Raw genomic sequence first — 112,057 nt, forward strand, 5'->3', positions numbered from 1 at the left:
CTGTTTCAAAGCCTACGATATTCGCGGCAGGCTGGGCGAAGAGCTGAATGAAGAGATTGCGTGGCGGATTGGTCGCGCTTACGGCGAATTTCTGAAGCCGAAAACCATTGTGCTGGGCGGCGACGTGCGTCTGACCAGTGAGGCGCTGAAGCTGGCGCTGGCAAAAGGGTTGCAGGATGCCGGCGTTGACGTGCTGGATATCGGCCTGTCAGGCACCGAAGAGATCTACTTCGCGACTTTCCACCTTGGCGTGGACGGCGGGATTGAAGTCACCGCCAGCCACAACCCGATGGACTACAACGGCATGAAGCTGGTGCGCGAAGGCGCTCGTCCCATCAGTGGCGATACCGGTCTGCGTGACGTGCAGCGTCTGGCCGAGGCCAACGACTTCCCGCCGGTGAACCCCGCGCAGCGCGGAAGCTATAAGCAAATCTCCCTGCGTGATGCCTATATCGACCATCTGTTCGGCTACATCAATGTTAAAAACCTCACCCCGCTGAAGCTGGTGATCAACTCCGGTAACGGCGCGGCAGGCCCGGTGGTGGACGCCATCGACGCGCGCTTTCAGGCGCTGGGCGTGCCGGTAGAATTGATCAAAGTGCATAACACCCCGGACGGCAACTTCCCGAACGGCATTCCTAATCCGCTGTTGCCGGAGTGTCGCGCCGATACCCGCAATGCGGTGATTGAACATGGCGCGGATATGGGGATTGCCTTTGACGGTGATTTCGACCGCTGCTTCCTGTTCGACGAGAAAGGCCAGTTCATTGAGGGTTACTACATTGTCGGCCTGCTGGCGGAAGCGTTCCTCGAAAAACAGCCGGGTGCCAAAATCATTCACGACCCGCGTCTGTCCTGGAACACGGTGGATGTGGTGAAAGCGGCGGGCGGCACGCCGGTGATGTCGAAAACCGGTCACGCTTTCATTAAAGAGCGGATGCGCCACGAAGACGCCATCTACGGCGGCGAGATGAGCGCCCACCACTATTTCCGTGATTTTGCTTACTGCGACAGCGGAATGATCCCGTGGTTGCTGGTGGCGGAACTGGTGTGTCTGAAGGGACAGTCACTGGGTGAACTGGTACGAGACCGGATGGCGGCATTCCCGGCGAGCGGCGAAATCAACAGCAAGCTGGAGGAACCGGCGGCAGCGATTTCTCGGGTGGAACAACACTTTGCCAGCGAGGCGCTGGCGGTGGACAGAACCGACGGGATCAGCATGTCGTTCGTCGACTGGCGTTTCAACCTGCGCTCCTCCAATACCGAACCGGTGGTACGATTGAATGTTGAGTCACGAGCAAACACGCAATTAATGGAAGAGAAAACAAAAGAAATTTTGCTCATCTTAAACGAATGAGTAGGGGAAGTAATTGTGATACCTCTTATCAGCCAATAACGAATATACAATCGATGTGATCCCGTTTATGAAAAGCTATTCAGCTATCCTATTACTGAGTTAACATCTGCAATACATTCAAGCCGCGCATACGTCGCGCGGTGACCACACCTGACAGGAGTATGTAATGTCCAAGCAACAGATCGGCGTCGTCGGCATGGCAGTGATGGGGCGCAACCTGGCGCTCAACATCGAGAGCCGTGGTTATACCGTCTCCGTGTTCAACCGCTCCCGTGAAAAGACCGAAGAAGTGATTGCCGAGAACCCTGGCAAGAAACTGGTGCCTTACTACACGGTGAAAGAGTTTGTTGAATCCCTCGAAACGCCTCGTCGTATCCTGTTAATGGTGAAAGCAGGCGCGGGTACCGATGCAGCCATTGATTCTCTCAAACCGTATCTGGATAAAGGCGATATCATCATTGATGGTGGTAATACTTTCTTCCAGGACACCATTCGTCGTAACCGTGAACTTTCTGCTGAAGGTTTCAACTTCATCGGCACCGGCGTTTCCGGTGGTGAAGAGGGCGCGCTGAAAGGGCCGTCTATCATGCCGGGCGGTCAGAAAGAAGCCTACGAGCTGGTTGCGCCGATTTTGACTAAGATCGCCGCAGTTGCTGAAGATGGCGAGCCTTGCGTGACTTACATCGGTGCTGATGGCGCAGGCCATTACGTGAAAATGGTTCACAACGGTATCGAATATGGCGATATGCAGCTCATCGCTGAAGCCTATTCTCTGCTGAAAGGCGGCCTGAATCTCTCTAATGAAGCGCTGGCCAGCACCTTTACGGAATGGAACAACGGCGAGCTTAGCAGCTACCTGATTGATATCACTAAAGACATCTTCACCAAAAAAGATGAAGAGGGTAAATACCTCGTTGATGTCATTCTGGACGAAGCGGCAAACAAAGGTACCGGTAAGTGGACAAGCCAAAGTTCTCTGGATCTCGGCGAACCGCTGTCTTTGATCACTGAATCCGTTTTTGCGCGTTACATCTCCTCGCTGAAAGACCAGCGTGTTGCTGCTTCTAAGGTCCTGACCGGTCCGAAAGCGCAGCCTGCAGGTGATAAAGTTGAGTTTATTGAGAAAGTTCGTCGTGCGCTGTATCTCGGCAAAATCGTTTCCTATGCGCAGGGCTTCTCTCAGTTGCGTGCGGCGTCCGACGAGTACAACTGGGATCTGAATTACGGTGAAATCGCGAAGATTTTCCGTGCAGGCTGCATTATTCGTGCGCAGTTCCTGCAGAAGATCACGGACGCCTACGCGAAGAATGCAGGCATCGCCAATCTGCTGTTAGATCCGTACTTCAAGAACATCGCTGATGAATATCAGCAGGCGCTGCGTGATGTTGTTGCCTACGCTGTTCAGAATGGCATCCCGGTACCGACCTTCTCTGCGGCCGTTGCCTACTATGACAGCTATCGTGCTGAAGTACTGCCAGCTAACCTGATCCAGGCACAACGTGATTACTTCGGTGCGCATACCTATAAGCGTACTGATAAAGAAGGCGTTTTCCATACCGAATGGATGGATTAATTACATTATGTGTCAGAAGCCCGGTCTAATGATCGGGCTTTTTTTTATCCTGATTCTTATTGCATAATCTTCATCGCTTAATATTAACTTAATATTGTCCCTTTAGGATGATAAAGATAATCCTAATTGTATTAGGCTTCGTTGACATATTATTCGCTCAGACGCTAAAACAATAATAACGTGTCAGGATGTGAATACATCATGATGTCTAATTAAGTTAATTCTGAGAGCATGCAATGAAAATCACCATCTCCGGTACCGGATATGTCGGCCTGTCCAACGGTCTGCTAATCGCACAGCATCATGATGTGGTTGCGTTAGACATCATCCCCTCTCGTGTTGAAATGTTGAATGATCGGATATCTCCGATTGTCGATAAAGAAATTCAGCAGTTCTTAATGTCGGAGAAAATTAAATTCAAAGCCACACTGGATAAGCGTGACGCCTATCGAAACGCAGATTATGTTATTATTGCGACGCCGACCGATTATGATCCGAAGACCAATTACTTCAATACTTCAAGCGTCGAGTCTGTCATTCAGGATGTGATAGCGATTAATCCAAATGCGGTAATGATAATTAAGTCTACCGTCCCGGTTGGGTTTACCGCTGCGATGGGTAAGAAATTTAAAACGCAAAATATTATTTTTTCCCCTGAATTTTTGCGTGAAGGTAAGGCGCTCTATGACAACTTATATCCGTCGCGTATTGTCATCGGCGAGCGCTCTGAACGGGCAGAGCGGTTCGCCGCTTTGCTTCAGGAAGGGGCGGTGAAGCAAGATATTCCTACGCTGTTTACAGATTCTACCGAAGCAGAAGCGATCAAGCTTTTTGCCAACACCTATCTGGCGATGCGCGTGGCCTATTTTAACGAACTCGATAGCTACGCTGAAAGTTTAGGTTTAAATACCCGCCAGATCATCGAGGGAGTTTGTCTGGATCCGCGTATTGGCAATCACTACAACAATCCCTCATTTGGTTACGGCGGTTATTGCTTGCCAAAGGATACCAAGCAGCTTTTGGCTAATTATCAGTCAGTCCCGAATAATATTATTTCCGCAATCGTTGATGCCAACCGCACTCGTAAAGACTTTATCGCTGATGCCATTCTCGCCAGAAAACCAAAAGTGGTGGGAATCTATCGTCTGATCATGAAAAGCGGCTCGGATAACTTTCGCGCATCCTCCATTCAGGGGATCATGAAGCGCATTAAAGCTAAAGGTGTGGAAGTGGTAATATATGAACCCGTAATGCAGGACGAGACGTTTTTCAACTCGCGAATCGAACGTGACCTGACGCAGTTTAAACAACAGGCTGACGTCATTATCTCGAACCGCATGGCTGAAGAGCTCAAAGATGTGTCCGAAAAAGTCTATACCCGCGATCTTTTTGGCAGTGATTGATTAGTCAACTGAGGGGAAGGGAGTCCTTGATAATGGGTTAAAGACCTACCAGAATTTTCGCAATCCTGTCAAATTTCCTATGGCATAAATTACGTTTCCCGATAAACTGTGGCGAGTTTAGAGCTTTCTTGTTTAGGGCAATGATGACAGTGGAAAATAACAACCTATCCGGGCGCAGCAACGAACCGGAACAGATTGATTTGATTGACTTAGTGATTCAGATTTGGCGCGGTAAAGTGACAATAATCATCTGCATTATTGTGGCTATCGCTCTGGCCGTGGGTTACCTGGCGGTGGCGAAAGAAAAATGGACCTCAACGGCGATTATTACTCAACCTGATGCGGGCCAGTTGGCATCCTATACCAATGCCATGAGTATCCTTTACGGTCAGGATGCGCCAAAAGTGAACGATGTTCAGTCGGGTGTTATTGGCCGTTTTAACTCGGCATTTTCCGCACTTTCTGAAACGCTCGATAATCAGGAAGAACCAGAGAAGCTGACCATCGACGCGTCTGTAAAAGGCCAGCCTCTTCCGTTGAAAGTCTCCTATCAGGCAACCTCGGCTGAATCTGCGCAAAAAACGCTGGCGCAGTACATTCAACAGGTTGATGAAGCGGTCTCCAAAGAAATTAATACTGACCTCGCGATGAGCATTAAAACACGTGCTTCTGACTTAGAGCATTCGCTCGTAGCGCAGGAAAAGGTCGCTCAGGAACAAAAAGCACTGCGCATTGCCCAGATCACCCAGGCGCTTTCCGTTGCGAAACAGGCCAACATCAAGCTGCCGCAGGTCCAGCAGGCCGATCAGGTCTCTCAGGACACCATGTTTATGCTGGGGAGCGATGCGCTTTCATCGATGGTGAATAACGAAGCGACCCGACCGTTAACGTTTTCGGATGACTACTACCTGACCCGTCAGAATCTCTTAGCGGTTAAGGCGCTGAAAGTGCAGCCTGACAGTATTCATGCCTATCGCTACGTGATGAAGCCGACATTGCCGATTCGTCGCGATAGCCCGAAAAAAGCGATTACCCTGGTACTGGCGGTACTGCTCGGTGGAATGATTGGTGCCGGCGTGGTGCTGGGGCGTAACGCGCTGCGTAACTACAAACCCAAAGCGCAGTAATATTACCCCCTCAAGAAAAAACCGGGCCAGTTGAACTGGCCCGGTTTTTTTACGCCTTACGATCACTGATGGCGCTTGCGCAGATTCTCAATGACCGTCGTCAGGTCGAGATCCTGATCCTGCAGCAGGACCAACAGGTGATACATCAAATCCGATGCTTCGTTGGTCAGTTCGAATTTGTCATGTACCGTGGCTGCCAGCGCGGTTTCGACACCTTCTTCACCCACTTTTTGTGCGATGCGCTTGGTGCCGCTGGCATACAGTTTCGCGGTATAGGAACTTGCCGGGTCGGCTGTTTTGCGTTCAGCGAGTAGTTGTTCAAGTTGATACAAGAACAGCCACTGATGACTGGTCTCGCCGAAGCAGCTATTGGTGCCTTTGTGACAGGTGGGTCCGACAGGATTCACCAGCACCAGCAGGGTATCGTTATCACAGTCTGGCGCAATGCTGACCACGTTCAGAAAGTTGCCCGACGTCTCGCCTTTGGTCCACAGGCGCTGTTTGCTGCGTGAGAAGAAGGTGACTTTGCCGGTTGCAAGGGTTTTATCCAGCGCGTCTGGGTTCATATAGCCCAGCATCAACACTTCACCGGACACCGCGTGTTGTACGACGGCGGGCATCAGTCCGTCGGTTTTTTCCCAGTCCAGTTGGCTGCGTTGTTGCTCTGTTAACATATCCTGATCTCCACGCCCTGCGTTGCCAGGTACGCTTTTAATTCACCAATATTGATTATCTGTTTGTGGAAGACGGAGGCGGCAAGCGCGCCATCGACATCGGCATCGCGGAAAGCCCCGAGGAAGTGTTCCATGGTTCCCGCACCGCCGGACGCAATCAGCGGTACGCGGCAAACGTCACGTACCTTTTTCAACTGTTCGAGGTCGTAACCGTTACGCACGCCGTCCTGGTTCATCATGTTGAGGACGATTTCTCCGGCACCGCGCTTTTGCACTTCCTGTACCCAGTCAAGAGTTTCCCAGGTGGTAACGCGGGTGCGGCTTTCGTCGCCGGTATACTGATTGACATGGTACTTACCGGTTTCAGCGTCGTACCAGGTATCAATACCCACCACAATACACTGTACGCCAAAGCGATCTGCCAGACGGGTAATCAGCGTCGGGTCAGCTAGGGCTGGCGAATTGATGGAGATTTTGTCTGCACCAAACGAGAGAATTTTGGCCGCGTCGTCAACCGACTTGATCCCGCCCGCCACGCAGAAAGGAATGTCGATCACTTCCGCGACGCGCGAAACCCAGCTTTTATCGACCACACGACCATCGCTGGACGCGGTAATATCGTAAAACACTAGTTCATCGGCACCTTCATCGGCGTAGCGTTTCGCCAGCGGGACGATGTCGCCGATGATTTCGTGATTACGGAACTGCACGCCTTTCACGACCTGACCATCGCGAACGTCGAGGCAAGGGATTATACGTTTTGCCAGCATTGGATCGCCTCCTTAACGGTGAATTTGCCTTCCAGCAGCGCACGCCCGACGATCACGCCGCGCACGCCGGTTCCGCGCAGGGCCGCAACGTCATTGATGTCGCCAATGCCACCGGAGGATTGAAAGGCAATTTGCGGGTATTTTGCACAGACTTCTTCATACAAGGAGACATTCGAGCCCGCCAGCGTGCCATCGCGAGAAATATCCGTACAGAGCACATGTTTCAGGCCCACTGGCAGATAGGTTTCGACCAGTTCTTCGAGCGAAACGCCGGAGTTTTCCTGCCAGCCGCTCACCGCCACCTGTTTGTTTCCTTGCTCATCTATGCGGACATCGAGCGCCAACACCAGGGCATCAGCGCCAAAACGCGCGAACCAGCCTTTCACCATGTCTGGCGACTTTACCGCCGTGGAGCCAACCACCACACGAGCGACACCCGCTGCCAGCAGGGCCGCAACGTCGTCTTCTGTACGTACGCCGCCGCCGACCTGGACCGGTACGTTCACGCCAGCTACCAGGGTTTTTATCAGCGGGATCTGTCGTTTCGCCGGATCTTTCGCGCCGGTTAAGTCAACCAGGTGTAACACCTCGGCACCCTGCGCTGCGTAATCCTGTAAACGCGGTAGTGGGTCGGTGCCATAATCGCGCTGCTGTGCATAATCGCCCTGATGGAGACGCACGACGGTGCCGTCGATCAAATCTAAAGCCGGAATAATCATCACATCTCCAGAAAGTTTTTCAGCAACTGTGCGCCAGCGGCACCCGAACGCTCCGGGTGGAACTGCACGCCAAAGAAGTTATCTTTTTGTACGGCGGCGGTGAACGGTTCGCCGTAGTGGCATTGGGCGATGGTCCACGGATTGACCGGCATGGCATAGCTGTGCACAAAATAGAAATACGCGCCGTCTTCAATGCCCTGGAATAACCGGTTGCCTGCCTGCGGGTAGACGCGGTTCCAGCCCATATGCGGCAGCGGTAAACCGAAATCGGTCATCTTCGGTACGTCCTGATCGACGATGCCCAGCAGGTCGACGCCGTTCGTCTCCTCACTTCGTCGCCCCAGAATTTGCATTCCGAGGCAAATGCCCAGCACTGGCTGCGTGCAAGCTTTTATCAGCTCGATCAGTTCGCGCTCGCGTAACTGGTCCATTGCCGCCTGTGCCGTACCGACGCCGGGGAGAAAAAGTTTATCGGCCATTAACACCACGTCCGGGTCGCGGCTGACCACCGGATCATAACCGTGACGCGCGACTGCGGATTTCACCGAGTTCAGGTTGGCGCAGCCGGTGTCGAGGATCACCACGTTCATCACAGCACTCCTTTGGAGGAGGGAAGGGTATCACCCTCAACGCGAATGGCCTGGCGCAGGGTACGGCCGAAAGCTTTGAACAGACTCTCCACGCGATGATGGTCGTTTTTACCTTTCGTTTTCAGATGCAGCGTCACGCCCATGGTGTAGGAGAGTGATCGGAAGAAGTGTTCGATCATCTCGGTACTCAGATCGCCGACGCGCTGATAGGTGAACTCGGCACGGTATTCGAGGTGCGGACGCCCAGAGATATCCAGCGCACAGCGCGCCAGGCATTCGTCCATCGGCAGCACAAAGCCAAAACGGTTGATACCGCGCTTATCGCCGAGCGCCAGTTTTAATGCTTCGCCCAGCGCCAGACCGGTGTCTTCCACGGTGTGGTGATCGTCAATGTAAAGATCGCCTTTGACGGTAATCTCCATGCGGAACCCGCCGTGTGTCGCAATTTGATCGAGCATATGGTCGAAGAAGCCGACGCCGGTGTTAATTTTGCTGCCGCCTTCACGGTCCAGCCACACTTTGACGTCAATCTGCGTCTCTTTGGTGACGCGCTCAACGTGGGCGTAGCGATCGCGTTTCGTCAGTTGCTCGCCGATTGCCGTCCAGTTCAGCGTCTCGCGATGGTAACGGAGCCCGGTAATCCCCATGTTTTCAGCCAACTGGATATCGGTAGCGCGATCGCCAATCACGTAGCTGTTGGCGCTGTCCATCGCCTGCTCAGCGAGATAGCGTTCGACCAGCTTCACTTTCGGCTTACGGCAGTCGCACTCATCTGCAGGCAAGTGTGGGCAGATCAGCACTTCATCAAACTGCACGCCCTGAGAGGTCAGGATTTGCATCATCAGATTATGCGGGCCGTCGAAATCGGCTTGCGGGAAGCTTTGCGTTCCCAGACCGTCCTGATTAGTGATCATCACCAGCTTAAAGCCCGCGTTTTGCAGCTTCAGCAGCACCGGCACTACGTCGGGCTCGAAGGCGAGTTTGTCAAAGCGATCCACCTGGAAATCGCTCGGCGGTTCGGAAATCAGGGTTCCATCACGATCGATAAAGAGATACTTCTGGCTCATACTTGCTCCGCACGTAAAGCGTCAATGACGCGCTGGCTTTCTTCACGGGTACCAACAGTAATACGCAGACAGCCGCTTAAAGAAGGTTGCTTGTTCTGGTCTCGTAAGATAATGCCCTGATCCCACAAAGATTTAAATACGCTACTGGAGGCGGTAAAGCGCGCCAGAATGTAGTTGGTTTCGGAGTCAAAAACCTGTTCAACACAGGCAATCTCTTTAAGCGCCTTCACCAGGTACTGACGCTCAAGCAGGATCTGCGCCACGCGTTCGCGCATAGCATTGACGCCTTGCGGGCTCAGCGCTTGTTCGGCAATGTCGGCAACAGGGGTAGAAAGCGGGTAGGGCGCGATCACTTTCAACAACAGGTTAATCACCTCCTCATTCGCCAGCGTAAAGCCGCAGCGCAGACCAGCGAGGGCAAACGCCTTGGACAGCGTGCGCAGAATGACGAGGTTAGGATACTCAGAAAGCCAACCCGCCAGCGTTGCCTGCGGGCAAAACTCGATATAGGCCTCGTCGGCGACCACAATGGCTTTGTCGCGCGTCAGTTCCAGCAGCGTGCGCAGATCCTGCGGGTTAATCAATTGTCCGGTGGGGTTATTGGGACTGCACACGTAAACCACCTTCACGCCATCCAGATTGTCAGAAATGGCCTGCATATCCAGTTGCCAGTCGGCGAGCGCCGGTACGGTACGGCATTCGACGCCAATGGTTTCGGCGCTGACGCTATACATCCCATAGGTGGGCGGGCAGAAGAGAATCGCGTCTTTCCCCGGTTCGCAGAAGGCGCGAATAAGCAGCTCAATGCCTTCATCTGCGCCACGACTGACCAGTACCTGCTCCGGTTTAACTCCGGCGTACTGCGCATAATTTTCAATCACCGCTTTCGGCTGGCATTCCGGGTAACGATTCAACGATTGCCGGGTGAGTTGATATTCAACCGCTGTCGGGAATTCGTTGGCATTGAGCCAGACGTCGCCGTTGCCGCCCAGACGACGAGCAGATTGATACGGCGTCAGATTGCGGACGTTTTCACGGGCTAAGTCGGTGACGCTGAACGTGTTTTCAGTGCTCATGCTTGCTCCTTCAGGGCGTTAACGCGCAGGGTGACGGCATTTTTGTGAGCGGTCAGGCGTTCCGCCGCCGCCAGTGTCTCGATGGTTGAAGCCAGCGCGGAGAATCCCGCTTTCGACAGTTCCTGAACCGTCATGCGCTTCTGAAAATCCGCAAGCCCGAGGCTGGAACAGGTGGCGGTATAGCCGTAGGTCGGCAGCACGTGGTTAGTCCCGGAGGCGTAATCACCCGCTGACTCCGGCGACCAGTCGCCGAGGAACACCGAACCGGCACTGGTGATGTCATCAACCAGCTCGCGGGCATGACGGGTTTGAATAATCAGGTGCTCAGGTCCATAGAGGTTAGAGATGGCAATACACTGCTCCAGATCTTTCGTCACGATTAATCGACTGGCGCTGAGCGCCTGACGCGCCGTTTCTGCGCGCGGGAGTTCAGCCAGTTGACGTTCAACGGCTTCGGCAACGCGACGGGCGATGTCGGCATCCGGGGTCAGCAGAATGACCTGGGAATCCGGACCGTGTTCCGCTTGCGAAAGCAGATCGGAGGCGACGAAATCCGGCGTGGCGCCGCTGTCGGCAATTACCAGCACTTCGGACGGTCCGGCTGGCATATCAATCGCCGCACCGTCAAGACGCTGGCTCACCTGACGCTTCGCTTCGGTCACAAATGCGTTTCCAGGGCCAAAAATTTTGTCTACTTTCGGCACGGATTCGCTGCCAAACGCCAGCGCGGCAATGGCCTGCGCACCGCCAACATTAAAGACTTCCTGCACACCGCACAGCTGCGCCGCGTAGAGAATTTCATCGGCAATCGGCGGCGGGGAACACAGCACCACCTTCTTACAGCCCGCAATACGGGCCGGGGTGGCGAGCATCAGCACGGTAGAAAAGAGCGGGGCGGATCCGCCGGGAATATACAAACCGACGGACGCCACCGGACGCGTCACCTGCTGGCAGCGGACGCCTGGCTGGGTTTCCACATCAACGATCGGTAATTGTTGCGCGTTGTGGAAGGTTTCAATGTTTTGCACCGCGACAGCCATCGCCTGTTTGAGATCGTCGCTCAGTCGTGCGCTGGCGGCGGCTATCTCTGCTGTGGTCACCTTCAGCGCCGCAACCTCGGTTTTATCAAACTTCGCGCTGTACTCGCGCAGGGCGTCATCACCACGGGTTTTGACGTTATCCAGAATCTCGCTTACGGTGCGGGTGATGCTGTCAGACGCGGAAATCGCCGGGCGCGTCAGTAATTCACGCTGCTGCTCAGGGGAACAGGCGTTCCAGTTAATGATTGTGCTAAAGCTCATGGCCATCACTCCATCATCTTCTCAATTGGCAGCACCAGAATCGAGCTGGCGCCGAGCGCTTTCAGTTTTTCCATCGTCTCCCAGAACAGGGTTTCGCTGCTGACCATGTGCATCGCCACGCGTTGTTGATCGCCAGCCAGCGGCAGAATAGTTGGGCGTTCGGCGCCTGGCAGCAGCGCGATGACCTCTTCCAGACGCTCGCTTGGCGCGTGCATCATGATGTATTTCGATTCGCGAGCCTGGATAACGCCCTGAATACGGGTCAGCAGCTTATCGACCAGTTGCTGCTTGGCGTCGGTCATCTCACCGTCACGCTGGATCAGACAGGCTTTAGAACGGTAAATCACTTCGACTTCGCGCAGCCCGTTGGCTTCCAGGGTCGCGCCGGTCGAGACCAGATCGCAGATGGCATCGGCGAGGCCCGCGCGCGGAGCCACTTCCACAGAACCGTTCAGCAAGCAGGATTTAAAAGAGACGCCTTTCTGGTCGAGATAACGTTTGAGCAGGTGCGGATAAGAGGTGGCGATGCGCTTGCCATCCAGCGCGGCGGGGCCATCCCAGGCTTCATCCACTGGCGTTGCCAGGGAAAGGCGGCAACCTCCAAAGTCGAGACGACGCAGCGTAAAGTAGCGAGGATCTTCACCCTGGGCGCGGCGGTTCAGCAGTTCTTCTTCCAGAACGTTCTCACCGATGATGCCCAGGTCAACCACGCCGTCCATCACCAGACCGGGGATATCGTCGTCACGCACACGCAGAATATCAATTGGCATATTCTCTGCCATCGCAATCAGGCGCTGAGTGTGTAAATTAATTTTAATCCCACAGCGGGCGAGTAATTCGCGTGAGTCATCGCTCAAACGACCTGATTTCTGAATAGCTATGCGTAAACGGCTGTTGTCTAACATTCTCTTTTCCTCTTTATCCTGTCTGAACCTGTCTGAATTTCGCGCCAAAAAAAAGCCCCCGGAAGATGATCTTCCGGGGGCTTTCTCATGCGTTCATGCACCACTGGAAGATCTGAATGTCTCCCAGCACACATCGCCTGAAAGACTAGTCAGGATGATGGTGATGATGGTGATGTTTAAATTGAACGCGTGTCATAAAATTCTCGATGAATGCTTATTCATGTGATGCCTTTTAACCTAAACCACTTTAACGCCTTAAAGCAAGCGCTTTTTTTAATTCCTATTTATAGTATGAATTGTCAGTCTTAAAACGCTGGCGTAGCCTTATAGACATAGTGCTGGAGTCAGGAGAAAACGGATGAAAAAGGTCGCAGTTGTCGGTTTAGGATGGTTAGGCATGCCACTGGCGATGTCGCTCGCTGCCAGAGGCTGGCAGGTGACGGGGAGCAAAACCACCCAGGATGGCGTGGAAGCGGCCAGAATGAGTGGGATCGAAGGATATCCACTACGGCTCGAGCCTGAATTGGTGTGTGAAACAGACGATCTGGATGCGCTGATGGATGTCGATGCGCTGGTGATTACCTTACCGGCTCGACGCAGCGGTCCGGGAGAAGACTTCTATTTGCAGGCGATGCAGGAGCTGGTGGACAGCGCGCTGGCGTATCGTATTCCGCGCATTATCTTTACCAGTTCGACCTCCGTCTATGGTGATGTCCAGGGGACGGTAAAAGAGGGAACCCCGCGCAATCCGGTCACCGCCAGCGGCCGTGTGTTAAAAGAGCTGGAAGACTGGCTGCATAATTTACCGGGTACCTCGGTTGATATCTTGCGACTGGCCGGGTTGGTAGGGCCGGGGCGTCATCCAGGCCGCTTCTTCGCGGGCAAAACCGCGCCTGACGGAGAACATGGCGTCAATCTGGTGCATCTGGAAGATGTGATTGCCGCCATTACGCTGCTGTTACAGGCACCGAAAGGGGGACACATCTATAATATATGTGCGCCTTCGCATCCTGCACGCAATGTGTTTTATCCGCAGATGGCGCGTCTGTTGGGAATGGAGCCGCCGCAGTTCCGCGATTCAGCGGATAACGGTAAAGGTAAAATTATCGATGGCAGCCGGATTTGTAATGAGCTTGGGTTTGAATACCAGTATCCCGATCCGCTGGTGATGCCGTTGGAGTAATGCATACCGCCAGCAGTTAGTCGCCATACAACGCAAGGGGGCGTGTATGAAACCACTGCTGAACGTGCTCATCATCCTTGATGCCCTTGAGAAAGAGGGCAGCTTCGCGGCGGCGTCCGCCAAACTGTATAAGACGCCGTCAGCTCTCAGCTATACCGTCCACCGTCTGGAAAGCGACCTCAACATTCAGATCCTCGATCGCAGTGGCCATCGCGCCCGGTTCACGCGCACGGGGCAAATGCTGTTAGAGAAAGGGCGAGAAGTTCTGCATACCGTGCGGGAACTGGAAAAGCAGGCGATAAAACTCCACGAAGGCTGGGAAAATGAACTGGTGATCGGCGTGGACGATACCTTTCCTTTTTCCCTGCTCGCCCCCCTGATTGAATCCTTTTATCAGCACCACAGCGTCACGCGCCTGAAATTCATTAACGGCGTGTTGGGGGGATCGTGGGATGCGCTGATCCAGGGCAGGGCGGATATTATTGTTGGCGCGATGCATGAACCTCCTTCATCCAGCGACTTTAGCGTTGCTCGCCTGGGTGAGCTGGAACAGATTTTCGCCGTTGCGCCACACCATCCGCTGGCTGAAGAAGCCGAGCCGCTGAGCCGCAGTACCATCAAACGCTATCGCGCGATTGTGGTCGGCGACAGTTCGCCTCTCGCTGCTGCAACGGCGACGCAACTGCTTGACGATCAAGAGGCCATCACCGTCTTCGATTTTAAAACCAAACTGGAACTGCAAATCAGCGGTCTGGGATGCGGTTATCTTCCGCGTTATCTGGCGCAGCGCTTCCTGGAAAGTGGGGCGCTGATCGAGAAAAAAGTGGCGGCGCAAATTCTCTTTGAACCAGTATGGATGGGGTGGAATGAGCAGACGGCGGGGCTCGCCAGCGCCTGGTGGCGGGATGCGATTTTAGCAAATAGTGCTATTGCGGGGATCTATAAAAAAGACGATAGCGAAAAATCAAACATTTAAGAAAAAATAGTTCGCGACAAGCTACTCATTCTCTTGTCTTTTCGCCTCATTTTAGTGCACAATGCGCCGCTTGCAAAAAATGACATTAACCGACGTTTTAATACGCGTCGGTTATTTTTTTGCATCAAACCAATCATTCATACAAAGAGGCCGGGCTTCGTACCGGATAGATATTTACTAAAAACCGACAGTTGTTGTCGCTGAGGAATCCAGAAGATGGGGCAATTTTTTGCTTACGCGACGGCATTCGCCGTAAAGGGGAATGACCATGTCGCATAACGCTACTCCAAAAACCTCTCGCGTGGAATTGCGTAAAACGCTTACGCTGATTCCGGTTGTCATGATGGGCCTTGCCTATATGCAGCCAATGACGCTGTTCGATACGTTTGGTATCGTTTCAGGCCTCACTGACGGTCACGTTGCAACGGCGTATGCCTTTGCGCTGGTCGCTATTCTTTTTACTGCGTTGAGCTACGGTAAACTGGTTCGCCGTTTCCCGTCCGCTGGCTCAGCGTATACCTACGCCCAGAAATCCATTAGTCCGACCGTCGGCTTTATGGTTGGTTGGTCATCTCTGCTGGACTACCTGTTCATGCCGATGATCAACATCCTGTTGGCAAAAATTTACTTTGAAGCGCTGGTGCCATCCGTACCGTCGTGGATCTTTGTTGTCGCGCTGGTGGCCTTTATGACCATCTCCAACCTGCGCAGCATCAAGACCGTGGCAAACTTCAATACCCTGATTGTGATCCTGCAGATGGGCATTGTGGCGGTGATTGTTGGCCTGATCATCTACGGCGTTTCGAACGGTGAAGGTGCGGGTACGCTGACCAGCACGCGTCCGTTCTGGTCGGAAGGCGCGCACGTCGTGCCAATGATTACCGGAGCAACGATTCTGTGCTTTTCGTTCCTGGGCTTTGACGGTATCTCTTCGCTGTCTGAAGAGACCAAAGATGCAGAGCGCGTGATCCCGAAGGCTATCTTCCTGACGGCGCTGATTGGCGGCCTGGTATTCATCGGTGCCTCTTACTTCCTGCAGCTGTACTTCCCGGATATCTCTCGCTTTAAGGATCCGGATGCCTCTCAGCCTGAAATCATGCTGTATGTGGCGGGTAAAACCTTCCAGTGGGGCGTGCTGATTTTCTCCAGCGTGACCGTTCTGGCGTCCGGTATGGCGGCACACGCAGGCGTCTCTCGTCTGATGTACGTGATGGGCCGTGACGGCGTATTCCCGACGCGCTTCTTTGGTTACATTCATCCGAAGTGGCGTACCCCGGCATGGAACGTGCTGCTGGTGGGGGCAATTGCGCTGATGGCGATTAAATTTGACCTGGTGACGGCGACGGCGCTGATCAACTTCGGTGCGCTGGTGGCGTTTACCTTCGTGAACCTGTCTGTGATTTCACAGTTCTGGATCCGCGAAAAACGCAACAAGACGCTGAAAGACCACTTCAACTATCTGGTGCTGCCGGTATGTGGCGCGCTGACTGTTGGGGCGCTGTGGATCAACCTGGAAGAGAGCTCTATGGTTCTGGGGCTGATCTGGGCCGGTATTGGTCTGGTGTATCTGGCCTGCGTGACCAAAAGTTTCCGCAACCCGGTTCCGCAGTACGAAGATATCGCCCAGTAACTCATAAGGTTTGTAGACCCGGTAAGCGAAGCGACACCGGGCAGGAAGCCGGAGTTAACCACTCCGGCTTTTTTTATGTCTCTGGTTTATTTCCCGTCATTATTCATAACTATTCGTTCTAAATTAGAGAATTTGGTTATTGGTTCCCGGCCGCATGCTCAGGAATAATTTCCTGATTGATATTCTTCAGGCTAATGAATTTATGTTTTCAATGATCTTAAGCGGGGTTATCTGCGGCGCGCTGTTGGGCTTTGTAATGCAACGTGGTCGATTCTGCCTGACCGGCGGTTTCCGCGACATGTATATCGCTAAAAACAACCGTATGTTTTATGCACTGCTGATTGCGATTTCCGTGCAGAGCGTCGGTGCCTTTGCGCTGATTCAGGCGGGAGTGATTCGTTACGATGCGGGCGCGTTCCCGTGGCTCGGTACCGTTGTTGGCGGTTATATCTTCGGGATTGGAATTGTCTATGCGGGCGGATGTGCCACCGGAACCTGGTATCGTGCGGGTGAGGGGCTGATCGGCAGTTGGATAGCACTGGCGACCTACATGGTGATGAGCGCGGTAATGCGTTCGCCCCATGCCAGCGGTTTAAACCAGACGTTAAAAACGTACAGCACGGAGCACAACTCCATTGCTGACACGCTGAACCTCTCCGTCTGGCCGCTGATCGCCGTTCTGCTGGTGGTGACGCTCTGGGTAGTCAGTAAAGAGCTGAAAAAGCCAAAGCTGAACGTCGCCTCTTTGCCGCCGCGTCGTACCGGGCTTGCACATATTTTGTTTGAAAAACGCTGGCATCCGTTCGTGACGGCGGTACTGATTGGTCTTATCGCGCTGCTGGCCTGGCCGCTGAGCGAAGCTACCGGGCGTATGTTTGGGCTCGGGATCACCTCGCCGACGGCTAACATTCTGCAGTTCCTGGTGGCGGGAGACAGCAAATTCCTTAACTGGGGCGTTTTCCTGGTGTTGGGGATTTTCCTTGGTTCGTTCATCGCGGCGAAAGCCAGTCGTGAATTCCGCGTGCGGGCTGCCGATGCGGCAACCACGCTGCGCAGCGGCTTCGGCGGGATCCTGATGGGATTTGGCGCCAGTATTGCCGGTGGCTGCTCTATCGGTAACGGTCTGGTGATGACGGCGATGATGACCTGGCAGGGCTGGATTGGCCTGGTATTTATGATCCTTGGCGTCTGGACCGCGTCATGGATTGTGTTTGTTCGACCGCAGCGTAAAGCCCGTCTGGCAACCGCTGCGGCAAATTAAGCGTAAGGATTAATGATGGCGATTAAAAAACTGGACGTGGTCACACAGGTTTGCCCGTTCCCACTGATTGAAGCAAAAGCCGCGCTGGCTGAAATGGCGAGCGGTGACGAACTGGTAATTGAGTTTGACTGCACACAGGCGACAGAAGCGATCCCACAGTGGGCTGCTGAAGAAGGGCATGCGATTACAGATTATCAGCAGGTTGGCGATGCCGCCTGGAGCATCACCGTCCAGAAAGCGTGATAACAGGCCCTCCGCCGTGGCGCGGAGGGCGATTCTCAGACGATCTCTTCAGCGTACTGCCACAGTGCCTTCAGCAGTACCTGCTTCTCTTTATCATCCGCATATTCCTGATACAACATCTGCAACTCGTCGGCGTAGCGCTGCAAATATTCCGGCGTAAAGACCTGACGACGGTGCTCCAGCCAGCGCTGTTGCTCCGCTTCATCCAGCGTGCCGGGGAAATTACGCGCCCGATAGTTGAACAGCAGTTTCTCAATACGTGGATCGACAAAGGTGATGTCCAGCGCCGGCAGGTTTTGCGGGTCGGTTTCCAGCACAATTTTCATTGCCGCACGGTCAGCATCGCTAAAGAAACCATTATAAAGCTGGGTATCGACGTTGTCAGACGGCGTGAACGGCTCGGCTTCGGCAAAGATGGCGACCACTTTGTCACGCACCTGCGGATTTTCACGCAGGACTTTCAGATTATCGAGACAGTGCTGGCGATTAATCCCCAGACGGTCGGCATCTTCCGGGCGCAGCGTGTTCGCCTGCGCCAGCACCGGGCATTTGTTGATGTGCACCAGCTTCAGCGGCACGGCGGCGGTATCGCCCAGATCGGCTTTGGCGGTGTACAGACGTTCGCGCAGGGTGTCGCTGTCCAGCTCCAGCAACGGCGAAATATCACCGGCCAGGTCGACCATGATCACCGCATTACGGTTATCCGGATGCCAGGCCAGCGGTGCAACCCAACTGGTGTTGCCGCGCCATGCGCCAAACATGCCGGAAACATGCACCAGCGGTTTCATTTGCGGCACGTCAATCAGCGCGGCCAGCTTGTGCTTATTGCGGTGCGTATAGAGATACTCAAACAGACGTGGCTGCCGTGACTTCACCAGTTGCGCCATCGCAATGGTGGCATAGACATCCGCCATCGCATCGTGCGCGTTGCTGTGCTCAATACCGTTTGCTTTCGTCAGATGCTCCAGGCGAAAGCTGGGGAGGCCGTCGTCATTTTCCGGCCAGTTGATGCCTTCCGGGCGCAGGGCGTAGCAAGCGCGCATCACGTCCAGCAGATCCCAGCGCGAATTATCATGCTGCCAGCTCCAGGCGTAGGGATCGTAGAAGTTACGGTACAGCACGTTGCGCGTAACCTCGTCGTCGAAGCGCACGTTGTTGTAGCCAATAATGCAGGTTTTCGGCACCGTAAACAGGGCGTGGATCCGCGCGGCAAACGCAGCTTCATTATCACCTTTCTCTCGCGCTTCCTGCGGGGTGATTCCGGTGACCATCACCGCGCCCGGCTGGGGCAAATAGTCATCCGCCGGTTTGCAGTAAAAAACCTCAGGTTCACCGATGATGTTGAATTCGCTATCGGTACGCAGAGCGGCAAATTGCGCAGGTCTGTCGAGCGCCGGATGAATGCCAAAGGTTTCGTAATCGTGGAAGAGAAAGGTGGGTTGTTGCTTGCCGTCATTCATAAATAAGTGGGTTCCGTGACTTCTGGTTGCGCGCTGCCTGGACTGCACAGAGTACCAAAATTCGGCGTGGTAATCAGCCTGACTCACAGAGAAGAAAGACAGAAAGCGGCTGGAGATAAGGTGCAACGGATCAATCAAACAGGGATCAATGTGCGATAAGTCACATTTTCTTGCAATTATTCCCTGTTCGTTTATCAGAATTTCCGTAAAAAGGACGGCTCTTTTGAAACGTCTGAGGACATGCTGTTGAAACCCCGTCTGTTTATTACCGCTTCTTTACTCGCGATGCATCTCTCTTCTGCACTTGCTGCCGGTACGGCTGACTTTGCGCCACCGCCACCTGGCATTGAAGCCGGTTCATGGGTGCTTATGGATTACACCACGGGGCAAATTCTCACGGCGGGTAATGAACATCAACAGCGCAATCCTGCCAGCCTGACCAAGCTGATGACCGGTTACGTGGTTGACCGCGCCATTGACAGCCAGCGCATTACCCCGGACGACATTGTCACCGTGGGACGCGACGCGTGGGCGAAGGACAACCCGGTGTTCGCCGGATCCTCATTGATGTTCCTCAAAGAAGGGGACCGGGTGTCCGTGCGCGATTTAAGCCGTGGGTTGATTGTTGATTCCGGTAACGACGCCTGCGTAGCGCTGGCAGATTACATCGCTGGTGGGCAACCGCAGTTTGTCGCGATGATGAACAATTACGTCAAGAAGCTCAATTTGCGGGACACCCATTTTGAGACGGTGCACGGACTGGATGCCCCTGGTCAGCACAGTTCAGCTTACGATCTGGCGGTGTTGTCCCGGGCAATCATTCATGGTGAGCCGACGTTTTATCACATGTACAGTGAGAAAAGCCTCACCTGGAACGGTATTACCCAGCAAAACCGTAACGGACTGCTGTGGGATAAAACCATGAACGTTGATGGCCTGAAAACCGGGCACACCTCAGGCGCGGGGTTCAATTTGATTGCTTCTGCGGTGGACGGTCAGCGCCGACTGATTGCCGTGGTGATGGGCGCGAATAGCCCAAAAGGGCGTGAGGAGCAGGCACGTAAACTGCTGCACTGGGGACAACAAAATTTCGACACGGTGCAAATCCTGCGCAGCGGTAAGCAGGTCGGAACAGAGCGTATCTGGTACGGTGATAAAGAGAAAATCGCGTTAGGTACCGAACACGATTTCTGGATGGCGCTGCCAAAGGCGGAAATCCCGCACATCAAAGCGAAGTACATCCTGGATAAGAAGGAACTGGAAGCGCCGCTTGCCGCCCATCAACGGGTCGGGGAAATCGAACTCTACGACCGCGACAAACTGGTCGCTCACTGGCCTCTGGTCACGCTGGAAGCCATCGGTAAGGGAGGCGTCTTCTCCCGTCTGAGTGATTATTTCCATCACAAAGTCTGAATCGTACTGACAGAGACTGGCAGGAGTTCGGTTCCGCTCACATAATAACCACAAAGTGCTTGTGACGGCGGTTTAGTCTTCGTTATGCTGTATATAAATACAGTGTAACGATGGAGGCAACATGAATTACGAGATCAGAAACGCTGATAAGCGCACCGTTGCAGGTTTCCACCTGGTGGGACCGTGGGAGCAAACGGTGAAACAAGGCTTTGACCAGTTGATGATGTGGGTCGATGGCAAGCAGGTTGTGGCGCAGGAGTGGATCGCCGTTTACTTCGACAATCCGGATGAAGTGCCCGCCGAAAAACTGCGCTGTAGTACGGTCGTTTCCGTGCCTGCTGATTTTGTCATACCGGAAAACAGCGAAGGCGTGACGCTCAGCGAAATCGACGGCGGTCAATATGCGACGGCAGTTGCACGCGTCGATAATAATGATTTTGCCACGCCGTGGTATCAGTTCTTCAATAGCCTGATGCAGGACAAGGCATATGAAATGGCATGCAAACCCTGCTTTGAAGTCTATCTGAATAACGGTTGCGAAGACGGTTACTGGGATATCGAGATGTATATCGCGGTGCAACCTGCCACGAAGTAAGCCTAAAACCAGGCGGACCGGCGCGGAGCGACTACGCTTAGCGAGATGTCCTGTCCGCCACAGTGAACTTCTGCGCGTAAAAACAGGTACAATCATTTTTTGCTTTTTCCTGACGGAGTGCATGAGTGCGTGCCGACAAGTCACTGAGTCCATTTGAAATCCGCCTGTATCGCCATTACCGCATTGTGCATGGTATTCGCATCGCGCTGGCCTTCATCCTGACTTTTTTGCTTGTTCGTTTATTTAACATTCCGGAAGGGACATGGCCCTTGATTACGCTGGTGGTGATTATGGGGCCGATCTCGTTCTGGGGAAACGTGGTTCCCCGTGCCTGGGAGCGGATTGGTGGTACGATCCTCGGATCGGTGCTGGGTCTGGTGGCGCTGCGTCTTGAGCTATTCTCATTGCCACTGATGCTGCTCTGGTGTGCGGCAGCTATGTTCCTGTGTGGATGGCTCGCGTTAGGAAAAAAACCGTATCAGGCGCTCTTGATTGGCATCACGCTTGCTGTCGTCGTGGGTGCGCCCGCTGGCGATATGGAGACCGCACTCTGGCGCGGCGGCGATGTCATTCTGGGGGCGCTCCTCGCCATGCTGTTCACCGGAATCTGGCCGCAGCGCGCCTTCATTCACTGGCGCATCCAACTGGCGCACTGCGTGACGGCCTATAACCGGGTGTATCAGGCCGCGCTGTCGCCTAATCTGTTAGAACGTCCCCGTCTGGATAAACATCTGCAACAGCTATTAGGTGACGTGGTAAAAATGCGCGGACTTATTACGCCGGCGAGCAAAGAGACGCGCATCCAGAAATCTATTTTTGAAGCCATTCAGACCGTCAATCGTAATCTGGTTTGCATGCTCGAATTGCAGATCAATGCCCTGTGGGCGACCCGTGAAAGCCATTTCGTCATGCTCAATGCCCATACGCTGCGGGAAACGCAGCAAATGACCCAACAGGCGCTGTTGACGATTGCCCATGCCTTGTTCGAAGGTAATCCGCAGCCGATTCTCGCCAACAGCGAAAAACTGAACGAGACCGTTAACGAATTGCGCACGCTGATCCGTCAGCACGATGAACATCATGTGGCTGAAACGCCGATTCATGGCTATGTCTGGCTAAGCCTGGAAACCGCCCGTCAACTGGAGCTGCTGTCGCATCTTATCTGTCGCGCACTGCGCAAATAAAAAGCAGGTAAGGGGAATGCTGCCCTGGCTGCTTCGATTCAGCAAGGAATAAGGGTATGATGGAAACCAGAATGAAGCCATTGTCATTTGCGGCTGCGAAAAGTAATGTTAGCCCTATCGTTTAAACGAATCCGACTCTCACATTATCAGGGGTGTAAAAATGGAAACTACCAAGCCATCTTTCCAGGACGTGCTGGAATTTGTCCGTCTGTTCCGTCGTAAAAACAAACTGCAGCGTGAAATCCAGGACGTTGAGAAAAAGATCCGTGACAACCAGAAACGTGTTCTGCTGCTGGACAACCTGAGCGATTACATCAAGCCGGGGATGAGTGTTGAAGCTATTCAGGGCATCATCGCCAGCATGAAAAGCGACTATGAAGATCGCGTTGATGACTACATCATCAAAAATGCAGAGATCTCCAAAGAACGCCGCGACATCTCCAAAAAGCTGAAAGCGATGGGTGAAATGAAAAACGGCGACGCGAAAGCGGAGTAACGTTTTGCCAGCAGTGAGGATCCGTCAGGCGATCCTCACTGTCGTTTTACGCCACCGCTGACCATTCGCAATAAATGCTGTTCCGGCCAGTGCTCAGTCAGTCTGTTCCTTGCCAGTAACCACTTAACGTAATCAACATCGTGTCGCTGTCTGTCGAGCATCAGTCCGACGACGCTGCCGCTGTGCGCCACGTTCACGCCGTATAAACCACACTCTTCAACCAGCGACAATAGCGCGTCGAAATCCGGTTTTGGCAACAGCATCTGGCTGGCAATAGCGCTCAGCGTCGCCGCTTCTCCCATACGATAAGGATTTTGCTCCGCACAGGCTTCCTGTACTTTTTCCCATGCCCGCTTCAGCGCCGGTGCGCCCGCATGTAAACCTGCCTGCCGGGGAATGCGATGATAATCCGCGGTGCGTAAAGTTTGCGGACTCTCCAGTACGAGAAGATCCAGCGCCGGTTGAGCATCGCAGGGGATTTGCGTTGATGCGTCGTTGTGGTCAAACAGCGTCAGTTGCTGAAAAACGGTGCTGTCCGTCGGTTCCAGCGAGACGCATAGTTGCGCGAGGGTGGACTCATCCAGCTGATGGCCCAGATGCTGCGCGGTGGCGACAGCGGTTGCGGCAATATCCGCCGTACTGCTGGCCATGCCTTTGGCAATCGGGATAGTTGAATGGATCGAAACACGGATATCCTGACTCAGGTAGGCAGGGTAGTCCCAGTGTTCAAGAAGTCGGTTGACCATCGCCCGCGAAAGAGGGCGCTCATCCGCCAGAGGGGAACCGGTGCTGACCTCGACGGTGCTGTACCAGTCAACCGGGCAGGAGACCAGTTTCTCGCTGCCCATTATCCAGCCCTGAATAAGTTCACCGCACGACGCGGGGCACTGCGCAACAGCCACGTTATCACCTTTCTGATCTGCAATCCTCGGCGCATAGTGTCATGGCGATTGCGCTATTACCATGATTTGCCGCAATTTGCGCGGCGCGAACTCAGGCCGACACGGCGATACTTTCTGATTCTGCGAGAGCAATCCGCATCACATCCTGGGCTATCATCAGCTCTTCGTTGGTGTTGATGACCGCCACTTTAACCATGGCGTTTTCCGCCTGAATAAAGGTCGCATTCCGCTGATTCTTCTCTTCGTCTACGATCAGACCCAGGAAGTGCAGATTCTGGCAGATTGCCGCTCTGGCGCGCGCTGAGTTTTCCCCGATACCTCCGGTAAACACCAGCGCATCCAGACCACCCATTTGCATGATATAGCTGCCAATCGTGGCGCGAATACGCTCTGCAAACAGTGACAGGGCGAGCGCGGCGCGGGGATTTCCGCCGTCAGCAGCCTGCTCAACGTCACGATAATCATGCGAGACGCCTGAAACGCCAAGCAGCCCGGATTCATTGTTCAACAGGTGGTTAAGTTGCTGTGGCGTTTTGCCTTCACGTTGCGCAACCCATGGCAAGATGGACGGGTCGATATCCCCGCTGCGGGTACCCATCATCACGCCGGACTGTGGGGTGAAGCCCATCGAAGTATTAACCGACTTACCGCCTTTAATCGCGCAAATACTGCTGCCATTGCCCAGATGGCAACACACGACCCGCAGCGCGCTAAGCGGGACGCCAAGTTTTTCGGCGAGCGTCGCGCTGACGTACTTATGGCTGGTTCCATGAAAACCGTAGCGACGGATGCCAAACTCTGCGTAATACCGCCACGGAAGCGGATAGATATAGGCTGGCTCTTCCAGCGTTTGATGAAACGCGGTATCAAACACGGCAACCGAAGGCACGTTGGGCAGCAACTGGCGAAACACGTTGATGCCGAGCAGGTTAACCGGGTTGTGCAAGGGCGCCAGTTCGGCAAGGCGTTCAATTTCCGCCAGTGATTCATCGGTCACGCGCGCAGAATCTTTAAACGATTCCCCGCCATGCGCCACACGATGGCCGACCCCCTCGATGTCCTGCAGGCTGGTAATAATGCCGTGGCTGATCAGCATTTCGAGAAGCAGGGTCACCGCCTCGCGATGGTCGGCAACCGGGGTGGTCTGCTGCCATTTTTGATCCTGCGCTTTCAGGGTGATCCGGGCATCCGGCAGGCCGATACGTTCAATCAGCCCCTGACACAGCAAATCACCCTGCGGCATGTCCAGTAACTGAAATTTAAGGGACGAGCTGCCCGCGTTGATCGCCATTATTTTGTGAGACATGAAGATTCCTTTTGGTTCAGAAAGGCAAACAGTTCATCGAGTCCGGAATGGTTGACGGCGCTGGTCACGAACACACGTTCTGCGCCAGCCTGTTCCAGCCAACCTGTGACCTGCGCAATTTTCTGCGGGTCCGCTAAATCTGATTTGGTCACAACGCCGAACGCCGGTCTGTTCATTGGTGCCGTAAAACCGGGGGAAAAAGGTGACCACTGTGCATCGCTGTTGAGCACGAGCGCAATGACATCCGCCTCGCAGGCACTCGCCAGCAGCGCGCTGTAAAGACAGCGGTTTTCCAGATATTCGCCAGGCGTGTCGATGGTTTCGGCAGACCAGACAATCGCCTGCGTTTTCTGATATGCGAGAGCCTCGCCGCGCAGACACTGCGTCAGCGAGGTCTTACCGCACTGGCTGGGGCCAATTAACATCATGCGCTGCATCACGCTATGTCCGCGTGATGGAACAGGTTGTAAAGCGCATCATTTCGCCGAGCGTGCGCGTAACCTGTTTGAGGGCGTATTCCACCGCCGAGACGTCGCCGGTTAACACCACCGCACCCGTGAAGCGGTCAAGAAAGCCGATCTCGACTGCGCCGGATTTCGTCGCGATATCGCAGGCAATAATGGATGCTTCACTTGGCGTGATGGTGAGAATGCCAATCGCCGAGACGCTGTCCTGCAACCCCAGCTTCTTGAACAGGTCTTTGCCGGGATTCGCAATCAGATGCGCCAGCGTGACCTGTTTGCCGGGTACGTACTCCTGGATCATGCGATCCGTGGTCGGTTGCCTTTCCATCATCCCTCCACCATCTGACGCCACATCGCTTCGTGCGGGCGAGGGATCACTGAACGATAAACCAGCAGGCCTTTTTCACCCGCGCTCTCACTGGCAACCGCGACCGCGTTGTTGACATCGGAGACATCACCCGCGACCACCATGTAGCATTTACCTCCGATACCGAACGCCATATGAACGCGCACGAGCGTAACGTTGGACGCCTTCACCGCCCGGTCAGCCGCGCTGATACAGGCTGCTACGCTCCAGGTTTCAACAATCCCCACCGCCTGACGTTTGTCCGCGCTGTTCAGTCCGCTAATCGCGGGAAGCACGCTGGCATGAATATTGGGTAACACCAGACTGTCGACCAACATCTCGCCAGCGAGCGCATTTCCGGTCTCGATCGCCTGTTGTACTGCGCCGACGTCGCCGCCCAGCATGAGCAAAAACTTACCCGGACAAATGGTTTTGCTGACCAGCAGATCCACATTGGCGCTTTTCAGCATGGCATCGCCTGCTTCCATCCCTTTGGCAATGCTGGTGAGTTCTAAAATACCTATGGCCTGAGACATGGTTAACCTCTTACAACGATGATGGCCTGATCTGTTACCTCACAGACAATGCCGTCAATACTGGCGTGAACAGGCGCGCCGAGCGCACCTTGCGGAATTTCAGCGACGCACTGACCACGCGCGACACGCTCGCCTTTCTGAACGCAGGGCACCGCGCTGGCGCCGATGTGCTGGCGCAACAGCAGCGTCGTTCTCTCAACTACGGGCTCGCTGTCGACTAACGGCGCGTCCCGATACCACGGTGTCAGCCCCAGTTTGGCGATGAGTCGTTTTACCGGCACCAGACGGTATTTCGCCATCTCATCGGCCGGGTTGAGCGGCCCCTCGTAGCGCTGATTCTGTGCACGTAGCTCGCGCTTCAGCATCCGGTTAATCCGCATAGGTGAAATACCTACCGGGCAGGCCACACTTTCACAGACGTTACATTCAGAACAGGTGAGGGCGCTGAGCAACAGCTGTGGCGTGGCGGCCTGATGGAAATTGACTGCGCGCACCAGCAGATGCGGAGAGAGCTCGTGACCGATGAGATGCCTCGGGCAGAGATCGGTACACAGGCGACACTGTTCACAGACTGTTCTCGCCACCGACAGTACGGTGCGCTCATCCTGCATACGTCGCTGAATCAGTGGATGTGTTTTCGGCAAAACCAGCAGTCCGCCGGTGGTTTTCGTGACCGGCGCGTCCAGTGACGTCACCAGGCTTCCCATCATCGGTCCGCCGTTGATAAACCCGGGATCGTCGATGGTCGCGCCGCCAGCCATCTCCAGCACGTCGCGTAAGGACATACCGATGGGGACGGTCACGGTCTGTGGACGAGCAACGGCGCCGTTGATAGTGAGCGTGCGGCGCGTCACCGGATAGTGCTGTTCGACCGCGCGGGCGATATTCAGTACGGTTTGTACGTTATTGACCACCACGCCCACGCTGACCGGCAGCGCAGCGGGGGGAACGCGGCGACCCGTCGCCATCCAGATGGTCAGTACTTCATCGCCTGCCGGATAAACATCAGGCAGAATGTGCAGTCTGATCGCCGGAGGTAAAAGCGGCGTCAGGGCGGTAATCGCTGGCTGGTACTTCTCTTTCAGGGCGATGATCCCTTCGCAGGCGCCGGTGGCCTTCATTGCATACTGTACGCCGCGAATCAGACGCGCTGCCTGCTGCGCCATGAGTTGCTGATCGACTTTCAGCATCGGCTCGCATTCGGCTGCATTGACGAGAAAAATTTCCACCTGAGCCTGGAGTTTGACATACGTCGGAAAACCGGCACCACCAGCCCCCACAATGCCTGCCGCACGAACGCGTTCAACGAGCGTCGGCCCATCCAGGACGTCTGGTTTATCATTCAGGGCGGTATTCATAACAATTCCTCAAGCAGTTCCTGAATGGCCCCTACATCCGCCGCTCTGGGGTTGGTTTTCAGCGTCACGTCTGCCAGCGCGGCTTGAACCATTGCCGGAATGCGCGTTGACCAGTTCTGTTTTTGTTCTTTAAGCGCCACGGCAAGGGTTGGGATAGCACACGCTTTTTTCAGTTGCTCGATGTGCTGCACCAGCGCGTTCACGCTCGCCGTTTCATTGGCGCTGTCAGCACATAAATGACAGGCCTTCGCGAACCGGGCGTAACGTTTAGCCGCTCGCGGATCGTGCGCGTTGAAGCGGATCACCGACGCCAGCAGCAGGGCATTCGCCAGACCGTGTGGCAAATGGAACTGACCGCCTAACTGGTGGGCGATGGCGTGGTTCAGCCCCAGTCCAGCCTGGCTAAAGGCCATCCCTGCCAGCGTAGAGGCGTTGTGCATTTTGCCGCGTGTAGCGAGGCAGTCGCCTTTACGAACCGCGACAGGCAGATACTGAAAGACTATCTGAGCGGCTTTTTCCGCGAGTGCGTCGGTAAAGTCACTGGCGCGCGTGGACACATAGGCTTCCAGCGCGTGCGTCAACACATCCATTCCGGTATTGGCGGTAATGGCGGGTGGGACGCTGACGACCAGCATCGGATCAAGGATCGCCATGTCCGGGTAGAGCGCGTTATTGAACAGCGGATATTTAATGCCTTTCTCCGGATCGCTTATCACGCAGGCGCTGGTCACTTCCGATCCGGTTCCGCTGGTGGTTGGGATCGCCACACAGGTTTCAATATCAATATCAAATTGACGACTGAACCAGACAATGGCTTTCGCGGCATCCAGCGCGGAGCCGCCGCCGAAACCAATCACCACGTCGGGGCGCAGGGACTGCATTTGTGCAATCCCCTGAACGACGGTTCCGATAGTGGGGTCGGGCGTAATCTCACTGAAGATGCTGATCCGGTTATCTGCCGGTATCGCCTCGCGAAGCGTATCAATCAGCGGCGAACGGGCGAGAAAACCATCGCAGATAATCCAGATGTGCTTGTTCGTAAAGCGGCCAAGCACTTTCAGGCTTCCAGGGCCGCTGTACAAACGGGTTTGTAGTGAAAAAGTATTCATCACAACCTCATTAGCGGATTGAGAAACCGTTAGTCAGCACACAGCGACGGGAGCGGGCAAACGTGCGTGCCGACGTTGTCCCTTCACCCGTCGGCGTGGCGATGGTGAAGGTGGTAAACCCTTCGCCGCCGACGCCAATCCCCGCATAGGAGGGGCCGTTTTTAACGAAAATGGAGGTCTGCAGCGTTCGCGCCGCAAGGTTCAGGCGAGAGACATTCTGCGAATGCATAATGGCGGTGTGGTGTAATCCTTCTTCCACTTTCAGCGCCAGCGACAACGCGGCGTCAAAATCTTTCACCTTCACCACGGGCAGCATCGGCATTAACTGCTCGCTGGTTACCCAACTGTCGTCGGCGCTGACGATGCCAATCAGCAGGCGCGGCGCTTTTGCCGGGAGCGGAATACCGGCGGCTTCAAGCATAGCGCAAGGGCTTTTACCGACCAGTTTTTTATTGGCTACCCCCTCTGGCAGACAGGTTGCACGCAGCTTCTCTGTCTCGGCTGGACTCAACAACAGCGCGCCGAAACTTTGCATCTGCTGAATCAATTGTTCAGCGACGGATTCCACCACTATCAGGCTTTTTTCCGCGATGCACGGCAGGTTGTAGTCAAACGACGCGCCGTTGATAATATCTTCCGCCGCTTTCACCAGATCGGCCGTCTCATCGACGATGCAAGGAGGATTCCCCGCGCCTGCACCAATCACTTTTTTTCCGCTCTTCATACCCATTGCCACAATGCCCGGACCGCCGGTAATCGCCAGCACGGCAATTTTCGGGTGCGCCATCATCTGCTGGGTGGCTTCAAACGTCGGTTCGGTAACGGTCACCACCAGATTGCGAATGCCGCAGCGACGAAACGCAATATCTTCAATCATGGCGATAAGTTTCAGTGACACGGCCTTCGCACCCGGATGCGGGCTGAAATAGACGCTGTTGCCCGCCGCCAGCATGCTGATGCTGTTGTTAATAATGGTTTCTGTCGGGTTAGTGCTGGGCGCAACGGAACCAATCACGCCGAACGGCGAATACTCAAACAGCACCATGCCGCCGTCGCCAGTGAGTGCCGTGGTGGTCAGATCTTCAATACCCGGCGTATTGTCCAGCGCCGCTTTGTTTTTGAGGAATTTGTCCTCTTTGTTACCCATTCCGGTTTCCGCAGCGCTCTCTGCCGCCAGCGTAGCCAGTTGTGGCGCCAGCTCTTCCCGGATAGCGCTAATAATGGCGCTGCGCGTTTTTAATGGTGATTGCTGATAACGCAAGAACGCCTGGTGGGCAGCATCGACAGCTTCACCAACAGACTGAAAGATGCCGTTCCCTTTGATTTCAGTTTTTGCGGGAGCCAGTTGCTCGCTCAAAATAGTGCGGATGAGGGTTTCCAGTTCGGTCGTATTCATTGATGTGTTCTCACGTTTATTGCCGCAATGGCAGCCTGTGCAATGTCCATGTCCTGTTCAACGCTTCCACCGCTGATACCAAGACCCCCAATAAGCAATCCATCACGCCATAGCGCGTAGCCGCCGCCAAAAGTGACGACTTTTCCCTGCATATGACTTTCCAGCCCGTATAGCGGCGCGCCGGGCTGAACTACTGACGCAAGTTCGTGCGTCGCGGTTTTCATCGCCACCGCAGTCCAGGCTTTTTTCGGTGCCAGTTCACTGCTGACCAGCAGGGCATCCGGCATCCGCCAGGTGACGGCTTCGGTGCCGTTAGCATCAACAATGCTGATGACCACCGGGACGTTTAAGACTTGCGCTCGCTCGACGGCGGCGCGTGTTAACTGGTGAAGATCGCCAAAGGAGAGCGACATCGCAGATTCCTTTTTGACAGGGGCGTGACCCGCTGCCAGATAGCGCTTCGTCACTTCCCGGATAATGGTGTCCTGATGGGCGTCGTGATCTTCCGCGCGCGCCAGTGCATACAAGCAGTCTGATAGGCGGTTGATATAGCGCATAAGCACATGCCTGACGGTGACCTCGGCCGCGAGTTCCACCAGACGGCGTTCGGCCCGGCGCGCCAGAGTGCGGGCAAAATGCAGGCGGCTTGCGGCTTCGCAACGGCCAGGCAAAATGAAACTGCGCAAGGGGGCAACGCGTCCCATCGCGGTGTCGATAGCCGCTTCCAGTGCGGCAATTTCCTCAGAGCTGATATAGCGCTGATCCGCAGACGGCTGCTCGCTTTCGCTGGCAAGTTCAGCGCTGAACCAGAAAATTTGTAGCTGAATGGCCTCCAGCAGCGCGCGATGCTGCGCGCTATGGGTGGCGCAGACGCACAGGCTCAGCGCGGCGTTAAGCTCATCGAGCGTGCCATACGCTTCCACGCGGGGGTGCGTTTTACTGACGCGCTGTCCGGTAAAGAGCGCGGTTGTGCCTGCATCACCTGTGCGGGTATAAATCGCCATAACTCCCCCTTACCGAGAAAGCGTGTCGACAATGCCGACAACGGCCAGATCGATGGCCTCATTCGGCCCGGAAAAAACATGTCTGGCGCTGGAGCCACTACTCAGGAGCACCAGTTCGCCAACGCCTGCGCCGACGGAGTCAACGGCGACTTCATCACCTGCCGTTGGGTTCGCCGGTAATTCACCGTCGGCACTCACGCGGCGTACCAGCAGAAGTTTTTTTCCGACCAACGAGGGCGATTTTTGCGTGGATACCACCGCGCCTGTAACACGTGCCAGATGCATGGTTCACTCCTGCTTCATCAATTGGATGTGGCGCGAGCTCGCGGTCTCGCGAGCCAGCGCGGTAACAACACATTTGCGATGCAGCACCAGCAACCCTGCAGGTAACGGGGCAACATCGGCATAACTTAACAGTCGGGTGGGGTGCAGCATGATAGGCTGCCCCTGTTCATCACAGAGAATCAGCGGCAGTCGGGCCAGTTTTTTTACCGGCACGGCGGGCAGTAACCGACGTTGCATTGAGAGTTGCACCCGCAGGCCAAATGCCAGCGCCTCATGGATCATGACGGCAGCGGCATGTGACGAATCGTTGTTGGCGATCTGCTCCAGCAGGGGCAGATCGACCTGTAAAATATGCACAGAGGCATACTGAGAAAACAGGGCGCGGGACGGTGTTTCCCGCAGTTGCGCGACGCTCAGCGTGACGGTGCTTTGCGCACGACGTTGCAGGCGGGAGACCACCTCCTCGACGATTCGCTGCAACAGATCGCCGTTCATCGCTCAGTCACCAGTGTGACGAAAGCATTGGGATCATCTGCCCCGGCGGCATTGGCCTCGTCCGTATCAATATGCATCTCCAGACGCATGTCGGGGGAAACGCGTACCGCAACGTTATCGAAGATCAGCCGACGATCGGTGCCCTCAATAGCGACACTGACGCTATCGCCGTGAGCAACGCGCAGGATCAGCGCATCCAGCGGCGACATGTGAATGTGGCGCTGGGCGACGATCACCCCGGAGGTGAGTTCGAGTTCGCCAAAGGGACTCACGAGGCGAATACCCGGCGTACCTTTGAGATTTCCGGACATCCGCAACGGCGCGGCGATGCCCAGCGTTCTGGCATCTGTGCGCGAAATCTCCACCTGGCTGGTGCTACGCAGCGGCCCCAGCAGGCGGACATTTTTCAGTTGACCTTTTGGTCCCACTAACGTGACGGTTTGCTCAGCCGCATACTGTCCCGGTTGCAGAAGCCCTTTTTTCTCACTAATAGGATGTCCCGGAAATAGACGGGCATAATCCTCAGCGTTAAGGTGGATATGACGGTTGGAAACGCCCAGTGGAATGGGGCGATCCCGTAATTCATTCAGCACTTTGCTGACCGTCGTTTCCAGAAGTTGCTTATCCATTACGCTTAACCTCGTTTACCTGAATGCAGGCAGAGCGACCGGGGTTCGCCTTTCTGGCGCTTACAGGCCGGGTCCAGACACAAATTGCAGCTGATGATCCCGTCTTCAGGCGCCGCTTCCGGTGCTGACTCTTCTACAACGACTTCAGTTTCAGGTTCTTCGATGGGGGCTGGCACGGATTCCGGTGCAGACACCGTTGCGGGTGCAGGCACAGGTGCCGGAGTGGCAGCCATCGCGCGAGAAAGAATGCCCTCGCCAGGTCTGGCGATCACTTTATGCGCGACCAGGCCATCTTGCTGTTCAGCGAGATGAGCACCGGTGATAATGGCAGACTGTACTGATGCCACATCACCGGTGATCTTGATCACCGTCCAGCCTGAACCGTTGGTTTTTTCAAGGCCAACCAGCGTGATGGAAGCCGCTTTCGCCATGGCATCTGCGCAACAGATGGCTAATGCCAGACCACTAACTTCGAGTAATCCCAGTGATTGCTTCACGCTGTGCTCCTTTTCGATAATGCTCAGGCCGATTTCGGTAAAATAGCCTCAACGTCGCTGTGCGGACGCGGGATAACGTGGCTGGATTTCACCTCACCCACGACGCTTGCTGCCGCGCAGCCTGCATCAACGGCGGCTTTAACGGCGCCGACGTCACCGCGAACCATGACGGTCACCAGGCCGGAGCCGATTTTTTCGTAACCGACCAGTTGCACGTTGGCGGATTTCACCATGGCATCTGCGGCTTCAATCGCGCCGACCAACCCTTTTGTTTCAACCAGACCCAGTGCGTTATTCATACTGCAATTCTCCTGTGGATTAAGCATTGAGATCCCGGAAGGGGATCCCTTTGACTAACCTTGCCGCGTTGTTTCCAGTACTTCGCCGGTCAAGGCTGTTTTGGCGATACGTCAGCGTAAAAAGCGGCGCTGAAGTGGGTAAATTCTTGTAGTGCACGACCAGGGTTTCTTCATTGCAGGCGATGCCGACCAGCAGCGGAGACTGGCGGGCCGCCTGCCATGCGCTCTGAACGACTTCTCCCGCCGCCTGGTTTTGGATCACAAACGGAATGCCTTCTTCTTCAATGCCGAGCAGCACCTCTTTCCAGACTGAAAGGCAGTCGCCGATGGTCGAAATCACAATGGCAGGCGTGGTGACGCTACTGTCCATGGGCAAACTCCTTATGCCAGGAGAGGATGAGCCCCGTCGCAACCGCGTTTCGCGGGCCTTCGGTGCCGCGAATGTTTCCGCGTCCGGCCACCAGGCGATAATGCGCCAGGGCGTCCGTCACCAGTTGCGGCACTTCAAAGTCCAGCGAGGAGCCACCGACCAGAACGACAAACGGAATATCGCGGATATTGCCCGTCGGGCTAACCTGTCGCAGTGCGCGCAGGGCGTTAGTGACAAACACGCGCTCTTTGGCGCTGCGGCGAATGGCGCGAACTTTCTCCAGCGCGAGATCGCCGGGCAGGGGCACCAGTTCATCCGGCTTGACCACACAGACGCGGGCAAACACCGCAGGGGGAAGTGGCGTCGGGAAGAATTGAACGCTACCGTCTTCGTGGCGCAGATGGAAAAGGCTTTCGACTTTGGCTAACGGATACTTTTTGATCTCTTCCGCCAGATAGCGGTCATCAAGTCCCAGCTCCCGGGCGATGATCATGGTAACCATGTCGCCAGCCCCGGCGAGGTGGGTGGCGATAATTTCGCCTTTGGGATTGATAATGGAGGCGTCGGTCGAGCCCGCACCTAAGTCCAGAATCGCCAGCGGACGCGTGGTACCTGGCGTGGTGAGCGCGCCCAGAATTGCCGCTTCGGCTTCTGCACCGCCAACCTGTACATCCACGTTCAGCTTTTCTTTGATTTCGCTGGCGATCATTGCCATCTGCAGACGGTCTGATTTCACCATCGAGGCGATACCGACAGCCTGCTCAAGAGAAAACTCACCGGCCAGTCCACCGGTGACACTGACCGGAACGGAGGTATCTACGGCCAGTAAATCCTGGATAAAAATTTCGTTGCTTGGCTTATTGGTCAGTTCAGCCATTGTCTGGCGAACGTGTTCCAGCATACCGCCAATATTGGTGCCCGCTTCACCGGTAACGTTGTCCAGTTTCGGGCATTCGCCAACTGCTTTCATAATGGCATCGGCGCCTGCCGCGACATCAACGCGTAGCGTGCGCCCTTGGGACTGCAGTTCAATGTTTCCGGCAGGAATGGCACGTGCTTTAACATCGCCTGACGGGGTTTTCACCACCACGGCGGAACGGTTGCCAATCAGCGCTCGCGCCATCGGGACAATGTTTTTGGTCTCGTCCGCATTGAGATTAAACACCGTCGCGATGCCATAAGGATTTGACAGCGTTTCGATGACTTTACCGGGCACGGCGACCTCAATGGCGGCCAGCATTCCGAGCGGGATACGGTCGATGTACAGCACTTCGTCAACGATGGGCAGGGGTTTTTCCAGTCGGTTACTGACCAGAACGCCATCGTCCTGTTGCAAAATGACACCGGTTAACTGGTAACCGGCACGGACAGAGGCGTTAATCATGGTGGCGACATCAGCGAAATCGAAAGCAGATGACACCACCAGAATTAACGGGGTATCCGCCGGTCGGGTGAGTAACTCTTCCGGCGTGATAGTGATCCCCACACCCAGACCGACGCCGCCCGGTGTTTTCGGGTTATGACCGATCATGGTGGATTCGGTGATGATGGTTTCCGTGATGGTTTCCATCGCGACATCACCAATCACCGGGGTGGCTTCGTTGATACGGATAAGCGAGATATCGCTGACATTGATGCCTGCACGGTTAGCCGCAAGCGTGAGCGCCTCCTGAATCCCAAACACATTACGCAATGTGCCTTTTATCCCGGTGGTTTCTGCCAGCGCGCTACCGGTAATGGTGAGCGCGCCAGTGTCATCCAGCGTCGCCAGCGCGACTTCTGTGGATGAGTTGCCGATATCAATGCCAGCTATATATCTCATGACCTTTCCTTAGTCGTCGCCTTTCAGCTTCTTACGCTCGACGTACAACACCGCCGCTTCACGAACAAACGCGGCGCAGATTTTGGCCTGATAGCGGTTTTCAAGATCGTCCGCGATCGCGAGCAGTTCTTCTTTCGTTGAACGATAAGGACGCAGGGCGTTATAGATCTCGAGAATGCGATCGTCCGGCACCGCCGTCAGTTCTGCGGCGCGCTCAAAGTTCATCGCCAGGCGGTCACGTCCGGCATCTTTGGCAATAGCCGCCTGAATGCGCAGCGTTTCCGGTGTGATACGCATATCCTGTGCGGTCACTTTGTTGCTCAGAACGTTTTCGAGGGTGAACTCATCCAGCGTTTTGTTGGTGGCCGTTTTAACCCACTCAGGGTGCTTACTGGCGAGCGGATAGTCAGTCACTTTGGCGGTCTGGGTCGTAGTGCCCGAAGCTGCTGCCGGGGCAGATGTGTCGCCCTGCAGGCTGTTCATGCGGCTCAACACATCCCGAACCATCGATTCAATTGCATCGGTATTCATAAAGGGATCCTTATTAAAGCGCCACGCGCAGTTCCTGCGGGTTTTTGCCCGTCACGACGTACTTCGTCTCTTTAATGTGCAAGATGGCGGATTTAGCCTGATATTTCGGGCGCGCCATCTGGTCGTTCAGCGTCGGGACCGGCTGCGGTGATTCACGCTTGGCATAACGCGCGGCGTTTTTCCCAATCTGGCGATAGGTTTCCAGCGTCAGCAGCGGAGCCTGCGGGAACAGCTCCAGGTTGGACAGCGGCGGCAGTCCCTGTTGATGGATGACCGTCGTGCCTTTTGACTGGATGCCGATAGAGATGCCGGAACCACTCAGACGGTTACCCTCAACGGCAACGAAGGCCACGTCGGATGATTTAAAGCAGCGAATTACACGCGCTTTAATACCTTCCTCTTCAATCCCGGCAATCACTTCGCGCAGAATGTTTTTATGCGGTAGACCGACGATGTTAACGGTCTGAGAGAGACCAAACGCCGGGCCGACCGCAATAATCACTTCGTCCTGTTGCGTGCCCTGTTTCGCCTCGCCAATTTCCGTCAGGAAACTGTCACCGGCCGGTGCAGCAGGCGCGGTTGACGTTCCCGGTGCACGAAATGAGACGGGCTTATCGCTGGTCTGCATTTCGGACAGCACGTCTTCGATAATCTGGCGCAGCAATTTTTCATTAATTTCCATTGTTCACCCCTTAGCCAAGCTCGTTGGGATCAAGTGCGCCAGGGATGTTTTTAATTTCTTCCCAGCGTTCGCCTTGCAGGCGATAACCTGTTGCCGGACCGGCATAATCGTTGACGTCATTGACGGCAGAGAGCACTTGTCCATCGCCGACGATGATGGCGGAGGTATGCAGATAGTCCCCGGTTAACTTGGCCTTCTGGATGTTGAGCATGTCCTGCGCGACATCGGTAAAGCCGCCCTGAGCCAGCGCTTTCACCACTTCCAGACCGTTGCGGTTCTTATTGATGATTTCCTGCGCAAACTTGATGTCCTCAACGATGTTACGTTCAGGCATATCTTTCGAACCGTGGGCGTAGGTTGCGGCTTCAACTTCTTCATCCGTAATGGGCGGCAGCCCCATGCCAGCGAAAACCGCCTGCAGAGCGCGCGCTGCTTTGTTACGAATGGCGATAACGTCTTCTTCACGTACCGGACGCAGACCACCGTCCACTTTCAGGTCGCGCTGGATAACGTTGTAGTCATCAAAGTCTTCCGCATCTTCGTTGGAGCCCGCGAACATGTTGTCGTAGTTCGGCACGGCGGAATAACCGGAAGAGATAAAGTCTGTCCCCGGCAGGAACTGCATCAGCAGACGCGCGGTACGACGCATATCGGAGTGGGTAAAGGTCTGGTCGTTACTGGAGGCGCATTCCAGATCCAGCGAGGAACAGATCAGGTTTTCTGCCAGTACCGCACGAATTCCTGATGGCACTGCGGACGGAACGCCGATGCAGCTTACGGAGCCGTTTTGCAGACCCTGTACGCCTGCCGCTTTGGTGATGTAAATGCAGCGCGCTTCGAGATACAGCATGGATTTGCCCTCGGCATAACCCATCTGTACTTCAGAACCTGAACCGGAAGTGAAGCGCATTTTCAACCCACGCGAAGCGTAAGAAGAGGCGAGGAAACCTTTTGACCACGGCGTGTCGTCGCCGTCAGTAAAGACCGGTTCGGTACCGTAGACGGAAATGGTTTCGGCGTAGCAGGTGTGTCCCAGCATACCGAGCTTCAGTTCGGTTGCCTCTTCCAGTGAACACTGGGTTAACACGCCGGGGCGGCCCACCTGGGAACCGACGAGCAGTGCAATGGCGTTGAACGGAGCATAACGCGCCACGGCTACTGTGGTCTCTTGCTCGTCAAATCCGCGCCATGCGCCTTCTGCGGCGTCGGCCGCAATCTGTACCGGGTTATCTTTGACGTTGGTGACGTGCGCCTGTTGGGATGGCGTGCGACGCGCGCGCATCTTTTGCATCGCCATCATCATCTCAACCACGTTCATGTGCGAAACCACTTCGACAATTTTTGCCGGGGTCATCGCCGTGGTCAGTGGCACAATGTCGCGACGTTTTACGTTAGGATCGCACAGCATGTTAGCGAGTTTAACGGAGTCCATCGCCATCACTTCTTCTGCGCGCGCCAGGTTGATGCCGTAACGGGCAATGAAGTGGTCAATCAGGTCAAACTGGCTGACCGATTTGCCATCGAGTTCGGTGACGGCGCCGTTAACGATTTTAATCGACGGCTTGGGATCGTTCGGGCTTTCCATCGCAATGAAGCCTTCTTCGATCCACTCCTTAACGAATCCGTCCTGATTGACAGGGCGTTTCGCCAGTGCTTCAAATCTTTTCGATCTCATGAATGAGCCTCACGGAGTTCAGATATAGGACGGGCGATCGTTTTTCGGTTCAGCACCGAGGGTCGCAAGAACGGTTTTACCGATTTCTCGCGCTGAGATAACCGCCTGACGCACTGCGCCAGAATCGCCGGAGATCACCAGGATCGCTTCGTTACTGAAGCTGGTGCCATGTGCCGGAGAGCTGTAGGCCACAACTTCAACGTTCGCGGCTTTCAGGGCGGTATCTGCCATTAACACGCCGACGGAAGCCGGAGCACCCACAATCACGCCGCAGGCACGGCCAACCGGCGCACCAAACGCTTTTTCCAGCGCGTAACTGGCGCGAGCTGTGTACTGCAGTTCGATGTGTCCGGCTTCGTTGCCATACACATCACCAAAGGTGCGATCGAGTTCTTTCAGCGCCACTTCAATTCCGCGCTTAACGTCGGAAACGTCGTTACCGCCGATAATGATGAGCGAACCGTGACCCGCGCCGCCTTTGGTATCGCGAGGGAGTTCAATGCTTACCACTTCGGTATTGGTGGCTTTGACCGCTTCGTCTGCCGCCATAATGTGCGGACCCGCGCCGGTACGCGCGCCCAGGATGCCAATGGAGCGATAGCGCTTCTCAAGCTTCATTGCTTCCAACAGGGCACTGTCTACGTTTGCAATCACCAGACCTACGGTGTCGCCAATCGCCGTGCCAACAAATTCCGTTAAACTGCAGCTCTTCTCTGCCATAGCCGTCTCTCGTTTTGGATGGGTTTTATCAGGGATACCCGCTTGATCAGGCGTTGCCACACGGGCAATGACCTGCGCCATGATCTGTTCAACCAGTTCATTGCTGCTCATGGGTTAATTCCCTTCGGTAAGATTTTTTCAACATCGGTATGAGGGCGTGGAATCACGTGTACGGCTTTCACTTCTCCCACGTTGCGCGCAGCAGCAGCACCAGCATCGGTCGCCGCTTTTACGGCACCGACATCACCGCGAACGATGACGGTTACCAGCCCTGAGCCAATTTTTTCGTAGCCGACCAACATGACATTGGCTGACTTCACCATTGCATCTGCGGCCTCTATGGCTGCAGTTAAGCCTTTGGTTTCTACCATTCCTAATGCTTCTTGTTGCATAAAGACCTCGCCTGGGTTGTCCCGATATTCATGACTATAAAAAGAAGCGAGGAAAAAGAATGGCTGACTTGAAAGTCTGGGTGAAAAATTAGTGGGCTGTGAATGTGACAAACTTGCTATGTTTTATTTTATCTATTTGTTTTTATTGTTTTTGTTATTTTTTATTAATGTGATATTTTGGCTTTTGCTATTCCATATTTACATTTTGGAGGGTGACATGGTTAATTTAATTTGCTATGCGGAAAATCCAATTTGTGACATTGATTGGAAAAAGAAAATCTTCAAATAACCAATTTTTGCTATCACGAATCGTCCTGGTTAATTACATTCAGGCACTCTACACGCTGCCTTTGAATAAATAGATGGCAAGAAATTGCTATAACAACACGATTTTTCCAGGTCTGAGAATGCGCAGTTTGCCAACAATTTTCAGCGGCCTCTTCCTATAGTAGTGCCGTTGTACTCTACGACCAGCAAGGGTCCGCTGGTAAGGACACGAACGCTTCTAAGAAGGTGTCACAATGAATGATTCACTGAAAGCGCAATGCATTGCCGAGTTTTTGGGTACCGGATTGTTTTTGTTTTTTGGTATCGGCTGCCTTAGCGCACTGAAAGTCGCAGGCGCCAGTCTGGGTCTCTGGGAAATTTGTATTATTTGGGGTCTGGGTATTTCGCTTGCGGTTTATCTGACGGCGGGAATTTCCGGAGCGCATCTGAACCCGGCCATCACAGTCGCACTCTGGCTGTTTGCCTGCTTCCCGGGACGCAAAGTTCTGCCTTACATCATCGCGCAGGTCGCGGGAGCCTTTGGCGGTGCGGTGCTGGCTTATCTGCTTTACGGCAATTTATTCACCGAGTATGAAACTGCCCACAACATGGTTCGCGGCAGTGTCGATAGCCTCTATCTGGCCAGTATTTTCAGTACCTATCCGGCGGCTGCGCTAAGCGTGTGGCAGGCGGCAGGGGTCGAAATCGTCATCACCTCAATCCTGATGGGGCTGATTATGGCGCTGACCGACGATGGTAACGGTGTGCCTAAAGGGGCACTGGCGCCACTGCTGATCGGTATTCTGGTGGCGGTAATTGGTGCATCCACAGGCCCATTAACCGGCTTTGCCATGAACCCGGCGCGTGATTTTGGTCCTAAGCTGTTCGCCTGGATGGCAGGTTGGGGAGATATTGCGATGACTGGTGGACGCGATATTCCGTACTTTATTGTGCCGATTATTGCGCCATTGATTGGTGCGTGTGCGGGCGCGGCTATCTATAAGTACCTTATCGGTAAAAATTTGCCCTGTAATACGTGTAAAATCGAAGAGACGGACGCGTAATTTTGGCTGGCGTGGCTAATATCACGTCTTTAATTTCTTTTTCGTGATCTGCTTTCACGAACTGACTAAAAAGTCTCCCCACCCAGGGAGACTTTTGTTATTGTCCCTTGTACTTTCTGTCATTTACATACAAGGATGGGGATGATAAGAAGTAAATGTAAAATTTATGTTTTCATTATAACAATGGATTAACTGAGGGATTTTATCATGATTTCTGCGAGCACCCTGAACTCAGAACTCATTAATAAAATCGCACAGGATTTTGCGCAAGCGACCAGCCTGGCTGTTGTGGTTGTCAATATTCACGGTGATGAGATTTCTGAGCTGTTTAATTTCACACCTTTTTGCCAACTGATGCGTCAGCATCCGCAACACAGTACCCGGTGTCGTATGAGCGATCGCTGTGGGGGACTGGAAGCGTCAAAATCGGATCAACCCTGTATCTATCGCTGCCATGCCGGGCTTACCGATTTCTCTATTCCTCTCGTGATCGCAGGCCATCTTGTTGGATTCGTTCTGTGCGGCCAGGTGCGTTTACGTAACGATGATGGCGCCGATCTGCTCGATATCATGAAGGTTGACGATCGCTGGCAGGCCGATCCTGAACTGCTCAATGAGTTCAGTAATGTCCCGGAAATGGACTATTCTCGCGTGATGGCCTCGGCGGATCTGCTCAAACTCATTGTTGAAAACTGCCTCAAGAAGCAACTCAATTTCGTGGTGATCAAAGACAGCACGCAACCTGCTGAGCCTTCACGCCCGACCCGCGCCGCCAGCCCTCATGACAGCAAAATGAAAAAAGCGTTACGCTATATTGATGCCCACTTGTCAGACGATCTTCGCCTTGAAGATGTGGCCTCGCATGTTTACCTGAGCCCGTACTACTTCAGCAAACTGTTCAAAAAATATCAGGGTATTGGTTTTAACGCGTGGGTCAATCAACAGCGCATGGCCAGTGCCAGAGAGCTGCTTTGTCACAGTGACTGGAGCATTGCCAGTATTGCCCGCAATTTAGGTTTTTCGCAAACCAGCTATTTTTGCAAAGTGTTCCGTCAGACTTATCAGGTTACGCCGCAGGCCTATCGGCAAAAAATAAATGAAAACTTGCCTGCTGAATCGGCATAAATAGCAATATTTTGCTATTGCCGATTTTTGATATTCCCGCGTAATCCGGTCATTTATAATGGTTAAGTGTTTTTAGTACAGCAATAAATTGTCATAGCGCAATAAAATATCGCTCTTTACGGAATAAACTTCACCAGTTTTTATTTCTGTGATGAGATACAGTGTCATTGTTAAGAGGTTTCATTATTCTCTTGCACGACATTTCATTCAGAATCGTTTTATTGCGGCGTTTTTTGTTGATAAAAAATGCGTAACGAATAAGTAACGAAAAGTATTGTTGTGATGAGGAGAATTCATTCTGTTCATCATTTAAGCCGACAGGTTTGACACATTTGTGTCTGGGAAGGGGGTGAAAATCCCCCGCAGCCCCCGCTGCTGTGATGCTGACAACCCCGTGAAGACCACTGATCGCAAGATTGGGAAGGACGGGCGAGGACGACGCTAAGCCAGAAGACCAGCCTGTCGGATACTACCAACAACTTCGGTGGGAAGTGGGTTGCTCAGATGCGTACAGTCGGAAGACTGGGTGTCAGTACATCCCTACCACCCTGAACAGGATCAGGGTCATGGCGGCAAAGCAGTACGCGTTTGTTCTGGCAGGTACCGGTAGCGGCTGTGGTAAAACCACAGTGACGCTGGGCTTGCTGAACGTGATGAAACAACGTGGTTTACGCGTCCAGCCCTGCAAAGTCGGCCCTGATTACCTTGACACCGCCTGGCATACGGCCATCAGCGGTACCGCCTCCCGCAACCTCGACAGTTTTATGCTCCCCGAGCCGGTGCTTAATGCGCTGTTCCGCGAACAGATGCAGGATGCAGATATTGCAGTGATCGAAGGGGTGATGGGGCTGTACGACGGTTACGGTACAGATCCTGATTATTGCAGTACCGCCGCGATGGCCAAGCAGTTGGGCTGTCCGGTCATTCTGCTGGTTGACGGGAAAGCCGTTTCTACTTCCATTGCCGCCACGGTGATGGGCTTCCAGCATTTCGACCCGACGCTGAACATTGCCGGCGTCATCGTTAACCGCGTCAACAGTGAGTCCCATTTCCAGTTGCTGAAAACCGCTATCGAGCACTACTGCGCTGTGCCGGTGCTGGGTTACGTCCCGCGCGTTGACGGCGTCGCGCTACCCGAACGGCATCTGGGATTGGTGACCGCGCGTGAGTCCGTCGTCAATCAACAATCGTGGCAGGATTTCGCCGCCCGGCTGGAAAGTACACTGGATATCGATCGGTTGCTGGCGTTAAGCCACCTTCAGGCATTGCCGCCAGGCGAATGGCCTGAACGTCCTGCGCCCAACGCCGGAGAAGGACTGACGCTGGCGATGGCTGATGATGAGGCCTTTAATTTTTATTATCCCGATAACGTGGCGCTGCTGGCGCGTACCGGCGTCAACATTGTGCGCTTCAGCCCGCTCCACGATCGCGAATTACCCGATTGTCAAATGGTCTGGCTGGGCGGCGGTTATCCGGAACTGCACGCGTCCGCGCTGGCGGCCAATACTACTATGCTGACAAGCCTGCGCGAGGCGCATCAGCGCGGTGTCGCCATTTATGCCGAATGCGGCGGATTGATGTACCTCGGCAGCCTGCTGGAAGATGCCGACGGGGTTGAGCATCGCATGGCCGATATCCTTCCCGGTCGCAGCAAAATGGGTAAACGGCTAACCCGCTTTGGCTATTGTGAAGCGCAGGCTTTGCAGCCCACGCTGCTGGCCGCGGAAGGCGATGTGCTGCGCGGTCATGAATTCCATTACTCCGATTTTTCCCCTGAAACCCCCGCTGTGCTGGCTTGCCGTAAAGTCCGTGACGGTCAGATGGTGCAGGCGTGGTCCGGTGGCTGGCGAACGGGCAACACCTTCGCCAGCTACCTGCACGTTCACTTTGCTCAGCGTCCATTAATGCTTAATCACTGGCTGAATGCCGCGCGGGAGGCGTTATGACGCTACTGGCATGGTGTGTGGCCTGGCTTCTCGATGTCGTGATTGGCGACCCACCAGACTGGCCGCATCCGGTGCGCTGGATAGGCAATCTGATCACTGCCGTGCAGCGGATTATTCGCCGCTACTGCCACAGCGACCGGGCGTTACGCATTGGTGGTGGGGTGATGTGGCTGGTGGTTGTCGGCTTGACGTGGGCGGTTGCCTGGGGCGTGTTACACCTGGCGGCGTGGATTCATCCATGGCTCGGTTGGGTCGTTGAAGTCTGGATGATTTTCACCGTGCTGGCGGGGCGCTGTCTGGCAACGGCGGCGCAAGAGGTTGAGCGCCCGCTGCGCGAAGGTAACCTTGCACAAAGCCGCGAAAAGCTCTCGTGGATTGTGGGGCGTGACACATCGCAACTTCAGCCAGAACAGATCAACCGGGCGGTCGTGGAAACCGTGGCGGAGAATACGGTTGACGGCATTATCGCGCCGCTGTTCTTCCTCTTAATTGGCGGCGCGCCGCTGGCGATGGCCTACAAAGCGGTGAATACCCTGGATTCCATGGTGGGTTATAAACACGAAAAATACCGGGCGATTGGCATGGTCAGCGCTCGCCTGGACGACGTCGCGAACTACATTCCTGCACGGCTGAGCTGGCTGCTGCTGAGCGCGGCAGCGGTGCTGTGCCGTCGTGACGGCGCCCGGGCGCTCTGTGTGGGCTGGCGGGATCGCTATAACCACAGCAGCCCGAACTGTGCCTGGGCGGAGGCTTCCGTTGCCGGTGCGTTGGGCATTCGACTGGGCGGCCCGAATGATTACTTTGGCGAGCGCGTTGAAAAACCGTGGATCGGCGACGCGCAGCGCACTATTTCCATAGATGACATTTCCCAAACGATTCGACTGATGTGGGTTGCCTCAACGCTGGCTCTGGTGCTGTTCCTTGTGACGCGCTGGCTGGTAGTGGGTGTGGCCTGAGGATAAATGACAATGCAATACATCCAGCAACCCCAGGCGATTGAAGCCAAAAGTTTTGACATCATTGGCGAGATCATTCATGAAACGCGCCCGGAGTACCAGTTTGCCAGTCCGCTACATGAAGCCATCATCAAACGGGTGATTCATACCACCGCTGACTTCGACTGGCTGGATATTCTCTGGTTTTCGGATGATGCGCTGGAACAACTTTGTGCAGCGCTAAGTCGCCCATCGGTTATCTATACCGACACCACCATGGCGCTGTCGGGGATCAATAAAACCCTGCTGGCGAAGACGGGGGGCGAGTGTCGCTGCTATATCAGCGATCCGCGCGTGGTAGCGCAAGCGAAAGCGCAGGGTATCACTCGCTCAATGGCGGCTGTCGACATTGCCGTGACGGAAGAAGGCGAAAAAGTGTTTGTCTTTGGCAACGCGCCCACTGCGCTGTTTCGCCTGTTGGAAAAAGATGTAGCGGTAAGCGGCGTCGTCGGCGTGCCGGTGGGATTTGTCGGCGCGGCGGAATCCAAAGAGGCGCTGACGCACAGCCAATTGCCCGCCATTGCCGCCCTCGGACGCAAAGGCGGCAGTAACGTTGCGGCGGCGATCGTGAACGCCATGCTGTATTACATGCAGGGGGCGCGATGAGCGATCAGTCTTTCGACGCGCCCGTCTGGCATAACGGCAAAGCGCTGCGCAAAGGTTATACCACTGGATCGTGCGCCACGGCGGCGGCAAAAGTCGCCGCGCTGATGGTGTTGCGTCAGCATCTGATCCATCAGGTATCGATTGTCACACCTTCCGGCGTCACTCTGTGTCTGAACGTGGAATCTCCACACATTGAAGGACAGCAGGCCATTGCCGCGATCCGTAAAGATGGTGGCGATGATGTCGACGCCACCCACGGGATGTTGATTTTCGCCCGCGTCACGCTGAATGACAGCGGTGAAATTGTCCTGTCCGGGGGCGAAGGCGTCGGCACCGTCACCCGCAAGGGGATTGGTCTGCCTGTCGGCAGCGCGGCAATTAATCGCACCCCGCGTCACACCATTGAGTCCGCCGTGCGTGAGGCGATAGGCCCGGTACGCGGGGCGGAAATCGAAATATTTGCCCCGGAAGGCGAAGAACGAGCGCAAAAAACCTACAACTCGCGTCTCGGTATTCTTGGCGGAATTTCCATTATTGGCACCACCGGTATTGTGACCCCCATGTCCGAAGAGAGCTGGAAGCGGTCGTTATCGCTGGAGCTGGAAATCAAACGTGCCGCCGGACTGGAGCGGGTAGTTCTGGTGCCGGGTAATCATGGTGAGCGTTTCGTCCGCGAACAGATGGGCATCGATACCAACGTGGTGGTCACCATGAGCAACTTTGTCGGCTACATGATTGAAGAGGCGGTGCGGCTGGGATTTCGCCAGGTCGTGCTCGTCGGTCATCCTGGGAAATTGATCAAAATTGCTGCCGGGATCTTCCATACCCACAGCCACATAGCCGATGCGCGAATGGAAACGCTGGTGGCGCATCTGGCGCTGCTCGGCGCGCCGCGGGAGTTGCTGACGCTGGTAAGCGATTGCGACACCACTGAAGCGGCAATGGAGCACATCGACGCGTTCGGCTTTCAGCACCTCTACAACCATCTTGCTGAACGCATCTGTCAGCGCGTGATGCAGATGCTGCGCTTTACCAAAACCCCGCCGACCTGCGACGCGATCATGTTTTCGTTTGATAACCAGGTTCTGGGTAGCAACCGCCCCGTCGACGCTATCGCCCGGGAGATGCAATGCTGACGGTCGTGGGGATGGGGCCAGCCGGTCTGCACCTGATGACGCCGGCGGCGCGCGCGGCGGTTGATAAGGCCGATGTGCTGGTCGGCGGTAAGCGCCATTTGCAGCAGTTCCCGGACTTTCGCGGCGAGCAGTTTGCGCTGGGCGCCAACATTCCCGAACTGCTGGCATGGATTGCGGCGCATCAGGATAAGCGGGTGGTGGTTCTGGCTTCTGGCGATCCGCTGTTTTACGGCATCGGTACGCGGATGGTGGCGCATTTTGGCGTTGCGCAGGTACGCATCATTCCAGGTATCAGCGCGGTGCAGTATCTGTGCGCGCAGTCGGGAATCGACATGAATGACATGTGGCTCACCAGTAGCCACGGGCGCAGCGTCTGTTTCGATACGCTGGCGCAGCATAACAAGGTGGCAATGGTCACCGACGGTCAGTGCGGGCCGCGTGACATTGCTGCACAACTGGTTGCACGAGGAAAGGGCGATCGCTGGATGGTGATTGGTGAAAACCTGGCGATGGAAAACGAACGGATCCACTGGCTGCGCGTCAGCGAGGTCCATGCCGAATATGAGATGAATGCAGTGGTGATCCTTGATGAAAGATGAGCTTTTCCTGCGCGGTGAGAAGGTGCCGATGACCAAAGAAGCGGTACGTGCGCTCGCTCTCGCAAAACTTGAACTGCACCGGGCCAGTCACCTGATTGATATCGGGGCCGGAACCGGCAGTGTGTCCATCGAAGCCGCGCTACAGTTTCCGTCGCTACACATTACGGCTATCGAGCGCAATCCGGCGGCGCTGCGTTTACTCGACGAAAACCGTCAGCATTTCGCCTGCGCGAATATCGATATTCTGCCGGGTGAAGCGCCAATGATGATGACCGAGAAAGCCGATGCCGTCTTTATGGGTGGCAGTGGGGGACATCTCACGGAACTGATCGACTGGTCTATGCGCCAGTTGCACGTTGGTGGACGCCTGGTGATGACCTTCATCCTACAGGAAAACCTCAACACCGCGCTGGCACATTTGCAACAGCGCGGTGTGCAGGACGTGGACTGCCTGCAAATGCAGATTTCGTCGTTGACCACGCTGGGTGCGGGTCACTATTTCAAACCGAACAACCCCGTTTTTGTCATCGCCTGCCAGAAGGAAGAACGCCATGTCTGAGACATTTGATCCCCGTTGTGTGTGGTTTGTCGGCGCAGGTCCGGGTGACCGGGAGCTGATTACGCTTAAGGGTTACCGGCTGTTGCAACAGGCGCAGGTGGTGATTTATGCCGGATCGCTGATTAACACTGAGTTGCTGGAGTATTGTCCGGCGGACGCAGAGTGCCACGACAGTGCGGAACTGCATCTTGAGCAAATCCTCACCCTGATGGAAGAGGGGGTGAAGGCCGGAAAAACGGTAGTGCGCCTGCAAACCGGCGACGTGTCGCTGTATGGCTCGGTGCGCGAACAGGGGGAAGAGCTGACCAAACGTGGTATCCCCTGGCAGGTGGTGCCGGGGGTCAGCGCTTTCCTCGGCGCGGCGGCGGAACTGGGGGTTGAGTACACCGTGCCGGAAGTCTCGCAAAGCCTGATTATTACGCGACTCGAAGGTCGCACGCCGGTGCCAGAACGTGAACAACTGGAATCGTTCGCCAGCCACCAGACCTCAATGGCAATTTATCTCTCCGTCCAGCGTATCAACCGGGTTGCGGAACGGTTGATTGAGGGCGGTTACCCGGCGACCACACCGGTGGCCGTGATCTACAAAGCGACCTGGCCGGAAAGTCAAACCGTGCGTGGCACGCTGGCGGATATCGCCGATAAAGTGCGCGACGCCGGGATCCGCAAAACGGCGCTCATCCTGGTCGGGAATTTCCTCGGAGATGAGTATCACTACTCCAGACTCTATGCCGCGGACTTTAGCCATGAATACCGTAAAGCCTGAATCAATCGCGCTGTTTTGCCTGACGCCCGGCGGTGTAATGCTGGCTAAACGGCTGGCAGCGATGTTACCGCTGACCTGTTTTACCAGTGAAAAATTGCTGGAGGACGGTTTCTTACCGTTCGACGGCGGGTTCGCCCACGCCGCGCGCGACGCGTTTTCGAACTATTCCGCGCTGATTTTTATCGGGGCGACCGGCATCGCGGTGCGCGTGCTGGCCCCGCTGGTGAATGACAAGTTCAGCGATCCGGCGGTGGTGGTGATCGACGAGCGCGGCCAGCATGTGATCAGCCTGCTTTCCGGCCATGCGGGCGGCGCGAACGCGCTGACCCGTTATCTCGCCGGCATGCTGGGCGCCGATCCGGTGATTACCACTGCCACCGATGTCAATGAGATGGCGGCACTGGACACCCTCGCGTTTCAGCTCAACGCCCGTATGACCGACTTTCGCACCGCAGTAAAAGCGGTGAATCAGATGCTGGTGAGCAACCAGCGCGTGGGACTGTGGTGGGATGAAGAACTGGATGAAGACGTCCGCCACTGCGATCGCCGTGGGTTCATTACCGTTACCGATCTCCAGCAGTTGCCTGAACTGGATGCGCTGGTGTGCGTCACGTTACGTAACGAATTGCCGGATATTCCGGTTCAACACTGGAAACTGGTGCCACAACGGGTGGTCGCTGGCATTGGCTGTCGTCGCGATACGCCGTTCCCACTACTGGCTGCGCTGCTGGCGCGTCAGCTTGAAGCGCAGCGCTTTGATCCGCTGGCGCTGAAAGCCATCGGCAGTGTGTCGCTCAAGAAAGACGAAGAGGGGCTGATCCAACTTGCCTCCTGCTGGCGTGTGCCGTTTGAAACCTTTACCGCTGACGCGCTGCGTGAGCATGAACATCACTTTCCGGCTTCGCCGTTTGTTAGCCAGACGGTCGGCGTTGGAAGCGTCTCGGGTCCGGCAGCATGGCTGCTGAGTCATGGGCAATTGACCGGCGAAACCTTGCGTGAGCAGGGCGTCACTATCACTTTGGGAGTTTCACACTGATGTTAACCGTAATCGGAATCGGCCCCGGCTCACAGGCCATGATGACCATGGAAGCCGTTGAGGCCCTGCAGGCGGCAGAAATTATTGTGGGTTACAAAACCTACACTCACCTCGTCAAAGCGTTTACCGGTGACAAGCAGGTGATCAAAACCGGCATGTGCAAAGAGATCGAGCGCTGCCATGCGGCGATTGAACTGGCGCAGGCCGGACACAACGTGGCGCTGATCAGCAGCGGTGACGCCGGTATTTACGGTATGGCGGGGCTGGTGCTGGAGCTGGTCAGCAAACAGAAACTGGACGTTGAAGTGCGCCTGATCCCGGGGATGACTGCCAGTATCGCGGCGGCGTCGCTGCTCGGCGCACCGCTGATGCACGATTTTTGTCACATCAGTTTAAGCGATTTACTTACGCCGTGGCCGGTTATCGAAAAACGTATTATCGCCGCCGGAGAAGCGGACTTCGTCATCTGCTTCTACAACCCGCGCAGCCGGGGCCGTGAGGGACATCTGGCGCGCGCATTTGAACTGCTTTCCGCCAGTAAGAGCGGGCAAACGCCGGTGGGAGTGGTGAAATCTGCCGGGCGTAAAAAGCAGGAAAAATGGCTGACTACGCTGGGCGAGATGGATTTTGAACCGGTGGATATGACCAGTCTGGTGATCGTCGGTAACAAAGCGACTTATGTGCAGGACGGTCTGATGATCACGCCACGAGGTTACGTGCTGTGAGTTTTGGTGAGGTTCTGGTCATGGGCGGCACCAGCGATGCCCGTGCGCTGTGCCAGCAACTGGATGCCGCCAATGTGGCTTACACCCTGTCGGTGGCGACGCCGACCGGGAAACAACTGGCTGGCGATATCAAGGGGCAGGTGCGCTGTGGTCGGCTCGAGCAGGATGAAATGGTGAACTGGCTGAAGGAGAACGGAACGCGATGGGTGATCGATGCTTCGCACCCGTATGCCGAAGTGGTGAGCCGCAATATTCTGTGCGCCTGCGAGCGGGCTGGCGTGCTGCTGAGCCGCTACCAGCGCCCGGAACAGCTTAGTGAACTGACGCATCCGCTGCTCTTCACTGTACAGAGCATTGCCGAGGCGTGTGACGTTGCACGACGTTTTGGCGAGCGCGTACTGCTGACCACCGGAAGTAAAGATCTGGCGCTGTGGCGCGCGGGGTTGCCGGAAAAAACGCTGCTCGCCCGCGTGTTGCCCGTCCCCGAGGTGATTCAACAGTGCGCCGATCTGGGCTTTGGCGTAGGCGAGACGTTCGCGCTGTGCGGGCCGTTCAGCGCTGAATTTAACGCTGCGTTTTATCGTCAGTGTCAGGCTGACGTCGTGATAACCAAGGCTTCTGGCGCAGAGGGCGGTTATCAGGAAAAGGTTCAACCCTGTCTGGATGCAGGTATTCCCTGCATCGTGATTACCCGCCCGGCGCCGCTGGTGACGGGAGATGAGTTACTGGAAAGTCAGGCCGCATTTGCGCAACGTTTGGCGCGCTGGCTGGCCGCTGCTTAAGGAATCAGAAAATGAAAAAAGCGCTTCTGGTGGTTAGCTTTGGCACCAGCTATCACGATACCTGCGAGAAGAACATTGTGGCCTGCGAGCGCGATCTGGCCGCCAGCTGTCCTGACCGCACCCTGTTCCGTGCCTTTACCTCTGGAATGATTATTCGCAAGCTCAAACAGCGTGATGGTATTGAGATAGATACCCCGCTGCAGGCGCTGCAAAAGCTTGCTGATCAGGGATATCAGGATGTGGCGATTCAGTCGCTGCACATCATTAACGGCGACGAATATGAAAAAATTGTCCGTGAAGTGCAGACTCTGCGTCCGCTGTTTGCCCGCCTGACGCTGGGCGTGCCGCTGTTGAGCAGCCATGACGATTACGCGCAGTTAATGCTCGCCCTGAAACAGCAGATGCCTGTCCCCGCCGCCAATGAGAAAGTGGTATTCATGGGCCACGGCGCCAGCCATCACGCGTTTGCCGCTTATGCCTGCCTCGACCACATGATGATGGCGCAGGGCTTCCCGGCGCGCGTCGGCGCGGTGGAGAGCTATCCGGAAGTCGATATTCTGATTGAGAGCCTGAGCAAAGAGGGGGTCAAAGCCGTCCATCTGATGCCGCTGATGCTGGTGGCAGGGGATCACGCCATCAATGATATGGCTTCGGACGACGATGATTCGTGGAAAACGCTGTTTACGGCGGCGGGGATCACGGCAACGCCGTGGCTGAGCGGTCTTGGCGAAAATCCGGCGGTGCGGGCGATGTTCGTCGCGCATTTGCAACAAGCGCTGAGCGTGGCGATGGAGGAAGCGGCATGAGCGGCAAACTGTACGCCCTGAGCACTGGCCCGGGAGCAGCCGATCTGATTACCGTTCGCGCCTCACGTATTCTGGGTTCACTGGATATTCTCTATGCCCCGGCGGGACGTAAGGGTGGCGACAGCCTCGCGCTTTCCATCGTGCGGGAGTACATCGGCACGAACACAGAAATTCGTTGCTGCCATTTCCCCATGAGCGCAGACAGCGCGGAAAAAGAGGCGGTCTGGGATGAAGTGGCCGCGGCGTTGGTTAAGGAAGTGGAGGCAGGCAAACAGGTGGGATTTATCACCCTGGGTGACGCCATGTTGTTCAGCACCTGGGTCTTTTTACTACAGCGCATCGGGTGTCCTGACTGGCTGGAGATCGTGCCTGGTGTGACGTCGTTTGCCGCCATTGCCGCCCGATCCAAAACGCCGCTGGCGATGGAACAGCAGTCGCTGGCGGTGATCTCCTGTACCGCACCGGAAGCGGAGATCGCCCAGGCGCTACGTCAACACGACAGTCTGGTACTGATGAAGGTCTATGGTCGCTTTGCGCGGATTAAAGCGCTGCTGGATCAGGCCGGATTACTGGATTGTGCACTGATGATGTCCGAGGCCACGCTCCCTGGAGAGCTGTGCTGGCGGCATCTCAACGAGGTCAGCGACGATCAGCCGTTGCCTTATTTCTCGACCATCCTGGTCAACAAACAGTGGGAGTATGCAGAATGAAACTCGAACAACAGCTGAAACAGCTGTCATTCAGTGGTCTGGCTGCGGCGCTATTGCTGATGATTGTGCCGGAGCAGGCGTTCGCCATGCACATCATGGAGGGATTTTTACCGCCGATGTGGGCGCTGGCCTGGTGGTTGCTGTTTTTACCGTGCCTGTGGTACGGACTGGTGCGCCTGCGACATATCGTGATGGATGACAGCCATCAGAAAGTGCTACTGGCGCTGTGCGGGGCGTTTATTTTTGTGCTGTCGGCACTGAAGATCCCGTCGGTTACCGGTAGCTGCTCACATCCGACAGGCGTCGGGCTGGCGGTGATCCTGTTTGGTCCGGGCGTGGTGGCGGTTCTCGGCGCTATCGTACTGCTGTTCCAGGCGCTGCTGCTGGCGCACGGTGGCTTGACCACCCTGGGCGCTAACGGCATGTCGATGGCGGTGATTGGCCCGGTTGTCGGCTATATGGTGTGGAAGATGGCCTGTCGCGCCGGGATCCGTCGTGATGTTGGCGTCTTCCTCTGCGCCATGCTGGCGGATCTGGTGACTTACCTTGTGACATCTGTACAGCTTGGCGTGGCCTTCCCGGATCCCGAAGCGGGTGCGACAGGGTCTGTCGTCAAGTTTATGGGGATTTTCTGCCTGACGCAGATCCCGATTGCTATCGCCGAAGGCTTGCTGACCGTGATGATCTACGACCAGCTGACGAAACGGCAACTGATAACCGCGCAAGGACATTAACATGAAAAAGACGCTGATATTGTTAGCCATGGTGATTGCTTTGGTCGTGTTGCCGTTCTTTATCAATCACGGTGGTGAATACGGTGGCTCGGACGGTGAAGCGGAAAGCCAGATTCAGGTGGTTGCTCCGCATTATGAGCCGTGGTTCCAGCCGCTGTATGAACCGGCGAGCGGGGAAATTGAAAGCCTGTTGTTTACGTTGCAAGGCTCGCTCGGCGCGGCGGTGATTTTCTATATTCTGGGCTACACCAAAGGCAGACAACGCCGTGATGACCGGGCTTGATCGACTGAGCTATCAGAGCCGCTGGTTTCACGTCGCACCAGAGCGTAAGTTCCTGTTCTGGCTGCTGCTGATGACTCTGGCGTTTACCCTGCCCGCCTGGGGGCAGGGTATCGAGCTGGCGCTGATTGCCGGGCTGACCTGCTGGCTGCTGCGCATCTCCCTGCGCCGTTGGTGTCGCTGGATGGCGCTGCCGTTTGGTTTTCTGGTGGTGGGGGTGGTGACGATTCTGTTCAGCGTCAGCCGCGACCCACAAACGCTGTTGGTCAGTTTTCCGCTTGGCAGTTACTGGCTGGGGGTCACGGCGTCTGGGCTGCACACCGCGAACGAGACGTTCTGGCGGAGTCTGGCCGCGCTGGCCGCCACGTTCTGGCTGGTGCTTAACCTGCCGTTTCCGCAACTGATTTTACTGCTCAAACGGGCGCGGATACCGCGTCTGCTGACGGAACAGATCCTGCTGACCTGGCGCTTTATTTTTATTCTGTTAGATGAAGCGATGGCGATTCATCGCGCGCAGACGCTGCGTTTTGGCTATCGTAGTCTGCCGATTGGCTATCGCTCGCTGGCGATGCTGGTGGGCGTTTTGTTTACCCGGGTGCTGATTCGCTATCAGCAAATGGCGGCGACGTTAGATATCAAATTGTATCAGGGCGATTTTCACCTGTAAGGAAAAGCATGCTTGCCACCACCGAACTCTGGTTTCGTTATCAGGATGCGCAGGTACTTAAAGGGCTGACGCTGGATTTTTCACAGCATGCCGTCACCGGACTGGTGGGAGCCAACGGCTGTGGGAAATCCACCCTATTTATGAATCTGAGCGGATTACTGCGACCGCAACAGGGCGCGGTATTGTGGCAGGGAAAACCGCTGGACTACAGTAAGCGTGGCCTGCTGGCGCTGCGTCAGCAGGTCGCGACGGTGTTTCAGGATCCCGATCAGCAAATTTTCTACACCGATATCGACAGCGATATCGCCTTCAGCCTGCGCAATCTTGGCGTGGAGGAGGGAGAAATTGCCCGACGAGTCGACGAGGCGTTGACGCTGGTAGATGCGCAACATTTTCGCCAGCAGCCGATTCAGTGCTTAAGCCACGGACAAAAGAAGCGGGTGGCCATCGCCGGTGCGCTGGTGCTACGGGCAAAATACCTGTTACTGGATGAACCCACGGCGGGGCTTGATCCTTCAGGACGTAGCCAGATGATCGACATCATCAAACGGATTGTGGCGCAGGGAAATCACGTGGTGATCTCCAGCCATGATATTGATCTGATTTATGAAGTCAGCAATGCCGTCTACGTTTTACGTCATGGCGAAGTGCTGGCGCACGGTGAGCCGGGTGAGGTTTTTGCCCGTACAGAACTGATTGAAGAGGCCGGGTTAACGCAACCCTGGCTGGTGAAACTGCACGCAGAGCTAGGTATGCCGCTGTGCAAAACCGAAGATGAATTTTTCCGTTGTATGCGACAACGCGCAATCAAGGAGGCGTCATGACGCAGGCCATTATGTTGCAGGGAACGGCGTCTGACGTCGGCAAGAGTGTTCTGGTAGCGGGACTGTGCCGCATTTTTTATCAGGATGGTCGGCGGACCGCACCGTTTAAGTCGCAGAATATGGCGCTTAACTCCGGCATCACGCCGGAGGGGAAAGAGATGGGCCGCGCGCAGATTTTCCAGGCCGAAGCGGCGGGCATTGTGCCAGATGTCCGCATGAATCCGGTGCTGTTGAAACCGACCAGCGATCGCAAGGCGCAGGTGGTGCTGATGGGACAGGTGGCGACCGATATGGATGCGGTCAGCTATCACGAATACAAGCCGCGTCTGCGCGAGCAGATCCTTTCCGTTTACACCAGTCTGGCGCAGGAGTTTGATGTACTGGTGCTGGAAGGGGCGGGTAGTCCGGCGGAGATCAACCTGCGTGACCGCGACATCGTCAATATGGGGATGGCCGAGATGGCGCAATGCCCGGTGATCCTGGTCGCCGATATCGATCGCGGCGGGGTGTTTGCCTCAATCTACGGTACGCTGGCGCTGCTGCATGAACACGAGCGTGCGCGGGTGAAAGGGGTGATCATCAATAAGTTTCGTGGTGATGTGGCGTTGCTTAATCCCGGTATTGAGCAGATTGAAAGCCTGACCGGCGTTCCCGTGCTGGGCGTGATGCCGTGGCTGGATGTCGATCTCGAAGATGAAGATGGCGTGGCGCTACAAAAAGGGAAATACCTGCGCACCGAAAAACGCGACATCAACATTGCCGTGGTGCAGATCCCGCATATCTCCAATTTCACCGATTTTAACGCGCTGGCCGCGCAGCCCGATGTGCGCGTGCGCTATGTGCGTCATCCGCAAGAACTGGCGGACGTTGACCTGGTGATCCTGCCGGGCAGTAAAAATACGCTCGGCGATCTGGTGTGGCTACGTGAAAGCGGCATGGCCCACGCGGTTTTGCAGGCGCACCAACAAAACATCCCCATTGTCGGGATCTGTGGTGGCTACCAGATGTTGGGCGAGACCATTATCGATGAGGTCGAGTCAGGGCTGGGAACGCTACCGGGTCTGGGGCTGCTCGATACGGTAACGCATTTTGCCCAGCGGAAAACCACAACCCAGGTAACGGCGACGATGTCGTCGACACTGCCGGACTGGTTGTCTGCGGCGTCCGGGTTGCCAGTGCGCGGCTATGAAATTCACATGGGCGAAACGACGCTGAACGGCGATTGCCAGTCGGTGATGCAACTGCAGAAGCACGGCGAAAACGTCGCGGATGGTGCCGTCACCGCCGACGGACGAGCGTTTGGGACTTATCTGCATGGCTTGTTCGACAGTGATGATTTTACGCGAGCGCTGGTCAATGGCCTGCGCGTGCGTAAGGGGCTGACTCCCCTGGATCCCACCTTCCAATACGCGCAATATAAATCGCAGCAGTTTGATCTGCTGGCGGATGCGATGCGGCAACACATCGATATTGAGAAAATTTATACCATCATGCAGCAACATCGGGAGTCAGTATGATGATTCTGGTCACTGGCGGCGCACGCAGCGGTAAGAGTCGTCATGCCGAAGCCCTGATCGCTGATTTCCCGCAGGTGCTGTACATCGCGACATCGCAGATTTTTGATGACGAAATGGCAGCGCGCATTCAGCATCATCGTGATGGACGTCCAGCGCACTGGCGTACCGCCGAGCGCTGGCAGCATCTTGATGCGCTGATCACTGCGGATAACGCGCCGGATGAAGCCATTCTACTGGAGTGCATCACCACGATGGTCACTAACCTGCTGTTTGCTTTGGGCGGCGACAGTGACCCCGATAGCTGGGATTACGCCGCGCTGGAAACGGCGATTGAGGCGGAGATCCAGACGCTGATCGCGGCCTGTCAGCGATGTCCGGCCAGGGTGGTGCTAGTGACCAACGAAGTCGGGATGGGGATCGTGCCGGAAAACCGTCTGGCGCGGCACTTTCGGGATATCGCCGGGCGTGTGAATCAGCGTCTGGCGGCAGCGGCGGATGAGGTCTGGCTGGTGGTATCTGGTATTGGAGTCAAAATTAAATGAGTAAGTTGTTCTGGGCAATGCTCTCTTTTATTACGCGTTTGCCCGTTCCGGGTCGCTGGTCGCAGGGACTGGAATTCGATCAGTATTCTCGCGGTATTGTGACTTTCCCGCTCATCGGTCTGCTACTCGGCGCGTTGAGTGGGCTGGTGTTTATGCTCTTTCAGCCCTGGTGCGGCGCACCACTGGCGGCGCTCTTTACCGTGTTAGCGCTGGCGCTGATGACCGGGGGCTTTCACCTCGACGGTCTGGCTGATACCTGCGATGGCGTTTTCTCCGCCCGCAGCCGCGAACGTATGCTGGAGATTATGCGCGACAGCCGACTGGGAACGCACGGCGGTCTGGCGCTCATTTTTGTCTTGCTGGCGAAAGTGCTGGTGATCAGTGAACTGTCGCTACGCGGCACTCCTGTGCTGGCCGCGCTGGCAGCCGCCTGTGCCGTTGGGCGTGGGACAGCCGTGTTGTTGATGTATCGCCACCGCTACGCCCGTGAAGAGGGATTAGGCAACGTGTTTATCGGTCATGTCACCGGGACGCAAACCTGTTTTACCCTTGGTCTGGCCGCGATTCTGGCGGCGGTTCTGTTGCCTGGAATGCAGGGGGTGGCGGCACTGGTCGTGACGATGGTGTCTGTCTTCCTGCTGGGACAACTGTTAAAACGGACGTTGGGTGGGCAAACCGGCGATACGCTGGGTGCGGCAATAGAACTTGGCGAGTTGATATTCCTGCTGGCTCTGCTGTGAGTCAGCCAACACAATGAGAACGCATATGCAAACGTTAACCTCTTTACTCCGCGAAATTCCGCCGCCAGACCGTGGCGCGATGACACGCGCGCAACAGCATATTGATGGCCTGCTTAAACCGCCTGGTAGCCTGGGTCGGCTGGAGGCGCTGGCGATACAGCTGGCCGGTATGCCAGGTCTACACGGTGTACCGCGTGTCGGTGAAAAAGCGATACTGGTGATGTGCGCCGATCACGGTGTCTGGGATGAAGGGGTTGCCGTTTCGCCTAAAGTGGTGACCGCCATTCAGGCGGCAAATATGACGCGCGGCACGACGGGCGTTTGTGTGCTTGCCGCTCATGCCGGTGCAAAGGTTCATGTGATCGACGTGGGGATTGATGCTGAACTCATCCCCGGCGTAGTGAACATGCGCGTCGCACGTGGGTGTGGAAACATCGCCACTGGCCCTGCGATGAGCCGTACGCAGGCGGAAGAGCTACTGCTGGAAGTCATTCGCTACACACGCGAACAGGCGCAGCGCGGCGTGACGCTGTTTGGCGTTGGCGAGTTGGGGATGGCGAATACCACGCCTGCTGCGGCGATTGTTAGCGTCCTGACAGGCAGTGAGGCTGAAGCGGTGGTGGGAATTGGCGCTAACCTGCCGCTTTCCCGTGTAGGCAATAAAGTGGAGGTGGTTCGCCGGGCGATTGCCGTCAACCAGCCCAATCCGCATGATGGGGTGGATGTACTGGCGAAAGTCGGTGGATTTGACCTGGTGGGCATGGCGGGAGTTATCCTGGGCGCCGCGTCCTGCGGTTTACCGGTGTTGCTGGATGGCTTCCTGTCCTATTCCGCTGCGCTGGCCGCCTGTCAGATTGCGCCGGAGATCAAACCGTATCTGATCCCATCACATTTCTCCGCCGAAAAGGGCGCACGGATTGCGCTGGAGCACCTGGAGCTCGAACCTTATCTCAACATGGGAATGCGCCTGGGGGAGGGGAGCGGTGCTGCACTGGCGATGCCGATTGTGGAAGCGGCCTGCGCGATGTACAGCAACATGGGAGAACTGGCGGCCAGCAATATCGTGCTGCCGGATGGCAAAGAAGCGTAATAAAGTGACCTTGCCTGGCCGGTAAACCGCGCAGTTTGCTGGTCAGTGTGAGAGAAGAGGTTAATCGCCTTTAAAAACGCTATAATTTGCCCACATCTGCCGCGACTGAGGAAAGGGAAATGTTGCCTCGTGTAAAATTGTTTTGTTCATTATTTATGCTGCTTGCAAGCCAGAGCGCGCTGGCTGTCAGCTATCCACTGCCGCCTGAAGGAAGTCGTCTGGTTGGAAATCCGCTGACGATTACCGTTCCCGACAAGAATACGCAACCGCTTGAAGCATTTGCCGCTCAGTATGGGCAGGGGCTGAGTAATATGCTGGAAGCGAATCCGGATGTGGATGTGTTCCTTCCGAAGTCGGGTTCAACGCTGGTTGTGCCGCAGCAAATCATTCTGCCTGCTACCGTTCGTCAGGGCATTGTTGTGAACGTGGCGGAGATGCGTCTTTACTACTATCCAAACGGCAGCAACACGGTTGAGATTTTCCCGATTGGTATTGGCCAGGCAGGACGAGAAACGCCGCGTAACTGGGTGACGAGAGTCGAGCGTAAGCAAGAGGCGCCGAGCTGGACGCCGACTGCGAATACCCGCCGTGAATACGCAAGCAGGGGAGAAAGCCTGCCCGCCTTCGTTCCTGCGGGGCCGGATAACCCGATGGGGCTGTACGCCATCTATATCGGCAAGCTGTACGCTATTCATGGCACCAACGCAAATTTCGGCATTGGTCTGCGCGTGAGCCAGGGCTGCATTCGTTTACGCAATGATGATATCGAACATCTTTTCCAGAACGTGCCCGTCGGCACCCGCGTGCAGATTATCGATCAGCCGGTGAAAACCACGACGGAACCTGACGGTAGTCGCTGGATAGAAGTGCATGAACCACTGTCCCGCAACCGCGCGGAATATGAATCTGACAGAAAAGTCCCGCTGCCGATCACACCTGTGATGCGTAGCTTTATGAGCGCTGAGGGTGTGGATACGAACCGTGTCAGCGAAGCGCTCGAACGCCGTTCGGGGATGCCCGTCAACATCAGCCACGGACAAACCCGCATTTAATGACGCCGGAATGGTGTTCTGAAAAGCAAAAAGCCCGCTAAAAAGCGGGCTCTTCAAAATTTGGCTCCTCTGACTGGACTCGAACTTCATCTGTAGCTCCAGCTGTTAATGGCTTTCAAAAAATGGTGTCTATCTTTACCATCATATTTACCAGCATTTTTAATGCTGTATGACTATAAAGTCAATTACTATCAATTGGTTATGACAACACGCCTCACTGAACGATTTTCCTGTGCTGCTACAAATTTTATCTCGTTTATTCAACAGATTACCGCTATTGCCCGATATGTTTCCTCCCGGAAAGATAAGTAAGGGCAGAAGAATACGTTATGACCAATGCTGAGATAGCCAGCCATCTTTATTCCCTTTCTCTATGCTGCCGGATGCGTTAACGTCAATGTAATGAACATCAACATTTTTAGGGAAAAGAATGACAAAAAGAGTGAATCGGGCAGACCAGATACAGCTTCTCGCTGGATAACAATAACACCAGCTTCCCCATCCGTCTTGCCAAGCCACGGCTTGATTCGACTGGCACAGGAACGAATTCAGTGATCCTCGATGGATTTGTTGAGCAGGGAATGATGGTCTTTGCTCAGGGCTATGATTCGAACGTATTAGGGATCACAGATGAAGGAGTAAAAGCTAAAGTCTGGTGCACAACAGATGGTGCTTGTGTAGGTCGTCGTGCCGTTGACGAGAACAAGGAATGGACGGAACCGGGTCAAGGCGGTCAGAAAGTAGTTCGCGTGTCGTATACATGGAAGCTGGTTGACGTTCCGAGCTTGGTGGATAAAAAAGCGTTTGCTGGTGTCAAAGGTATGAATGAACCAGCTCATGGCGCAATAAATCTTGTTAAAAGCAGTAATGGTTGGAAAGCTAACTAAAAGGATGCTGGATCGTTAAATGCCCCTATTGCTCCGTAGAAGGTCAGAGCTGGGGCATGTTTGCGCAATTATTTGCTTCTTATTTTATACGCTTATCAAGGTGATACGTAAATTGCTTACCATCTGGATTAACTATGCCACGATCAATTAAAACATTAACTATTTTGTCGATCTCATCTTTATTAATTTCTCCATCGCGCCTTGTACTTTTTACCACTCCTCCCAGACCGGTGCGATTTTTTGGTTTATTATTTTTCATAGCAGAAAGTGCATTGATAACGCGAGTGATATGATTTTCACGTTTTATTGCAGTCGTAGCTGATTCAGTGGAATGGCTATCTGATAGCATGGATAGCACAGAATTTATATAAGGCTTATCATTTTTAGATATGTCCTGTATAGAATATCGTACAATTTTAGTACCAATGCTTTTGAGATAACTAATTAAAGGGTCGTATCCTTTATCATTAGAAATGATGATAAAAGAAGCCATTGAATTATTCTGTATTATTTTCCCTACAAAAAATGCGATGTGAAGATCTAGTGCATTTGAACCAGTCCCATGAATTTTCACATATTCAGCTCGATTCCCAATGGATTGTAACATGGACACGATTTCGTAATGGATCTTGTCCTGCTGATGACCCACGAAAATAATAAAATGTGTTTGGGGGTGTGTAATAAAATGACTAATAGATGGCTGAACGTTTTCATAGTCAACCATCACATAAGTTATTTCTTTTCCCTGAATAAAATTGCTCATATCCCTCCACCCATGGCTAGCAGTAGCTTTTGGTATGAAACGTTAAACCGAATCAGACATGCTCTTTCCAAACATGCATACTCAATATCAGTGTAAACATCATAGCATGCGTGAACATAATAGTTAAGCGAGATCGGTAACCTTCAATTGTGTGTTTTATTTGTAAAAGTTATGAATGGGGCGATATGAACATTTATGTGAATAAATATTGACATGAGATCAAATGTTAAGAGAAATATCGATAAGAATAAACTTTTTTCTATTAATTTATTATGGTAAGTTGATTTCGATGTTTAGTATTTTAATTGTATTCTGAATGTCAAAGTAATTATGCGATGTTATCGTTGTTTTACATATTTAACAAGGGTTTTATTATTATGAATTTTAAAGTGATTACTTTAGCGTTGATATCTTCAGTTCTTCTTACAGCATGCCAAACGCAACCTGTTTCAGTATATGATGCTCCAACAGCACCGCAATCAAGAGTCTTTAAATATCAACAAGCAGCACCTTCTACTTTGGTGGTAATTAGAGATAAAGGTATGTTAGGCTCAGGATGCTATGCTTCAATATTTATTAATGGACAAATTGTTGCAAAATTAAATCCTTATGAAAAGGTAAGTTTTCAACTTGATGAAGGGGATTGGATTGTAGGTGCATCGTTAGATGGTGCAGGGCTATGTGGATTGAATCCACCAAGAGTAGAACGGGAAACCAGAACTAAAGCTGGAGAAACTAAAGTGCTTCGTGTCTCAACTGGCAATTCTGGATTTATGGATATTCTTCCAACAACACTTTGAATATATGAATAATAGATTGCCCATTTTTTCAGTTAATGTGATAAGTGGGTAATTAAAGGTATAAATATAACAGATTAATGCGTAGCATTTATCATAAAACAATCTGCGTGATCTCCACTGATTTCATCACATATCATGATATTCCAACGTAATAAAACTAGAAATCTATGTTAACGACATGGAGGTGTAGCCAAACCCGCATTTAGAATGATTTCCACATCACATTATGCGTGTAAGATCATGGTTTCAAACTTGACGATTACAGAATAGCAGCGGTCGGTATAGTGATGTCTTGGAGCAAAAATCTGGAGACGAATCAATTATAAAATACAAATAATGGGTATAGGCAGCACGAACGCTGTTGCTTTCCTTGTGGCTCATTTGAAGTTCTACAGCATCTTCTGACCATAGACCAGACTCAATTAAGGCGCTACATGCCAGTGTGCGAAAACCATGACCGCAGATGTCCTGTGCGGTGTCATAGCCCATTTTACGCAGCGCCTTGTTGATGGTGTTTTCACTCATGGGTTTGAATGAGTCATAACATCCAGTAGAAATTAATCCGACATCGTTACCTTCTTCATAGGTAAGCTGGCGCTTTCAGTATCGTAAGAGCCTGCCTGCAAAGGGGAACGAAGTGCTGACGTTTCATTTTAGCCCCACGAGTCCAGTGCTTGACGTTTTCAATCGCTTCCCGCTGTTCGGGGATCACCCATAACTTACTGTTGAAGTCGATTTCCGATCACCGAGCGAAACGAAGTTCGCTGGAACGAATGAAGATAAGCAGATTGAGTTTAATCGCCAGTGTTGTCAGTCCACGCCCTTTGTAGGCATCAATACGTTCAAGCAGTAGCGGGATCTCCTCCAGCTCCAGTGCAGGGCGGTGTTCAGTCTCAGACTTCTGAACAGCGCCTTCCATATCATAGGCGGGATTATGACGCATAAGCTTTTGCTGGACAGCATGACGGAGGATCGCGGTGATGTATTGTTTAATCCGCATGGCAATTTCAAGGTAGCCAACTGTTTCCGCTTTTTTGACTGGCACAAGCAGGTCACCCGTATCCAGATCTGAAATGTTGCTGTCACGAATATCCGGGAAGACATAGGTTTCCAGCCGTTTCCATACGGTGTCGGCATAATCTTCTGACCATTTTGTTTTGGTGGTAAACCAGCTTTTGGCGACAACACGGAACGAACGGGTTTTATCCCGTTTCTCCGGAAGGACTTTTTTATCAGCCTGTTTTTTAGCGTTCGGGTCAATCCCCTGAGCTAACAGCCTCTTAGCCTCGTCACGGCGTTGTCTGGCATCGGCAAGCGATACAGCAGGGTAAACCCCAATGGAAAGCACCTTCTGTTTGCCATTAAAGCGGTAGCCTAACTGCCAGTATTTCGAACCGTTGGGATGCACGAGAAGGTAGAGACCAAATCCATCAGTGAGCTTGACGACCTTTTCCCATGGTCTGGCATTTTTACTTTAGTATCAGTAAGTGACATGACGGTTCCCTCCGCGTGCTGGTAAAACGCAAATCGAACCAGCTTTACCAGCAAAAGGGTATAGCTTCGAGTTGTTTTTAGTGAACGAGGGTGAACCTGAAGAAGGGGATAACCAGTTGATATAAATGCAGAAAGCAGACGTCAGTGAACGTCTGCTTCCCCTAATCTGGCTCCTCTGACTGGACTCGAACCAGTGACATACGGATTAACAGTCCGCCGTTCTACCGACTGAACTACAGAGGAATCGTGTGAACGGGGCGCATATTAGCGACGCCCACTGCCGTTGTCAAAGCCTGAATGCACCATCGCGATCGTTTGTCGAAATATTCCTCATTTCGTTGTTTATTCAGACACAACGGGTGATTTTGTCAGCTTTTGATGTTCCGGGCGCGGGTATTTCCATAGCCAACGTCCGCTAACCATACGCCAGTAAAACAGCGCTGCACGTACCGCCCAGTCGAAGAACATCCCCATCCAGACCCCGACAACACCCCAGCCAAGTACAATCCCCAGCGTATAACCAGCAACCACTCGACAGCCCCACATTCCCAGCATCGATACCCACATGGCAAAACGTGCATCGCGCGCGCCTTTAAACCCTGAAGGTAAAACCCAGGATGCAGCCCAGATCGGCATAAACGCCGCGTTGAGCCAAATCAGGATGACAACCACGTCTTTTACCTCCTGATCGCGGGTGTAAAACGAGGCCATCAGCCCGGCAAACGGCGCGCTCAGCCAGGCGATGGCGGTCAGGCCAATCGTGGAAAGCCAGAACACGTGGCGTAATTGAATTTCCGCCTGGGCAATCTGTCCGTTTCCAAGACGTCTTCCGGTAATAATGGTGGATGCCGACCCCAGCGCGTTTCCTGGCAGGTTAATTAGCGCGGCAATGGAGAATGCGATGAAATTACCGGCAATGACGCTGGTGCCCATCCCGGCGACAAACATCTGCGTTAATAACTTGCCGCCGTTGAACAGTACCGATTCAATGCTGGCCGGGATACCAATCCCCATCACTTCCCAGATAATGGCGAAGTTCAGCGGTTTAAAATAACTTTTCAGCGGAATGCGCAGCGCCGGGTTAAAGCCAATCATCAGCACCCAGATAATGGCAACCGCGCCGATATAGCGCGAAATAGTCAGGCCCAGTCCTGCGCCGACAAAGCCGAGCCCTTGCCAGGAAAAAACTCCGTAAATCAGGATGCTACTGATAATGATATTAAGGATATTCATCCCACCATTTATCAGCAGCGGAATTTTCGTATTGCCCGCGCCGCGCAACGCGCCACTACCAATCAGAGCAATCGCTGCGGCAGGATAACTAAGGACCGTTAATTCCAGGTAAGTCAGCGCCAGCGCCTTCACTTCCGCTGTCGCTTCGCCTGCCACTACATTGATAATCTGCGCGCCAAAGTAATGAATCACCGCCGCCAGGATCACGGCAAACAGCGTCATAATCACCAGAGATTGCCGGGCCGCAGCACGGGCGCGTCGGCGGTCACGTTTACCGAGGCTAAAGGCCACCACCACCGTCGTCCCCAGATCGATAGCGGCAAAAAAAGCCATAATTACCATGTTGAAGCTGTCAGCGAGACCGACGCCCGCCATCGCTTCTTTACCCAACCAACTGACCAGAAACGTACTGAGTACGCCCATCAGCAAAACGCAGGTATTCTTCAGAAAAATAGGGACAGCAAGTGGGGTAATTTCGCGCCAGAAAAGTACCTTATAGCTCTTGCGTTTGGCATACCAGGGCGTGCGGGTGACGGCCTGACGTAGGGCAGCGGAGACGTTCAAAATGGACCTTAGAGAAGAAAGTTGAAACCTCATTTCAAATGATGAGGGAGAAACGGAAAAGCTGCAAAGTTTTTTGCCGATTAAATCTCCGCAATTGCAACAAATTGTTGAGAGAAGCGCCAATTAACCGTGCATGTCTGAAATGGGGTTTGACAAAAGATTTTTCGCCGCTAAGATAAGCCTCCACAACGATTCCTCTGTAGTTCAGTCGGTAGAACGGCGGACTGTTAATCCGTATGTCACTGGTTCGAGTCCAGTCAGAGGAGCCAAATTTAAGAAGCCCGCTTTTTAGCGGGCTTTTTGCTTTCTGCCTCTGGTTCTTCTTAACGGAATGGTGGCTCGTTGAAGGTGCGCAGTTTGCGGGAGTGCAGACGGTCGCCTTCAGCACGCAGCAGGTCAATGGCGCGAATACCAATCTGCAGGTGTTCGGAAATGGCCCCCTCGTAGAAACGGTTTGCCTGACCGGGCAGTTTGATCTCACCGTGCAGCGGTTTATCCGAAACGCACAACAAGGTGCCATAGGGCACTCGGAATCGGTAACCCTGTGCGGCGATGGTGGCGCTTTCCATATCAATTGCCACGGCGCGACTCAGGTTAAAACGTAGCGCTGAGGCGGAGTAGCGCAATTCCCAGTTGCGATCGGAAGTGGTCACCACCGTTCCGGTACGCAGACGCTGTTTGACTTCTTCACCGGGCATGCCGCTGACCATCTTCGTCGCGTCATACAGGGCGCGCTGTACCTCTGCAATGCTAGGAATCGGGATATCCGGCGGCAGTACCGCATCCAGCACCTGATCATCTCGCAGATAGGCATGAGCAAGCACATAATCGCCAATCGCCTGGCTTTCACGCAGGCCGCCGCAGTGACCAATCATCAACCAGACATCAGGGCGCAGAACCGCCAGATGGTCGCAAATTGTTTTGGCGTTAGACGGGCCTACGCCAATATTTACCAGCGTGATCCCCTGACCGTCGGCAGTGATCAGATGCCAGGCGGGCATCTGGTGTTTCTTCCAGGCCAGATCGGAAATGGCTTCTTCGGGCGCTTCCGTTTCAGCGGTGATCCAGATGCCTCCGGCGCAGGAAAGCGCAATATATGGGCTGTCCGGATCGAGAATTTGACTGCATCCCCAGCGCACAAACTCATCCACATAGCGGGTGTAGTTGGTGAACAACACGAACGGCTGAAAATGTTCCACCGGCGTGCCGGTATAGTGACGTAACCGGGCGAGTGAGAAATCGACCCGTCGTGCGTCAAAGTGCGACAGGGGAGAATACTCGACGGGATGATAGATGCCATCTGCGGTTTCATCACCAATTTGCGCCAGTTCGGTGGTTGGGAAATGGCGGGTTAGCCCAGCGCTCATTGAGCGGTCAAGTGTGAGCTCAGAACCGTCAATCACGTACGGATAGGGGATCTCATGCTGTGATGGCTCGACGGTGATCTGCGCGTCGTAGTCCTGATACAACAGCGTGAGCTGTTCTTCCAGATAGGGGCGGAACAGTCCCGGACGAGTGATGGTCGTGGTATAGCAACCTGCATGAGTAAAACGCCCATAAGCACGGGTTTTCGGGGGATTGGTGGCATTGCCATCCCAGGTAACAGAAAGCGATGGATAAACAAAAAGACCTTTACTCCGGGCGGTGAGATCGGGAAGTTCCCCCGTTTCAATGTACTTGCCAATGGCACTGCGTAGCGCCTGAACCGACTGCTCGTAGAGTGCATCAAGTTTTTCCAGCGCTTGTGCAGGCGTCAGGCTGGAGCCCTTACTCTTCATCTGTGTCTCCTTGTTCTACAGGTGTACTGCTCACCCGATAGTATGTCACCGGAATGTGAAACAAAAGTCAGAGTTTTAGAGAAGAGGCGAGAGCCGAATGGCCCTCGCAGAGAACTCAGGCGTGTTGCTTATCTTTCATCAGCAATGCGGTGGCGGCCGAAATCAGGCAGCCTGCCAGCAGGTAGATAGCCACGCTGTGCCAGTCGCCACCGGAGAAGGTAACCAGCGCCGCGGCGATGAAGGGGGTGAATCCGCCGCCCACCACGCTGGCAACCTGATAACCCACGCCAGCCCCACTGTAGCGATATCCTGCACCGAACATGCCGGTGAACATCGGTTGCTGCACACAGACCACCATGTCATGAGCAATGTTAGCAAGCATGATCGAGAAGAACACAATCCAGAAAATCGACTGTGATTCGAGAGCCATAAAGAACGGAAATGCGCTTAGCGTGCCAATCAACGCACCGGTAATATAGACGCGCCGACGGCCAAAGCGGTCTGCCAGCCAGGCAAAGCAGGGGATGGTCAGGCAGCTTAACCCACCGACCAACAGGCCGATATTCAGAAAGAGCTCACGCGGCAGGCCGAGGTTTTGCGTCGAGTAATTCAGGGCGAATGCGGTAACGATGTACATAGTCAGCAGTTCGCACAGACGGAGCGCAATAATCTTTAAAAAGGCACCCGGATGGCGTACGAGCGCTTCCATCACCGGCAGGCGCTTTTTCTCTTCAGGCGCCTGCTGTTTCTGCTGTTCAAATTCTGCTGACTCTTCCATCCCGTTTCGCACCCATAACGCACCAAGCACCAGGACGATGCTGAACAGGAACGGAATACGCCAGCCCCAGCTCAGGAACTGCTCGTCGTTCGTCAGATAACTGATCAATGACACAAGACCTGTGGAAAGCAGCAGACCGACGCCGTAGCCCACTTGTACACCACTGCTATAGAACGCTTTTTTGTTTTCTGGCGCGCTTTCTACGGAGAGTAATGCGGCACCGCCCCATTCACCGCCGACCGCAAATCCCTGAATCGCGCGCAGCAGTACTAACAGTACCGGCGCCCACCAACCAATAGCGGCGAATGAAGGAAGAATGCCAATCAATGCTGTGGCAATACCCATCATCCAGACGGTGAGCATCAGCATCCGCTTACGGCCTAAGCGATCGCCGAAGTGGCCGAAGATCACGCCGCCCAGCGGACGGAACAGGAAACCGACACCAAAGGTGGCAAATGCGGCAAGCGTACCCATTGCCGGGCTGACCTGCGGGAAAAACTCACGGTTAAAGACCAGTGCGGCGGTAATGCCATAAAGCAGAAAATCGTACCAGTCGACGACGGCACCGGCAAAGCTGCCCAGCGCGGCACGTCTGGCGCGATTAAGCGATGGGGTTTCCTCTACGGAGGGGGTGGAGATGAGGGTGGAATCCATAGTAATCCTGTCTGTACTGATTTTATTATTAGTATGGGAATAAGAGTCACACACATTGCGGCCAACCTATAAGTGGTTGTTATGAGACTACCGCGACAGACAGGAAGAGAAAACGATTTTTAATCCACAAAGGGCAGAACAGGAAAATGAAGCGGATATGGCGTCCGAAAAAGCAAAAAGCCCGCTAAAAAGCGGGCTCTTCAAAATTTGGCTCCTCTGACTGGACTCGAACCAGTGACATACGGATTAACAGTCCGCCGTTCTACCGACTGAACTACAGAGGAATCGTGTGAACGAGGCGCATATTAGCGACGACGATTGGGGTTGTCAAAGGGGGAAATGCGATTGTGCGTCTGTTTGCTGACAAAACCAGCAAAGCGGTGAACTTTCGGTCTCCGGTGGGCTTTGCCCCATTCTGGTGCGTGTCTACCCCGGATGGGGCAGATCGGAAACCGCTGACGAGAATCGATATTACCGATAACAATCATAAATGCTTATTTTACGGCGATTTAACACCAATTCCTCCTCTTATCCGAAACTGGCAAGCATCTTGCAATTCTCTCCTGACATCACTGCCAGCATGGGTTCTGGCATTCCGGACAGGAGGCAAAATGAACTTCAGACGATTGAAATATTTCGTGAAAATTGTCGATATTGGTAGCCTGACACAGGCCGCTGAAGTATTGCATATCGCACAGCCCGCGCTGAGTCAGCAGGTTGCCACTCTGGAAGGCGAGCTCAATCAGCAATTGCTCATTCGCACTAAACGAGGGGTGACGCCGACTGAAGCGGGAAAAATCCTCTACACCCATGCGCGGACGATCCTTCGTCAGTGTGAACAGGCGCAGTTAGCTGTCTGTAATGTTGGGCAAACCTTAACGGGACAGGTGTCGATCGGTCTTGCGCCGGGCACTGCCGCGTCGTCAGTCACCATGCCGCTGCTACAGGCGGTGCGCGCAGAACTGCCCGAGGTACTGGTGTATCTGCATGAAAACAGTGGGGCCGTACTGAACGATAAATTGTTGAGTGGTCACCTGGATATGGCGGTGCTCTACGAGCGTTCTCCACAGGCAGGCATTACCAGCCAACCTCTGCTCAAAGAAGACCTCTTCCTTGTTGGTACCCGCGATTGCCCGGGGCAGAGCGTAGACCTTACCGCTGTTGCACAGATGAATCTTTTTCTCCCTCGTGACTACAGCGCAGTCCGGTTGCGGGTTGATGAAGCCTTCTCACTGCGGCGTTTAACGGCGAAAGTCATCGGCGAGATTGAGTCGATAGCCACGCTGACCGCAGCGATTGCCAGCGGCATGGGCGTGACGGTGCTACCGGAATCCGCCGCGCGTTCTCTGTGTGGTGCGGCAAATGGCTGGATGGCACGCATTACTTCGCCGTCGATGAATCTGTCGCTGTCGCTGAATATGTCAGCAAGAGGGAGTTTGTCACCGCAGGCACAGGCGGTGAAAGAGATCCTGATGTCGCTGGTGAGCAGTCCGGCACTGGATAACCGCGAGTTGCAGTTGGTCAGCTAAACGTTATTCCATGACGGAATAAGATGCAGGTTTTTATTATTTGTTATGCCGGACATCTGACTTTAACAATAGCGGCATGTCTGATGTATCCGGAGCAACAAGTGAATTTCCAGCAGCTAAAAATTATCCGTGAGGCAGCCCGTCAGGATTACAACCTGACGGAAGTCGCCAATATGCTCTTTACCTCACAGTCAGGGGTGAGTCGGCATATTCGCGAGTTAGAAGATGAGCTTGGGATCGAGATATTTATCCGTCGGGGCAAGCGTCTGCTTGGCATGACCGAGCCAGGTAAGGCGTTATTGGTTATCGCCGAGCGCATTTTAAATGAAGCCAGTAACGTACGCCGACTGGCGGATTTGTTCACTAATGACACCTCGGGCGTGTTAACTATCGCCACGACGCATACGCAAGCGCGATACAGTCTGCCGGGGGTGATCAAAGCCTTCCGCGAATTATTCCCGGAAGTTCGTCTGGAATTAATTCAGGGAACGCCGCAGGAAATAGAGACGTTATTACAAAATGGCGGGGCGGATATTGGTATTGCCAGTGAACGGCTGAGCAACGATCCTCTTTTGGTTGCTTTCCCCTGGTTTCGCTGGCATCACAGCCTGTTAGTGCCGAATAATCATCCATTGACCCTGGTTTCGCCGCTTACGCTGGAGTCGATTGCCCACTGGCCGCTGATCACTTATCGGCAAGGGATCACCGGGCGTTCCCGCATTGATGAAGCTTTTGCCCGTAAAGGTCTGCTGCCGGATATTGTTCTCAGCGCGCAGGATTCCGATGTGATTAAAACCTATGTCGCGTTAGGACTGGGGATTGGTCTGGTGGCGGAACAGTCCAGCGGTGAACAGGAAGAGGGGGCGCTGACGCGACTGGAGACCCGGCATCTGTTTGACGCCAATACTGTCTGGCTAGGACTGAAGCGCGGGCAACTCCAGCGCAACTACGTCTGGCGATTTATCGAACTGTGTAATGCGGGATTGTCCGTGGAGGATATCAAGCGGCAGGTGATGGAGCCTGATGACGTGGCGATTGATTATCAGATATAAAGCAAAAAGCCCGCTAAAAAGCGGGCTTTTTAAATTTGGCTCCTCTGACTGGACTCGAACCAGTGACATACGGATTAACAGTCCGCCGTTCTACCGACTGAACTACAGAGGAATCGTGTGAACGAGGCGCATAATACTGACCTCGCTACGGCGTGTCAACAGTAAAATTAGCACGCTTTTTCAAGTGGTTAATTAATCCCCAAAATGGAGGATCAGTGAACCTGCGCAGGGTCAAATGGGTCATCGTCTTCGTTATCACGAAGGCGTTGCAGAGGATCCTGCTGATAGAACTGGCAGAAACGTTGCCACAGCGCGGGGAACCGTGGCGCAAAGAGTTCCGGGGCGCTGAAGAAATATTCTGACAGGACCGCAAAACATTCCGCCGGATCGCTCGCCGCATAGGCATCAATGCTCGATGCCGTTTCACCCACCAGATCAATTTCATCCTGAATATTGTTCATTGCGGCGTGCAGGTCGTGCTCCCAACTGGCGACTTCCCGCAGAGGAATCAGCGGGATACCGCTGGCGCGATCGCCATTGCGCATGTCCAGCTTATGGGCAACTTCATGAATAATCAGGTTAAACCCGGAGGCGTCGAAGGAGTCCTGAATATCCAGCCAGTTCAGGATGATTGGCCCTTGCTGCCAGCTTTGTCCGGACTGCACAACGCGCTGGTTGTGGACCAGGCCAATATCATCTTCCCATTCGTCATCGACGACAAAGGGCGCAGGGTAGATCAGCACTTCATGGAAGCCATCCAGCCATTCGATACCCAGTTCCAGAACCGGCAGACAGAAAAGCAGGGCGATGCGCGCGCTTTTCAGCGAGTCGAGTTCGAAACCCTGAAGGGCGACCAGCCTTTTTTGTTGCAGGAATCGCTCTGCCAGCGCAATGAGTCTGGCTTGTTCTTGCGCGGTCAGGGTCACAAGCAGGGGGATTGCAAGGGCTTCCTCCCACTGAGCAGGCTCATTTTGTGCGGTGTCTTGTGCTTTCCAGGGCCACTTAATCATCGATTTGCTCGCAAACTCGTCACTTGAACAAAATTGAAGGGACAGGGTCTGTTAAAATGCCAAATTACCTGGCATGATGGCAACCATCAAAACGGAGAGATGCCGGAGCGGCTGAACGGACCGGTCTCGAAAACCGGAGTAGGGGCAACTCTACCGGGGGTTCAAATCCCCCTCTCTCCGCCACTATTCAAACACTTACCCTTCCTGTTGTCAGTGACACACGTCCCGTTGAGAAAAACGAACAGAGATATAACGCCGAAGTTTCCTTCAGCGCCATTATGTTCGTCACATTTTCAATGACTATCACGAACAGCCAGGAAGCCTGGAATCACAGATTGCCGGTTCCACCATCTACCAGTAGTTCCGTACCTACGGTATAACCCGACTCATCAGATGCCAGATAGAGCGCGGCCTTCGCCAGTTCCGTTGGCGTACCCATGCGTCCCAGAGGCACCAGGCTGGCAATGTCACTTTGCAGCGTGCGCTGCGCTTCTTCACTAAGTCCCAGCTTATTGAGCGCGGGTGTGGAAACTGGGCCTGGGCTTAAGCCATTAACGCGTATTCCCCGGGGTAAGAGTTCTGCCGACAGTGTGCGTGCGAGCGATAATAATCCGGCCTTACTGGCGGCGTAAACGCTGCTGGTTGGCAGACCAATATGCGCGCTGACCGAGCCGCAAAGGATCACGGAAGAGGGATTACTCAGAAGTGGCAGCAGTGCCTGCAGCAAAAAGAAAGGCCCCTTTAGATTGATTTGCATCAGGCGGTCCCACTTTGCCTCATCCCACTCTTCGATCAGTCCGTGCGTGACGTCACCCGCATTGACGAAAACGGCATCCAGCCCCGGCCAACGCGAAGCGAGGGTTTCTGCCAGCCCTTTTTGTGCCTGAATATCCCCGGCATCGGTGGCAATCACCCATGCGCTGTCACCCAGAATGCGTTGGGCTTGAGCGAGCGTGTCGGGATTGCGCCCTGTGACAGCGACATGCGCGCCTTCAGCAATAAACTCCTGCGCAGTTGCCAGACCAATACCACTGGTCCCGCCTGTAATGAGCGTATATTTACCTGTTAAGCGACCCATTTTACTTCTCCTGAATTGTCTCTGGAGAATGCACTATAGAAACGTTAGTATCTAAAGGAAACCAGGTACCAAATGGATACTAAAGAGGCAAGAGGTGTGCTATGGCGGAATCAGCCGACGGTGTAACGGAGAAAAATGTTCAGCATCAACCCTGTCCGATGACTCGCTTCGTCAGTCTGGTCTCCGGAAAGTGGGCAATACCGATTTTATACCGTCTGATCGTACTGAATGCCCCGGTGCGTTTCGGCGAGTTATTGCGGGCTGCAGCCCCCATTACGCAAAAAGAGCTGACAAAACAGCTGCGTTTATTTGAGTTACGCGGACTGGTGTCACGTACAGTTTATCCGGAAATTCCACCGCGCGTTGAGTATCAGATAACGCCATTGGGATTGACCATGCATGGTGCACTGGCGCCTCTGGCTGACTGGATGCGGGAAAATGGTGACAAGCTCAATACTGAGTGACATTTCAGGCACAAAAAAGCCCGCCGGAAGCGGGCCTGGAATTATTCTGGCGATTAGAACTGATACACTAAGCCCACAGCAACGATGTCATCGGTCGCGATGCCATTGTCTGCATAGAAGTGGTCATCGTTATCCAGCAGGTTGATTTTGTAATCAACGTAGGTGGACATGTTTTTGTTGAAGTAGTAAGTCATACCTACATCAACATATTTCACCAGATCTTTGTCGGTGTAGCGTGGGTTACCATCACCATCATGATCCTGACCACCCAGTTCCTTCCCTTTAGATACCAGGTAGGCGATAGAAGGGCGCAGACCGAAATCGAACTGGTACTGTGCAACCGCTTCAAAGTTTTTGGTCTGGTTGGCAATACCGCCATTGGTTTCACCTTTACCGCCGCCGTAATAGGTCATGTTGCGAGTTTCGGCATACATCGTGGCCAGATAGATATTGTTCGCGTCATATTTCGCGCCAATGGTCCAGGCTTCAGCTGTTTCACCACCGGCGTAGTTGTTGGCACGAGAACGATCGCCATATCCGCGAGAAACCTGATCATCCGTGCGGTCAGATGAAGAATAGGCAGCACCCAGGCTTAAACCGAAGTCAAAGTCATAAGAGGTGGACATACCGAAACCGTCGCCGTTTTCCTGGGCCAGTTTACGATTTGTGCTATTGCCCGAGCCTTCCTGGCCAAAACTTGCGCCTTCATTGTTGCCCTGATACTGCAGCGCGAAGTTCAGGCCATCAACCTGACCAAAAAAGCCTTTGTTACGGTAGGTGGCTACGCCGTTAGTACGACCCAGCATATAGACGTCGGTCTGGGTGTAGGAGTCACCACCAAATTCCGGCAGCATATCGGTCCACGCTTCGACGTCATAAACCACGCCGTAGTTACGACCATAGTCGAAGGTACCATTCTGACCGAAACCTAAACCCGCGAAGCCCAGACGCGTTGCGGAATCGCCTTTGTCACCTTCGGTACCGCTTGCGTTAATGTTATATTCCCACTGACCGTAACCAGTCAGTTGATCCATGATCTGGGTTTCACCCTTGAAGCCCAGACGCACATAGGACATGTCGCCATCACTGTCAGTGTTGTCTGAGAAGTAGTGCAGTCCATCCACTTTCCCATAGAGGTCCAGTTTATTGCCGTCTTTATTATAGACTTCAGCAGAATGGGCTGCGCCAGCAATCAATAATGCTGGAACGAGCATTGCCAATACTTTTCTTTTCATTATGTATTCCCTTATGATAATAATCTTCATGAATAAGTGCTGCTTTCCAGAAGAGCACGTCTGGATACTATTCCAGGAGTTCATTTTATTTTAAAAATAACATGTAACAATTGTATTTTAAATATTTCTAAATGTTTCAATATGGGTATTTATAATTCATATTGTATGATAAATATAAAACAAATTCATGATCTTTATGGTTTGATATCAAGTATTTATGCTTTTTGTTTTGATATTGATGACTTGGATGTTTTCCAGATGACAATCGTACCCATTTGCCGAGTGTGATAATTAAAAAAAACCGGCATAAATGCCGGTTATAAAAAAATGATTAAATGATAAAAAGGCTAATAACACGTTTATAGTGCCATGATTAATATAAAACAAAAACCAGATTCATGGGTTGGCGTTTTATTTGTTTATGATATGAGTAAATAAACAGGAGTCTGGATATTTTTGAAAATAAATGGAAATAACAGAGTGTTTTGTGACATAACTAAAATTGCCCTGGATCAATACATCTGCAAAATCAATGATTCGTGACTATATTGTGACGCACAGAACAGAAAAATGTGACTATAATCACAAAAAAAAGAGCAAAAAAATCTCTCGAGTTACGTCACAAAAATGGAGTTTCCTTTGAGCAGTATGGAAGAAAGAGCAACGCGGAGTCTGGGCGGTAAACTGGCATTGTGGGTGTTTTACGCTTTCTGCGTCTATTTTGTCTGGGCCATGCTTCGTTATGCCTGGGTGATCAGCCACATCCAGTCAATTCCGGTTGCCGGATTTGAAAGTTCGCTTGGCTCAACCAGCGGAAAATGGATGGGGGCTTTGCTGGGGTTTCTGGTACTTGGGCTGGTGGGGCTGATTCTTGGCGGCATCGCCTGGTATACGCGCCCGCGTCGTCAGCCAACGTGAAGCTGCCGGAGAAACTTGCTACTGTAGCCTTTCTTAACGTACGGGAGGCACTGTGGATCTTCAGCACTGGCAATCACAATTTGAAGCATGGCTATGCCATCATCACACCCGGCAGGACGCCGCGCATGATATTTTTCACTTCCGCCGCGTCTGGGCGACATCCCGACAGTTGATGGAGGGACAGACGGTCGATGAGCTGGTCGTGCTGACCGCGTGTTATTTTCATGACATTGTCAGCCTTGCCAAAAATCATCCGGATCGTTATCGCTCGTCTGTCCTGGCGGCGGCAGAAACCCGCCGTCTCCTCATCCGTGATTTTCCCGCTTTCCCCGAGTCGCAACTGGCCTCGGTTTGCCATGCGATTGAAGCCCACAGTTTTAGCGCAAATATTGCCCCCCTCACTCTGGAAGCGAAAATTGTTCAGGATGCCGACAGGCTTGAAGCGCTGGGCGCGATTGGGCTGGCGCGTGTCTTTGCGGTTTCCGGCGCGTTAGGCGTGGCGCTTTTTGATGGCGAAGACCCCTTCGCCGAGCGGCGAGCGCTCAACGATAAACAGTTTGCCCTTGATCACTTCCAGACCAAATTACTGGCGTTGCCCGACACCATGCAAACCGAGCGTGGCCGGGAACTGGCCCGGCATAATGCCGGCTTCCTGGTGAACTACATGGCAAAACTGAGCGCGGAGCTAAAAGGGGAGTACGAATCTGTCGATCCGGCGGTGATCCGCACGTTTAGTCCCAGCCACTCGTGAGGCCAATTTTATGTTAACCTGACGCCACTCTTTTTAGGTCGGTTAACGATATGCAGCAAAATCTTTCAGTAACAGGTTCGCTGGTTCCCGCAACAGACAGCAATGCAGACGTTGCGCAGGCGTTATTGGCGAAATTGTTGGAAATTTATGATGTTAAAACGCTGGTGGCTCATCTGAATGGAATCGGCGAGAACCACTGGAGTCCGGCCATTTTAAAGCGCGTGGTGGCGAATGCCTCCGCCTGGCACCGATTAAGCGAACGAGAGTCGGGGTTTTTGCGTACCCTGTTGCCCACGCCGCCAGCGCACCATCCGCACTATGCCTTCCGCTTTATCGATCTCTTTGCCGGTATTGGCGGTATTCGTCGCGGATTTGAGGCGATAGGCGGCCAGTGCGTGTTTACCAGCGAGTGGAACAAACATGCGGTGCGTACCTATAAAGCTAACTATTACTGCGACCCGGCCAGACACCACTTTAATGAAGACATTCGCGACATCACGCTCAGCCATCGCGAAGGTGTCAGCGACAGTCAGGCGGCGGACCATATTCGTCAGCATGTGCCGCAACATGATGTTCTGCTGGCAGGCTTTCCGTGCCAGCCGTTTTCCCTTGCCGGGGTGTCGAAGAAAAATGCGCTGGGACGCGCCCACGGTTTTGCCTGCGATACTCAGGGAACACTGTTCTTTGACGTTGTGCGAATCATCGATGCCCGCCGTCCACCGATTTTTGTTCTGGAAAACGTGAAAAACCTGAAGAGCCACGATCAGGGCAAAACGTTCCGCATTATTATGCAGACGCTGGACGCTCTGGGTTACGACGTTGCCGATGCAGAGGATAATGGCCCGGACGATCCGAAAATTATCGACGGCAAACATTTTTTGCCGCAGCACCGGGAACGCATCGTGCTGGTCGGGTTTCGTCGCGATCTGAACCTGAAGCGCGACTTTACCCTGCGTAACATCAGCACACGTTACCCGCCGCGGCGGACGACGCTGGCGGAATTACTGGAACCAGTGGTTGAAGCCAAATATGTGTTGACGCCTGTACTGTGGAAATATCTCTACCGCTACGCGAAAAAACATCAGGCGAAAGGTAACGGTTTTGGCTACGGCATGGTCGATCCCGCGAATCCGAATAGCGTGACGCGAACGCTTTCCGCGCGCTATTACAAAGATGGTGCTGAAATTCTGGTAGACCGCGGTTGGGATTTCGCCACCGGGGAAGTGAATTTCGACGATCCGCAAAATCAACAGCATCGTCCACGTCGCCTGACGCCGAGAGAGTGCGCACGACTAATGGGCTTCGAGTCGCCACAGGGATACCAGTTCCGTATCCCTGTTTCTGACACCCAGGCCTATCGCCAGTTTGGAAACTCGGTGGTCGTGCCCGCGTTCGCCGCCGTGGCGAAATTGCTGGAAGAGAACATTAATGCGGCGGTCGCGTTACGGCAGCAAGAGAGCGCTCATGGCGGACGTTCACGATAAGGCAACGCGCAGTAAAAACATGCGGGCCATTGCAACCCGCGATACGGCTATCGAAAAACGACTGGCGGGGCTGCTGACGGAGCAGGGGCTCGACTATCGCGTTCAGGATGCTTCACTACCCGGTCGTCCTGATTTTGTGGTGGATGAGTATCGCTGTGTCATTTTTACCCACGGCTGTTTCTGGCACCACCATCACTGTTATCTGTTCAAAGTGCCCGCGACGCGCACCGATTTCTGGCTGGATAAGATTGGTAAAAACGTGGCGCGCGATCGCCGCGATATCCAGCATTTACAGGAACTGGGCTGGCGGGTGCTGATCGTCTGGGAATGTGCGCTACGCGGACGGGAAAAGCTTAGCGACGCTGCGCTGTCAGAACGTCTTGAAGAGTGGATCTGCGGCGGCGGCGCGCCCGCGCAGATCGACACTCAGGGGATGCATTTACTGTAACGTTTTTTTGTTTTCCACCGCGTCAGGCATCGGTTTGGCCGGGAAAAGGTATTTCCCCAATGTGACCAGAACGACCGCAAAGACAATGACCCCCAGCGCCAGCCATTCAATCGGCGCCAGACGTTCACCTCCCAGTCCCGTCCCCAGTAACACCGCAACGACCGGATTCACATAGGCATAACTGGTTGCCAGCGCGGGGCTGACGTTACGGATCAAATACATATAGGCATTGATGGCAATGATGGAACCAAACAACGCCAGGTAGCCGACCGCCAGCAAGCCTGACAGCGACGGCAGCGCGGTCAGTTTTTCACCGCTGAGCAGTGAGGCACACATCAGTACGATCCCGGCGGCGAGCATCTCTATTGCGCCGGCCATCATCCCCACCGGTAGCGTAATACGCGAACCGTAGACGGAGCCAAACGCCCAACTGATCGAACCGATCAGAATTAATATCGCCCCCCACGGATTGCCGCTCAGATTACCACCGCTGTTGAGCATCACGATCCCCGCCAGCCCAATCGCAATCCCCAGCCATTCGAGCCTGCGGGTTTTAATGCCAAAGAAATGGCTAAAGCACAGAGTGAATAGCGGCACCGTCGCCACCACGACCGCCGCGATCCCGGAAGGGACGTTTTGATGCTCCGCCAGGGTAACCAGACCGTTGCCGACGGCCAGCAGTAAAATACCAATCAGCGCCGCGTTAAGCAGAGGACGAAGCGGCGGCAGTTTATGGCCGCGCAGTAGTAAAAAGGCGGTTAACAGTCCCCCGGCGGCGAGAAAGCGCACGCCAGCCATCATCAGCGGCGGCCAACTTTCCACACCGATACGGATGACGAAATAGGTGGAACCCCAGATGATATACAGCGCGAACAGCGCGCTGAAAAGCGGTAACAACTGCCTGAAACGCATAATCCCTCACGTGAAAAACGCTAACAAGCGACATAGTAAACGCGAAAACTATCAGGCTGGCGAGTGATATAATTCATGTGTCTTGTTAAAAAAATGTTGACGAATAACACCAGTTTCGGCCTCGCGTGTTTTACTCCATACTTAACGCTTCAAGAATAAAAAAATGAGGGAATAATTTTGGCAGGAAGTAGCTTACTGACCTTACTCGATGATATCGCCACGCTGTTGGATGACATCTCGATGATGGGCAAACTGGCCGCGAAGAAAACCGCTGGTGTACTGGGGGATGACCTGTCGCTTAACGCGCAGCAGGTGACGGGGGTAAGAGCAAACCGCGAGTTGCCGGTGGTCTGGAGCGTTGCGAAAGGCTCGCTGGTTAACAAAGTGATCCTGGTGCCGCTGGCGCTGCTCATCAGCGCCTTTATTCCCTGGGCGATTACGCCGTTGTTGATGATTGGCGGCGCCTTCCTCTGTTTTGAGGGCGTGGAGAAAGTCCTGCACACCTTCGAATCGCGAAAACACAAAGAAGATCCGGCTGAGCGACAGCGGCGGCTGGAAGCGCTGGCGGCGCAGGATCCGCTGGCGTTTGAGAAAGATAAAATCAAAGGCGCAGTGCGAACCGACTTTATTCTTTCAGCAGAGATCGTGGCGATTACGCTCGGGATTGTGGCCGAGGCGCCGTTGCTCAACCAGGTGCTGGTTTTGTCAGGCATCGCGCTGGTGGTGACCATTGGCGTTTATGGCCTGGTTGGTCTCATCGTTAAGCTGGATGATATGGGGTACTGGCTGGCAGAAAAAACCAGCGTGCTGGCGCAGACATTAGGGAAAGGGCTGCTGGTTGTCGCGCCGTGGCTGATGAAATCACTGTCGGTGGTGGGTACGCTGGCCATGTTCCTGGTGGGCGGGGGAATTGTGGTACACGGTATTGCGCCGTTGCATCATGCCATTGAACAGTTTGCCCAGCAGCAAAATGCTGTGGTGGCGTTGATTTTACCGACGCTGCTGAATCTGGTATTGGGGTTTATCATCGGTGCCATCGTTGTGCTGCTGGTGAAAGCCGTTGCCAGAATGCGCGGGGTTGCGCACTAAAAGTCTTCCTCAGAATGAGGCAAAACCGGACATCCTCGTCTAAGGTGAAAACGTTCACTGGATACAGGAGGTAACATGGTTTTTTTGGTCAGTGAGGAAGTGACTGTGAAAGAGGGCGGTCCGCGTATGATTGTCACCGGCTATTCCAGCGGTATGGTGGAGTGTCGGTGGTATGATGGGGTTGGCGTCAAGCGAGAGGCATTCCATGAGTATGAACTCGTCGCTGGCGCTACCTGTAGACGGTGTGATGAAGCCTGATGACAAAACGCCCGGCGGATGTCGGGCGTTTTCTTAAAAAATGCGTGACGGCAACAATACGTAACGTACTGCGTTATGCCAGGATTAGGAAAGCAACAGCGAGTAGGGAGTGGGCAGAGTGCCGCACGAAGCAACGATGGAAAACGGGGGCTGGCTGAAAACGTTGGCGCGGCGACTCGGCCCTGGCCACGTCGTGAATCTCTGCTTTCTGATTGTCATGTTTTTTTCGACTCTTCTGACCTGGCGGGAAGTGGTCGTCCTGGAAGACGCCTATATCTCCAGCCAGCGTAATCATCTGGAAAATGTCGCCAACTCGCTCGACAAGCAGTTGCAATTCAATGTGGATAAACTGCTGTTTCTGCGTGACGGGATGCATGAGGCGCTGATCACCCCGCTGGGGTTTTCGGTCTTAAGAGATGCGGTTACCCATTTTGAGCAGTTGCGTCATTCACGCGTCTGGCAACTTGAGCTGGATAAGCGACGGACGCTGCCGCTGAATGGCGTTTCTGATGCGTTTGTAAGTCAAACTCAGTTGCTCTCGCGTGACGATCAATCGCTGAATAACGAGCTGACCGCCGCGCTGGAAGTGGGCTATTTGTTGCGTTTAGCGATCATCCGTACATCGATGTCGCAACAGGCGATGTATGTTTCGCGCGCGGGCTTTTACGTCTCCACGTTACCGACATCGCTGTCCAGCGATATTACTACCCGATATTACGACTACGTGATCCAACCCTGGTTTACCGAGCAGTCGCAGCGAAAAAACCGCATGCGCGGCGTACGCTGGTTCACCACGCCGTCACCCGATCTCTCTTACGAGCAGCAGCGCGTGACCGTTAGCGTACCGCTGGATTATCACTTTTACTGGCTTGGCGTGCTGGCGATGACCATCCCCGTGTCGGCAGTCGAACGGTTTATGGATGAAGCCATCGATAAGGACGTGGAGGGGGTGTATCAACTCTATGACAGCAAACTGAAGCTGCTGGCCGGTTCCTCGGCGGAATTGAGAAACGCGAACACCTTTGATGAGCGCGAACTGGCGATGCTCGCGCACGATATCGAACAGGATACCGTAGGCGGTTTGCGCATGGGGAGCCGCTACATCAGTTGGCAACGTCTGGATCATTTCGATGGCGTACTGGTGCGGGTACATACCTTAAGCGAAGGGGTACACGGCGATTTCGGCAGCATCAGTATTGCGCTGGCGTTACTGTGGGCGCTGTTCACCGCGATGCTGATCATCTCCTGGGTGGTCATCCGTCAAATGGTCAGCAATATGTTTGTGCTGCAAAGTTCACTCCAGTGGCAGGCCTGGCACGATACGCTGACCCGCTTGTATAACCGCGGCGCGCTCTTTGAAAAAGCTAAGCACTTGACTCAGCGTTGCCGAACGCAAAAACAACCGCTGTCGGTTATTCAGATCGATCTGGACCACTTCAAAAGTATTAATGATCGCTTTGGTCATCAGGCCGGGGATCGGGTGTTAACGCATGCCGCAGGCTTAATCAGCGGGACGTTGCGTACTTATGATGTTGCAGGGCGAGTCGGCGGGGAGGAGTTCTGTGTGGTCCTGCCGGAAACGTCTCTGGCGCAGGCGGAGCAGATAGCTGAGCGCATCCGCCTGCGGCTGAATGAGAAAGAGATTCTGGTGGCGAAAAGCGCCACGTTGTGGATTAGCGCCTCACTCGGGGTGAGCAGCACCCAGGAGACCGGAGACTATGATTTTGAGCAGCTCCAGTCACTGGCGGACCGTAGACTCTACCTGGCAAAACAGGCAGGCCGTAACCGGGTCTGTGTCTCGGATAAAGGCTAAGGCGTGGCGAAAAAATGGGTCATGCCTTCGTCCCAGCCTTCCGGCCCCTCACGCTGCGTACGGTAAACCTGTACGGTGCTGTCGGGGCGTAAAATTACCCCTTCGCGATTTAACCCTTTAACGATGATGGCATAGTCCATCGCTTCCAGCAGTGGCGCATCGTTTGGACCATCGCCCAGTCCGACCGTGACCGGACGTCGCTTCCATTGGCGCTGATAGAGATCAATCAGCCCGTTTGCCGCATGGTCTTTCCCGGAGGCGACATCCAGGACATGCCAGAAGCGAGAGCCATGGACAAACTGTAATCCCAGGTCGTTTAGCTGTCGGGTGAAGTCGGCCATTCGATCATCGCTGTCGCGCCAGATCAGCGTGACTGAGGCTTCATGCAGGCGCGTTAAGCTGGCCTGGGCATGTGTCAGGCCAGTCCACTCGGCGATGGTGGATTCATCGACATCATCAAACGTTGTAAATTTAAACGAGGATCGGGTACGAAGTTTGTTAATCACGGCGCTAATTTCAGCATGTGAAGCACCGGCTATCTGTCGCGGGAAGTCAGGATGCGTCTGCCAACGGCTGTCCAGTTCAACCACGGTGCCATTCTCAGCAATCAGCGGCAATCCCTGTAAGCCGAGTAACTTCTGGATGTGCAGCATTTCCGCCGCCGTTTTGCTGCTGCACAGGATCAGCGGAATATTTTTCCCACGCAGTCGGGCGAGCCAGGCGGCGGCAGGCTGCCAGTCATAAGTGTGACTGTCCAGCAGCGTGCCATCCAGATCGGTAAAAATCAGCAGTGGAGCGTCGAGTGAAAGCATGTTTATTCCTGTCACGTGGACCGCCGTATTCTGGATAAATCCTAAAAACAGGGTGTTTGGCCTGAAGGGGGAATGGGATCGATCCCGTCATCAGGCGCGCTGGCAGCCGGTCCGCCCCAACCATTAGAAGGATTAATCATTTGTCTGAAAAATATTTGCTTGTCATGCAAAAAAATTGCGGATAAGGTTTAGCGTACATCAGATTTCCTGGTGTAACGAATTTTCAAGTGCTTCTTGCATAAGCAAGTTTCATCCCGACCCGTCAGGGTCGGGATTTTTTTCGCTGCAGCTCATCGATTAATTTCTGTCACGCTAAAATCATGGATGTCGAGCTCAAACGCCTCGGCCAATTCATGCCATGTATGATACTCACGGCCATCCACACTGACTCTGTCCGGGTCGTTTCCGCTACGATGGATCTCACTCTCGCTGATTTCATTAATCGCCGCCAGCAACGCGTCAACATCGACGCTGACTTCACGTTTTGCGGTATCGCTGTACTCTTTCGCGGTCTTCATTTCAACCTCGTCATTCACCGTGCCACAGACTAAGTATAGACCGTTGAGAAAACCCGCAATCGAACCGCTCAGACGCTGTCAGTCAGCGGTTTTTGTTCTACACTGGCACAAAGCCACAGGAGGATAATGATGAAGGTGAATGATCGGGTCACAGTCAAAACGGACGGCGGTTCTCGTCGTCCTGGCGTGGTACTGGCAGTGGAAGAGTTTAGTGAAGGCACAATGTACCTGGTTTCGCTGGAAGACTACCCGCTCGGCATCTGGTTCTTTAATGAGTCAGGGCATCAGGATGGTATCTTTGTGGAGAAGGCGGAGTAGGATTGCGACAGCCGATGTAAACCCGGCTGGTGGGACATCCACCAGTCGGGACGTCTCATCGCATGTTAACAAAGATACCGTTGGTCACGTTATCGGTTAGTCTGACGACATGATAGATAACCTGTTTGTTATGCGTCTTTATCTTTCGTTTTATATTCCCCTTATGGGATGACACCGTTTTTGCCTTGATATTCATTTGATCCGAAATTTGAATTGTTCCCTGGCCTTCCATCCACATGCGCAGCATGCTGGACTCAGTACGACTTAATGATAACGTCGGTAAATTTATTACACTGGCGGAATCCGTCTCTTTTTTCAGAATATCGCCAAGGAGATCGTCCAGTGATTCTGGCTTTATTGACTTTGAACTGATCAATAAGTTTTTTCTGACTAACAGATATTCATCAAAATGCACATTGGCAATTGCCATAAAAACAATAAATAACGTATTGGGATGCTGATTAATGATTTGCTTTATATGCTGACTGTTGGCTGGGTCATGGATAAAACAGTCTTCATTAATAAACACCACAGAAGGTTGGTGTGTATCACAAGCGATGTCGAGTTCGTCAACGGTCTCGATGTCGTTGATTTCCCTTTTTTTCACCCCTCTGCTTACCAGATACCCGGTCAAACCTAGCCGGGTGTAACTGCATAGATCCATAATAATCGTTGACATGGCTTACCCTCACTCAATGCGTAACGATAATTCCCCTTACCCGAATATCTCACACAACTTAACGGAACCGAATGCTTCACCTAATGAGACGCGTTTGCGGTTTTCAGGCGGACTTACTATCCCGTAAAGTTACGTATAATTTGCCTGGAATTGTCTTAAAGTAAAGTAAATGTTGCGTTATGTGAGTGAGATAAAAACAAATAAAGCGCGTGAGAGTTATCCTAGTAGATGTTTTTACTGAATGACTTTAGGATAATCCTTAGAATAACAAGATAAACATTATGGACTATTATTAACGGGCAATTCACTAACAATATCAGCTAATAAATTGAAAATTTCGCTAAATAGGTGTTCACAAAACGGCGCAATCAACGGCATTAATGCCGCGATTAACGCGATGCCCACGGTCAGGGTAAGCGGAAAACCAATCACAAATACGGATAATTGCGGTGCCATACGATTTAGTAATCCCAGTGCCAGGTTCAGCGTTAGCAGCATGGTGATGACCGGCAGCGCCAGCATCAACCCGTTGAGGAAGATCAGGCTGCCCGCTCTGGCCAGCGCCAGAAACGCGTTGCTGTTCACCGGATTACCGCCAATGGGCAGGGTGTGGAACGTGTCGACCAACAGCGAAATCAGCCATAGATGACCGTCAAAGGTCAGGAACAGCAGCATCGCCAGCATATCAATGATTCTGGCAAGCACCGGCATATTCAGATGGCTTGCCGGATCGACAAAGGTGGCAAAGGAAAGCCCCATCTGCAGACCGATAATCTCACCCGCTGTACGCACCGCCGCAAAGGCAAACTGCATGGTAAAGCCGAGCGCGATGCCGATCAGAATTTGCTGCATCGCCAGCCATAACGCATTAAACGAAAAAATCGGCACGTCGTTAGGCGGTAACGAAGGGGCAATGACGAGGGTAATAATGATCCCCAGCCCCAGCTTTACCCGTTTGGGGACGGCACGTTCACTGAGGATCGGAGCGGTAGTAATCAGCGCCAGTACGCGCAGCAGCGGCCAGAAATAGAGGCTCAGCCACTGCAGCCATTGATCGCTGGTTACCTGCAACATCCGTCGTCTTACCCGATGATGTATGGCAGGTTGGTGAACAGCGTGCGCACGTAATCCAGCAGCAAATTCAGCATCCACGGACCGGCCACGATAATCGCCGTAAACACCGCCACGATTTTCGGGATAAACGACAGCGTCATTTCGTTAATCTGTGTGGCGGCCTGTAAAATACTGATGATAAGCCCCGTCACCAGCGCGACCAGCAGCAGGGGGGCGGCAAGCGCGAGGGCAACTTTCATGGCCTCGGTGCCAATCATCATGACCGATTCGGGTGTCATTTTTCGCCTCTAACTGTAGAAACTTTGTGCAAGCGAACCCACCAGCAGTTGCCAGCCATCAACCAGCACGAACAACATCAGTTTGAACGGGAGGGCAATGGTTGCCGGGGGAACCATCATCATCCCCAGCGCCATCAGCACGCTGGCGATCACCAGGTCGATAATCAGGAAAGGAATGAAAATCGTAAAGCCGATCTGGAACGCGGTTTTCAGCTCGCTGGTCACATAGGCGGGAAGCAAAATGCGCATCGGTACCGCTTCTGGCCCCTGAAGCGGACCGCTGTTTGCCAGACGGGCGAACAGGGCCAGATCGGCTTCGCGGGTCTGGCGCAGCATAAATTCACGTAGCGGCTGTGCGCCTTTGTCCAGCGCTTCCTGCATCGAGATTTTCTCTTCGCTGAACGGTTGATAGGCCTCAACATAAATCTTGTCGATGACCGGCGACATGATGAAAAAGGTCAGGAACAGCGCCAGTCCCAGCAGCACCTGGTTTGGCGGTGCGGACGGTGTACCGAGCGCATTACGCAACAGACCGAAGACGATGATGATGCGGGTGAAGCTGGTCATCATCAGCAAAATAGCCGGAATAAAGGTCAGCGAGGTGATGAAGACCAGCGTCTGTACGGGGAGCGACCAGCTTTGTCCGCCGCCGGGCAGCGGTTGGCTCACCAGTCCAGGAAGTTGCGCCAGTGCGGCGGGGCTGATTAGCCATAGACCGGTCAGCGTAAGGGATAACAAACGGCGCATCAGGATCTCCCGGAACGCTTAAGCAAACTCTTCATCATGGCCTGAAAATCGGCAGGAGCAGACGGCGTCTCTTCTGGCACGACAGGGGCTGGGGGGAGAGTATGCAGCACATTGATGGTTGACGCCGTGACGCCAAGCACCAGCCGTGCATCCTCAACATCCACAATCACCACCCGCTCGCGCGGACCCAATGAGGTACTGGCGGAGACTTTCAGGCCGCGCGTACTGCCGCCTTTCGGCGCAAAACCCAGGCGCTTGATTACCCAGGCGGCTACCAGGATCAACAGGATGATCCCCAACAGCGCGCCGCTTACCTGCATCAAAGGCGAGCCCGGTACGGCAGAAGGCTGTTGAACGGTGGCCTGGGTTTTCATGATTAACGACTCAGACGACGCATACGCTCGGACGGGGTGATGATGTCGGTAATGCGTACACCGTATTTATCGGCCACGACCACCACTTCACCCTGGGCGATCAGATAGCCGTTGATCAGGATATCCAGCGGTTCACCCGCCAGGCCGTCCAGCGCCACCACGGAACCCTGCGTCAGGCGCAGCAGCTCTTTAATGGTCATCCGCGTGCGGCCCAATTCGACGGTCAGTTTGACCGGAATATCCATGATCAGATCGATATCCTGTAGCGTGCCGCTGACATCGCCACCGCCAAGCTGCTGGAAAACGGCGTCGGCCGCACTTTTGCTGGTCGTGGTTTTTTGCTCGTTCAACGCGTCAGCCCACAGATCGTCCAATGCGCCAGTGTTCTCATCAGACGGATTATTCATGTCACTCATTTGGGCTGTTCCTCATTCAGCGAATTCAAAATCGGGTTAATCAAATGTTCCACGCGTAACGCATACTGGCCGTTAACCGTGCCGTATTGGCTGGTCAGTACAGGTACACCGTCCACATGAGCAATAATGCGGTCTGGTTTTTCTATTGGCAGCACATCGCCGGGTTGCAGTTTTAATATCTGAGAAAGGCGCAGCGGAATATCGGCAAAGTTCGCTACCAGCTCCAGCTCGGAGTGTTGAACCTGACGCACCAGATTGTCGCGCCAGTTCTGATCTTCATTGCGGGAGTTTTCCAGCGGCGGGTTCACCAGCAGTTCGCGCAGCGGTTCAATCATGCTGAACGGCAAACAGATGTTGAACTCACCGGTCAGGTTGCCAATCTCGACGTGGAAAGGGGTATTGACCACGATATCGTTCGGTGACGTGGTGATGTTGGTAAACTTCACCTGCATTTCAGAACGCACGTATTCCACTTCCAGCGGATTGATCGCCTTCCAGGCGTCGCTATAACCTTCCAGCGCCAGTTTCAGCATGCGGTTGATGACGCGCTGTTCGGTGTGGGTAAACTCGCGGCCTTCCACTTTCGTCGGGAAGCGGCCATCACCGCCAAACAGGTTGTCGACGGCGATAAACACCAGGCTCGGCGAGAACACTACCAGACCCGTACCGCGCAGCGGCTTCAGGTGGATCAGGTTCAGGTTGGTCGGTACCGGCAGGTTACGAGCAAACTCGTGATACGGCTGAATGCGGATCGCGCCGACGGTGATATCCGGACTACGACGCAACAGGTTAAACAACCCCATCCGGAACTGACGGGCAAAACGTTCGTTGATGATCTCCAGCGCCTGCAGACGCTCGCGCACTACGCGACGCTGGGTATTGGGATCGTACGGGCGAATTTCGCTTTCGCCCGCGATACCCGGAGTCGGCTCGTCTTTCGTGTCGCTGTCGCCATTCAACAGCGCATCGATTTCAGCCTGAGAAAGAATACTGTCGCCCATGTCTTTACCGCAGAATGAAAGCTGTATACAGCACGTCGGTGACGTCCTGTTTGGGTTGTCCGGCAACGAGCGGAGGGGAAAGCGTCTCTTTAATCGCCGCGATCAATTTTTGCTTACCTTCTTCGGTAGACAGTGCGTTGGCGTCCTGACGAGAGAACAGCAACAGCAGACGGCTACGGACTTCTGGCAAATATTCGTTCAGGCGCGTGCGCGTGGCTTCATCCTTCAGACGCAGCGTCACGCCGATATACAGAACGCGATCCGCATCGCCCAGATTGACGGTAAACGTATCCAGGGCGAAGAACACCGGCGCAGGCGGCGGCGGTGGCTCATTGGCCGCCGGAGTGGGATGCTGCTGCATACGCCAGTAGCTATAGCCTGCGGTGGCGCAGGCGGCAAGGGTAATGATTACCAGCAGCGGGATCCAAATTGAGCGTTTGCTCTTTTTGCTAATCGCGGAATCAGTCATCTGATACGGGCTTCCTGTTTCGGTACAGCTTATCGGCTGATTATCCCGTGTCCTGACCACGGCAAAGCGTGGAAAAGACGCGGATAATCGTGCTACCTCTGGCGTTAGGCGAAGATATCGACGGCGCCATTACCGCGTGCGGCGGACTGGAGCGAAGCGGGAACCGCCAGCTCGCTCTCGTCATCAACCATGAGCCGATCCTGTCCCTGCGTGCGAGCCGTCTGCTGCTGTTGGGATGAGGCGTGCTGCTGGTCGGCGAAACTCTCGCTGCTAATGCTGCTTTGTCCCAGTTGAATGCCACTTTCCGCCAGTTGCGTGCGCAGCGTCGGCAGGGCGGCTTCCAGCGCCGCGCGAACGTGACTATGGGCTGAGACCATCTGCAATTGTGCCTGGTTATCATCAAGTTTAAGCGAGATTTGTACCTGACCCAGATCTTCCGGATGCAGACGCAGTTCCGCGCTCTGCTGACCCTGACGGGTAAACAGCGTGATGTGTTGACTCAGGGATTGCTGCCACTCATGGCTACCCAACGGTGCGCTCAGAACCGGTGCGGCGCTGGTGGGCAGCGGCTGTGAGGCGGAATGCGGGGTTGTGGTCATCGCGATGCCTGGCGTCACGAGTGAAGGCGTACTGTCGATCTCCGCGTTAGCGGCAGCGGCAGCCACCACAGGCGTAGTGACCGGCTGACCTTTAGCGCTTTCCGCAGCGATCACCGGCGTGGCATTGTCCGTTTTGCTTTTTTTCGCATCGTCATGGGTCAACGGACTGGTCGCGGCCTGCGCGAGCGAACGGGGATCGGTGCTCAACGTGGTGCTCAGCACACGCCCTTTTTCACCGGTAGTTACCGGCGGTGTCGTCATTCCCGGTTGACCCGGCAGCATGGCGAAAAGGGCGCTGAGGTTGGCGAGATCGTCATCGCTGAGAGCCGTGGCACCTTCATCTTTCTGCGCGGACTGGCGCAGGGCCGCGAGCGCACTGCTCTTTTGTGTGGGTGTCAGGGCGGACAGCAGGGCCTGCGCATCGCTCAGTCCTTTTTGCAACTCTTCAGACTGTCCTTCTTTGGCCGCTAACAGGTCGGCCAGTTTCACGGTCTGCGAAGCGTCACCGTCCTGTGCCAGCAAGCCTTTTTGCAGTTTGCCGCTGGCGGCATGTAAATCGGCTAACGTCAGCGGCGCGTCTTTACTCTGTGCGTCGCCTGCGCCTAATGCGCCTGCCAGCAGGGTCAGAAAATCCTGGGCGGAATCCGTCGCCTTACCGGACGACAAGCCGGTAATAAGGTCAGTGTCCGTGGTGACCCGTTGGGGTAAAGTGATCATTCTGGTTTCCTCATTGCTGCACGCTGCGCAAATTCATCCATTTTTTTCTGATCCAGGCGGTTTTCAGCCAGTAAGGCCGCCGCGTTCTGTCTGTCTTGTAAGGTTTGCCAGGCCTGAAGCCGTTGTTTTTTTTCACGCCAACTGTTCAGCGCCATATCTACTTTTTGCGTCCACTGCGTTAACTGCTGGCGGTGTTGTTCCACCGCTTTTTCCAGGGTCTGAATAAATTGCTGGTAGTTAATCCAGCGATTACTGGCAATCCCCTGACTCATATCGTTGTTGAGGTTGCTGCGATATTCATTCTGGTAGTCAAGCAGCATCGTGAGCTGTTCTTCCGCCTGCTGAAAACCGCGGCGCATTTCACCTAACAGCAGCGCCGCGTCATCCACCTCTTTTTCGGCGAGATCTTTGAGTGTTGCCAGTGCACCATGTTCAGCCATGACCATTACCCTCTTGCTTCATCACACCGTCGGGAAAATCAGATCGAGCGCCGACAGAGAATCCTCCCAGTCAGCGCGTTCGAAAATACCTTGCTGCAAAAACGCCTCCAGTTGTGGCCACAGCGCGATGGCTTTATCGAGCATCGGATCGCTGCCTTTGGCATAGGCGCCGACGCTGACGAGATCGCGGTTGCGCTGGAAGCTCGACAGCAACTGCTTGAAGTGACGCACTTTGGCGTAGTGTTGTTCCGTTATCAGCGCCGTCATCGCACGGCTGATCGACGCTTCAATGTCGATAGCGGGGTAGTGTCCGGCCTCCGCCAGACGTCGCGACAGCACAATGTGACCATCAAGGATGGCTCGCGCCGAGTCGGCAATCGGGTCCTGCTGATCGTCGCCTTCGGTCAGTACCGTATAAAAGGCGGTGATGGAACCGCCGCCGTGGATCCCGTTACCTGCGCGTTCAACCAGCGCCGGAAGTTTGGCGAAGACCGACGGCGGATAGCCTTTGGTGGCCGGTGGTTCACCGATCGCCAGCGCGATTTCACGCTGGGCCATGGCATAACGGGTCAGGGAATCCATGATCAGCAGCACGTGCTGACCGCGATCGCGGAAATCTTCGGCGATACGGGTGGCATAAGCGGCACCCTGCATGCGCAGTAAGGGCGACACGTCCGCCGGTGCGGCGATCACGACCGAACGCGCGCGTCCGTCGGCACCGAGAATGTTTTCGATGAAATCCTTCACTTCGCGGCCACGTTCGCCAATCAGTCCAACGACGATGACGTCGGCGCGGGTATAGCGCGCCATCATGCCAAGCAGCACGCTTTTCCCGACGCCGGAACCGGCGAACAGCCCCATACGCTGGCCGCGACCGACGGTTAACAGGGCGTTGATCGGGCGCACGCCGGTATCCAGCACATGCTCAATCGGCGTACGCTGCAACGGGTTAAACGGCTGGGTAATCAGCGCTCCGGTTTCCGTGGTGTCGGGGGAGGGAAGGCCGTCAAGCGGTTTGCCGCTGCCGTCGAGCACGCGACCTAACAGCGCCGGACCCAGCGGCAACTGTTTACCGCTTTGCAACCCTTCACCGGCGATGTTTTTGGCGTAGACACGCGCGCCGGGCAGAATGCCTTCGACCTCTTCGAGCGGCATCAGAAACAGGCGCTGACCGTTAAAGCCCACCACTTCACTTTCCACTTCGCGGGTTTCCGTTCCGTCCTGGCGTTCAATCACGCAGGTCGCGCCAAGCGGCAACTGCAACCCGGTGGCCTCCAGAACCAGGCCGGTGGCGCGGGTCAGTCGTCCGTAACGACGAACGGCCGGAAGCTGCGCCATTTTGGCTTCGAAATTATCCAGCGTCGTCAACCAGCGAGTCAGGCGTGAGGTCATCAGATCACTCCCGGCGCGGCCAGACGACACAGTTCTTGCCAGCGGGTCGCCACGCTGGCGTCGAGATCGCCTTCATCCGCAGAAACTTTGCAGCCGCCATGGTGCAGGGTCGGATCGCCACGCAAACGCCAGCCGTGCAGGCTGAGGGTGGCACCGAGCATCTCTTCAACGCGCTGTAAATCATCCGGATGGACGCGCAGCTGCGGTTTGCCGCTGAACAGGGGCTCCTGTTGTAAGAGCTGTTGGATCTGCTTGATTAAGGCGGAATTATCCACCGCGGGCGTCTGACCAATGACCTGACGCGCGGCTTCCAGCGCCATCTGCATCAGACGCGAAGCGATCACGCTGTCCAGCGCGTCCAGCGTGTGCTGGAATTCGCTGACCAGTTGTTGCATCCGCGCATGAAGCGGGGCCTGCTGGGTGCGCGCCTGCACCTGGCCCTGTTCAAGCCCTTGTGCCAACCCTTCCTGATAGCCTTGTTCATGACCGGACTTCCGTCCTTCCGCCAGTCCCGCGTTGTAACCTTGCTCGTGGGCCTGAATTTTCAGCTGGGCTAACTGTTGCTCAAGCTGTTGTTCCGCACTGATCTCGGGTTCGTCCTCTTCAGACACGGGGTCATCGTCGTGCTCCATGGGCACAAATTCAGCCAGCGGCGGCGCGAGATCGTCCGGAGTCCAGATTTTCCACGGCAGCTCGTTAGACATAAGTATCCTCGCCGCTGCCAATCATCATCTCGCCGGTCTCGGCCAGACGACGCACAATCAACAGAATGGCCTTCTGTTCGTTTTCCACTTGCGACAAACGCACCGGGCCACGGTTGGCGAGGTCGTCGCGCAGGATATCTGCCGCACGTTGCGACATATTGCGCAGGAACTTCTCGCGCAGCGGCTGTTCCGCGCCTTTCAGGGCGATCAGCAGCGACTCGGAATCCACTTCCTGTAGTAAACGCTGGATGCTGCGGTCGTCCACATCGACCAGGTTTTCGAACAGGAACATCTCGTCGATAATTTTTTGTGCCAGCTCGCCGTCGAATTCGCGCACAGCGGTAATAACCGCTTCTTCTTGCTGCGTTTTCATCAGGTTGATAATTTCTGCCGCCGTTCTCACGCCGCCCATTTTGCTGCGCTTGAGGTTCTGACCGTCGAGCAGGCCGTTGAGCACTTCGGTCAGTTCCGCCAGCGCGGCAGGCTGTACGCCGCCGAAGGTGGCGATACGCAGCATGACATCGTGACGCAGACGTTCGTCGAACAGCGCCAGGATATCCGCCGCCTGACCGCGTTTGAGGTGCACGAGGATGGTGGCGATAATCTGCGGGTGTTCGTCGCGGATAAGGTCGGCGGCGCTTTGCGGCTCCATAAAGTTGAGCGTTTCAATGCCGCTGGCGGTATCACGGGTTTCAAGAATATCTTCCAGCAGGCTGGAGGCTCGCTCTTCGCCCAGCGCCTTCACCAGTACCGAACGCAGATATTCGTTGGCATTGATGTTCAGGGCGGCGAACTGCTCGGCTTCCTGCTCAAACTCCGCCAGCACGTCGGTCAGCTGTTTGTTGGAGATCTGGCGGACGTTCGCCATGGCGGCGCTCAGGGTCTGCACTTCGCGCTGGGAGAGGTGTTTGAACACTTCCGCCGCACGATCTTCGCCAATGGTCATCAACAGGATGACGCTTTTATCGGTACCGGAAAGAGCATTACTCATGATCGTTATTCATCCACTGGCGAATGACCAGCGCCACGACGCGCGGATCGTTATCTGACATTTCGCGAATGCGCTGGCTCATCACTTCGGCGCCCAGGCGCTGATTTGCCCGACGCTGCTGAGTCTGCTCATCTTTACTGAGGCGAACCTCAACGGCTTCTTCGGTCTCCTGACGGAGTTGCTCGCGTTCCTGCGCGGCTTTCGCCTCTTCAGCGCGACGGGTCAACTGCGGACGAATCGCTTTGCGCCACAGGATCCATGCCACCAACAGCACCAGCAACCAACGTCCGGCCGAGATCAACTGTTCGATAAACAACGGCTGTTTCCAGAACGGCAGTTCGCCAGCGTTGTCATCGGTAGCGCTGAACGGTGAGTTGACCACGTTCAGGGTATCGCCGCGCTTGTCCGAGAAGCCCATTGCTTCACGGGTCAAATCTTCAATCTGCTTCATTTGATCGGCAGTGAGCGGCAGTGGCTTGCCATCCGGCAACGTTTTGTAGTTCACGACCACGGCGACGGAGAGTCGCTGTATATCGCCGACGTTCATTTTTGTGTGGCGAATGGTGCGGTCAACTTCATAGTTGCTGGTTTCGTTGCGTTGGGTATTACGTGGACCAGCACTGGCGCTGGTGGCCGTCTGCTGCTGCGCGTTCTGTCCATTTTGTGCATTCTGCGCATTTTGCTGATTCGCTGGCGGCGTGGTGATCGGCGCCGTATTGGCTGGCGCAGGCTGGTTAGAGAGGGCACCCGGTACGCCACCTGGCAGACCGGAGCCAATTTGCTCGCTTTCATTCAGTTGACGCGAACGCAGTACGGCCTGAGAGGCATCGCCGTTTGGCCGATACTGTTCTTCTGTCTGCTCTTTATTGGCGAAATCCAGCTGCGCGGTGACCTGCGCGTGGACATTCCCGTTACCGACAATCGGTGACAGGATCGATTCGATACGACGCTGGACACGGCCTTCCACGTCGCTGGCGTATTTCAGCTGTGCGTCGTTCAGATCGCGACTGCTGGTATTTGACTGCGTGAGCAGATGACCAGCCTGATCGACCAGCGTTACATTGCCCGGCGGCAGACCGGCTACCGCGCTGGAAACCAGATGGACGACTGCAGTGATTTGACCTTCATCCAGCGCACGCCCCGGTTCCAGATTGACGGTCACCGAGGCTGAAGGGGATTTCTGTTCACGCACGAACAGAGACGGCTTGGGCATTGCCAGATGTACGCGGGCGCGCTTCACCGGGCCAAGGGTTTCGATGGTGCGTGCCAGTTCGCCTTCCAGCGCACGCTGGTAGTTAACCTGCTCGCTAAACTGGCTGATGCCGAACTTTTCCTGATCCAACAGCTCAAAGCCCACCGCCCCCCCTTTCGGCAGTCCTTGTTGGGCAAGACGCAGGCGCAGTTCATGGACTTTGTCGGCGGGAACTTCAATCGCGCCACTGCCTTCCGAGAAGCGGTACGGGATGTTCATCTGGGTCAACTGGGTGACGATCGCGCCGCCATCCTGATCGGATAAATTGCTGAATAACGTACGATAATCAGGCGCTTTAGCCCACAACACCATCGCCACAATAATGGCGACGGCCGCAGAGCCTGCCACAATCAGAGGAATTTTGGGATTCGCACGCAGGCGATTAAGCCACTCGAGAGGTTTAGATTGGGTTGCAGCCGATGCAGTCGCGTTCATCTCGCACCTCGTGACTGCTCGTGGACGGCTTTATTTGCAAAGTGGAACAAGACTCACTCCCGGGTCAGCAAAATCGAAAAATTGACGGTCTCATTATTTGCAGTTTCGTTTTTTTCTATGCGGCAAAAACCGGGGTTTTTTATCGTTATTTAGCGCCTTTATCTTATTGACAAACTGGTAATCTCTGCTGCGTAGAAAACCATCCAGAGGATTATCATGTCAGCGATTCAGGGGATTGAAGGGGTTATCAGCCAGCTCCAGGCGACGGCGATGAGCGCCAGGGCGCAGGAGACACTGCCGCAACCGACCGTGAGTTTTGCCGGTCAATTGCACGCGGCGCTGGACCGCATCAGCGATACACAAACTGCTGCCCGCGTACAGGCGGAAAAATTCACGCTGGGTGAGCCGGGGATTGCGCTCAACGATGTGATGACCGATATGCAAAAAGCCTCAGTTTCCATGCAGATGGGAATTCAGGTGCGCAACAAACTGGTATCGGCCTATCAGGAAGTGATGTCCATGCAGGTGTAGGTTTGAGTGCCGGATGGCGCTGGCGCTTATCCGGCCTGTGATTCCCTGTAGACCGGATAAGGGGCCGTTGCCTTCCGGCAATCAGTTACTTCTGAATCAAATAACGAATTGTCGGCCCATCTTGCTGAATATCGAGCACGGTGTAGCCATGGTTGCGCGCATCCAGCGGAATGTTATTGATGGACTGCGGACAGTCGCTGACCACTTCCAGAATTTCCCCTTTCTTCAACTGCGGCATCGCTTCCAGCGTCGCGACGGCAGGGTAAGGGCAGGGCTCGCCGACCATATCAAGGCGATAATCAGGAACAATGTTTTTCATGCGGATTCCTTAGCAGGGGTCAGCCCGGCACGACGGAAGAAATGTTTTTCCCAGCCGATGATTAACATCAGGGCGGCAAACAGCAGCAGATAGGTTACCAGCAGGCCGCCGAGCGGACCGAAGGTATTGAGCAGGTTAATTTTATCCCAGTTGGTGGCCAGCGCAGGGGCGAAGTCATCCCAGTAGTAGGCCAGAATCGTTGAGCCGATGACGTTACCGAGACCCACCCACCAGTAGTGTACCTGGCCTTCCACCGCGCGGTACATCCAGCCGGTTTCACACCCGCCCGCCAGCACGATACCAAAACCAAACAACAGCCCGCCGATTACTGCATTTGGGCCCGCCCACATGATTTTGGCTTCCACGCCCAGTTGTACGTAGCTGAAAATACCGATTGCGCTGACGCCCATCCCGAAGATGATCGCCTTTGCCATATGGGTGCGTCCGGTGATCCACAGATCGCGGAAGGCGGAGGTGAAGCAGATTTGCGCGCGCTCGATCAGCAGACCAAAACCCACGCCGAACAGCATCGCCAGACCCAGCTTCGGCTGGTTCATGGCGGTCAGTAGCGCCCAGCCAATCATGCCGATAAACACCAGCATGCCGAGGCGGAAACGACGGCGCGCCTGATCCGGTTTCTGCGTCAACGGCGACGCAGCGGAGACTTTCTGCATGTTGACCGGAATGCGGAATATTGGCAGCAGGGTAAAACGTGCGCCAAACCAGGAACCGATGGCGGTTGCCAGGGCAAAGAACCAGGCGTGCAGAGAGAATTGAGGAATACCAGTAAAGAATGCCGCCAGGTTGCAGCCCATCGCCATACGCGCGCCGAACCCGGCGATGATCCCGCCCAGCACCGCCTGCATGATGCGGATGCGACTGCGCGGCATGCGTAGTTTGACGTTGTTGGCCCACAACGCTGCCGCGAAGCAACCGCCGAACATACCGAGGATCATCATCCCGTCGATGCGAGTGAGCGGGGTGCCTTCCAGGTGGATAAGCTTGTAGTAGCCCCATTCTTCCGCATGGACGCCAAACAGTTGCAGGATTTGTCCGCCCCAGCGGGTAAATTCACCCGTGACGGCCCAGAAGGTGCCGGTGATGCCAAAATAATACGTAGAGAGAATACCCGCTGCGATGACCGCAGGGATGGGCGCCCAGAATTTAACTAACCAGGCTTGTTTGAATTGTTGCCATGACATGTGTTTTGCCTCTGAACTCAGAAGGTGTGAAACAAGAAAGCGGATAGTACACCACGGCGGCAATTTTGCCTGGTACTATTAAGCGGTAATCCCAAATGGATCAAAGTTCTGCTGGCACCGCGAAAGGCTGGCGACCGCAGGCCTTTAATGCCACAATCCTCTTTTCTTCGCATGCAGGATGAATGATGAAAAAATGTGCAATCGTTGGGGCGTTACTGATGTTAGCGGGATGCGCCGAGGTGGAAAACTACAATGATGTGGTCAAAACGCCTGCGCCCGCCGGGCTGGAAGGGTACTGGCAGACTAACGGGCCGCAGCGCAAACTGGTGAGCCCGGAAGCTATTGCCAGTCTGGTGGTGACCAAAGAGGGCGATACGCTCGATTGTCGCCAGTGGCAGAGGGTTATTGCGCTGCCGGGTAAGCTAACGATGTTGTCCGGTGACTTGACCAACGTGACGGTCAAACGTGAACTTTATGAGATCGAGCGGGAAGGGAACACCCTGGAATATGACGGGATGACCCTGCAACGCGTGGATCGTCCAACGGTGGAGTGTGCCGCCGCGCTGGAGAAATCCCCGCTGCCAACGCCATTACCGTAATCAATTGTCCCCGACAGTTTTCCCTGTCGGGGCGCTTCATCAGATCACCTCCTCAATGACCCATACGCTGACGCTGCCGCCATTGCAGTAAAACGTAGCCTCGCCATTTTCGTCAGTGATGACGATCTCCTCGCGGTTTCCCAGATAGTCGCGCCAGGTTTTATTGCCGTAGTTTTCACCCAGCATAAGCGTTTTTTCACCGTCGTCGCCATTGGATAACACCACCACGCATCCGGGATCGTCGTCCGTTCCGCTACGGCTGAAAGCAATGCAGTTGGGGTGATCAAACCAAAGCGTCTGAATGCCGTGGGCGAAACGCTGGCGGGCAAGAATGAGTTCGGCGAGTTGCTCGATGACAGGCATGTCGATGGTATAGGTTTCCCCGTCGCCTCCGGTATCTTCATAGTGCGCGCCATAGAGATCGGGATAGAAAACCGACGGTACGCCATTTTCCCGCAGCAGGATGAGCGCGTAGGCCAGCGGTTTGAACCATGCTTCAACGGGGGCTTCCAGCGCTTGCAACGGCTGGGTGTCATGGTTGGCGACCAGCGTCACGGCGTGAAACGGATCGGCTTCTACCAGCGTGCCGCTGAAGATCTGGCTCATGTCGTAATCACGTCCCTGACGCGACGCTTCATGAAAATTGAGCTGTAACGGGGCGTCGAACAGCATCGTTTTGCCTTCCACCTGGTCGATATAGGTTTGCAGCTTATCCACTTCGTGCGACCAGTATTCGGCAACGATAAACAGCGGCTTCGGTGCCACCTCCTGAACGTGTTCAATCCACTCTTTATAGAACCAGGCCGGAATGTGTTTTACCGCATCGAGACGAAAGCCATCACACTGCGTTTGTTCCATCACCCAGCGCGCCCAGTATTTAATCTCTTCGGTGACGGCGTGATTACGAAAGTCGATGTTTTCGCCCATCAGGTAATCGAAATTGCCCATTTCATCGTCGACCTGGTCGTTCCAGCCCTCGCCGGTATAGTCGTTGACGATTTTAAAAATGCCGTCTTCGTCAGGGTTTTCGATGTGGTCGATGCCGCTGAAGCATTTGAAATCCCAGATGAACTGCGAGTACTGACCGCCTCGCGCCGGGAAGGTGTAACGCGTCCAGGCTTCGCATTCGATGATCTCATCGGCAATCTGCGTGCGATCGTCTTCGTTGACCCGCTGTACGCGGAGGGGCTCTTTTTCGTCCGCCCCCATTTTGTGATTCACCACCACGTCGAGTAGCACCGCGATGTCGTTTTTCTTCAGCGCGTCGATAGCCGTAAGAAGCTGCGCCTTATCACCATATTTGGTGGCAAGGGAACCTTTTTGGTCAAACTCGCCGAGATCAAACAGATCGTAAGAGTCATAGCCGACGGAATAGCCGCCTGACGCGCCTTTATAGGCGGGCGGTAACCAGACCATGTTGATACCGATATCATTGAGGCTGTCTGCGCGCTCTGTCACCTCTTGCCAGAGTTTGCCACCTTCAGGGTAATACCAGTGGAAGAACTGCAGTAACGTGGGGTTTTTCATCTTCCGAGCTCCAGAAGTCTTGTAGACGACCTCTGGAGTATGGAAGATTTTTGCTAACGTAGCGGGAATTATTGTGGAGCAGGGGGAGCGTCGGGTACCAGCAGCATGCCAGAAAGCCGACCATAAGCATTGTTGAGCGACTGCTGACGCGTTGACTGGCCTATCAGACCACTAAGCTCATCGAGCCGTTGGCGCAGTAAACCTTTCAGGCATTCTTCGTTATCCAGCGTCTGTTTGATATAACTGGCCACGATATCCTGAATACTGCGTGTCATGCCCGGTGGAGTTTGCGTTTCAACGACCGCTTCAATACTTTGCAGATAGGTGACTTCCTGTTCCAGTAAAAGGTCCCATTCACCCCGCTGCGCAAGTTCGAGCAGCGACTGACTGAGCAGCGCAATGCGCTGCCAACGGTTGATAAACTCCACGGCTGAGGTCATTAACGAGACTCCTGGGAAGATGCTTTCGGTGAGATCTGTTTCCAGGCTTCCGCAATGTTGCCGAGTAACCCTTCCACTTCTTCAATGGCTTGACTGTCATTGCGTAAATTAGCAAGTAATAAACGACGGATCATATAGTCATACAGCGAAGAGAGATGGTCGGCGAGTTCGCCGCCATTCTCCTGATCCAGTCCCGCTTTCAGACCATTATCAATGATATTGATAGCCTTACTCAGCGCTTCCCCTTTGGCGGTAATATCACCTTGCTCTAAAAACAGGCGAGCGCGCACCAGGGCGCTGTTTGCGCCATCAAACAACATTTCGATCAACTGGTGCGGACTCGCACTCATCACGCCGCTTTCCACGCTGATTTGCGCATAAGCTTTGGTACCGCTCGCGGTATACATGTTTACCTCTGGTTATCAGGAACTGGTCATCGCAGTAAATTGCTGGTTCAGGTAGCTACTGGTATTATTCAACTTGCTCATCATCGTATCCAGTTGCGTAAATTGAGCCTTATACCGCGCAATGGTATCGTCGATACTGGCACTGACGGAAAGATACTGTTTAGTCAGTTTTTTCAGCGTGGCATTGATGCTGTCCTGGGCGCTGTCGATAATGCCATCATCGGCCAGGTAACCTTTCACCAGTGAAGCCACTTTGGTCGTAATTCCGGTCTCTTTGCCATCACCGACTAACAGCTGTTGAACATCCACGCTATTATCGGTTAGCGCTTTTTTCAGTTTTTCATCATCAATTTTCAGCTTACCGGTGGTGCCATCCTGGGTAATGCCCATTTGCGATAACGTTTGGAATTTCCCGTCATTGGCGCTGGAGGAGAATTGACCACGGATACCGGTCTGGATGGTGCGAACGGTGCTGTCACCGAGGAGTGCGCCGTTGCTCGTGCTTTGTTCTTCTGCGCCCGGATCGACTGAGGTGTATTTCGTCAGGGTACCAATGGTATCTACCAGCGAATTGTATGCGTCCACCCAGCTTTTAATCGCGGTTGTTGCTTTATCATTACTTTTCGTTACCGTGACGGTGACATCTTTAACTTCTTTTGTCAGGTTCAACGTAATACCCTGAGGGGCATCGGTCACGGTGTTACTGCTACGAACAATATCAATGCCGTTGACGTTAAGTTCTGCGTCTTTCGCTTCAACAATTTGCTCAACGTTATTGCCAACCACATCCGGGTTATTGAAGCTGATAAATTGATTGAGTTTTTCATCTCCTGAGACGGAGATGCTCATTTTATTAGCGACACCCGTTTCTGATGAGGTCAGTACAAGCTGAAAATCATTGTCTTTCAGTTTTACAATACTGGCAGTGACACCACCGTTGGCATTATTAATCGCATCACGCATCTCGACTAAAGAAGTCTGATCTTTGGTAAGCTTTATCTCCAGAGGCTTCTCTTTCCCGTCCTGCTTAATGATGAGTGTGCGTTCCGCGTTGTCATTACCTTGGACAGCTTTACTGTCCGTCACTGTTGTGGTCGTGCGAAGCGATTGCGCTTGGGCTATATGCGTCACATTTATTTTATAAATACCAGCCGCTGCTCCTGCTGTGGTGCTGACGGTGAGATCGGTTGAGTTGCTGACTGCGGTCGTGCTTTTAAAAAGGTTTGCATCATTCAGTGCAGTGTTCGCGGTCTGGAATTTTTCCAGCGAGCTTTTTAACGTTCCAAACGCCGTCAGTCTTGCTGTAAAACTGCTCTGCTGCTGAGTGATAGGTTTCAGGCGTCCCTTCTCAGCCGTGGTCAGGTTCGTCAGTAATGTATCCAGCGGCAGGTTTGAACCCACGCCTAATGAAGTAAAAGAAGCCATGCGTAATCCCTTTTAATTGCAAACAGTGGTTAGCCACCTTATCGGCAATCTGGCGGCAAAGTTTAATAATAAATTTGGAGAAATAATGGCCGGAATAGTGTGCAAGAAGACGGGTTATTCAAAGGCTAAGAAAAAATGGGGGGAAACTAAAAATTCTCTAAAGTTCGAAATTCAGGTGCCGATACAAGGGATACGGTGAGAAACCGTGGGCAACAGCCCAATAACATCAAGTTGTAATTGATAAGGAAAAGATCATGGCACAAGTCATTAATACAAACAGCCTGTCGCTGTTGACCCAAAACAACCTGAACAAATCTCAGTCTTCCCTGAGCTCTGCGATTGAGCGCCTGTCTTCCGGTCTGCGTATCAACAGCGCGAAAGACGATGCTGCGGGTCAGGCGATTGCTAACCGCTTTACGTCAAACATTAAAGGCCTGACTCAGGCTTCTCGTAACGCCAACGACGGTATCTCCATCGCGCAGACGACGGAAGGTTCTCTGTCGGAAATCAACAACAACCTGCAGCGTGTCCGTGAACTGTCTGTGCAGGCAACGAACGGCACCAACTCCGAATCAGATCTGAAATCCATCCAGGCTGAAATCACCCAGCGCCTGAGCGAAATTGATCGTGTATCCGGTCAGACTCAGTTCAACGGCGTAAAAGTGCTGGCTTCTAACCAGACCATGAAAATTCAGGTCGGTGCAAATGATGGCGAAACCATCGAGATCAATCTGCAAGAGATCACTTCCAGCACTCTGGGTTTAGGTAATCTGGATGTGACTAACAAAGGTCTGGATCTGAGCAAGCTGTCTACTACTGCGCTGACTGATGCTAAACCATCTTCTAGCGTTCCGACTGCAAGTCATACGTTGACTGCAAAAGATACTGCAACAACCAATCCATACTCTCTGTATGTTGATGATGCGGATGCCAACATTGTTTACGCAAGTAATAACGGCACAGATTTCTACAAAGTGTCTAACTATGACAAAGATACCGGGGTTGTAGATTTTGACGGTGCAACGAAGGAAACCGGCACTATCACTGCAACTAAAGCAGCCGCTGGTCAAAACGTCAATATTGGTGGCACTACCGTTGTAAACGCAGATTCTATCTCTCTGAATAACACGGCTCTTGCTGCGACGACCTCTTTCTCTGTTGATAAAGATGGTCAGATGTATGTGAAAGTAGGTTCTGATATTTTCAAAGGTACGGTTGACCTGAATACCGGGATTGTGAGCTATAAGAGCTCTGATACTCCGGAAGCTGCGGCAGCGGCGAGCGAAGCTGCTGTTACCACTGGTGACGTTATTGGTAGTACTACGCCAGCGGTTAAACTGGATCTTGGGGGCATTACAGGTCTGGGTGACAACCCGCAGGTATTCTCCGTTAAAGGCGGCGGTTATGTCATCAAAGGTACTGAAAACGATGCCGATGCATACTACAGCGCCACCATCAAAGATGATGGTACCGTTGTGAAAGGCGATAAGCTGAATTCTGATCCGATGGCTTCTATCGATAAAGCGCTGGCTCAGGTTGACTCTTTGCGTTCTGACCTGGGTGCGGTACAGAACCGTTTCGATTCTGCTATCACCAACCTGGGCAACACCGTTAACAACCTGTCTTCTGCTCGTAGCCGTATCGAAGACGCTGACTACGCGACTGAAGTGTCTAACATGTCTCGTGCGCAGATCCTGCAACAAGCAGGTACTTCTGTACTGGCACAGGCTAACCAGACGACTCAGAACGTTCTGTCTCTGCTGCGTTAATTTACGCTTCTTGCGCAAACCCCGCTCCGGCGGGGTTTTTTCGTTCTGGCTTTACCGGTAACCCCTAAATAACCCCTCATTTCACCCACTATTCACCCGATTAAAACCCCTGCAGAAACGGATAATCATGCCGATAACTCATTTAACGCAGGGCTGTTTATCGTGAATTCACTGTATACCGCTGAAGGTGTAATGGATAAACACTCGCTGTGGCAGCGTTATGTACCGCTGGTGCGTCACGAAGCGTTGCGCCTGCAGGTGCGTTTGCCCGCGAGCGTAGAACTGGACGATCTGCTACAGGCGGGCGGTATCGGGTTATTGAATGCAGTTGACCGATATGACGCTCTGCAAGGAACGGCATTTACCACTTACGCAGTGCAGCGTATTCGTGGGGCGATGCTGGATGAACTACGCAGCCGCGACTGGGTGCCGCGTAGCGTTCGGCGCAATGCCCGCGAAGTGGCACAGGCGATGGGGCAACTGGAACAGGAATTAGGGCGCAACGCGACGGAAACTGAGGTGGCGGAGCGGCTGGCGATTCCTGTAGAAGAATATCGTCAGATGTTGCTTGATACCAACAACAGCCAACTCTTCTCCTATGACGAGTGGCGGGAAGAGCATGGCGATAGTATCGAGCTGGTGACAGAAGAACACCAGCAGGAAAACCCGTTACAACAGCTCCTTGAGAGCAATTTGCGCCAGCGCGTGATGGATGCCATTGAAGCCCTTCCGGAACGCGAACAACTGGTGCTCACGCTCTATTACCAGGAAGAACTCAATCTCAAAGAGATTGGCGCGGTTCTGGAAGTCGGAGAGTCACGGGTCAGCCAGTTGCACAGTCAGGCCATAAAACGGTTACGCACGAAGCTGGGTAAGTTATAGCGAACGACGTTGTCGGCGCTGAAAAATGCCGCACAACGTATTGACTACCAGGAGTTCTCATGACGGTGCAGCAATCAAAAAGACGGCCTCTAAGCCGCTACCTCAAAGACTTTAAACACAGCCAGACGCATTGCGCCCATTGCCACAAGTTACTGGATCGCATCACGCTGGTGCGCAAAGGGCAGATCGTCAATAAAATCGCCATTTCCCGCCTCGATACACTCATGGATGAAGCCGCCTGGCAGCAGGAGCAGAAAGAGTGGGTGGCGCTATGCCGTTTCTGCGGCGATCTGCACTGCAAGACGCAGAGCGATTTCTTCGACATCATTGGTTTTAAACAATTCCTGTTTGAACAGACCGAAATGAGCCACGGGACCGTACGCGAGTATGTTGTCCGTCTGCGCCGTCTCGGTAATCATCTCAGCGAGCAGAAAATTTCTCACGATCTGCTCCAGGACGGTTACCTTGATGAAAACCTGGCGCCGTGGCTGCCGGAGACCAGCACCAACAACTATCGCATCGCGCTGCGTAAGTACGCACAATATAAAGCGCATGCTCGCCCCGAGCAGCAACAGAATTCCTCCCTCCGGATGACTTCTGATATATATTAAAAATGAATAAGATGTAGCAGAGTGATTTATGTCGTTACCCATAAACGCTCTACACTACGGGCATTCATAACAACATTCGGGGTAAATATGAAATTAGCACTTCTGGGGCGCCAGGCGCTGATGGGCGTGATGGCTGTGGCGCTTGTCGCGGGAATGAGCGCAAAAACGTTTGCAGATGAAGGGCTGTTAAAGAAGGTTAAAGATCGCGGCACGCTGCTGGTGGGGCTGGAAGGCACCTATCCGCCGTTCAGTTTCCAGGGCGATGACGGTAAATTGACCGGCTTTGAAGTGGAATTTGCCGAAGCGCTCGCGAAGCATCTGGGCGTGAAAGCCACGCTGAAACCGACCAAATGGGACGGGATGCTGGCCTCTCTGGATTCTAAACGCATCGATGTGGTGATCAATCAGGTCACCATCTCCGACGAGCGGAAGAAGAAATATGATTTCTCTACCCCTTATACCGTCTCCGGTATCCAGGCGCTGGTGAAAAAAGGCAATGAAGGCGCGATTAAAACTGCAGCCGATCTGAAAGATAAGAAAGTGGGCGTGGGCCTGGGGACTAACTATGAAGAGTGGTTACGTCAGAACGTCCAGGGCGTTGATATCCGGACTTATGATGATGACCCGACGAAATATCAGGATCTGCGCGTAGGCCGTATCGACGCCATTCTGGTGGATCGTCTGGCGGCGTTGGATCTGGTTAAAAAGACCAAAGATACGCTGGCGGTCACCGGTGAAGCCTTCTCCCGTCAGGAGTCAGGCGTTGCGCTGCGTAAAGGCAATGAAGATCTGCTGAAGGCGGTGGACGCAGCGATTGCTGAAATGCAGAAAGACGGCTCGCTGAAGGCGCTTTCTGAGAAGTGGTTTGGCGCGGATATCACCAAATAGTCCGAACGATATGAAAAAAAAGGCGCTTTAATCAGCGCCTTTTTTATTTCATGCGTTTGAACGTGCATAATAAAAAGAACATCACAACAACGAATAATCGGAGGCTTTATGCCACTGCACAACCTGACACGCTTTCCGCGCCTGGAATTTATCGCTGCGCCGACGCCGCTGGAATACCTGCCGCGCTTTTCTGACTACCTGGGACGGGATATCTTCATCAAACGCGATGACGTCACACCGATGGCGATGGGCGGAAATAAGCTGCGCAAGCTTGAGTTCCTGGCCGCAGATGCGCTGCGTGAAGGCGCTGATACGCTGATCACGGCAGGCGCGATTCAGTCTAACCACGTGCGTCAGACGGCGGCGGTCGCCGCGAAGCTGGGACTGCACTGCGTGGCGCTGCTGGAAAACCCCATTGGCACCACGGCGGAAAACTATCTCACCAATGGCAACCGACTGCTGCTGGATCTGTTCAACGTACAGGTTGAGATGTGCGATGCGCTACATGCACCGGATGCCCAATTGCAAGAACTGGCCACCCGAATCGAAGCGCAGGGCTTTCGTCCCTACATTATACCGGTTGGTGGTTCAAACGCGTTGGGGGCATTAGGCTATGTTGAAAGCGCGCTGGAAATCGCTCAGCAGTGTGAAGGCGCGGTGCAGCTCTCTTCGGTGGTGGTAGCATCTGGCAGTGCAGGAACGCACGCCGGGCTGGCGGTTGGGCTGGAACAACTGATGCCGGATGTGGATCTGATTGGCGTAACCGTTTCACGCAGCGTAGCCGATCAAAAACCGAAAGTGGTGGCGCTGCAACAGGCTGTTGCCAGAGAACTGGAACTGACAGCGGCGGCGGAGATTTTGTTGTGGGATGACTACTATGCCCCAGGCTATGGCACGCCAAATGAAGAGGGGATGGAAGCCGTGAAGTTGTTGGCGCGTCTGGAAGGGATCCTTCTCGACCCCGTCTATACCGGAAAAGCGATGGCCGGACTGATTGACGGAATCAGCCAGAAACGCTTTAAAGACGAAGGCCCGATTCTCTTTATCCATACTGGTGGGGCGCCTGCGCTGTTTGCCTACCATCCACACGTGTAATTTCGGATAAGCTCATGCAAGAAAGTATCCAACTGGTTATTGATTCCCTGCCGTATCTGCTCAAAGGGGCTGTGTTTACGCTGCAACTCAGTATTGGCGGGATGTTCTTCGGCCTGCTGCTGGGATTTATCCTCGCGCTGATGCGCCTGTCGCCGCTGCTGCCACTGCGCTGGCTGGCGCGTTTCTATATCTCTATTTTTCGCGGTACGCCGCTTATCGCACAACTGTTTATGATCTACTACGGTCTGCCGCAGTTTGGTATTGAGCTGGATCCGGTGCCGTCCGCAATGATTGGCCTGTCGCTCAATACGGCGGCCTATGCCGCGGAAACGCTGCGCGCGGCGATTTCATCGATTGACAAAGGACAGTGGGAAGCGGCTGCCAGTATCGGGATGACGCCGTGGCAGACAATGCGTCGCGCCATTTTACCGCAGGCTGCCAGGGTAGCGCTGCCGCCGCTGAGCAACAGTTTTATCAGTCTGGTGAAAGACACGTCGCTGGCGGCCACCATCCAGGTGCCAGAACTGTTCCGTCAGGCGCAGCTGATCACCTCGCGCACGCTGGAGGTATTCACCATGTATCTGGCGGCATCGCTGATCTATTGGATCATGGCAACCGTGCTGTCTTCATTGCAGAACTACTTTGAAAATCAACTGAACCGCCAGGAGAGAGAGCCGAAATGAGTGCGATCGACGTAAAAAACCTGGTCAAGAAATTTCATGGGCAGACGGTGCTGCACGGCATCGATCTGCAAGTGCAGGCGGGAGAGGTGGTCGCGATCATCGGTCCCAGCGGGTCGGGAAAAACGACGCTTCTGCGCAGTATTAACCTGCTGGAACAACCGGAAGCGGGTACGATCACCGTGGGTGATATCACCATTGATACGGCGCGATCGCTCGGTCAGCAACGAACGCTGATTCGCCAGTTGCGCCAGCATGTGGGCTTCGTGTTCCAGAGCTTCAATCTCTTTCCCCATCGCACGGTACTGGAGAATATCATTGAAGGTCCGGTTATCGTGAAAGGCGAGGGCAAAGAAGAGGCGATGGCGCGGGCGCGGGAACTGCTGGCGAAAGTGGGGTTGGCCGGGAAAGAGACCAGCTACCCGCGGCGCTTATCCGGCGGGCAGCAGCAGCGAGTGGCGATTGCCCGTGCGCTGGCCATGCGTCCGGAAGTGATTCTGTTTGATGAACCGACGTCTGCGCTCGATCCTGAGCTGGTGGGCGAGGTGTTGAGCACTATCCGTCAACTGGCGCAGGAAAAACGCACCATGGTGATTGTGACCCATGAAATGAGCTTTGCCCGCGATGTTGCGGACCGGGCGATATTTATGGATCAGGGGCGCATTGTGGAACAGGGGCCAGCCAAAGCGCTATTTGCCAATCCACAGCAACCGAGAACCCGTCAGTTTCTTGAGAAGTTTCTGCTGCAATGATTGGTTTTCTCCACTCGTCCGGGATTATCCCATTTCGGCCGAGTGGAGATGCATAAATAGTAATACCAGACGCATGATGATGAACGTATTTCCCTGGACAAAATACGCGAACTGAAACAACGCTCAAGTAATCTGCTCCCTGACCGATATTTTATACATCTACCGTATGTTTATGTGATAGGTTATTTCTCACATTTAAAATGATTATCACTCTCAAGGGTGCGAATACTGAGTATGCAGGATTTAGATTTCTTTACTTGGCGACGGACGATGCTGTTACGCTTTCACGAAATGACTTGCGCAGAAGACGTCTACAGCGAATTACAGCAGCAGACACTATTGCTGGAATTTGATTATTACGCGCTGTGTGTCAGGCATCCGGTTCCGTTCACGCGTCCTAAAATTTCCCTTCATACCACTTATCCCGATGCGTGGGTTTCGCAATATCAGGCGGAAAACTATTTCGCGATTGATCCTGTGCTGAAGCCGGAAAACTTCATCCAGGGACATCTGCCCTGGAATGACGCATTATTCAGTGACGCGCAGACGATGTGGGATGCTGCTCGTTCACACGGATTACGCAAAGGCGTCACGCAATGTCTCATGCTGCCAAATCGCGCATTAGGCTTTCTCTCGGTCTCACGGTCAAGCCTGCGTAATACGCCGTTTGCGGGCGATGAAGTCGAATTGAAACTGCAGTTGCTGGTGCGCGAAAGCTTAACGGCACTTTCCCGACTCGAAGATGAAATGGTGATGGCGCCGGAAATGCGCTTTAGCAAACGGGAAAAAGAGATTCTGAAATGGACGGCGGAAGGGAAGACTTCAGCTGAAATTGCGATGATTCTGTCGATATCAGAAAATACCGTTAACTTTCACCAGAAGAATATGCAGAAGAAGTTTAACGCGCCGAATAAGACGCAGATTGCGTGCTATGCCGCGGCGACCGGGCTTATCTGAAACAATAAACGTTCTGCGTGGCAGACGATAAACCGGCTGAAAGCACTGCTCTCAGCCGGTTTTTCTTTACTGACGGTAAGCTTGTTTAATTTGCTTAACAGTGCTGGAAAATACTGCAGCCTGCGCGTCGTCTTCGACCAGCGCGATCTGTTTTTCCATTTTAAGAATCACGCGGCCCGCATCCGCCTGGCCCATGGCTTGCAGCATCAGCGTTAACAGCGCCTTCAGGCAGGTGACTTCATTAGCCAGTTCTTGATTATTCTCGGCAGTGGAAAAATCAGGCGTACTCATTTATTTTCCTCGTAATGTTTCAGTAAAAATTTGCGATGATAAATGTTAAGGCCGCGGAGTATACCATAAGCTGAGGGAAAAATAGCAGTGGTTGTTTTTCGATCGGAAATCACACCAGCGGAGTTAAATTAAACAACAACATAAGAAGTCTATATTTTCCTCACTTATTGTTTATTCCGAGTATTTTACTCGTTAATTATTGTTACAAACTTACCTGTCTATTTAGCATTTAGGCGAGAGAAAGCGAGTTTTTGTCACTATTGTGAAACCTCGTTCCCGAAATAGTGCGTGTAACTGGCTGTTCTTAGCCTAAGTTTCCACAAAGCGTACAGACTAATTTCCGAAAACGAGAGCAAAATCGGTTACCGGACGTTTTTTACGTTTTAAAGTTGAGATAAAACCCGCTAATATAGTGGCGATCCACTATCAGTAGCGTTATCCCTATTCTGGAGATATTCCTTTGATCAACGTTCTTCTTGTTGATGACCACGAACTGGTGCGCGCAGGGATACGACGCATTCTTGAAGATATAAAGGGTATAAAAGTTGTCGGTGAAGCAGGTTGCGGTGAGGATGCCGTTAAATGGTGTCGCGCCAACACCGTCGACGTCGTGTTGATGGACATGAACATGCCCGGTATTGGTGGCCTTGAAGCCACGCGCAAAATTGCGCGTTCAACTGCCGATATTAAAGTGATTATGTTGACCGTTCACACGGAAAACCCGTTGCCGGCAAAAGTGATGCAGGCCGGAGCCGCAGGTTACCTGAGTAAGGGCGCTGCGCCTCAGGAAGTGGTAAGTGCCATCCGCTCGGTTTATTCCGGGCAGCGCTACATTGCTTCTGACATCGCCCAGCAAATGGCATTAAGCCAGATTGAACCCGAAAAAACGGAAACCCCGTTTGCCAGTTTGTCTGAGCGCGAATTGCAGATTATGCTGATGATCACTAAAGGTCAGAAGGTGAATGAGATTTCCGAGCAGTTGAATCTCAGCCCTAAAACGGTGAACAGCTATCGCTACCGTATGTTCAGTAAACTAAACATTCATGGTGATGTAGAGCTGACTCACCTGGCAATTCGCCATGGCC

General features: G+C 54.0%; 124 protein-coding genes, 5 tRNA genes, 2 pseudogenes, 1 riboswitch and 1 other annotated feature (1 of these 133 cut by a window edge). Of the genes and pseudogenes, 63 read left to right on the forward strand and 68 right to left on the reverse strand.

From position 1 onward, the window contains the following. The 4 genes from cpsG to wzzB form a co-directional block, all read left to right on the forward strand. Positions 1-1,357 (forward strand): colanic acid biosynthesis phosphomannomutase CpsG (cpsG, locus tag OGW13_RS12500; protein WP_287116177.1); only part of this gene is annotated, 1,357 nt, incomplete at its 5' end. Positions 1,358-1,523: 166 nt separating this feature from the next. Then, positions 1,524-2,930: an NADP-dependent phosphogluconate dehydrogenase gene (gene gnd, locus OGW13_RS12505; protein WP_109740360.1), complete on the forward strand. Its 1,407-nt coding sequence runs from the start codon at positions 1,524-1,526 to the stop codon at positions 2,928-2,930. Positions 2,931-3,166: 236 nt separating this feature from the next. Next, entirely contained in the window at positions 3,167-4,333 is a 1,167-nt protein-coding gene (gene ugd / locus OGW13_RS12510) for a UDP-glucose 6-dehydrogenase (RefSeq protein ID WP_109740359.1), read from the forward strand. Positions 4,334-4,476: 143 nt separating this feature from the next. After that, the gene (wzzB, locus tag OGW13_RS12515; protein WP_109740641.1) at positions 4,477-5,460 is read left to right on the forward strand and encodes an LPS O-antigen chain length determinant protein WzzB; all 984 of its coding nucleotides are present in this window, start codon (positions 4,477-4,479) and stop codon (positions 5,458-5,460) included. A gap of 62 nt (positions 5,461-5,522) precedes the next feature. Here wzzB and hisIE read toward each other — a convergent pair whose 3' ends face one another. From hisIE to hisL, 9 genes are all read right to left on the reverse strand, one after another. Continuing rightward, the gene (gene hisIE / locus OGW13_RS12520) at positions 5,523-6,134 is read right to left on the reverse strand and encodes a bifunctional phosphoribosyl-AMP cyclohydrolase/phosphoribosyl-ATP diphosphatase HisIE (RefSeq protein ID WP_109740358.1); all 612 of its coding nucleotides are present in this window, start codon (positions 6,132-6,134) and stop codon (positions 5,523-5,525) included. Next, positions 6,128-6,904 carry an imidazole glycerol phosphate synthase subunit HisF gene (gene hisF / locus OGW13_RS12525; protein WP_109740357.1) on the reverse strand — a complete coding sequence of 259 codons (777 nt, stop codon included), beginning with the start codon at positions 6,902-6,904 and terminating at the stop codon, positions 6,128-6,130. Before hisF ends, hisIE begins: the two co-directional genes overlap by 7 nt. Next, positions 6,886-7,623: a 1-(5-phosphoribosyl)-5-[(5-phosphoribosylamino)methylideneamino]imidazole-4-carboxamide isomerase gene (gene hisA / locus OGW13_RS12530; RefSeq protein ID WP_044258718.1), complete on the reverse strand. Its 738-nt coding sequence runs from the start codon at positions 7,621-7,623 to the stop codon at positions 6,886-6,888. The genes hisF and hisA overlap by 19 nt, the downstream gene beginning before the upstream one ends. Then, on the reverse strand, positions 7,623-8,213 hold the full coding sequence (gene hisH, locus OGW13_RS12535) for an imidazole glycerol phosphate synthase subunit HisH (protein WP_043000211.1): 591 nt from the start codon (positions 8,211-8,213) through the stop codon (positions 7,623-7,625). Before hisH ends, hisA begins: the two co-directional genes overlap by 1 nt. Beyond that, the gene (gene hisB, locus OGW13_RS12540; protein WP_043000212.1) at positions 8,213-9,280 is read right to left on the reverse strand and encodes a bifunctional histidinol-phosphatase/imidazoleglycerol-phosphate dehydratase HisB; all 1,068 of its coding nucleotides are present in this window, start codon (positions 9,278-9,280) and stop codon (positions 8,213-8,215) included. Before hisB ends, hisH begins: the two co-directional genes overlap by 1 nt. Further along, positions 9,277-10,356, reverse strand: a complete 1,080-nt coding sequence (gene hisC, locus OGW13_RS12545; RefSeq protein ID WP_287116178.1) for a histidinol-phosphate transaminase — start codon at positions 10,354-10,356, stop codon at positions 9,277-9,279. The genes hisB and hisC overlap by 4 nt, the downstream gene beginning before the upstream one ends. Then, complete coding sequence (hisD, locus tag OGW13_RS12550; protein ID WP_287116179.1) at positions 10,353-11,657, reverse strand: histidinol dehydrogenase; 1,305 nt, start codon at positions 11,655-11,657, stop codon at positions 10,353-10,355. Before hisD ends, hisC begins: the two co-directional genes overlap by 4 nt. Positions 11,658-11,662: 5 nt before the next feature. Then, positions 11,663-12,562 (reverse strand): ATP phosphoribosyltransferase, encoded by a 900-nt coding sequence (hisG, locus tag OGW13_RS12555; protein WP_043000214.1) that lies wholly within the window; start codon positions 12,560-12,562, stop codon positions 11,663-11,665. Positions 12,563-12,608: 46 nt separating this feature from the next. Next, positions 12,609-12,732 (reverse strand) — a sequence feature (His leader region). Then, positions 12,708-12,758 carry a his operon leader peptide gene (gene hisL, locus OGW13_RS12560; RefSeq protein ID WP_001364200.1) on the reverse strand — a complete coding sequence of 17 codons (51 nt, stop codon included), beginning with the start codon at positions 12,756-12,758 and terminating at the stop codon, positions 12,708-12,710. It overlaps the preceding feature by 25 nt. Positions 12,759-12,920: 162 nt before the next feature. Between hisL and OGW13_RS12565 the strand changes: the two genes are divergently transcribed. From OGW13_RS12565 to tsuB, 6 genes are all read left to right on the forward strand, one after another. Next, complete coding sequence (locus OGW13_RS12565; RefSeq protein WP_043000216.1) at positions 12,921-13,745, forward strand: SDR family oxidoreductase; 825 nt, start codon at positions 12,921-12,923, stop codon at positions 13,743-13,745. Between the two features lie 46 nt (positions 13,746-13,791). Then, positions 13,792-14,721, forward strand: a complete 930-nt coding sequence (locus OGW13_RS12570; RefSeq protein ID WP_287116180.1) for a LysR family transcriptional regulator — start codon at positions 13,792-13,794, stop codon at positions 14,719-14,721. 216 nt (positions 14,722-14,937) lie between these two features. Continuing rightward, complete coding sequence (yoeI, locus tag OGW13_RS12575) at positions 14,938-15,000, forward strand: membrane protein YoeI (protein WP_099433339.1); 63 nt, start codon at positions 14,938-14,940, stop codon at positions 14,998-15,000. Continuing rightward, the gene (locus tag OGW13_RS12580) at positions 14,990-16,351 is read left to right on the forward strand and encodes an APC family permease (RefSeq protein WP_044258725.1); all 1,362 of its coding nucleotides are present in this window, start codon (positions 14,990-14,992) and stop codon (positions 16,349-16,351) included. Before yoeI ends, OGW13_RS12580 begins: the two co-directional genes overlap by 11 nt. Before the next feature lie 202 nt (positions 16,352-16,553). Next, complete coding sequence (gene tsuA, locus OGW13_RS12585) at positions 16,554-17,612, forward strand: thiosulfate utilization transporter TsuA/YeeE (protein WP_287116181.1); 1,059 nt, start codon at positions 16,554-16,556, stop codon at positions 17,610-17,612. Between the two features lie 15 nt (positions 17,613-17,627). Further along, positions 17,628-17,855: a thiosulfate utilization sulfurtransferase TsuB/YeeD gene (gene tsuB, locus OGW13_RS12590; RefSeq protein WP_000985275.1), complete on the forward strand. Its 228-nt coding sequence runs from the start codon at positions 17,628-17,630 to the stop codon at positions 17,853-17,855. A gap of 35 nt (positions 17,856-17,890) precedes the next feature. Here the strand turns inward: tsuB and sbcB are convergent, their stop codons facing one another. Further along, on the reverse strand, positions 17,891-19,315 hold the full coding sequence (gene sbcB, locus OGW13_RS12595) for an exodeoxyribonuclease I (protein WP_200040486.1): 1,425 nt from the start codon (positions 19,313-19,315) through the stop codon (positions 17,891-17,893). A 240-nt stretch (positions 19,316-19,555) separates the two neighbouring features. Between sbcB and dacD the strand changes: the two genes are divergently transcribed. The 4 genes from dacD to OGW13_RS12615 all read left to right on the forward strand — a co-directional run bounded on the left by dacD (position 19,556) and on the right by OGW13_RS12615 (position 23,003). Continuing rightward, entirely contained in the window at positions 19,556-20,728 is a 1,173-nt protein-coding gene (gene dacD, locus OGW13_RS12600) for a serine-type D-Ala-D-Ala carboxypeptidase DacD (RefSeq protein WP_263503910.1), read from the forward strand. 121 nt (positions 20,729-20,849) lie between these two features. Further along, positions 20,850-21,323, forward strand: coding sequence for a DNA gyrase inhibitor SbmC (gene sbmC, locus OGW13_RS12605; RefSeq protein WP_043000221.1), 474 nt, complete (start codon positions 20,850-20,852; stop codon positions 21,321-21,323). A 125-nt stretch (positions 21,324-21,448) separates the two neighbouring features. Then, the gene (locus OGW13_RS12610) at positions 21,449-22,507 is read left to right on the forward strand and encodes an FUSC family protein (protein ID WP_044327340.1); all 1,059 of its coding nucleotides are present in this window, start codon (positions 21,449-21,451) and stop codon (positions 22,505-22,507) included. Between the two features lie 160 nt (positions 22,508-22,667). Further along, positions 22,668-23,003 carry a DUF496 family protein gene (locus OGW13_RS12615; protein WP_042318175.1) on the forward strand — a complete coding sequence of 112 codons (336 nt, stop codon included), beginning with the start codon at positions 22,668-22,670 and terminating at the stop codon, positions 23,001-23,003. A 35-nt stretch (positions 23,004-23,038) separates the two neighbouring features. Here the strand turns inward: OGW13_RS12615 and OGW13_RS12620 are convergent, their stop codons facing one another. The 21 genes from OGW13_RS12620 to pduA form a co-directional block, all read right to left on the reverse strand. After that, on the reverse strand, positions 23,039-23,905 hold the full coding sequence (locus OGW13_RS12620; protein WP_061069948.1) for a GHMP family kinase ATP-binding protein: 867 nt from the start codon (positions 23,903-23,905) through the stop codon (positions 23,039-23,041). Positions 23,906-23,996: 91 nt separating this feature from the next. Continuing rightward, positions 23,997-25,211 carry an acetate/propionate family kinase gene (locus OGW13_RS12625; RefSeq protein ID WP_044257561.1) on the reverse strand — a complete coding sequence of 405 codons (1,215 nt, stop codon included), beginning with the start codon at positions 25,209-25,211 and terminating at the stop codon, positions 23,997-23,999. Continuing rightward, complete coding sequence (gene pduV / locus OGW13_RS12630; RefSeq protein WP_044257562.1) at positions 25,196-25,648, reverse strand: EutP/PduV family microcompartment system protein; 453 nt, start codon at positions 25,646-25,648, stop codon at positions 25,196-25,198. The genes OGW13_RS12625 and pduV overlap by 16 nt, the downstream gene beginning before the upstream one ends. Before the next feature lie 4 nt (positions 25,649-25,652). Further along, the gene (gene pduU / locus OGW13_RS12635; protein ID WP_042318179.1) at positions 25,653-26,003 is read right to left on the reverse strand and encodes a propanediol utilization microcompartment protein PduU; all 351 of its coding nucleotides are present in this window, start codon (positions 26,001-26,003) and stop codon (positions 25,653-25,655) included. Further along, positions 26,003-26,557 (reverse strand): propanediol utilization microcompartment protein PduT, encoded by a 555-nt coding sequence (gene pduT / locus OGW13_RS12640; protein ID WP_287116182.1) that lies wholly within the window; start codon positions 26,555-26,557, stop codon positions 26,003-26,005. Before pduT ends, pduU begins: the two co-directional genes overlap by 1 nt. A gap of 2 nt (positions 26,558-26,559) precedes the next feature. Further along, positions 26,560-27,915 carry a 4Fe-4S dicluster domain-containing protein gene (locus tag OGW13_RS12645; RefSeq protein ID WP_054176333.1) on the reverse strand — a complete coding sequence of 452 codons (1,356 nt, stop codon included), beginning with the start codon at positions 27,913-27,915 and terminating at the stop codon, positions 26,560-26,562. Further along, positions 27,912-29,024, reverse strand: a complete 1,113-nt coding sequence (locus OGW13_RS12650) for a 1-propanol dehydrogenase PduQ (protein ID WP_142765241.1) — start codon at positions 29,022-29,024, stop codon at positions 27,912-27,914. Before OGW13_RS12650 ends, OGW13_RS12645 begins: the two co-directional genes overlap by 4 nt. Before the next feature lie 10 nt (positions 29,025-29,034). Further along, positions 29,035-30,420, reverse strand: coding sequence for a CoA-acylating propionaldehyde dehydrogenase PduP (gene pduP, locus OGW13_RS12655; protein WP_287116183.1), 1,386 nt, complete (start codon positions 30,418-30,420; stop codon positions 29,035-29,037). After that, positions 30,417-31,424: a two-domain cob(I)yrinic acid a,c-diamide adenosyltransferase PduO gene (gene pduO, locus OGW13_RS12660; protein WP_054176331.1), complete on the reverse strand. Its 1,008-nt coding sequence runs from the start codon at positions 31,422-31,424 to the stop codon at positions 30,417-30,419. Before pduO ends, pduP begins: the two co-directional genes overlap by 4 nt. A 9-nt stretch (positions 31,425-31,433) precedes the next feature. Further along, a complete protein-coding gene (gene pduN / locus OGW13_RS12665) occupies positions 31,434-31,709 on the reverse strand; it encodes a propanediol utilization microcompartment protein PduN (protein ID WP_012906340.1) in 276 nt (91 codons plus the stop codon). A gap of 3 nt (positions 31,710-31,712) precedes the next feature. Next, positions 31,713-32,204, reverse strand: a complete 492-nt coding sequence (gene pduM / locus OGW13_RS12670) for a microcompartment protein PduM (protein WP_054176330.1) — start codon at positions 32,202-32,204, stop codon at positions 31,713-31,715. Continuing rightward, positions 32,201-32,833 (reverse strand): phosphate propanoyltransferase, encoded by a 633-nt coding sequence (locus OGW13_RS12675; RefSeq protein WP_043000232.1) that lies wholly within the window; start codon positions 32,831-32,833, stop codon positions 32,201-32,203. Before OGW13_RS12675 ends, pduM begins: the two co-directional genes overlap by 4 nt. Positions 32,834-32,838: 5 nt before the next feature. Then, a complete protein-coding gene (locus OGW13_RS12680; protein WP_044257567.1) occupies positions 32,839-33,330 on the reverse strand; it encodes a BMC domain-containing protein in 492 nt (163 codons plus the stop codon). Between the two features lie 23 nt (positions 33,331-33,353). Then, positions 33,354-33,629, reverse strand: a complete 276-nt coding sequence (gene pduJ / locus OGW13_RS12685; protein ID WP_042318188.1) for a propanediol utilization microcompartment protein PduJ — start codon at positions 33,627-33,629, stop codon at positions 33,354-33,356. Positions 33,630-33,648: 19 nt separating this feature from the next. Then, positions 33,649-33,999, reverse strand: coding sequence for a glycerol dehydratase reactivase beta/small subunit family protein (locus OGW13_RS12690; protein ID WP_043000234.1), 351 nt, complete (start codon positions 33,997-33,999; stop codon positions 33,649-33,651). Beyond that, positions 33,989-35,821 (reverse strand): diol dehydratase reactivase subunit alpha, encoded by a 1,833-nt coding sequence (locus OGW13_RS12695; RefSeq protein ID WP_043000235.1) that lies wholly within the window; start codon positions 35,819-35,821, stop codon positions 33,989-33,991. Before OGW13_RS12695 ends, OGW13_RS12690 begins: the two co-directional genes overlap by 11 nt. Positions 35,822-35,830: 9 nt before the next feature. Then, the gene (gene pduE / locus OGW13_RS12700) at positions 35,831-36,352 is read right to left on the reverse strand and encodes a propanediol dehydratase small subunit PduE (RefSeq protein ID WP_043000236.1); all 522 of its coding nucleotides are present in this window, start codon (positions 36,350-36,352) and stop codon (positions 35,831-35,833) included. A gap of 13 nt (positions 36,353-36,365) precedes the next feature. Then, on the reverse strand, positions 36,366-37,034 hold the full coding sequence (pduD, locus tag OGW13_RS12705) for a propanediol dehydratase medium subunit PduD (protein ID WP_043000237.1): 669 nt from the start codon (positions 37,032-37,034) through the stop codon (positions 36,366-36,368). A gap of 10 nt (positions 37,035-37,044) precedes the next feature. Further along, on the reverse strand, positions 37,045-38,709 hold the full coding sequence (gene pduC, locus OGW13_RS12710) for a propanediol dehydratase large subunit PduC (protein WP_042318193.1): 1,665 nt from the start codon (positions 38,707-38,709) through the stop codon (positions 37,045-37,047). An 18-nt stretch (positions 38,710-38,727) separates the two neighbouring features. Then, a complete protein-coding gene (gene pduB, locus OGW13_RS12715) occupies positions 38,728-39,540 on the reverse strand; it encodes a propanediol utilization microcompartment protein PduB (RefSeq protein ID WP_043000238.1) in 813 nt (270 codons plus the stop codon). After that, a complete protein-coding gene (gene pduA / locus OGW13_RS12720; protein ID WP_012906330.1) occupies positions 39,537-39,821 on the reverse strand; it encodes a propanediol utilization microcompartment protein PduA in 285 nt (94 codons plus the stop codon). Before pduA ends, pduB begins: the two co-directional genes overlap by 4 nt. Positions 39,822-40,342: 521 nt before the next feature. Between pduA and pduF the strand changes: the two genes are divergently transcribed. The 24 genes and pseudogenes from pduF to OGW13_RS12840 all read left to right on the forward strand — a co-directional run. After that, positions 40,343-41,152 carry a propanediol diffusion facilitator PduF gene (gene pduF / locus OGW13_RS12725; protein WP_043000239.1) on the forward strand — a complete coding sequence of 270 codons (810 nt, stop codon included), beginning with the start codon at positions 40,343-40,345 and terminating at the stop codon, positions 41,150-41,152. Between the two features lie 207 nt (positions 41,153-41,359). Continuing rightward, positions 41,360-42,277: a transcriptional regulator PocR gene (gene pocR, locus OGW13_RS12730; protein WP_043000240.1), complete on the forward strand. Its 918-nt coding sequence runs from the start codon at positions 41,360-41,362 to the stop codon at positions 42,275-42,277. 302 nt (positions 42,278-42,579) lie between these two features. After that, positions 42,580-42,754: riboswitch (cobalamin riboswitch) on the forward strand. 89 nt (positions 42,755-42,843) lie between these two features. Then, positions 42,844-44,223 (forward strand): cobyrinic acid a,c-diamide synthase CobB, encoded by a 1,380-nt coding sequence (locus tag OGW13_RS12735; protein WP_287116184.1) that lies wholly within the window; start codon positions 42,844-42,846, stop codon positions 44,221-44,223. Then, positions 44,220-45,179: an adenosylcobinamide-phosphate synthase CbiB gene (cbiB, locus tag OGW13_RS12740; RefSeq protein WP_142765236.1), complete on the forward strand. Its 960-nt coding sequence runs from the start codon at positions 44,220-44,222 to the stop codon at positions 45,177-45,179. Before OGW13_RS12735 ends, cbiB begins: the two co-directional genes overlap by 4 nt. Before the next feature lie 12 nt (positions 45,180-45,191). Further along, entirely contained in the window at positions 45,192-45,824 is a 633-nt protein-coding gene (locus OGW13_RS12745; protein WP_043000243.1) for a cobalt-precorrin-8 methylmutase, read from the forward strand. Further along, complete coding sequence (gene cbiD, locus OGW13_RS12750) at positions 45,821-46,960, forward strand: cobalt-precorrin-5B (C(1))-methyltransferase CbiD (protein ID WP_043000244.1); 1,140 nt, start codon at positions 45,821-45,823, stop codon at positions 46,958-46,960. The genes OGW13_RS12745 and cbiD overlap by 4 nt, the downstream gene beginning before the upstream one ends. Then, positions 46,954-47,559 carry a cobalt-precorrin-7 (C(5))-methyltransferase gene (locus OGW13_RS12755; RefSeq protein ID WP_287116185.1) on the forward strand — a complete coding sequence of 202 codons (606 nt, stop codon included), beginning with the start codon at positions 46,954-46,956 and terminating at the stop codon, positions 47,557-47,559. The genes cbiD and OGW13_RS12755 overlap by 7 nt, the downstream gene beginning before the upstream one ends. Next, entirely contained in the window at positions 47,549-48,118 is a 570-nt protein-coding gene (locus tag OGW13_RS12760; RefSeq protein WP_043000246.1) for a decarboxylating cobalt-precorrin-6B (C(15))-methyltransferase, read from the forward strand. The genes OGW13_RS12755 and OGW13_RS12760 overlap by 11 nt, the downstream gene beginning before the upstream one ends. Continuing rightward, entirely contained in the window at positions 48,111-48,884 is a 774-nt protein-coding gene (locus tag OGW13_RS12765) for a cobalt-precorrin-4 methyltransferase (RefSeq protein WP_044257572.1), read from the forward strand. The genes OGW13_RS12760 and OGW13_RS12765 overlap by 8 nt, the downstream gene beginning before the upstream one ends. Next, positions 48,865-49,920 carry a cobalt-precorrin 5A hydrolase gene (gene cbiG / locus OGW13_RS12770; protein WP_287116186.1) on the forward strand — a complete coding sequence of 352 codons (1,056 nt, stop codon included), beginning with the start codon at positions 48,865-48,867 and terminating at the stop codon, positions 49,918-49,920. The genes OGW13_RS12765 and cbiG overlap by 20 nt, the downstream gene beginning before the upstream one ends. Continuing rightward, on the forward strand, positions 49,920-50,645 hold the full coding sequence (locus OGW13_RS12775; RefSeq protein ID WP_042318211.1) for a precorrin-3B C(17)-methyltransferase: 726 nt from the start codon (positions 49,920-49,922) through the stop codon (positions 50,643-50,645). Before cbiG ends, OGW13_RS12775 begins: the two co-directional genes overlap by 1 nt. Continuing rightward, complete coding sequence (locus OGW13_RS12780) at positions 50,642-51,427, forward strand: cobalt-precorrin-6A reductase (protein WP_044257574.1); 786 nt, start codon at positions 50,642-50,644, stop codon at positions 51,425-51,427. The genes OGW13_RS12775 and OGW13_RS12780 overlap by 4 nt, the downstream gene beginning before the upstream one ends. An 11-nt stretch (positions 51,428-51,438) precedes the next feature. Continuing rightward, positions 51,439-52,233 carry a sirohydrochlorin cobaltochelatase gene (gene cbiK, locus OGW13_RS12785; protein ID WP_043000251.1) on the forward strand — a complete coding sequence of 265 codons (795 nt, stop codon included), beginning with the start codon at positions 51,439-51,441 and terminating at the stop codon, positions 52,231-52,233. After that, positions 52,230-52,943, forward strand: a complete 714-nt coding sequence (locus OGW13_RS12790) for a cobalt-factor II C(20)-methyltransferase (protein WP_287116187.1) — start codon at positions 52,230-52,232, stop codon at positions 52,941-52,943. Before cbiK ends, OGW13_RS12790 begins: the two co-directional genes overlap by 4 nt. Further along, positions 52,940-53,677, forward strand: a complete 738-nt coding sequence (gene cbiM / locus OGW13_RS12795; protein ID WP_287116188.1) for a cobalt ECF transporter S component CbiM — start codon at positions 52,940-52,942, stop codon at positions 53,675-53,677. Before OGW13_RS12790 ends, cbiM begins: the two co-directional genes overlap by 4 nt. A 1-nt stretch (position 53,678) precedes the next feature. After that, positions 53,679-53,960: an energy-coupling factor ABC transporter substrate-binding protein gene (locus tag OGW13_RS12800; RefSeq protein WP_043000254.1), complete on the forward strand. Its 282-nt coding sequence runs from the start codon at positions 53,679-53,681 to the stop codon at positions 53,958-53,960. Further along, a complete protein-coding gene (locus OGW13_RS12805; RefSeq protein ID WP_043000255.1) occupies positions 53,947-54,624 on the forward strand; it encodes an energy-coupling factor ABC transporter transmembrane protein in 678 nt (225 codons plus the stop codon). Before OGW13_RS12800 ends, OGW13_RS12805 begins: the two co-directional genes overlap by 14 nt. Positions 54,625-54,632: 8 nt before the next feature. Continuing rightward, positions 54,633-55,448: an energy-coupling factor ABC transporter ATP-binding protein gene (locus OGW13_RS12810; protein WP_043000256.1), complete on the forward strand. Its 816-nt coding sequence runs from the start codon at positions 54,633-54,635 to the stop codon at positions 55,446-55,448. Next, entirely contained in the window at positions 55,445-56,965 is a 1,521-nt protein-coding gene (locus tag OGW13_RS12815; protein ID WP_054176323.1) for a cobyric acid synthase, read from the forward strand. Before OGW13_RS12810 ends, OGW13_RS12815 begins: the two co-directional genes overlap by 4 nt. After that, positions 56,962-57,507: a bifunctional adenosylcobinamide kinase/adenosylcobinamide-phosphate guanylyltransferase gene (cobU, locus tag OGW13_RS12820; protein ID WP_043000258.1), complete on the forward strand. Its 546-nt coding sequence runs from the start codon at positions 56,962-56,964 to the stop codon at positions 57,505-57,507. Before OGW13_RS12815 ends, cobU begins: the two co-directional genes overlap by 4 nt. Next, entirely contained in the window at positions 57,504-58,247 is a 744-nt protein-coding gene (gene cobS, locus OGW13_RS12825) for an adenosylcobinamide-GDP ribazoletransferase (protein WP_044257577.1), read from the forward strand. The genes cobU and cobS overlap by 4 nt, the downstream gene beginning before the upstream one ends. Positions 58,248-58,272: 25 nt before the next feature. Continuing rightward, positions 58,273-59,337 (forward strand): nicotinate-nucleotide--dimethylbenzimidazole phosphoribosyltransferase, encoded by a 1,065-nt coding sequence (cobT, locus tag OGW13_RS12830; protein WP_287116189.1) that lies wholly within the window; start codon positions 58,273-58,275, stop codon positions 59,335-59,337. Between the two features lie 119 nt (positions 59,338-59,456). Continuing rightward, complete coding sequence (ldtA, locus tag OGW13_RS12835; protein ID WP_130097213.1) at positions 59,457-60,389, forward strand: L,D-transpeptidase; 933 nt, start codon at positions 59,457-59,459, stop codon at positions 60,387-60,389. 446 nt (positions 60,390-60,835) lie between these two features. Further along, positions 60,836-61,276, forward strand: a pseudogene (locus tag OGW13_RS12840) (SEN1982 family lipoprotein); the annotation flags it as partial. A 79-nt stretch (positions 61,277-61,355) separates the two neighbouring features. Here the strand turns inward: OGW13_RS12840 and OGW13_RS12845 are convergent. Further along, positions 61,356-62,039, reverse strand: a complete 684-nt coding sequence (locus tag OGW13_RS12845) for a PIN domain-containing protein (RefSeq protein ID WP_051642326.1) — start codon at positions 62,037-62,039, stop codon at positions 61,356-61,358. Between the two features lie 377 nt (positions 62,040-62,416). Between OGW13_RS12845 and OGW13_RS12850 the strand changes: the two genes are divergently transcribed. After that, complete coding sequence (locus tag OGW13_RS12850) at positions 62,417-62,839, forward strand: YajG family lipoprotein (RefSeq protein WP_287116190.1); 423 nt, start codon at positions 62,417-62,419, stop codon at positions 62,837-62,839. 336 nt (positions 62,840-63,175) lie between these two features. Here OGW13_RS12850 and OGW13_RS12855 read toward each other — a convergent pair. The 4 genes and pseudogenes from OGW13_RS12855 to OGW13_RS25725 form a co-directional block, all read right to left on the reverse strand. Then, positions 63,176-64,333 (reverse strand): annotated as a pseudogene (locus OGW13_RS12855) (tyrosine-type recombinase/integrase); the annotation flags it as partial. Positions 64,334-64,500: 167 nt separating this feature from the next. Continuing rightward, a tRNA-Asn gene (locus tag OGW13_RS12860) sits at positions 64,501-64,576 on the reverse strand. A 99-nt stretch (positions 64,577-64,675) separates the two neighbouring features. Further along, a complete protein-coding gene (locus OGW13_RS12865; protein WP_287116191.1) occupies positions 64,676-66,163 on the reverse strand; it encodes an EmmdR/YeeO family multidrug/toxin efflux MATE transporter in 1,488 nt (495 codons plus the stop codon). A 1-nt stretch (position 66,164) separates the two neighbouring features. Further along, complete coding sequence (locus OGW13_RS25725; protein WP_220132970.1) at positions 66,165-66,317, reverse strand: DUF5951 family protein; 153 nt, start codon at positions 66,315-66,317, stop codon at positions 66,165-66,167. Positions 66,318-66,323: 6 nt separating this feature from the next. Here OGW13_RS25725 and OGW13_RS12870 point away from each other — a divergent pair. Continuing rightward, a tRNA-Asn gene (locus OGW13_RS12870) sits at positions 66,324-66,399 on the forward strand. A gap of 54 nt (positions 66,400-66,453) precedes the next feature. Here the strand turns inward: OGW13_RS12870 and OGW13_RS12875 are convergent. The 3 genes from OGW13_RS12875 to OGW13_RS12885 all read right to left on the reverse strand — a co-directional run bounded on the left by OGW13_RS12875 (position 66,454) and on the right by OGW13_RS12885 (position 69,624). Next, a complete protein-coding gene (locus tag OGW13_RS12875) occupies positions 66,454-67,908 on the reverse strand; it encodes an AMP nucleosidase (protein ID WP_043000265.1) in 1,455 nt (484 codons plus the stop codon). A gap of 115 nt (positions 67,909-68,023) precedes the next feature. Next, positions 68,024-69,340 (reverse strand): shikimate transporter, encoded by a 1,317-nt coding sequence (gene shiA, locus OGW13_RS12880; RefSeq protein ID WP_043000266.1) that lies wholly within the window; start codon positions 69,338-69,340, stop codon positions 68,024-68,026. A 208-nt stretch (positions 69,341-69,548) separates the two neighbouring features. Next, positions 69,549-69,624: transfer RNA gene (locus OGW13_RS12885), tRNA-Asn, on the reverse strand. A 327-nt stretch (positions 69,625-69,951) separates the two neighbouring features. Between OGW13_RS12885 and nac the strand changes: the two genes are divergently transcribed. Both nac and cbl read left to right on the forward strand, forming a co-directional pair. Beyond that, positions 69,952-70,869, forward strand: a complete 918-nt coding sequence (gene nac / locus OGW13_RS12890) for a nitrogen assimilation transcriptional regulator NAC (RefSeq protein WP_044266804.1) — start codon at positions 69,952-69,954, stop codon at positions 70,867-70,869. A gap of 101 nt (positions 70,870-70,970) precedes the next feature. Continuing rightward, on the forward strand, positions 70,971-71,921 hold the full coding sequence (gene cbl / locus OGW13_RS12895; RefSeq protein WP_044266975.1) for an HTH-type transcriptional regulator Cbl: 951 nt from the start codon (positions 70,971-70,973) through the stop codon (positions 71,919-71,921). A gap of 36 nt (positions 71,922-71,957) precedes the next feature. Here cbl and OGW13_RS12900 read toward each other — a convergent pair. Beyond that, a tRNA-Asn gene (locus OGW13_RS12900) sits at positions 71,958-72,033 on the reverse strand. A 100-nt stretch (positions 72,034-72,133) separates the two neighbouring features. After that, positions 72,134-72,931: a DgsA anti-repressor MtfA gene (gene mtfA, locus OGW13_RS12905; protein ID WP_287116192.1), complete on the reverse strand. Its 798-nt coding sequence runs from the start codon at positions 72,929-72,931 to the stop codon at positions 72,134-72,136. 93 nt (positions 72,932-73,024) lie between these two features. Between mtfA and OGW13_RS12910 the strand changes: the two genes are divergently transcribed. Beyond that, positions 73,025-73,114, forward strand: a tRNA-Ser gene (locus OGW13_RS12910). 145 nt (positions 73,115-73,259) lie between these two features. Here the strand turns inward: OGW13_RS12910 and OGW13_RS12915 are convergent. Further along, positions 73,260-74,009: an SDR family oxidoreductase gene (locus OGW13_RS12915; protein ID WP_287116193.1), complete on the reverse strand. Its 750-nt coding sequence runs from the start codon at positions 74,007-74,009 to the stop codon at positions 73,260-73,262. Positions 74,010-74,110: 101 nt separating this feature from the next. On the opposite strand from OGW13_RS12915, the gene OGW13_RS12920 reads away from it, so the two are divergent. Beyond that, positions 74,111-74,473: a winged helix-turn-helix transcriptional regulator gene (locus tag OGW13_RS12920; RefSeq protein WP_043000270.1), complete on the forward strand. Its 363-nt coding sequence runs from the start codon at positions 74,111-74,113 to the stop codon at positions 74,471-74,473. Positions 74,474-74,526: 53 nt separating this feature from the next. On the opposite strand, the gene ompC is transcribed toward OGW13_RS12920, so the two are convergent. Continuing rightward, positions 74,527-75,708, reverse strand: coding sequence for a porin OmpC (ompC, locus tag OGW13_RS12925; RefSeq protein ID WP_044257584.1), 1,182 nt, complete (start codon positions 75,706-75,708; stop codon positions 74,527-74,529). A 648-nt stretch (positions 75,709-76,356) separates the two neighbouring features. Between ompC and drpB the strand changes: the two genes are divergently transcribed. From drpB to OGW13_RS12945, 4 genes are read left to right on the forward strand one after another with little or no spacing between them, the layout of a single operon-like run. Continuing rightward, positions 76,357-76,626 (forward strand): cell division protein DrpB, encoded by a 270-nt coding sequence (drpB, locus tag OGW13_RS12930; protein WP_072200637.1) that lies wholly within the window; start codon positions 76,357-76,359, stop codon positions 76,624-76,626. A gap of 52 nt (positions 76,627-76,678) precedes the next feature. Further along, the gene (locus OGW13_RS12935; RefSeq protein WP_287116194.1) at positions 76,679-77,377 is read left to right on the forward strand and encodes a phosphohydrolase; all 699 of its coding nucleotides are present in this window, start codon (positions 76,679-76,681) and stop codon (positions 77,375-77,377) included. A 50-nt stretch (positions 77,378-77,427) separates the two neighbouring features. Then, positions 77,428-78,861 (forward strand): DNA cytosine methyltransferase, encoded by a 1,434-nt coding sequence (locus tag OGW13_RS12940; protein WP_287116195.1) that lies wholly within the window; start codon positions 77,428-77,430, stop codon positions 78,859-78,861. Beyond that, on the forward strand, positions 78,842-79,309 hold the full coding sequence (locus OGW13_RS12945; RefSeq protein ID WP_044257588.1) for a very short patch repair endonuclease: 468 nt from the start codon (positions 78,842-78,844) through the stop codon (positions 79,307-79,309). Before OGW13_RS12940 ends, OGW13_RS12945 begins: the two co-directional genes overlap by 20 nt. On the opposite strand, the gene yedA is transcribed toward OGW13_RS12945, so the two are convergent. After that, positions 79,301-80,221 (reverse strand): drug/metabolite exporter YedA, encoded by a 921-nt coding sequence (gene yedA / locus OGW13_RS12950; RefSeq protein ID WP_044266922.1) that lies wholly within the window; start codon positions 80,219-80,221, stop codon positions 79,301-79,303. The genes OGW13_RS12945 and yedA overlap by 9 nt on opposite strands. 171 nt (positions 80,222-80,392) lie before the next feature. Here yedA and OGW13_RS12955 point away from each other — a divergent pair, with 171 nt between their 5' ends. From OGW13_RS12955 to dgcQ, 3 genes are all read left to right on the forward strand, one after another. After that, positions 80,393-81,310 carry a DUF808 domain-containing protein gene (locus OGW13_RS12955; protein WP_090049404.1) on the forward strand — a complete coding sequence of 306 codons (918 nt, stop codon included), beginning with the start codon at positions 80,393-80,395 and terminating at the stop codon, positions 81,308-81,310. Between the two features lie 75 nt (positions 81,311-81,385). Then, the gene (locus OGW13_RS12960; protein WP_090049402.1) at positions 81,386-81,568 is read left to right on the forward strand and encodes a YodC family protein; all 183 of its coding nucleotides are present in this window, start codon (positions 81,386-81,388) and stop codon (positions 81,566-81,568) included. A 118-nt stretch (positions 81,569-81,686) separates the two neighbouring features. Further along, positions 81,687-83,381, forward strand: coding sequence for a cellulose biosynthesis regulator diguanylate cyclase DgcQ (dgcQ, locus tag OGW13_RS12965; RefSeq protein WP_043000279.1), 1,695 nt, complete (start codon positions 81,687-81,689; stop codon positions 83,379-83,381). Here the strand turns inward: dgcQ and OGW13_RS12970 are convergent. Both OGW13_RS12970 and yodD read right to left on the reverse strand, forming a co-directional pair. Beyond that, positions 83,378-84,193 (reverse strand): mannosyl-3-phosphoglycerate phosphatase-related protein, encoded by an 816-nt coding sequence (locus OGW13_RS12970; protein ID WP_287116196.1) that lies wholly within the window; start codon positions 84,191-84,193, stop codon positions 83,378-83,380. The genes dgcQ and OGW13_RS12970 overlap by 4 nt on opposite strands. Positions 84,194-84,483: 290 nt before the next feature. Next, positions 84,484-84,711, reverse strand: a complete 228-nt coding sequence (yodD, locus tag OGW13_RS12975) for a YodD family peroxide/acid resistance protein (protein ID WP_042318260.1) — start codon at positions 84,709-84,711, stop codon at positions 84,484-84,486. Between the two features lie 129 nt (positions 84,712-84,840). Between yodD and dsrB the strand changes: the two genes are divergently transcribed. Continuing rightward, a complete protein-coding gene (gene dsrB / locus OGW13_RS12980; RefSeq protein ID WP_042318262.1) occupies positions 84,841-85,029 on the forward strand; it encodes a protein DsrB in 189 nt (62 codons plus the stop codon). A gap of 55 nt (positions 85,030-85,084) precedes the next feature. On the opposite strand, the gene rcsA is transcribed toward dsrB, so the two are convergent. From rcsA to fliF, 14 genes are all read right to left on the reverse strand, one after another. Further along, entirely contained in the window at positions 85,085-85,708 is a 624-nt protein-coding gene (rcsA, locus tag OGW13_RS12985; RefSeq protein ID WP_043000281.1) for a transcriptional regulator RcsA, read from the reverse strand. A gap of 279 nt (positions 85,709-85,987) precedes the next feature. Continuing rightward, a complete protein-coding gene (fliR, locus tag OGW13_RS12990) occupies positions 85,988-86,782 on the reverse strand; it encodes a flagellar biosynthetic protein FliR (protein ID WP_043000282.1) in 795 nt (264 codons plus the stop codon). Positions 86,783-86,790: 8 nt separating this feature from the next. After that, positions 86,791-87,060 carry a flagellar biosynthesis protein FliQ gene (gene fliQ, locus OGW13_RS12995; protein ID WP_044257593.1) on the reverse strand — a complete coding sequence of 90 codons (270 nt, stop codon included), beginning with the start codon at positions 87,058-87,060 and terminating at the stop codon, positions 86,791-86,793. Positions 87,061-87,069: 9 nt separating this feature from the next. Beyond that, positions 87,070-87,807: a flagellar type III secretion system pore protein FliP gene (fliP, locus tag OGW13_RS13000; protein WP_043000284.1), complete on the reverse strand. Its 738-nt coding sequence runs from the start codon at positions 87,805-87,807 to the stop codon at positions 87,070-87,072. Then, entirely contained in the window at positions 87,807-88,184 is a 378-nt protein-coding gene (gene fliO / locus OGW13_RS13005; RefSeq protein WP_080343230.1) for a flagellar biosynthetic protein FliO, read from the reverse strand. The genes fliP and fliO overlap by 1 nt, the downstream gene beginning before the upstream one ends. Beyond that, positions 88,184-88,597, reverse strand: a complete 414-nt coding sequence (fliN, locus tag OGW13_RS13010; protein ID WP_042318274.1) for a flagellar motor switch protein FliN — start codon at positions 88,595-88,597, stop codon at positions 88,184-88,186. Before fliN ends, fliO begins: the two co-directional genes overlap by 1 nt. Beyond that, entirely contained in the window at positions 88,594-89,598 is a 1,005-nt protein-coding gene (fliM, locus tag OGW13_RS13015; protein ID WP_042318275.1) for a flagellar motor switch protein FliM, read from the reverse strand. Before fliM ends, fliN begins: the two co-directional genes overlap by 4 nt. Positions 89,599-89,602: 4 nt before the next feature. Next, entirely contained in the window at positions 89,603-90,067 is a 465-nt protein-coding gene (fliL, locus tag OGW13_RS13020; RefSeq protein ID WP_043000286.1) for a flagellar basal body-associated protein FliL, read from the reverse strand. Positions 90,068-90,171: 104 nt separating this feature from the next. Further along, a complete protein-coding gene (gene fliK, locus OGW13_RS13025) occupies positions 90,172-91,383 on the reverse strand; it encodes a flagellar hook length control protein FliK (RefSeq protein ID WP_287116197.1) in 1,212 nt (403 codons plus the stop codon). Then, positions 91,380-91,823, reverse strand: coding sequence for a flagellar export protein FliJ (gene fliJ, locus OGW13_RS13030; RefSeq protein WP_043001895.1), 444 nt, complete (start codon positions 91,821-91,823; stop codon positions 91,380-91,382). Before fliJ ends, fliK begins: the two co-directional genes overlap by 4 nt. 21 nt (positions 91,824-91,844) lie before the next feature. Continuing rightward, on the reverse strand, positions 91,845-93,215 hold the full coding sequence (gene fliI, locus OGW13_RS13035; RefSeq protein ID WP_043000288.1) for a flagellar protein export ATPase FliI: 1,371 nt from the start codon (positions 93,213-93,215) through the stop codon (positions 91,845-91,847). Next, positions 93,215-93,919 (reverse strand): flagellar assembly protein FliH, encoded by a 705-nt coding sequence (gene fliH / locus OGW13_RS13040; RefSeq protein WP_043000289.1) that lies wholly within the window; start codon positions 93,917-93,919, stop codon positions 93,215-93,217. The genes fliI and fliH overlap by 1 nt, the downstream gene beginning before the upstream one ends. Next, on the reverse strand, positions 93,912-94,910 hold the full coding sequence (gene fliG / locus OGW13_RS13045) for a flagellar motor switch protein FliG (RefSeq protein ID WP_042318283.1): 999 nt from the start codon (positions 94,908-94,910) through the stop codon (positions 93,912-93,914). Before fliG ends, fliH begins: the two co-directional genes overlap by 8 nt. Continuing rightward, on the reverse strand, positions 94,903-96,597 hold the full coding sequence (gene fliF, locus OGW13_RS13050) for a flagellar basal-body MS-ring/collar protein FliF (protein WP_043000290.1): 1,695 nt from the start codon (positions 96,595-96,597) through the stop codon (positions 94,903-94,905). Before fliF ends, fliG begins: the two co-directional genes overlap by 8 nt. A 216-nt stretch (positions 96,598-96,813) precedes the next feature. On the opposite strand from fliF, the gene fliE reads away from it, so the two are divergent. Beyond that, positions 96,814-97,128 carry a flagellar hook-basal body complex protein FliE gene (gene fliE, locus OGW13_RS13055; protein ID WP_043000291.1) on the forward strand — a complete coding sequence of 105 codons (315 nt, stop codon included), beginning with the start codon at positions 96,814-96,816 and terminating at the stop codon, positions 97,126-97,128. Positions 97,129-97,213: 85 nt separating this feature from the next. On the opposite strand, the gene yedF is transcribed toward fliE, so the two are convergent. Continuing rightward, positions 97,214-97,447 carry a sulfurtransferase-like selenium metabolism protein YedF gene (gene yedF / locus OGW13_RS13060; RefSeq protein ID WP_000790504.1) on the reverse strand — a complete coding sequence of 78 codons (234 nt, stop codon included), beginning with the start codon at positions 97,445-97,447 and terminating at the stop codon, positions 97,214-97,216. After that, on the reverse strand, positions 97,444-98,649 hold the full coding sequence (yedE, locus tag OGW13_RS13065; protein ID WP_044257596.1) for a selenium metabolism membrane protein YedE/FdhT: 1,206 nt from the start codon (positions 98,647-98,649) through the stop codon (positions 97,444-97,446). The genes yedF and yedE overlap by 4 nt, the downstream gene beginning before the upstream one ends. 185 nt (positions 98,650-98,834) lie before the next feature. Between yedE and yedD the strand changes: the two genes are divergently transcribed. Beyond that, positions 98,835-99,248 carry a lipoprotein YedD gene (yedD, locus tag OGW13_RS13070; RefSeq protein ID WP_043000294.1) on the forward strand — a complete coding sequence of 138 codons (414 nt, stop codon included), beginning with the start codon at positions 98,835-98,837 and terminating at the stop codon, positions 99,246-99,248. A 39-nt stretch (positions 99,249-99,287) separates the two neighbouring features. Here yedD and amyA read toward each other — a convergent pair whose 3' ends face one another. The 4 genes from amyA to fliD all read right to left on the reverse strand — a co-directional run bounded on the left by amyA (position 99,288) and on the right by fliD (position 103,047). Beyond that, entirely contained in the window at positions 99,288-100,775 is a 1,488-nt protein-coding gene (gene amyA, locus OGW13_RS13075) for an alpha-amylase (RefSeq protein WP_287116198.1), read from the reverse strand. Positions 100,776-100,843: 68 nt separating this feature from the next. Further along, positions 100,844-101,215, reverse strand: a complete 372-nt coding sequence (gene fliT, locus OGW13_RS13080; protein WP_043000296.1) for a flagella biosynthesis regulatory protein FliT — start codon at positions 101,213-101,215, stop codon at positions 100,844-100,846. Further along, a complete protein-coding gene (gene fliS / locus OGW13_RS13085; RefSeq protein ID WP_043000297.1) occupies positions 101,215-101,622 on the reverse strand; it encodes a flagellar export chaperone FliS in 408 nt (135 codons plus the stop codon). The genes fliT and fliS overlap by 1 nt, the downstream gene beginning before the upstream one ends. A gap of 15 nt (positions 101,623-101,637) precedes the next feature. Then, a complete protein-coding gene (gene fliD / locus OGW13_RS13090; protein WP_104446624.1) occupies positions 101,638-103,047 on the reverse strand; it encodes a flagellar filament capping protein FliD in 1,410 nt (469 codons plus the stop codon). 254 nt (positions 103,048-103,301) lie between these two features. Here fliD and OGW13_RS13095 point away from each other — a divergent pair, with 254 nt between their 5' ends. The 8 genes from OGW13_RS13095 to sdiA all read left to right on the forward strand — a co-directional run bounded on the left by OGW13_RS13095 (position 103,302) and on the right by sdiA (position 110,681). After that, a complete protein-coding gene (locus tag OGW13_RS13095; protein WP_043000299.1) occupies positions 103,302-104,816 on the forward strand; it encodes a flagellin N-terminal helical domain-containing protein in 1,515 nt (504 codons plus the stop codon). A 162-nt stretch (positions 104,817-104,978) separates the two neighbouring features. Next, complete coding sequence (gene fliA, locus OGW13_RS13100; protein WP_044257600.1) at positions 104,979-105,698, forward strand: RNA polymerase sigma factor FliA; 720 nt, start codon at positions 104,979-104,981, stop codon at positions 105,696-105,698. 59 nt (positions 105,699-105,757) lie between these two features. After that, complete coding sequence (gene fliZ, locus OGW13_RS13105) at positions 105,758-106,309, forward strand: flagella biosynthesis regulatory protein FliZ (protein WP_043000300.1); 552 nt, start codon at positions 105,758-105,760, stop codon at positions 106,307-106,309. Between the two features lie 87 nt (positions 106,310-106,396). Next, positions 106,397-107,197 (forward strand): cystine ABC transporter substrate-binding protein, encoded by an 801-nt coding sequence (gene tcyJ / locus OGW13_RS13110; RefSeq protein ID WP_043000301.1) that lies wholly within the window; start codon positions 106,397-106,399, stop codon positions 107,195-107,197. Positions 107,198-107,305: 108 nt separating this feature from the next. After that, complete coding sequence (gene dcyD, locus OGW13_RS13115; protein WP_287116199.1) at positions 107,306-108,292, forward strand: D-cysteine desulfhydrase; 987 nt, start codon at positions 107,306-107,308, stop codon at positions 108,290-108,292. Between the two features lie 14 nt (positions 108,293-108,306). After that, entirely contained in the window at positions 108,307-108,975 is a 669-nt protein-coding gene (gene tcyL / locus OGW13_RS13120) for a cystine ABC transporter permease (protein WP_042318310.1), read from the forward strand. Continuing rightward, the gene (gene tcyN, locus OGW13_RS13125) at positions 108,972-109,724 is read left to right on the forward strand and encodes an L-cystine ABC transporter ATP-binding protein TcyN (RefSeq protein WP_043000303.1); all 753 of its coding nucleotides are present in this window, start codon (positions 108,972-108,974) and stop codon (positions 109,722-109,724) included. The genes tcyL and tcyN overlap by 4 nt, the downstream gene beginning before the upstream one ends. Positions 109,725-109,958: 234 nt before the next feature. Continuing rightward, complete coding sequence (gene sdiA, locus OGW13_RS13130) at positions 109,959-110,681, forward strand: quorum-sensing transcriptional regulator SdiA (protein WP_043000304.1); 723 nt, start codon at positions 109,959-109,961, stop codon at positions 110,679-110,681. A 66-nt stretch (positions 110,682-110,747) separates the two neighbouring features. Here the strand turns inward: sdiA and OGW13_RS13135 are convergent, their stop codons facing one another. After that, positions 110,748-110,972: a DUF2594 family protein gene (locus tag OGW13_RS13135; protein WP_042318315.1), complete on the reverse strand. Its 225-nt coding sequence runs from the start codon at positions 110,970-110,972 to the stop codon at positions 110,748-110,750. Positions 110,973-110,991: 19 nt separating this feature from the next. Next, positions 110,992-111,039 (reverse strand): hypothetical protein, encoded by a 48-nt coding sequence (locus OGW13_RS25875; RefSeq protein WP_418219740.1) that lies wholly within the window; start codon positions 111,037-111,039, stop codon positions 110,992-110,994. Positions 111,040-111,432: 393 nt separating this feature from the next. Here OGW13_RS25875 and uvrY point away from each other — a divergent pair, with 393 nt between their 5' ends. Next, positions 111,433-112,057, forward strand: the 5' portion of a protein-coding gene (uvrY, locus tag OGW13_RS13140; protein ID WP_043000305.1) for a UvrY/SirA/GacA family response regulator transcription factor. It continues 32 nt past the right edge of the window; the window shows 625 of its 657 coding nt (coding positions 1-625); the start codon lies at positions 111,433-111,435; its stop codon lies beyond the right edge, outside the window.

It is taken from the genome of Citrobacter sp. Ca225 (assembly GCF_030337175.1).
Lineage (GTDB): Bacteria > Pseudomonadota > Gammaproteobacteria > Enterobacterales > Enterobacteriaceae > Citrobacter_A > Citrobacter_A amalonaticus.

Coding starts and splice junctions, on each gene's coding strand:
- gnd (WP_109740360.1), top strand. CDS start 1,524: ATGTCCAAGCAACAGATCGGCGTCGTCGGCATGGCAGTGATGGGGCGC.
- ugd (WP_109740359.1), top strand. CDS start 3,167: ATGAAAATCACCATCTCCGGTACCGGATATGTCGGCCTGTCCAACGGT.
- wzzB (WP_109740641.1), top strand. CDS start 4,477: ATGACAGTGGAAAATAACAACCTATCCGGGCGCAGCAACGAACCGGAA.
- hisIE (WP_109740358.1), bottom strand. CDS start 6,134: ATGTTAACAGAGCAACAACGCAGCCAACTGGACTGGGAAAAAACCGAC.
- hisF (WP_109740357.1), bottom strand. CDS start 6,904: ATGCTGGCAAAACGTATAATCCCTTGCCTCGACGTTCGCGATGGTCAG.
- hisA (WP_044258718.1), bottom strand. CDS start 7,623: ATGATTATTCCGGCTTTAGATTTGATCGACGGCACCGTCGTGCGTCTC.
- hisH (WP_043000211.1), bottom strand. CDS start 8,213: ATGAACGTGGTGATCCTCGACACCGGCTGCGCCAACCTGAACTCGGTG.
- hisB (WP_043000212.1), bottom strand. CDS start 9,280: ATGAGCCAGAAGTATCTCTTTATCGATCGTGATGGAACCCTGATTTCC.
- hisC (WP_287116178.1), bottom strand. CDS start 10,356: ATGAGCACTGAAAACACGTTCAGCGTCACCGACTTAGCCCGTGAAAAC.
- hisD (WP_287116179.1), bottom strand. CDS start 11,657: ATGAGCTTTAGCACAATCATTAACTGGAACGCCTGTTCCCCTGAGCAG.
- hisG (WP_043000214.1), bottom strand. CDS start 12,562: ATGTTAGACAACAGCCGTTTACGCATAGCTATTCAGAAATCAGGTCGT.
- OGW13_RS12565 (WP_043000216.1), top strand. CDS start 12,921: ATGAAAAAGGTCGCAGTTGTCGGTTTAGGATGGTTAGGCATGCCACTG.
- OGW13_RS12570 (WP_287116180.1), top strand. CDS start 13,792: ATGAAACCACTGCTGAACGTGCTCATCATCCTTGATGCCCTTGAGAAA.
- OGW13_RS12580 (WP_044258725.1), top strand. CDS start 14,990: ATGTCGCATAACGCTACTCCAAAAACCTCTCGCGTGGAATTGCGTAAA.
- tsuA (WP_287116181.1), top strand. CDS start 16,554: ATGTTTTCAATGATCTTAAGCGGGGTTATCTGCGGCGCGCTGTTGGGC.
- tsuB (WP_000985275.1), top strand. CDS start 17,628: ATGGCGATTAAAAAACTGGACGTGGTCACACAGGTTTGCCCGTTCCCA.
- sbcB (WP_200040486.1), bottom strand. CDS start 19,315: ATGAATGACGGCAAGCAACAACCCACCTTTCTCTTCCACGATTACGAA.
- dacD (WP_263503910.1), top strand. CDS start 19,556: ATGCTGTTGAAACCCCGTCTGTTTATTACCGCTTCTTTACTCGCGATG.
- sbmC (WP_043000221.1), top strand. CDS start 20,850: ATGAATTACGAGATCAGAAACGCTGATAAGCGCACCGTTGCAGGTTTC.
- OGW13_RS12615 (WP_042318175.1), top strand. CDS start 22,668: ATGGAAACTACCAAGCCATCTTTCCAGGACGTGCTGGAATTTGTCCGT.
- OGW13_RS12625 (WP_044257561.1), bottom strand. CDS start 25,211: ATGTCTCACAAAATAATGGCGATCAACGCGGGCAGCTCGTCCCTTAAA.
- pduV (WP_044257562.1), bottom strand. CDS start 25,648: ATGCAGCGCATGATGTTAATTGGCCCCAGCCAGTGCGGTAAGACCTCG.
- pduU (WP_042318179.1), bottom strand. CDS start 26,003: ATGGAAAGGCAACCGACCACGGATCGCATGATCCAGGAGTACGTACCC.
- pduT (WP_287116182.1), bottom strand. CDS start 26,557: ATGTCTCAGGCCATAGGTATTTTAGAACTCACCAGCATTGCCAAAGGG.
- OGW13_RS12645 (WP_054176333.1), bottom strand. CDS start 27,915: ATGAATACCGCCCTGAATGATAAACCAGACGTCCTGGATGGGCCGACG.
- OGW13_RS12650 (WP_142765241.1), bottom strand. CDS start 29,024: ATGAATACTTTTTCACTACAAACCCGTTTGTACAGCGGCCCTGGAAGC.
- pduP (WP_287116183.1), bottom strand. CDS start 30,420: ATGAATACGACCGAACTGGAAACCCTCATCCGCACTATTTTGAGCGAG.
- pduO (WP_054176331.1), bottom strand. CDS start 31,424: ATGGCGATTTATACCCGCACAGGTGATGCAGGCACAACCGCGCTCTTT.
- pduN (WP_012906340.1), bottom strand. CDS start 31,709: ATGCATCTGGCACGTGTTACAGGCGCGGTGGTATCCACGCAAAAATCG.
- pduM (WP_054176330.1), bottom strand. CDS start 32,204: ATGAACGGCGATCTGTTGCAGCGAATCGTCGAGGAGGTGGTCTCCCGC.
- OGW13_RS12675 (WP_043000232.1), bottom strand. CDS start 32,833: ATGGATAAGCAACTTCTGGAAACGACGGTCAGCAAAGTGCTGAATGAA.
- pduJ (WP_042318188.1), bottom strand. CDS start 33,629: ATGAATAACGCACTGGGTCTGGTTGAAACAAAAGGGTTGGTCGGCGCG.
- OGW13_RS12690 (WP_043000234.1), bottom strand. CDS start 33,999: ATGGACAGTAGCGTCACCACGCCTGCCATTGTGATTTCGACCATCGGC.
- OGW13_RS12695 (WP_043000235.1), bottom strand. CDS start 35,821: ATGAGATATATAGCTGGCATTGATATCGGCAACTCATCCACAGAAGTC.
- pduE (WP_043000236.1), bottom strand. CDS start 36,352: ATGAATACCGATGCAATTGAATCGATGGTTCGGGATGTGTTGAGCCGC.
- pduD (WP_043000237.1), bottom strand. CDS start 37,034: ATGGAAATTAATGAAAAATTGCTGCGCCAGATTATCGAAGACGTGCTG.
- pduC (WP_042318193.1), bottom strand. CDS start 38,709: ATGAGATCGAAAAGATTTGAAGCACTGGCGAAACGCCCTGTCAATCAG.
- pduB (WP_043000238.1), bottom strand. CDS start 39,540: ATGAGCAGCAATGAACTGGTTGAACAGATCATGGCGCAGGTCATTGCC.
- pduA (WP_012906330.1), bottom strand. CDS start 39,821: ATGCAACAAGAAGCATTAGGAATGGTAGAAACCAAAGGCTTAACTGCA.
- pduF (WP_043000239.1), top strand. CDS start 40,343: ATGAATGATTCACTGAAAGCGCAATGCATTGCCGAGTTTTTGGGTACC.
- pocR (WP_043000240.1), top strand. CDS start 41,360: ATGATTTCTGCGAGCACCCTGAACTCAGAACTCATTAATAAAATCGCA.
- OGW13_RS12735 (WP_287116184.1), top strand. CDS start 42,844: ATGGCGGCAAAGCAGTACGCGTTTGTTCTGGCAGGTACCGGTAGCGGC.
- cbiB (WP_142765236.1), top strand. CDS start 44,220: ATGACGCTACTGGCATGGTGTGTGGCCTGGCTTCTCGATGTCGTGATT.
- OGW13_RS12745 (WP_043000243.1), top strand. CDS start 45,192: ATGCAATACATCCAGCAACCCCAGGCGATTGAAGCCAAAAGTTTTGAC.
- cbiD (WP_043000244.1), top strand. CDS start 45,821: ATGAGCGATCAGTCTTTCGACGCGCCCGTCTGGCATAACGGCAAAGCG.
- OGW13_RS12755 (WP_287116185.1), top strand. CDS start 46,954: ATGCTGACGGTCGTGGGGATGGGGCCAGCCGGTCTGCACCTGATGACG.
- OGW13_RS12760 (WP_043000246.1), top strand. CDS start 47,549: ATGAAAGATGAGCTTTTCCTGCGCGGTGAGAAGGTGCCGATGACCAAA.
- OGW13_RS12765 (WP_044257572.1), top strand. CDS start 48,111: ATGTCTGAGACATTTGATCCCCGTTGTGTGTGGTTTGTCGGCGCAGGT.
- cbiG (WP_287116186.1), top strand. CDS start 48,865: ATGAATACCGTAAAGCCTGAATCAATCGCGCTGTTTTGCCTGACGCCC.
- OGW13_RS12775 (WP_042318211.1), top strand. CDS start 49,920: ATGTTAACCGTAATCGGAATCGGCCCCGGCTCACAGGCCATGATGACC.
- cbiK (WP_043000251.1), top strand. CDS start 51,439: ATGAAAAAAGCGCTTCTGGTGGTTAGCTTTGGCACCAGCTATCACGAT.
- OGW13_RS12790 (WP_287116187.1), top strand. CDS start 52,230: ATGAGCGGCAAACTGTACGCCCTGAGCACTGGCCCGGGAGCAGCCGAT.
- cbiM (WP_287116188.1), top strand. CDS start 52,940: ATGAAACTCGAACAACAGCTGAAACAGCTGTCATTCAGTGGTCTGGCT.
- OGW13_RS12800 (WP_043000254.1), top strand. CDS start 53,679: ATGAAAAAGACGCTGATATTGTTAGCCATGGTGATTGCTTTGGTCGTG.
- OGW13_RS12805 (WP_043000255.1), top strand. CDS start 53,947: ATGACCGGGCTTGATCGACTGAGCTATCAGAGCCGCTGGTTTCACGTC.
- OGW13_RS12810 (WP_043000256.1), top strand. CDS start 54,633: ATGCTTGCCACCACCGAACTCTGGTTTCGTTATCAGGATGCGCAGGTA.
- OGW13_RS12815 (WP_054176323.1), top strand. CDS start 55,445: ATGACGCAGGCCATTATGTTGCAGGGAACGGCGTCTGACGTCGGCAAG.
- cobU (WP_043000258.1), top strand. CDS start 56,962: ATGATGATTCTGGTCACTGGCGGCGCACGCAGCGGTAAGAGTCGTCAT.
- cobS (WP_044257577.1), top strand. CDS start 57,504: ATGAGTAAGTTGTTCTGGGCAATGCTCTCTTTTATTACGCGTTTGCCC.
- cobT (WP_287116189.1), top strand. CDS start 58,273: ATGCAAACGTTAACCTCTTTACTCCGCGAAATTCCGCCGCCAGACCGT.
- ldtA (WP_130097213.1), top strand. CDS start 59,457: ATGTTGCCTCGTGTAAAATTGTTTTGTTCATTATTTATGCTGCTTGCA.
- OGW13_RS12845 (WP_051642326.1), bottom strand. CDS start 62,039: ATGAGCAATTTTATTCAGGGAAAAGAAATAACTTATGTGATGGTTGAC.
- OGW13_RS12850 (WP_287116190.1), top strand. CDS start 62,417: ATGAATTTTAAAGTGATTACTTTAGCGTTGATATCTTCAGTTCTTCTT.
- OGW13_RS12865 (WP_287116191.1), bottom strand. CDS start 66,163: ATGAGGTTTCAACTTTCTTCTCTAAGGTCCATTTTGAACGTCTCCGCT.
- OGW13_RS12875 (WP_043000265.1), bottom strand. CDS start 67,908: ATGAAGAGTAAGGGCTCCAGCCTGACGCCTGCACAAGCGCTGGAAAAA.
- shiA (WP_043000266.1), bottom strand. CDS start 69,340: ATGGATTCCACCCTCATCTCCACCCCCTCCGTAGAGGAAACCCCATCG.
- nac (WP_044266804.1), top strand. CDS start 69,952: ATGAACTTCAGACGATTGAAATATTTCGTGAAAATTGTCGATATTGGT.
- mtfA (WP_287116192.1), bottom strand. CDS start 72,931: ATGATTAAGTGGCCCTGGAAAGCACAAGACACCGCACAAAATGAGCCT.
- OGW13_RS12915 (WP_287116193.1), bottom strand. CDS start 74,009: ATGGGTCGCTTAACAGGTAAATATACGCTCATTACAGGCGGGACCAGT.
- OGW13_RS12920 (WP_043000270.1), top strand. CDS start 74,111: ATGGCGGAATCAGCCGACGGTGTAACGGAGAAAAATGTTCAGCATCAA.
- ompC (WP_044257584.1), bottom strand. CDS start 75,708: ATGAAAAGAAAAGTATTGGCAATGCTCGTTCCAGCATTATTGATTGCT.
- drpB (WP_072200637.1), top strand. CDS start 76,357: ATGGAAGAAAGAGCAACGCGGAGTCTGGGCGGTAAACTGGCATTGTGG.
- OGW13_RS12940 (WP_287116195.1), top strand. CDS start 77,428: ATGCAGCAAAATCTTTCAGTAACAGGTTCGCTGGTTCCCGCAACAGAC.
- OGW13_RS12945 (WP_044257588.1), top strand. CDS start 78,842: ATGGCGGACGTTCACGATAAGGCAACGCGCAGTAAAAACATGCGGGCC.
- yedA (WP_044266922.1), bottom strand. CDS start 80,221: ATGCGTTTCAGGCAGTTGTTACCGCTTTTCAGCGCGCTGTTCGCGCTG.
- OGW13_RS12960 (WP_090049402.1), top strand. CDS start 81,386: ATGGTTTTTTTGGTCAGTGAGGAAGTGACTGTGAAAGAGGGCGGTCCG.
- OGW13_RS12970 (WP_287116196.1), bottom strand. CDS start 84,193: ATGCTTTCACTCGACGCTCCACTGCTGATTTTTACCGATCTGGATGGC.
- yodD (WP_042318260.1), bottom strand. CDS start 84,711: ATGAAGACCGCGAAAGAGTACAGCGATACCGCAAAACGTGAAGTCAGC.
- dsrB (WP_042318262.1), top strand. CDS start 84,841: ATGAAGGTGAATGATCGGGTCACAGTCAAAACGGACGGCGGTTCTCGT.
- rcsA (WP_043000281.1), bottom strand. CDS start 85,708: ATGTCAACGATTATTATGGATCTATGCAGTTACACCCGGCTAGGTTTG.
- fliR (WP_043000282.1), bottom strand. CDS start 86,782: ATGTTGCAGGTAACCAGCGATCAATGGCTGCAGTGGCTGAGCCTCTAT.
- fliQ (WP_044257593.1), bottom strand. CDS start 87,060: ATGACACCCGAATCGGTCATGATGATTGGCACCGAGGCCATGAAAGTT.
- fliP (WP_043000284.1), bottom strand. CDS start 87,807: ATGCGCCGTTTGTTATCCCTTACGCTGACCGGTCTATGGCTAATCAGC.
- fliN (WP_042318274.1), bottom strand. CDS start 88,597: ATGAGTGACATGAATAATCCGTCTGATGAGAACACTGGCGCATTGGAC.
- fliM (WP_042318275.1), bottom strand. CDS start 89,598: ATGGGCGACAGTATTCTTTCTCAGGCTGAAATCGATGCGCTGTTGAAT.
- fliL (WP_043000286.1), bottom strand. CDS start 90,067: ATGACTGATTCCGCGATTAGCAAAAAGAGCAAACGCTCAATTTGGATC.
- fliK (WP_287116197.1), bottom strand. CDS start 91,383: ATGATCACTTTACCCCAACGGGTCACCACGGACACTGACCTTATTACC.
- fliJ (WP_043001895.1), bottom strand. CDS start 91,823: ATGGCTGAACATGGTGCACTGGCAACACTCAAAGATCTCGCCGAAAAA.
- fliI (WP_043000288.1), bottom strand. CDS start 93,215: ATGACCTCACGCCTGACTCGCTGGTTGACGACGCTGGATAATTTCGAA.
- fliH (WP_043000289.1), bottom strand. CDS start 93,919: ATGTCTAACGAGCTGCCGTGGAAAATCTGGACTCCGGACGATCTCGCG.
- fliG (WP_042318283.1), bottom strand. CDS start 94,910: ATGAGTAATGCTCTTTCCGGTACCGATAAAAGCGTCATCCTGTTGATG.
- fliF (WP_043000290.1), bottom strand. CDS start 96,597: ATGAACGCGACTGCATCGGCTGCAACCCAATCTAAACCTCTCGAGTGG.
- fliE (WP_043000291.1), top strand. CDS start 96,814: ATGTCAGCGATTCAGGGGATTGAAGGGGTTATCAGCCAGCTCCAGGCG.
- yedF (WP_000790504.1), bottom strand. CDS start 97,447: ATGAAAAACATTGTTCCTGATTATCGCCTTGATATGGTCGGCGAGCCC.
- yedE (WP_044257596.1), bottom strand. CDS start 98,649: ATGTCATGGCAACAATTCAAACAAGCCTGGTTAGTTAAATTCTGGGCG.
- yedD (WP_043000294.1), top strand. CDS start 98,835: ATGAAAAAATGTGCAATCGTTGGGGCGTTACTGATGTTAGCGGGATGC.
- amyA (WP_287116198.1), bottom strand. CDS start 100,775: ATGAAAAACCCCACGTTACTGCAGTTCTTCCACTGGTATTACCCTGAA.
- fliT (WP_043000296.1), bottom strand. CDS start 101,215: ATGACCTCAGCCGTGGAGTTTATCAACCGTTGGCAGCGCATTGCGCTG.
- fliS (WP_043000297.1), bottom strand. CDS start 101,622: ATGTATACCGCGAGCGGTACCAAAGCTTATGCGCAAATCAGCGTGGAA.
- fliD (WP_104446624.1), bottom strand. CDS start 103,047: ATGGCTTCTTTTACTTCATTAGGCGTGGGTTCAAACCTGCCGCTGGAT.
- OGW13_RS13095 (WP_043000299.1), top strand. CDS start 103,302: ATGGCACAAGTCATTAATACAAACAGCCTGTCGCTGTTGACCCAAAAC.
- fliZ (WP_043000300.1), top strand. CDS start 105,758: ATGACGGTGCAGCAATCAAAAAGACGGCCTCTAAGCCGCTACCTCAAA.
- tcyJ (WP_043000301.1), top strand. CDS start 106,397: ATGAAATTAGCACTTCTGGGGCGCCAGGCGCTGATGGGCGTGATGGCT.
- dcyD (WP_287116199.1), top strand. CDS start 107,306: ATGCCACTGCACAACCTGACACGCTTTCCGCGCCTGGAATTTATCGCT.
- tcyL (WP_042318310.1), top strand. CDS start 108,307: ATGCAAGAAAGTATCCAACTGGTTATTGATTCCCTGCCGTATCTGCTC.
- tcyN (WP_043000303.1), top strand. CDS start 108,972: ATGAGTGCGATCGACGTAAAAAACCTGGTCAAGAAATTTCATGGGCAG.
- sdiA (WP_043000304.1), top strand. CDS start 109,959: ATGCAGGATTTAGATTTCTTTACTTGGCGACGGACGATGCTGTTACGC.
- OGW13_RS13135 (WP_042318315.1), bottom strand. CDS start 110,972: ATGAGTACGCCTGATTTTTCCACTGCCGAGAATAATCAAGAACTGGCT.